This window comes from Actinomycetospora lutea, assembly GCF_028737205.1.
Lineage (GTDB): Bacteria > Actinomycetota > Actinomycetes > Mycobacteriales > Pseudonocardiaceae > Actinomycetospora > Actinomycetospora lutea.
In genome coordinates this window covers 1-112,034 of record NZ_JAQZAL010000006.1, presented here as the reverse complement: position 1 = coordinate 112,034, position 112,034 = coordinate 1, and the positions used below count along the sequence as shown (strand labels likewise).

Genomic DNA, 112,034 nt, shown 5'->3' with positions numbered 1-112,034 from the left:
CGGCGCGAGGCCCGCGAACGTGGCGCCGCCCTTGAAGTCGACGAGCACGAGGTTGAGCGCCTCGGACGAGTGCGTGGTGATCAGGCCCAGAACCAGGGTGCGCAGCAGCTCCGACTTGCCCGAGCCGGTCGCGCCGACGCAGAGCCCGTGCGGGCCCATGCCCTCCTGCGCGGCCTCCTTGATGTCGAGGTCGACCGGCTCGCCGTCCGCGGACACCCCGAACGGCACGCGCAGCCGGTCGCGCAGCGGGCGGGGCCGCCAGGCGCCGGCGACGTCGAAGGTGTCGGGCTCGCCCTCCACGCCGAGCAGCTCGAGGATGCCGGGGCTGGTCAGCAGCGGCTCCTCCTCCCCCGCGCCGACCGCGGGTGTGCGGCACGGCGCGAGGCGCCGGGCCAGCGCCTCGGCCTCCGCGGCACCGAGGGCGTCGGGGCGGCCGAACCACTCGACGCCCTGGCGCCCGGCGGCCCCGATCCGCCCGTCCCCCTCGGCCTCCAGCACGAGCCCCAGCCCGCGCCGCGACGTCAGCGTGCCGAGGGTGTCGGAGAGGTCGATCAGCGTGACCGCGCTGAGGCCCTCCTCGAGCAGCACCTGCTCGGCGCCCGTGACCTCGGCGTCCTCGAGCACCACCACCACGTGGCGGGTGTCGGCCGCCGGCGCCGCGCCGCGGGTGAACCGGCCCCGCCCGGCCAGCTCGGGGGCGAGCCACGACTCGACGGCGGCCAGCGACGACGTCACCATCCGCACCGGCCCCGCGCCGTCGGAGAGCCGCGGGTGCGCGACGTGGGGCAGCCACTTCACCCACTCCCACTCCGCGCGCGCCGGGCCGGTCACCGCGACCGCGACGACGAGGTCGTCGGGGCTGTGGAACGTCACGAGCTGCGCCACGATCGCGCGCACCAGGCCCCGGCGGGCCTCCGCGTCGGCGCCCGCGACGGCGACCGAGGCGAACGCGCGCAGCGACACCGCGGTGGGCAGGTCGGGGACGATCGAGTGGGTGCGCACGAACCGGCGCAGCGCCACCGTCGCCACCGGCTCGAGGTCGTCGACCGGGCCCGTCTGCGGCGGCACCAGCGCGGTCGCGAGGCGCTGCGAGCCGCGGCCCACCCGCACGTGCGCGAAGTCGGGGTCCGCGGGCCGGCGCTCCCACATCCGCGCGCCGCGCGCGAGCCCGACCAGCGTCCCGGGGTCGGGGTGGGTCCACTCGAGGGCGCGGCGCTGGTCGACCGCGGTGTCGCGCGCCCGGCGGCGCATCTGCGCGAGGTAGCGCAGGTAGTCCTTGCGGTCCTCGTCGGACTCGGCCCGCCGCTGCGCGCCGCCGCGGGTCACCCCGCCGGCGACCATGCCCAGCGTCGAGAGCGCGAACATCCCGCCGAACAGCCACGAGGTCGGGTTGTCGACGCCGATGACGACGATGAACCCGAGCGAGCCGACGACCATGAGTAGCGGCAACAGTCGCAACAGCGGCGAGGTGGGCGTCGCGCGGGGGATCTCCGGGGGCGCCTCGAGGTGGACCTCGCCCGAGGGCACCGCGGGCGGGGCCAGGCGCGCGGCACGCCGGAAGACCCGTGTGCCCATCGCCGCCCCCCGTTCCCCCGATCGCACCACCCCGCCCCGTCGGTCCGGCCATACTAGGGAGCCGCGGGCCGCCCCGGGTCCGTCTCGACGAAGCGCGCCAGAGATCCCGAGCGCGGAGGAGCGCATGACAGGCACCGCCCGGAGCAGCCGCGACGCGGCCCTGCCCGGAGCGCTCCCGACCGGCGCCGACGACCGGGTGTCGCTGCCCGCGGGCACGGGGGCGGCCACCACGGCGAGCCGGGTGTCCGTGCTCGCGCCGCGGACGCGGGTGGACGTCGCGCTCCCGCCCGACGTGCCGCTGGCCGACCTCCTGCCCGTGCTGCTGGACATGACCGGGGAGTCGGCCCGCGGCTCGGGCGCGGGCTGGACGCTGGCGCCGCTGGGGCAGGGCCCGGTCGACCCGGCGCGCACCCTGGCCTCGCTCGGCGTCCTCGACGGCGACCAGCTCGTGCTGCGCCGCCGCGCGGACGCCGCCCCGCCGCCGCTGTTCGACGACGTCGTCGACGCCGTGGCCGAGGCGACGCCGGCGAGCTACCGGGCCTGGGGTCCGGGCATCGCGCGCGTGCTGGGACTGTGCGGGCTCGCGCTCGGGCTCGCGGGCGCGGTGCTCGCCCTCGCCGTGGTCGGGCGCGCGCCGGGCACCGCGGGCGGGCTCGGCACCGCGGGCGGGCTCGGCACCGCGGCCGTCGCCGGCGTCGCCGCGCTCGGCGCCCTGGCGCTCGCCGCCGTCTGCACGCGGGTGCTCGACGAGACGGGCGCGGGCGCGGTGCTCGCGGCCGGGGCGGTCGCCCTGGCCGCGGTCGCCGGCGTCGCGGCGGTGCCCTGGAGCGCCCCCGGGCCGCTGACCGCCACCGCGGGCGCCCCCCAGCTGCTGCTCGGCGCCGCGCTGGCCGCCGCCGTGGCCGCCGCCTGCCTGCTCGCGCTCGGCCGCGCCGGGCGCACCGGGCTCGCCGCGCTGCTCGGCGCCCTCACCGCCGCGGTCCTGCTCGTGGTCGCCGCGGGCGTCGCGACGGTCGTGGACGCCGGCGACGCGGCCGGGGTCGCCGCCGGGGCGGGCGGGCTCGCGCTGGTCGCCTCGGCGCTGCTGCCCCGCACCGGGATCGCGCTCGCCCGCCTCCCGCTGCCGCGCGTCCCGGGGTCGGCCGAGGAGCTCGCCGACGACCCCGGCGTCGCCGAGCACGCCGACATCGAGCGCCGCGCCGACCGCGCCCACGCCGCCCTCTCGGGGCTGGTCGTCGGGTGCGGGGCGGTCACCGCCGGCGCGGTCGCGGTGCTCGCGCTGGCGCCCGTCGGCGGGTGGCGCGGCGTCGCCGCCTGGGTGCTCGCCGTGCTGCTCACCGCCCTGCTCGCGCTGCGCTCGCGCACCTACGCCAACGGCGTGCAGGCGGTCGCGCTGCTCGTGTGCGCGCTGCTCGCCGGCGCCGGCCTGCTCGTCGGCTGGCTGCTCGTCGCCCCGCCGCTCGTGGCGCTGCTCGCCGTGCCCGCCGTGGCGCTGGCCGCCGGGGCGGGCGCGCTCGCGCTCGGTGTCGTCGTGCCCCGGCGCCGGTTCTCGCCGGTGGCGCGGCGGGCGGTCGACATCGCCGAGGCCGTCGGGATCGCCGCGGTGCTGCCGATCGCGCTCGCGGTCATGGACCTGTACACGGCGATGCGGCTGCTGTGAGCGTTCGCGTCGCAGCGGTCGTGCTGAGCGCCGCGCTGCTCGGAGCCACGGCCGCCGCCGCGCCCGCCGCGCCGGTGCCGCCCGCGCCCGACCCGGCGGCCCTGGCCGCGCTCGACGCCGACCCCGACGGCGTGCCCGGCGCGCGGCGCCGCGCGCCGTGCCCCGCGGCGATCCCGCCGTCCCCCTCCGGGTTCGGGATCGGCGACCTGCCGCCCGGCCCCGACCCCGCCGCCGCCTGGACCGGCGGCCGGGGCGAGGGGCAGACGGTCGCCGTGATCGACACCGGGGTCGCCGCGCACCCCCGCCTGGGCGGCCGGGTGGTCGACGGCGGCGACTTCGTCGCGGGCGACGCCGGCACCGACGACTGCGACGGGCACGGCACCGCGGTCGCCGGGGTGCTCGCCGCCGGCCCCGCGCCGGGCGACCTCCTCGCCGGGGTCGCCCCGGGCGTGCGCGTGCTCGCCGTGCGCCAGACCAGCGCCTTCTACGGTGCGGACGGACGATCCGGGCTCGGCGACGTCACGACCCTCGCCCGCGCCGTCCGCCACGCCGCCGGCACCCCGGGCGTCGGGGTGCTCTCGCTCGCCCTCGCCGCCTGCCGCACCCCCGACGAGGTCGCCGACCCCGCCGGCGCGCCCGCGCTGGGCGCCCTGCGCGCGGCGGTCCGCGAGGCCGTCGACCGCGGCGTCGTGGTCGTCGCGGCCGCGGGCAACACCGGCCCCGGGTGCGCGCCCAACACCGGGGGCACGGTGCGCAGCGTCCCCGTCCCCGCCTGGTTCGGCGACGACGTGCTCGCCGTCGGCGCGGTGGACGACGCCGGCGCACCCGACCCGTCGTCGCTGGCCGGCCCGTGGGTCGACCTCGCCGCGCCCGGACGCGCGCCGGCCTCGCTCGCCGCGCGCGGGGGCGGGCTCACCACCGGGCTCGCCGCCCCCGACGGCGCGACGGCCCCGCTGGTCGGCACCAGCTTCGCTGCGGCCCGGGTCGCCGGCGCCGCGGCCCTGCTGCGCGCCCGCGATCCCGCGACGCCGGCCCGGGAGATCGCCGCCGCGCTCGTCCGGTCCGCCGCCCCGACGGCCGGGCTCACCCCCGGCACGCGGGACGACGCCGTCGGCTACGGGGTGCTCGACGCGGCCGCCGCCGTGCGCGGGGGCCCGCCGCGCACCGGTCCGGAGGTGCGCCCGGAAGCGGCCGCGGCGCCGCCGTCCCCGGGCGCGCCGGTCGGGTGGATCGCGGCCGGGGTGGCGGCGGTGCTGGCCGCGGCCGGCGCGGTGATCGGCCTGCGCCGGAGGGCCGCGCGATGACGCTCACCGCGCACCGCCGCCCGTCCGGTCCGTCGCTCGGCCGGGTCCCGCTCGTCGCGATCGTGGTCGTCGAGGTCGGCCTCGCCGCCGCGGTGTCGCTGGTGGCGGTCGACCGGCGGTTGCTGCCGCTGGCCGGTGTCGTCCTGTCCGCGGGCCTGCTGGTCGGCCTGCTGCGGGTGCGCCGGCGCTGGCTCGTGCAGTGGATCGGCCTGGCGCTGCGGTTCCGGGTCCGGGTCCGCGAGCGCGAGTCCGAGCGGGCCACCGACGACGTGGACCCGCGCCTGCGCACGCTGCGGCTGCTCACCGGCGACCTCACCGTCACCCGCGCCCGCGACCACGACGGGCGCGAGGTGGGCCTGATCGGCCACGGCGGCGGGTGGAGCGCGGTGCTGGCGCTCGACCCCGAGGGCGCCGACGGCGGCGCCGCGCTGGTCCCGGGCGACGCCGAGACCGACGCCGCGTCGTTCCCGCTGGCGGCGCTCGCCGGGTGCCTGGCCGACCGGGGCGTGGTGCTCGACGCGGTCAGCGCGCTGTGGCACTGCCGCCCCGTCGAGGACGACACCCCGGCGGCCGAGGCCTACCGCGAGGTGCTGGGCTCGCTGCCGGCGCTGTCGCGTCGCGAGGCCTGGCTCGTGGTGCGGCTCGACCCGGCGCGCTGCCCCGACGCGGTCGCCGAGCGCGGCGGCGGCGTCCTCGGCGCCCACCGGGCCGTGGTCGGGGCGCTCGCGCGGATCGGGCGGGTGCTCGCCGACCACGGGACGCCCGTGCGCCCGCTCGCCGCCGACGAGGTCCTCGACGCCGCGACCGAGGCCGCCGACACCCCCGGCGAGGGGGGCCGGCTCGTCGAGCACTGGCGGGCCGTGGTCGTCGGCGAGGTCGGGCACGCCGCGTACGCCGTCACCGGGTGGCCCGCCGGCGCCGCCCCGGAGCGCCTCACCGGGCTGACCGCCACCGCCGGCCGGACCTGCACGCTCTCGCTCACCCTCGAGCCCGACCCGCGGTCGCCCGACACCGTGGGGCTGCGCGGCACCGTGCGCCTCACCGGCGACACCCCGGACGCCCTCGAGGAGTCCGGCCGCGAGCTCGTCGCCCGCGGGCACGCGCTGGGGGTGGCGCTCGACGCCCTCGACGGCCAGCACGCCGCCGGGCTCGCGGCCACCCTCCCGCTGGGGGCCCGGCCGTGACGACCCCGGGCGCCGCCGGGCGCACCGCCCCCACCCGCGCCGACCCCGAGCTCGCCCCCACGTTCTCGGTGCCGCCGGCGCTGGTCGACGCGCTCGGTCCGCCGGTGCGCCCCGCCGGCGTGGTCCTCGGCGCCGACCCGGACGGCGAGCCCGTGACCGTGGCCCTGGTGCGCCCCGCCCCGACGCGCGTCGTCCTGCTCGGCGGGCTCTACCTCGCCCGCCAGGTCACCCTGCGCGCGGTCGGCGCCGGGTCCCGCGCGGTGGTCGTCACCGGCCGCCCGCCGGCGTGGGACGCGGTGCTCGACGCGGCCGACGACCGCGTCCGGGTAGTCGGCGAGCTCCCGCCCGACCTCGCGGTGGCCGACGGCGACCCGCTGCTCGTCGTGCACGACCGCGGGGCCACCGCCCGGGGCCCGGCGCCGGCGCGACGGCCGCGCCAGACGACGCTCGTGGTGCTCCCGTCGCTGGTCCCCGCGGTCTCCGACCTCGCCGACGACGCCGACCTCGTCCTCATCCAGCGCCTCCCCCCGCACGAGGCCGAGCTCGCCGGGCGGCTCTGGCGCCTGAACCCCGCGATGACCGAGGCCCTGCGCACGCTGCCCGACCGCGGCGTCGTGCTCCTGGGACGCAACCTCTGGCGCCGCGTCGACCTCGTCACCGGTCCGCGCGAGTCCGCGATCCTCGGACCCGTGCGCCGCGGCGACTAGCGGGCCAGTCTGGGGACGTGACGACACCCTCCTACGTCGCGGTCCTCGCGCTCGACGACCTGCCGGCGATGCGCCCGGTGATGGTCGGCGGGCGGCGGGTCCTGCTCGTCCGCGCCGGCGACGAGGTGCGCGCCTACGACAACCGCTGCCCGCACCGCGCCTGGCCCCTCGAGCGCGGCACGCTCGCCGGCGGGGTGCTCACGTGCGCCAACCACCGCTACACGTTCGACGCCGCCACCGGCCGCGGGCTCGACCCCGGCGGCTGCGACCTCGTCGCGTACCCCTGCCGCGTCGACGCGGACGGGACGATCGCCGTCGCGGTCCCTTGACCTCGACCTTGCTCGAGGTCGGACCGTGGGACCCATGAGCATCGAGCTGAACCACACCATCGTCGAGTCGCCCGACCCGGATGCGGGCGCCGCGTTCCTCACCGAGGTGCTCGGCCTGCCGGCGCCCACGCACTTCGGGCCGTTCACGGTCGTGGAGGTCGCGCACGGCCTGAGCCTCGACTACATGGCCGTCGCCGAGCCCCACCCGCAGCACTACGCCTTCCTGGTCCCCGACGACGAGTTCGCGGTCATCGCGGAGCGGCTGCGGGAGCGCGGGGTGCCGACGTTCGCCGATCCCGGGCACCGCCGGCCCGGGCAGAACACGAACGACGGCGGGCAGGGCGCCTACTTCGACTCCCCCGAGGGCCACAACCTCGAGATCCTCACCCGCCCCTACGGCAGCGGGGGCTGAGCCTCGTCGCGACGGCGGCGGGTCCGCGCCGCGCGGGCGGCGAGGTCCGGTGCGTCGGGGTAGTCGACGCCGACGAGACGCAGGCCCCGGGCGGCGACCACCGTGACCTCGCTCGAGCGCTCGCGCGCGGTGAGCAGGCGGGCCGGCCAGTCCACGAGGCGGCGGCCCTCGCCCACGGCCAGCAGCGCGCCGACCACCGAGCGGACCATCGAGTGGCAGAACGCGTCGGCGGACAGCCGCGCGGCGAGGACGTCGGTCTCGCCGGGCTCGCGGGTCCACTCCAGGCGCTGGAGCTCGCGCACGGTCGTGGCCCCGGCGCGGGGGCGGCAGTAGGCGGCGAAGTCGTGCTCGCCGAGCAGACCGCGGCCGGCCTCGTTCATCGCGTCGACGTCGAGCGGGCGCGGCCAGCGCAGCGTGTCGCGGGCGCGCAGCGGCTCCGGGCCCCACGGGGCGGTGCTCACGCGGTAGAGGTAGTGGCGCCGGCACGCGGAGAAGCGGGCGTCGAACCCCTCCGGCGCGGGGACGACCGACCGCACCCTGACATCCGGGGGCAGCATCCGGGCGAGGCGGCCGACGAGGCCCGGGTGGATCGCCACCGACTCCGGCAGGTCGACGTGGCAGACCTGCGCGTCGGCGTGCACCCCGGCGTCGGTACGGCCCGCCACGGTCAGCGCCACCGGCACCCGCCAGACCGTGGCGAGGGTGTCCTCGAGGACACCCTGCACCGTGCGCAGCCCGGGCTGGCGCGCCCACCCCGAGAAGTCGGTGCCGTCGTAGGCGAGGTCCAGGCGGTACCTGGGCAGAGCCGATGGTCCGGCTCCGCTGCGCTCCGCGTCCGGAGACACCGCGAGCCCGCCCCCGGGATCGGGAGCGGGCTCGCGGAGGACGTCGTCGGTCAGGGCTTGTCGTCCGTCCCGCCGTCCGTGGTCGCCGACGAGTCGGCGTCCTCGGACGTGTCGAGGCCGGCGGCGGCCGCCGCGTTGTCGGCCATCTCCTCGGGGACGGCGTCCTCGCCCGAGGAGTCGCCCGAGGTCGCGTCCGCCGCGTCGTCCGCCGAGGTGGTCGCCGACGAGTCGGCGTCCTCGACCGTGTCGGCGGCGTCGGTCGGCTCGGCCGGCTCCGGCGAGGCCGCCGTCTCGGCCGACTCGGCCGACTCGGTCGACTCGGCCGCCGCGATGGTCGCCGCGGTCGCGGCCGCACCGGTCGCGGTGCCGCCGACCTCGGCGCCCGGGCCCGAGGAGGTCTGCGGGGCCGCGGTGCGGGTGGCCTGCGAGGCCTCCGCGGACGCGGTCCGCTCGTTGACCAGCTCGATGACGGCCATGGGCGCGTTGTCGCCCTTGCGCGGCAGCGTCTTGATGATGCGCGTGTAGCCGCCGGGACGGTCGGCGAAGAACGGGCCGATCTCGGCCGTGAGGCGGTGCACGACGTCCTTGTCGCGGATCTGCTCCGCGATGAGGCGACGGTTGTGCAGGCCGCCCTTCTTGGCCTTGGTGATCAGCCGCTCCGCGTACGGGCGCAGGCGCTCGGCCTTGGCCCGCGTGGTGTGGATGCGACCGTGGGTGAAGAGCGACGTGGCCAGGTTGGCCAGCATCAGCTTCTGGTGGTCGGGGGATCCCCCGAGCCGCGGGCCCTTGCTGGGCTGGGGCATGTCACTGCTCCTGTCTCGTGACGCCTTTCCTCCCCGGCCCGCGCACGGGACCGGGGAGGGGGCAGCACGTCAGAGTTGCTGGAAAGAGGGACTGCTCAGAGCTGCTCGGTCTCGGCGTAGTCCTGGCCGTCGTCGTCGGAGACCCCGTAGCCGCCGAAGCCGCCGTCGGAGCCGTACGACTCGAAGCCCTCGGACGGGTAGTCGGCCGCCGCGGCGGACGGGTCGAACCCGGGCGGGCTGTCCTTGAGGGCCAGGCCGAGGCCGGCGAGCTTCATCTTGACCTCGTCGATGGACTTCGCACCGAAGTTGCGGATGTCCAGCAGGTCGGCCTCCGAGCGGCCGACGAGCTCGCCGACCGTGTGGATGCCCTCCCGCTTGAGGCAGTTGTAGGACCGGACCGTGAGGTCGAGGTCCTCGATGGGCATCGCGAACGCGGCGATCGAGTCGGCCTCGGCGGGCGAGGGGCCGATCTCGATGCCCTCGGCGTCGACGTTGAGCTCACGGGCCAGGCCGAAGAGCTCGACCAGCGTGCGACCCGCGGACGCGATGGCGTCGCGCGGCGTCATCGACGGCTTGGTCTCGACGTCGAGGATCAGCTTGTCGAAGTCGGTGCGCTGCTCGACGCGGGTCGCCTCGACCTTGTAGCTGACCTTGAGCACCGGCGAGTAGATCGAGTCGACCGGGATGCGGCCGATCTCGGCGCCGGAGGCCTTGTTCTGCGCGGCCGGGACGTACCCGCGGCCACGCTCGACGACCAGCTCGACCTCCAGGCGGCCCTGGTCGTTCAGGGTCGCGATGTGCAGGTCGGGGTTGTGCACGGTCACGCCGGCCGGCGGGACGATGTCCCCCGCGGTCACCGTGCCCGGGCCCTGCTTGCGCAGGTACATGGTCGCCGGCTCGTCCTCCTCGGAGCTCACGACGAGCTCCTTGAGGTTGAGGATGATGTCGGTGACGTCCTCCTTCACCCCCGGCACGGTGGTGAACTCGTGGAGGACCCCGTCGACACGGATGCTGGTCACGGCCGCGCCCGGGATGGACGACAGCAGGGTGCGACGCAGCGAGTTGCCGAGGGTGTAGCCGAAACCCGGCTCCAGCGGCTCGATGACGAACCGGGAGCGGGTGTCGTCGATGGCGTCCTCGGAGAGAGCAGGACGCTGGGAGATCAGCACTGACGAATTCCTTCCGATGCGGCGTCCGCTATTTGACGCCGAACCCGACCCGGCCCGAGCAGGCTGCCCGGGCCGGGGTACCGACTACTTCGAGTAGAACTCGACGATGAGCTGCTCCTGGACCGGCGTGTCGATCTGCGACCGCTCCGGGAGCGAGTGGACGAACACGCGCAGGCTGTCCGGGACGACCTGCAGCCACCCCGGGACGGGGCGGTCGCCGAAGTTCTCCTTCGCCACCACGAGGGGCAGCATGTTCCGGGACTTCTCCCGGACGTCGATGATGTCGTACTGCGTCACCCGGTAGCTGGGGACGTCGACCTTCTGGCCGTTGACCAGGAAGTGGCCGTGCCCGACGAGCTGGCGGGCCTGACGACGGGTCTGCGCGAGGCCGGCCCGGTAGACCACCGAGTCGAGCCGCGACTCGAGGAGCTTGAGGAACTCGTCGCCGGTCTTGCCCTCGCGACGGTTCGCCTCCTCGTAGTAGGCGCGCATCTGCTTCTCGAGCAGGCCGTAGGTGAAGCGGGCCTTCTGCTTCTCCTGCAGCTGCAGCAGGTACTCGGACTCCTTGATGCGGATCCGGCCGTGCTGCCCCGGCGGGTACGGGCGGCGCTCGAAGGACTTGTCGCCGCCGATCAGGTCGACCTTGAGACGGCGGGACTTGCGGGTGGCGGGGCCGGTGTAGCGAGCCATGTGGTGTCTCCTCTCCGGCCTTAGACCCGGCGACGCTTCGGCGGACGGCAGCCGTTGTGCGGCTGCGGCGTGACGTCGGCGATGGTGCCGACCTCGAGGCCCGCGGCCTGCAGCGAACGGATGGCGGTCTCACGACCCGAGCCCGGGCCCTTGACGAAGACGTCGACCTTCTTCATCCCGTGCTCGGCGGCCTTGCGGGCGCAGTTCTCGGCAGCCATCTGCGCGGCGAACGGCGTCGACTTGCGCGAGCCCTTGAAGCCCACGTGGCCGGCCGACGCCCAGCTGATGACGTTGCCGGTGGGGTCGGTGATCGAGACGATCGTGTTGTTGAACGTGCTCTTGATGTGCGCGTGGCCGTGGGAGATGTTCTTCTTCTCCCGGCGCCGGACCTTCTTGGTCCCGGCCGCGCCCTGGCGAGTCCTGGGTGGCATGCCTTCTCTTCCGTTTCGGGGGGTGTGGGGGCGCGACTACTTGCGCGCGGCCTTCTTCTTGCCGGCAACCGTCTTCTTGGGGCCCTTGCGCGACCGGGCGTTGGTCTTCGTCCGCTGCCCGTGCACCGGGAGATTGCGGCGGTGCCGCAGCCCCTGGTAGCTGCCGATCTCGACCTTGCGCCGGATGTCCGCCTGGACCTCACGGCGCAGGTCGCCCTCGACCCGGAAGTGGTTCTCGATGTACGCCCGCAGCGTGGCGGCGTCGGAGTCCGACAGGTCCTTCGACCGCAGGTCGAAGTCGATGCCGGTCTCGGTGAGGATCTCGCGGGCTCGGCTGCGGCCGATCCCGAAGATGTAGGTCAGCGCGATCTCCATCCGCTTCTCGCGGGGGAGATCGACGCCGGCGAGTCGTGCCATGGGGCGACGTGCTCCTCGTGTCGTCCGGGAGGTCTGGCTCCCTGCCCGTCCCGGAGCGCTGGGCTCCGGGCCCCGGCCTCCCGTGCCGGGGGTGCTCCGCCGGGGCGCGATCTCTCGTGCCGACGTAGGTGCGGGGAGGTGTGTGGTGTGCGGCGCGGGGCCGCGGTGGGCGCGGTGGGCGCATCGGCCCGGTGCGCCCGGTCGGGCGCGTCAGCCCTGGCGCTGCTTGTGGCGCAGGTTGTCGCAGATGACCATGACCCGCCCGTGACGGCGGACCACCTGGCACTTGGCGCAGATGCGCTTGACGCTCGGCTGGACCTTCACGTCCTCTTCCTCACTGATCCCGAGGCTGTGATCACTTGTAGCGGTAGACGATCCGGCCGCGCGAGAGGTCGTAGGGCGACAGCTCCACGACGACCTTGTCCTCGGGGAGGATCCGGATGTAGTGCTGACGCATCTTGCCGCTGATGTGCGCCAGGACCTTGTGCCCGTTCTCGAGCTCCACCCGGAACATCGCATTGGGCAGGGGCTCGATGACCCGCCCCTCGACCTCGATGGCGCCGTCCTTCTTCGCCATGTCCTCCGCATTCTTCTCGACGTACGCTGCCGTCCCACGGGACGACCACGCTCGGCGAGCGTGGGAGTCCGGGGACGGGGAGCGCGGCGTCTCGGCGTCCCCGACGCGGAGCGCGCGGACACCGGCACGACACGCGCACCAGCTGTCGAGTGTACGCGCGGCGTGTCGAGTGCCGCGTCACCGGGGGGTTCTCACCGCGCACCCGAACGGCCCGGGCGGGGTGAACCCGGCCCGCGCCGCGAGCGCCTGCAGGACGAGCACCACGCCCCACGGCCCGGCGACCCAGATCCACCAGGGTGCCACCGGCGCGCCCGTCCCGACCGACACGGCCACCCAGATCACCAGGTTCAGCACGGACACCGCCGCCCACACGGCGAGGGCGGCCCGCAGCGGCGACACGCGAGGCCGGCGCCGCGGGGCCTGCTCGGCCGCGGGTGCCGGCGGGAGGTCGGCGGTCAGCGGCGCCAGGTCGGCGCGCACCACCGCGCCGTGGGCCGCGCGCACCCGCTCGTCGTACTCGGCGAGGGTCAGGCGCCCCTCGCCATGAGCCTGCGCCAGCGCCGCCGCCACCCGCTCGCGCTCGACGTCCGCCACACGCACCTGATCGGACCCGTCCACGACGACCACCCCGTTCTCCTCGACAGGGTCCGAGCGTAACAGCGAGCAGATAGTTCCGCTATCCGACTTCACTGGCGAGTGCTCCCGCGTCCGCGCCACCGTGCCACGTGCCCGGCCGCGAGGGTCACCCTCGCTGCCTCCCACGCACCCAGGGACGCCCTCGCTCCCGAGAGCGGCGCCGACCGCGCGGGCGGCGCCTCAGGACGCCGGTGCGGTGAGCACGCGGGGGCCGTCGTCGGTGACCGCCACCGAGTGCTCCCAGTGCGCGGCGCGGCTGCCGTCCGCGGTGACGACGGTCCAGCCGTCCTCGAGCTCCTCGGTCTCGTCGCTGCCGCCGGTGAGCATGGGCTCGATGGCGAGCACCATCCCGCTGCGCAGCCGCATCCCGGTGCCGGCGCGGCCGAGGTTCGGGACGAACGGCTCCATGTGCATCGAGGTCCCGATGCCGTGCCCGCCGTAGTCGGCGACGACGCCGTACTCGCGGCCGTCCTCCGCGCCGCGGCGGCGGGCCTCCTCCTCGATGGCGTGCCCCACGTCGCCGAGACGGCCGCCGGGCACGAGCCGGGCGATCCCCGCCTCCATCGCCGACCGGCAGGCCGCCGAGATGGCCTCGTCCTGCGGTCTGGGAGTGCCGATCAGCAGCGTCACCGCCGCGTCGCCGTGCCAGCCGTCGAGGATCGCCCCGCAGTCGATCGAGACCAGGTCGCCGTCGCCGAGCACCTGCTCCCGCGACGGGATGCCGTGCACGACCTGCTCGTTGACCGAGGCGCAGATCGACGCCGGGAACCCCTGGTACCCGAGGAAGGAGGGCTCGGCGCCGGCCTCGCGGATGGTCGCCTCGGCGACCTCGTCGAGGTCGGCGGTGCTGGCCCCGGGCCGGGCCGCCTCGGTGACCGCGGCGAGCGCGGAGGCCACGACGAGGCCCGCGGCGCGCATCGCCTCGATCTGGCCGGGGGTCTTCATCTCCACGAGGCGCCCCCGCACGCGGTCGGCGAGACCGCCGACCCCGGCGGAGACCGCCTCGGTGAGGCCGGTCAGACCGCGGCTCGGGTTGCCCACTCAGTCGTCGGGCTCGTCGGCGAGGGCGTCCATGGCGCGGTCGGTGATCTCCTCGACCGATCCGACGGCGTCCACCCGCACCGCGATGTCCCGGTAGTGCTCGATCAGCGGCTCGGTCTCCGAGCGGTAGACCTCCTGGCGGTGCCGGATGGTCTCCTCGGTGTCGTCCGAGCGCCCGCGGGCCATGAGGCGCTTGACGAGCTCCTCGTCCTCGACCTCGAACACGAGCACCGCGTCGAGGCGCTGATCGAGCTCGCCCAGCACGCTCTCGAGCTCCTGGGCCTGCGCGGTGTTGCGCGGGAACCCGTCGAGCAGGAAGCCCTCCTGCGCGTCGGGCTGCGCGAGGCGGTCCTTGACCATCTTCACGGTGACCTCGTCGGGCACGAGGTCGCCGGCGTCGACGTAGCGCTGGGCCTCCTTGCCCAGCTCCGTCTCGTTCTTCATGTTCTCGCGGAAGATGTCGCCGGTGGAGATGTGGGGCGCGTCCAGGCGCTCGGCCAGCCGTGCGGCCTGCGTTCCCTTGCCCGCACCCGGCGGTCCCACCAGCACGATCCTCACGACAACGCTCCTTCGCCCTGACTATCCCGTGTACACCGGACCCGCCGCTCGACCGCTCGCGGTCAGCGCAGGAAACCCTCGTAGTTGCGCTGCATCAGCTGGCTCTCGATCTGCTTCACCGTGTCCAGCCCGACGCCCACCATGATCAGAACAGCCGTGCCCCCGAAGGGGAAGTTCTGGTTCTGCCCTTGACCGGTCAGGCCCAGGAAGAAGTTCGGCAGGACGGCGATGATGCCGAGGTAGATGGATCCCGGCAACGTGATCCGGGACAGCACGTAGCTGAGGTACTCGGCCGTGGGACGCCCGGGACGGATCCCGGGGATGAACCCGCCGAACTTCTTCATCTCGTCGGCACGTTCCTCGGTGTTGAACGTGATCGAGACGTAGAAGTACGTGAAGAAGATGATCAGCGCGAAGTACAGCAGGATGTGCAGCCAGTTGGACTGGTTCGCGAGGTAGGTCGAGACGAACCGCGAGAAGCCCGAGTTCTGGTTGCCCGTGATCCGCGAGAGCAGGTCGGGCAGGTAGAGCAGCGAGGAGCCGAAGATGACCGGGATGACACCGGCCTGGTTGACCTTCAGCGGCAGGTAGGTCGACGTCCCGCCGTACATCCGGCGCCCGACCATGCGTTTCGCGTACTGCACGGGGATGCGCCGCTGGCCCTGCTCGACGAACACGACGCTCGCGATGATGACCAGGCCGAACGCGCAGACCACCGTGAACGCCAGCGGGCCGGCGTTCTGCAGGATCGTGTTGCCCTCGGCGGGGATGCGGGCGGCGATCGAGGTGAAGATCAGCAGCGACATGCCGTTGCCGACGCCGCGCTCGGTGACGAGCTCGCCGAACCACATGATGACCGCGGTGCCCGCCGTCATGACGATGACGATGACCGCGAGGTCGAAGATGTCGGCGTTCGGCAGGATCGGGAACTGCGAGGGGTCGCAGTCCTGGAAGAGCTGGTTGCGGTCGGCGAGGGCGACGATGCCCGTCGACTGCAGGACCGCGAGGGCGATGGTCAGGTAGCGCGTGTACTGCGTGAGCTTGCTCTGACCGCTCTGCCCCTCCTTCTTCAACTGCTCGAAACGGGGGATCACGACCGTCAGCAGCTGGACGATGATGCTCGCCGTGATGTACGGCATGATGCCCAGCGCGAAGATCGACAGCTGGAGCAGCGCTCCGCCGGAGAAGAGGTTGATCAGCGAGTAGACGCTCGCGGCGTCACTGCCCTGGACCTGACGCAGGCACTCCTGCACGTTCGAGTAGGAGACGCCGGGCGCCGGGAGCGTCGCCCCGAGGCGGTAGACGGCGACGATGCCGAGCGTGAACAGGATCTTCTTGCGCAGGTCCGGTGTGGCCAGGGCTGACCGCACGGCGCCGAGCACTCGGACCTCCAGATGTCGTTCGGCCGCACCGCGGGCTCGTCGGGATTCGGAGCCGCGCGGGCCGGTGATCACCGGCCGCGCGCCGCGGGGGCGGCGCGCCGGGGCCGGGCCGGACCGGTCGAAGCGGCCCGGGGCGAGACTACACGGGGAGACGCCACCGGCCCCGGGCCGCTCCCTGTGCGGAGCGGCCCGAGGCCGGAGACGTCGGCACGTTGATGCTCCTACTCGGCCTTACTCGACGACGGTCGCGCTGCCGCCCGCGGCAGACAGCTTCTCGCTCGCCGAGCCCGAGAAGGCGTGCGCGGTGACGCGCAGCGCCACCGAGCCGACCTCGCCGGTCCCGAGCACCTTGATCGGGTGCCCCGGGCGCACGGCGCCGGCGCCCACGAGCTCGGCCGGGCCGACCTCGCCGCCGTCGGGGAACAGGCGGGCCAGGTCGCCGACGTTGACGACCTGCGAGACCACCTTGTTGCGGTTGCGGAAGCCCTTGAGCTTCGGCAGCCGCATCTGCAGCGGCATCTGGCCACCCTCGAACGCCGAGGGGACGTTCTTGCGGGCGCCGGTGCCCTTGGTGCCGCGACCGGCGGTCTTGCCCTTGGAGGCCTCACCGCGACCCACGCGGGTCTTCTCGGTCTTGGCCCCCGGCGCCGGACGCAGGTGGTGCAGCTTGATGGGGGAATCACCCATCGGTCACACCTCCTCGACCGTCACGAGGTGACGGACGGTGTGGATCAGGCCCCGGTTCTGGGGCGTGTCGGGGCGGACGACGGTGGCGCCGATCCGGCGCAGTCCCAGCGTGCGCAGGGACTCGCGCTGGTTGCGCTTGCCGCCGATCTCGGAACGGGTCTGGGTGACCTTGAGGTCTCCCGTTCCGGTCGAGCTCCGCTTCGCTTCGTCTGCCGCCATGTCAGGACCCCTGCCCCGCGCGGGCGCGCAGCATCCGCGCCGGCGCGACGTCCTCGATGGGCAGACCGCGGCGGGCCGCGACGGCCTCGGGGACCTGCAGGCCCTTCAGCGCCGCCACCGTGGCGTGCACGATGTTGATCGCGTTCTGGCTGCCGAGCGACTTCGACAGCACGTCCGCGATGCCCGCGCACTCCAGCACGGCGCGCACCGGACCACCGGCGATGACACCGGTACCGGGGCTGGCCGGACGCAGCAGGACCACGCCGGCCGCCTCCTCGCCCTGCACGGGGTGGGTGATGGTGCCGCCGACCCGGGGGACGCGGAAGAAGTTCTTCTTCGCCTCCTCCACGCCCTTGGCGATCGCGGCGGGCACCTCCTTGGCCTTGCCGTAGCCGACACCGACCATGCCGTCGCCGTCGCCGACGACGACCAGGGCGGTGAAGCTGAAGCGGCGGCCGCCCTTGACGACCTTGGCCACGCGGTTGATGGCGACGACGCGCTCGAGGTGCGGGGTGCGGTCCTGCCCGCGGTCGCGGCCGCCCTGCTGGCGGTCGCGACCGGCGCTGCCGCCCTGACGCTCGCCGCCCTGCTGGTTGGAGCCGGCCGGTCCGTCGCGCCGTGTGCGTCCCGGCATCAGGAGTTCCTTCCGTTCGTGTTCATCTCGGAGCTCGTCCGCTGGGTCGAGCTCCGCTTCGCTGCGTCTCCCGGCATCAGAACTGGAGCCCTCCCTCACGGGCCGCGTCCGCGAGCTGCGCGATGCGGCCGTGGTAGCGGCGTCCGCCGCGGTCGAAGACGACCGCGTCGATGCCCTGGTCCTTGGCGCGGGAGGCGACGAGCTCCCCGACCTTGGCGGCCTGGGCCTTCTTGTCGCCCTCCATCCCGCGCACGTCGGCCTCCAGGGTGGAGGCGTGGGCGAGGGTGTGGCCGGCGATGTCGTCGACCACCTGCGCGGTGATGTGCCGCGTGGAGCGGGTGACGACCAGGCGGGGACGCGTCGGGGTGCCGGCGATCTTCTTGCGCAGCCGGACGTGGCGGCGCGTGCGACCCGTACGCCGCGTCTCCGAGACGTTCTTGCCCAGGTGACCCCGAGCCTTGGTGGTGGTGCCGTTGTTCTCAGCCATCACTTGCCCGTCTTCCCGACCTTGCGGCGGATCTGCTCGCCGGCGTAGCGGACGCCCTTGCCCTTGTAGGGGTCGGGACGGCGCAGCCAGCGGATGTTGGCGGCCACCTGGCCCACCAGCTGCTTGTCGATGCCCTGGACCGAGAAGCGGGTCGGGCTCTCGACCGCGAACGTGATGCCGTCCGGCGGGGTGATCTTCACCGGGTGGCTGAAGCCGAGCGCGAACTCGAGGTCCGAGCCCCGCAGCTGCACCCGGTAGCCGACGCCGTGGATCTCGAGCTTGCGCTCGTAGCCCTGCGAGACGCCCTGCACCAGGTTGTTGAGCAGCGAGCGCGACAGGCCGTGCAGCGCGCGGCTCTCCCGCTCGTCGTCGGGGCGCTGGACCGAGAGCACACCGTCGTCGAGCGAGACCGTGATCGGCTCGTCGACCTGGTGGCTCAGCGTGCCCTTGGGCCCCTTGACCGTGACGTTCTGCCCGTCGACGGTGACGTCGACGCCCGACGGCACGGTGATCGGGGCCTTGCCGATGCGTGACATGGTTCGGTTCCCCTTCCCGCTACCAGACGAAGGCGAGGACTTCCCCGCCCATCCGTCGCTGGTGGGCCTGCCGGTCGGTCAGGAGCCCGGACGACGTCGAGATGATCGCGACGCCGAGGCCGCCGAGCACCCGCGGGAGCTCGTTCGACTTCGCGTAGATGCGCAGGCCGGGCTTGGAGACCCGCTTGATGCCGGCGATGCTGCGCTCGCGGTTCGGGCCGTACTTGAGGTCGACCACGAGGGACTTGCCCACCGTGGCGTCCTCGGTGCGGTACCCGGCGATGTAGCCCTGCTCGAGCAGGACCTGCGCCACGTGGGCCTTGAGCTTGCTGTGCGGCATGGTCGCGTTCTCGTGGAACGCCGAGTTGGCGTTGCGGATGCGCGTCAACATGTCCGCGATCGGGTCGGTCATCGTCATGACCAGGTCACCTTCCTCGCCGTGGTTCCCCGGGTGGCGCGCGTGCGGGCGCTCCCGATGGCGGGCCTGCGGCGTGTGGAGCTGCTGTCAGCGGTGGTACGGACGCGCGTGTGCCCATGGACCTGGGCCGAGCCGTCGAGCAGGTGCTCGCGGTGGGCGACGCGCTGGATGAGGCGCAGGAGCTCGGGGTCGATCGCCCCGCTGCTCGGTGCCTCGGGGGTCACGGGACCCTCGGCGGTGTTCCCTGAGGTCTTCGTGGGGCTCACCAGGAAGCCTTGCTCACGCCCGGGAGCTCGCCCCGGTGCGCCATCTCGCGCAGGCAGACCCGGCAGAGCCCGAACTTCCGCAGGACCGCGCGAGCGCGCCCGCAACGGTTGCAGCGCGTGTACCCGCGCACCGCGAACTTCGGCTTGCGCGCGGCCTTGTTGACCAGTGCCTTCTTCGCCATCTCAGTTCTCCCTGAACGGGAAGCCGAGCTGACGGAGCAGCGCCCGGCCCTCCTCGTCGGTCGTCGCGGAGGTGACCACGGTGATGTCCATCCCCCGCGGCCGGTCGATCGAGTCCTGGTCGATCTCGTGGAACATCGTCTGGTCCGAGAGACCGAACGTGTAGTTGCCGGACCCGTCGAACTGCTTCGGCGACAGGCCGCGGAAGTCGCGGATGCGCGGCAGGCCGATGGTCAGCAGCCGGTCCAGGAACTCCCACATGCGCGCGCCCCGCAGGGTCGCGCGGGCACCGATCGGCATGCCCTCGCGGAGCTTGAACTGCGCGATCGACTTGCGGGCCTTGCGGATCTCCGGCTTCTGGCCGGCGATGAGGGTGAGGTCGCGGACCGCGCCCTCCATCAGCTTCGAGTCACGCGCGGCCTCGCCGACGCCCATGTTGACGACGACCTTGACGACGCCGGGGATGAGCATCGGGTTCGCGTACCCGAACTGCTCGTTCAGCGCCGGCTTGATCGCGTCGTGGTAGCGCTGCTGCAGCCGCGGACGGTCTCGATGGTCCGGCTCCGCTTCGCTGCGCGTCCCGTTCGCCGCGGGAGCTTCGGTACTGGTCACGAGAGGTCCTTCCCGCTGCGCCGCGAGATGCGCACGCGCTTCTGCTCGCCCTCGCCGCCCGCACGGGTGCCAACGCGGGTCGGCTTGCCGTCGGCGTCAACGACCATCACGTTCGAGACGTGGATCGGCGCCTCCTGCGTGACGATCCCGCCGCTCTGGGCACCGCGCTGGTTCGCGGACTGGGCCGTGTGCTTCTTGACGCGGCCGACACCCTCGACGAGGACCCTGTCGCGGTCGGGGTAGGCCTGGATGACCTTGCCCTTGGCGCCCTTGTCCTTGCCGGCGATGACGACGACCGTGTCGCCCTTCTTGACCTTCATCTGCTACAGCACCTCCGGCGCGAGCGAGATGATCCGCATGAACCTCTTGTCGCGCAGCTCGCGGCCCACGGGGCCGAAGATGCGGGTCCCGCGGGGCTCACGGTCGTTCTTGATGATGACGGCGGCGTTCTCGTCGAACTTGATGTACGAGCCGTCCGGGCGGCGCTTCTCCTTGCGGGTGCGCACGACGACGGCCTTGACCACGTCACCGCGCTTGACGCCGGAGGCCGGGATGGCCTCCTTGACCGTCGCGACGATGACGTCGCCGATGCCCGCGTAGCGGCGCGAGGAACCACCGAGCACGCGGATGCACAGGATTTCCCTGGCCCCGGTGTTGTCGGCGACCCGCAGCCGCGACTCCTGCTGAATCACTGCTTCTTCTCCTGACCTGCCCGCACCAGCGAACGGTTTCTAGGGCTCACTTGGCCTTCTCGAGGATCTCGACGAGACGCCAGCGCTTGGTGGCCGACAGCGGCCGGGTCTCCATGAGGAGGACGCGGTCGCCGGGGCCGGCAGTGTTGTTCTCGTCGTGCGCCTTGACCTTCTTCGTGCGCCGGATGACCTTCGAGTAGCGCGGGTGCTTCACCCGGTCCTCGAGGCTGACGACGATGGTCTTGGCCATCTTGTCCGAGACGACCAGGCCCTCACGCACCTTGCGCAGGCCGCGGTCGTCGTTGCGGGCCTCGGCCGGGCTCTGCTGGGCGTTCTCGCCCTGCTTCACCTCGGACCGGACCTGCTGCTCCTCGTCGCGCTCCGGGGCCGAGGCCCCCGAGCTGGACGGAGTCGTGTCCTGGGTCTCGCTCATGCCGCTCCCTCCTCATCGGGGGCGACCGACAGGCCGAGCTCGCGCTCGCGCATCACCGTGTAGATGCGCGCGATGTCGTGACGCACGGTCCGCAGTCGACGGTTGTTGTCCAGCTGCCCGGTCGCCATCTGGAAGCGCAGGTTGAACAGCTCGGCCTTGGCCTCGCGGGCCCGGGCCACGAGCTCCTCGCTCGTGAGCTCGCGCAGCTCGCTGGCGGGGGTTCCGGCGGCCATCAGAAGGTCTCCTCACGGCTCACGATGCGGCAGCGCATCGGCAGCTTGTGCTGCGCGCGGCGCAGGGCCTCGCGGGCCGTGGCCTCGTTCGGGTAGCTCATCTCGAACATGACCCGGCCCGGCTTCACGTTGGCCACCCACTTCTCGGGCGAGCCCTTGCCGGAACCCATGCGGGTCTCGGCCGGCTTCTTGGTCAGCGGCCGGTCCGGGAAGATGTTGATCCACACCTTGCCGCCACGACGGATGTGCCGCGTGATGGCGATACGGGCGGACTCGATCTGCCGGTTGGTGACGTAGGCGTGCTCCAGGGCCTGGATGCCGTAGTCGCCGAAGGACATCTGGGTGCCGCCCTTGGCGGCGCCCGTCCGGTCCGGCCGGTGCTGCTTGCGGTACTTGACCTTGCGGGGGATCAGCATGGGTCTAGGACTCCGTCTGCGTGGTCGCCTCGGGGGCGGCACCGGCCGGCGCGCCGCCCGTGCTGGCACCGGCGGCGGCCTGCTCCGCGGCGGCGCGCCCGGCCTCGGTGCTGGTGCCGGTCGTGCCCGACGAGCCGGAACGACGCCCGCGCGGACGGTCGTTGCCGCCACCGCGGCCACGGCCACCCCGCGGGTCGCGGGTCGCGGCGTCGAGCGCGGCCTGGCGCTCCGACTCGCGCTTCCCGCCGACGACGTCGCCCTTGTAGATCCAGACCTTCACGCCGATGCGGCCGAAGTTGGTCCGGGCCTCGAACAGGCCGTAGTCGATCTCGGCGCGGAGCGTGTGCAGGGGCACGCGGCCCTCGCGGTAGAACTCCGAGCGCGACATCTCGGCGCCACCGAGCCGGCCGGAGCACTGCACCCGGATGCCCTTGACGCCCGGCGAGCGCATGGCCGACTGCATGGCCTTGCGCATCGCGCGACGGAACGACACGCGGTTGGACAGCTGCTCGGCCACGCCCTGCGCGACGAGCTGCGCGTCCGCCTCGGCGCCCTTGACCTCGAGGATGTTCAGCTGGACCTGCTTGCCGGTCAGCTTCTCGAGGTTGCCGCGCAGGCGGTCGGCCTCGGCGCCGCGGCGCCCGATGACGATGCCGGGACGCGCGGTGTGGATGTCGACGCGGACGCGGTCGCGGGTGCGCTCGATCTCGACCTTGGAGATGCCCGCCCGCTCCATGCCCTTGGAGAGCATGCGACGGATCTTGACGTCCTCGGCGACGTAGTCGGCGTACTGCTTGTCGGCGTACCAGCGCGACTTCCAGTCGGTGGTGATCCCGAGGCGGAAGCCGTGCGGGTTGATCTTCTGGCCCATCAGCGGCCACTCCTCTTCGCGCGCGAACGGCCGCCCTGCGCCGGGGCCACCTCGGTCACCTCGACGTAGATGTGGCTGGTCCGCTTCCGGATGCGGTAGGCCCGGCCCTGCGCGCGGGGCTGGAACCGCTTCATGGTCGGACCCTCGTCGACGGTGATCGTCGAGATCACCAGGTTCGCCGGGTCCAGGTCGACGTTGTTCTCGGCGTTGGCCACCGCGCTCGCGACGACCTTGGCCACCGGGCCGGCTGCCTTCTGCTGGGCGAACTCCAGCACCGAGGCGGCCTGACCGACCGGCATGCCGCGGACGAGGTCCACCACGCGGCGGACCTTCATCGGCGACATGCGCACGTAGCGCGCCCGCGCCACGGCACCGCGGGGGGCCGTGTCGGCTGGTGCAGACATCTCTGACGTTCCTTCCTGATTCCGGGCCATGGGGGTCCCGCGCTCCATGTCGTCCTAGCGACGACGGGAGCGGCGGTCCTCCTTGACGTGCCCGCGGAACGTGCGGGTCGGGGCGAACTCGCCGAGCTTGTGCCCGACCATGGACTCCGAGACGAACACCGGGACGTGCTTGCGCCCGTCGTGGACGGCCAGCGTGTGGCCGATCATGTCCGGGATGATCGTCGACCGACGGGACCAAGTCCTGATGACGGTCTTGCGGTTGGCCTCGTTGAGCGCGTCCACCTTCTTGAGCAGGTGGTCGTCGACGAACGGGCCCTTCTTGAGACTGCGTGGCATCGCTTCGCTCCCTCCTGCTCTCGTCAGCGCTTCTTGCGGTTCTTGCCGGTGCGGCGGCGGCGCACGATCATGCGGTCGCTCTCCTTGCGGCCGCGGGTGCGGCCCTCCGGCGTACCGGCCGGGTTCACCGGGTGGCGGCCACCGGACGTCTTGCCCTCACCACCGCCGTGCGGGTGGTCGACCGGGTTCATGACGACGCCGCGGACCGTCGGGCGCTTGCCGCGCCAGCGGTTGCGGCCGGCCTTGCCCCAGTTGATGTTCGAGTGCTCGGCGTTGCCGACCTCGCCGATGGTGGCGCGGCAGCGGACGTCGACGTTGCGGATCTCGCCCGAGGGCATCCGCAGCTGGGCGTACGGCCCGTCCTTCGCGACCAGCTGGACGCGGGCACCGGCCGAGCGCGCGATCTTCGCGCCGCCGCCGGGGCGGAGCTCGATCGCGTGGATCACCGTGCCGGTGGGGATGTTGCGCATCGGCAGGTTGTTGCCCGGCTTGATGTCGGCCTTCGGGCCGGCCTCGACCGTGGCGCCCTGGGCCAGACGCTCCGGCGCGATGATGTAGCGCTTCTCGCCGTCGGCGTAGTGCAGCAGGGCGATGCGGGCGCTGCGGTTGGGGTCGTACTCGATGTGCGCGACCTTGGCCGGCACGCCGTCCTTGTCGTGACGGCGGAAGTCGATGAGCCGGTAGGCCCGCTTGTGGCCGCCGCCCTGGTGCCGGGTGGTGATGCGCCCGGTGACGTTGCGGCCGCCCTTGTTGTGCAGCGGGCGGATCAGCGACTTCTCCGGGTGGTCGCGCGTGATCTCGGCGAAGTCCGAGACGCTCGCGCCACGCCGCCCGGCGGTCGTCGGCTTGTACCTACGGATTCCCATTGGTCAGCTCCCTGCCCCGGGCGCGCCGAACACGTCGATGGTCCGGCTCTCGGGCGTCACCGTCACGACCGCGCGCTTGGTGTCCTTGCGCTTGCCGAAGCCGCGGCGGGAGCGCTTGCGCTTGCCCTCGCGGTTCAGCGTGTTCACGCTGGCCACCTGCACGTCGAAGATCTCCTGGACGGCGATCTTGATCTGCGTCTTGTTCGCGTCCGGGCGCACCAGGAACGTGTACTGGCGCTCCTCGAGGAGCCCGTAGCTCTTCTCGGAGATGACCGGCGCGATGATCACGTCTCGCGGGTCGGCGATCACTTCTCGGCCTCCTGTCCACCCGCGGTGCGGGCGGCGGTCTCGGACCGGCTCCGCTCCGCTGCGCGGTTCACGAACGCCTCGAGTGCCGCCGACGTGAAGACCACGTCGTCGGCACGCAGGACGTCGTAGGTGTTCAGCTGGTCCGGCGTGATCTGGTGGACCGCCGGCAGGTTGGCCACGCTGCGGCGGCCGGCCTCGTCGTCGCGGGTGATGACCGCGAGGACCAGGCGGTGCTCACGGCTCGGCGTCACGACGCCCTCGAGCGCGGTGCGCGCGCCCCTGGTGGACGGTGCGTCGCCGTCGACCAGCGCGGAGAAGACGTGGATGCGCTCGTGACGGGCGCGGTCCGACAGCGCGCCGCGCAGGGCCGCCGCCTTCATCTTCTTCGGGGTCCGCTGGTCGTAGTCGCGCGGCGTCGGCCCGTGGACGGTGCCGCCGCCGGTGAACTGCGGCGCGCGCACCGAGCCCTGGCGGGCGCGGCCGGTGCCCTTCTGGCGGTACGGCTTCTTGCCGCCGCCGCGGACCTCGCCGCGTGTCTTGGTGTCGTGCGTGCCCTGGCGGGCCGCCGCGAGCTGCGCGGTGACGACCTGGTGCATGAGCGCGGTGCTCGCCGGGGCGTCGAACAGCTGGCCCGGGAGCTCCGCGGTGCCGTCGGTGCCGCCGGTGGGCGTGTGCACCGAGACCGTGCGGGTCTCGCCGCCGGCCTGCGCGTGGGCGTCACGGCGCGCGAGGCGACGGGCCTCGCCGGCCGAGTAGCCGGAGCGGCGCGCCGTCTGCGGCGTCGAGGCCTCCAGCGTCGCGGTCGCGGCGGCCGTCGCCGAGGTCGTCGGGGCCGAGACCTGCTCGCCGCCGTCCTTGCCCTCGGTGTCGGTCACGCCGGGGGTGTGTCCGTCGGCGGCCTTGGAGGATTCGGGGGAAGTCACTGGGCACCGCCCTTCGCGGGGTCGACCTTCGCGGCCGAGGTCACGAGGACGAGGCCGCCGCGCGGGCCCGGGACGGCGCCGCGGATGAGCAGCAGGCCCGCGTCGGCGTCGACGCCGTGCACGGTCAGGTTCTGGGTGGTGGTCTTGACGTTGCCCATGCGGCCGGCCATGCGCGTGCCCTTGAAGACGCGCGCCGGGGTGGCGCAGCCGCCGATGGAGCCGGGCGAGCGGTGCTTGCGCTGCGTGCCGTGGCTGGCCCCGAGGCCGCCGAAGCCGTGGCGCTTCATGACACCTGCGGTGCCCTTGCCCTTGCTCGTGCCCGAGACGTCGACGACGTTGCCGGCGGAGAACGCCTCGGCGGTGACCTCCTGGCCGACCTCGTACTCGCTCGCGTCGCTCGTGCGGAGCTCGGCGAGGTGGCGCCGCGGGGTGACACCGGCCTTGGAGAAGTGGCCCGTCTCGGGCTTGTTCACCTTGCGCGGGTCGATCGCCCCGTAGGCGATCTGGACGGCGTTGTAGCCGTCGACCGAGGGCGTCCGCACCTGCGTGACGACGCAGGGGCCGGCCTTGACGACGGTCACCGGGACGATGCGGTTCGCCTCGTCGAAGACCTGGGTCATGCCGACCTTGGTGCCGAGGACGCCGCTCATCTTCCGCTCCGGCTTGGCCGGGGAGTGTGCTGCAGTCATCTCCGACCTCACTGGATGTTCACGTCGACGCTCGCCGGGAGGTCGATGCGCATGAGCGCGTCCACCGTCTTCGGCGTGGGGTCGACGATGTCGATCAGTCGCTTGTGCGTGCGCATCTCGAAGTGCTCGCGCGAGTCCTTGTACTTGTGCGGCGAGCGGATGACGCAGTACACGTTCTTCTCGGTGGGCAGCGGCACGGGCCCGACCACGGAGGCGCCGGTGCGCGTCACGGTCTCGACGATCTTGCGAGCCGACGCGTCGATCGCTTCGTGGTCGTAGGCCTTGAGCCGGATGCGGATCTTCTGTCCCGCCATGGTGGCTTTGCCGTTCCTCTTCTCGTCCCGCCGGGGGCATACGCCCCCGGTGGCTGGCCAGGTTCTCGAGACGCCCCGGTGCGTGCCGGTCGAATCCGTGTCCCCACCGGGACCGTTGCCGGTCCACGCGGTCGGGCGTGTCGAATCCGTCGGCAGGCTCCGCCGCGTGCCCTGAGCACGCTGCGGCCCCGCGGACCCCGCGCTGTTCAACGTGTGTCCGTCCCGCACCCGCGAGGGATGGCGGCACGGTGGACCTCCGGCGCGTGGCCGTCGGCCCGGGCCCACGGTGTGGCTCTCGGACCCCCGCTCACAGCAGGGCGGCCGGCTCGATACCGCATGAGCCGGCCGCCCCGTGCGAGCTAGGGCTCCAGTGTCGCACGGACGCTCTCGCGCCCGTTCACCGGGGCCTCGGGTGCTACTTGTTGATCTTGATGACCTGGCCGGCGCCGACCGTCCGGCCACCCTCACGGATGGCGAACTGGAGGCCCTCCTCCATGGCGATCGGCTGGATCAGCTGGACGGACATCTCGGTGTTGTCACCGGGCATGACCATCTCGGTGCCCTCCGGCAGCGTCACGACGCCGGTGACGTCGGTGGTCCGGAAGTAGAACTGCGGGCGGTAGTTGTTGAAGAACGGCGTGTGCCGTCCGCCCTCGTCCTTGCCCAGGATGTAGACCTGGCCCTCGAACTCGGTGTGCGGGGTGATCGAGCCCGGCTTGCCGATGACCATGCCGCGCTCGACGTCCTCGCGCTTGATGCCGCGCAGGAGGAGGCCGACGTTGTCGCCGGCGCGACCCTCGTCGAGCAGCTTGCGGAACATCTCGATGCCCGTGGTGGTGGTCTTCGTCGACTTCGCGCGGATGCCGATGATCTCCACCTCCTCGTTCACCTTGACGATGCCGCGCTCGACGCGGCCGGTGACGACGGTGCCGCGACCGGTGATGGTGAAGACGTCCTCGACGGGCATGAGGAACGGCTTGTCCGTGTCACGCTCCGGCGACGGGATGTTGTCGTCGACGGCGTCCATCAGCGACACGATCGCGTTCGCCCACTCGGCGTCGCCCTCGAGCGCCTTGAGCGCCGAGACGCGGACCACGGGGAGGTCGTCGCCGGGGAAGTCCTGCGAGCTCAGCAGCTCGCGGACCTCCATCTCGACGAGCTCCATGATCTCCTCGTCGTCGACCATGTCCGCCTTGTTCAGCGCCACCACGATGTAGGGCACGCCGACCTGGCGGGCGAGCAGCACGTGCTCGCGGGTCTGCGGCATGGGGCCGTCGGTGGCGGCCACCACGAGGATGGCGCCGTCCATCTGGGCGGCACCCGTGATCATGTTCTTGACGTAGTCGGCGTGCCCGGGGCAGTCGACGTGCGCGTAGTGGCGCTTCTCGGTCTGGTACTCGACGTGCGCGATCGAGATCGTGATGCCGCGCTGCCGCTCCTCGGGGGCCTTGTCGATCATGTCGAACGCCGAGGCCTGGTTGAGGTCGGGGAACTTGTCGTGCAGCACCTTGGTGATCGCCGCGGTGAGCGTCGTCTTCCCGTGGTCGATGTGACCGATCGTGCCGATGTTGACGTGCGGCTTGGTCCGCTCGAACTTGGCCTTCGCCACTGCTCTCGTCCTCCTGGACTTCTGTTCTCCCGCCCGCCCCTGGTGGTGGGACGGAACGGATGGTGCTCGTCGGTGTGGGTCCTGCCGTGTCTCGGAGGACCGAGAGGGCCGACACGAGGCTAGCGAAAGCCCCGCGACGGCCCGCGACCTGGTCCGTTGACGGCCTTCGGCGCGGCAGCTCCGCTGCGCTTCGTGCCGCCTCGACCCGGGCTCGCACCCGGGTCACGGACCGGCATCACTCGCCGGTCGCCTTGGCGATGATCTCCTTGGCCACGTTGGCCGGGACCTCCGCGTAGGAGTCGAACTGCATGGAGTAGTTCGCCCGGCCCTGGGTCCGCGACCGCAGGTCGCCGACGTAGCCGAACATCTCCGAGAGCGGGACGATCGCGCGCACGACGCGGCCGCCGGCCCGCTCCTCCATGGCCTGGATCTGGCCACGGCGGGAGTTGAGGTCGCCGATGACGTCGCCCATGTAGTCCTCGGGCGTGTTCACCTCGACGGCCATCACCGGCTCGAGCAGCGCGGGGTCGGCCTTGCGGGCCGCCTCCTTGAGCGCCATCGACCCGGCCACCTTGAACGCCATCTCCGACGAGTCGACCTCGTGGTACTGCCCGTCGAGCAGCGTCAGCTTGAGCCCGACCATCGGGTAGCCGGCCAGGATGCCGTACTGCATCGCGTCCTGGGCGCCCTCGTCCACCGACGGGATGTACTCCCGCGGCACGCGGCCGCCGGTCACCTTGTTGGAGAACTCGTAGAGCGGGCCGTCGGCCGTCTTCTCGAGCGGCTCGAGCTTGATGATGACGCGGGCGAACTGCCCCGAGCCACCGGTCTGCTTCTTGTGCGTGTACTCGTACTTCTCGACCGTCCGCCGGATGGTCTCGCGGTAGGCCACCTGCGGCTTGCCGATGTTGGCTTCGACCTTGAAGTCCGACTTCATCCGGTTGACCAGCACCTCGAGGTGGAGCTCGCCCATCCCCGAGATGATCGTCTGACCGGTCTCCTCGTCGAGGTTGACCCGGAAGGTCGGGTCCTCGTCGGCGAGGCGCTGGATGGCCGTGGAGAGCTTCTCCTGGTCGGCCTTCGACTTCGGCTCGACCGCGACGGAGATGACCGGCTCCGGGAAGGTCATCGACTCGAGGATCACCGGGTTCTGCGGGTCGCAGAGGGTGTCGCCCGTCGTCGTGTCCTTCAGGCCCACCACCGCGTAGATGTGGCCGGCGCGGGCCTCGTCGACCGGGTTCTCCTTGTTGGAGTGCATCTGCAGCAGCTTGCCGATGCGCTCCTTGCGGTCCTTGGTCGAGTTGATGATCTGCGTGCCCTGGGCGAGCTTGCCCGAGTACACGCGGACGTAGGTCAGCTTCCCGTAGAACGGGTGCGCGGCGATCTTGAACGCGAGCGCGGAGAACGGCTCGTCGGTGCTGGCGTGGCGCTGCACCGCGGTCTCGCCGTCGAGCAGCGTGCCGTTGACGGCGGGGACGTCGGTCGGCGCCGGCAGGTACGCGATGACGGCGTCGAGCATGGGCTGCACGCCCTTGTTCTTGAACGCCGAGCCACAGATGACCGGGTAGTAGTCACCGGTGACCGTCACGGCGCGGATGCCGTGCTCGATCTCCTCGACCGTGAGCTCCTCGCCGGCGAAGTAGCGCTCCATGAGCGCCTCGTCGTTCTCGGCGATGGCCTCGATGAGGGCAGTCCGGTACTCCTCGACCTCGTCGGCACGGTCGGCCGGGATCTCCTCGACGGCGTAGTCCTCGCCCTTGGAGACCTCGCCGCGCCAGGTCAGCGCGCGCATGCGCACCAGGTCGATGACGCCGTAGAACTCCGACTCCGACCCCATCGGCAGCTGCAGGACCAGCGGCTTGGCGCCGAGGCGGTCCTTGATGGTCTGCACGGTGAAGTAGAAGTCCGCGCCGAGCTTGTCCATCTTGTTGACGAAGCAGATGCGCGGGACGTTGTAGGTGTCGGCCTGGCGCCACACCGTCTCCGACTGCGGCTCGACGCCCTCCTTGCCGTCGAAGACGGCGACGGCGCCGTCCAGGACGCGCAGGGAGCGCTCCACCTCGACCGTGAAGTCGACGTGACCCGGCGTGTCGATGATGTTGATCTGGTGGTCTTTCCAGAAGCAGGTCGTCGCGGCGGACGTGATCGTGATGCCGCGCTTCTGCTCCTCCTCCATCCAGTCCATCGTGGCCGCGCCGTCGTGGACCTCACCGATCTTGTAGTTGATGCCGGTGTAGAACAGGACGCGTTCGGTCGTGGTGGTCTTGCCCGCGTCGATGTGGGCCATGATCCCGATGTTGCGGACCTTGCCCAGGTCGGTCAGCACGTCGCGTGCCACGAGATTTCCTCTTCCCGTCGGGTCGTCGCCGCGGGTCCCGCGGCGGATGTGTCTCGATCCGTGGGGCCCCGGGTGGTTCGCACCCGGGCGCCCCGCCGGATCACCAGCGGTAGTGCGCGAACGCCTTGTTCGACTCCGCCATCTTGTGCGTGTCCTCGCGACGCTTCACGGCGGCACCGAGGCCGTTCGAGGCGTCCAGCAGCTCGTTGGTGAGCCGGTCGATCATCGTCTTCTCCCGGCGCGCCCGGGAGTAGGTGATCAGCCAGCGCAGCCCGAGCGTGGTCGAGCGGCCGGCGCGGACCTCGATCGGCACCTGGTAGGTCGCGCCACCGACGCGGCGGCTGCGGACCTCGAGGGCCGGCTTGACGTTGTCCAGCGCCCGCTTGAGCGTGACGACGGGGTCGGCGCCGTTGCGCTCCCGGCAGCCCTCCATCGCCCCGTAGACGATGCGCTCGGCCAGCGAGCGCTTGCCGTCGACGAGCACCTTGTTCACCAGCTGCGTCACGAGCGGCGACCCGTAGACCGGGTCGGCGACGAGCGGACGCTTCGGAGCGGGTCCCTTGCGCGGCATGTCAGCTCTTGTCCTTCTTCGTCCCGTAGCGGCTGCGGGCCTGTTTGCGGTTCTTGACCGCCTGCGTGTCCAGCGCGCCGCGAATGATCTTGTAGCGAACGCCCGGCAGGTCCTTCACCCGACCGCCGCGCACGAGCACGATCGAATGCTCCTGCAGGTTGTGGCCCTCACCGGGGATGTAGGCCGTGACCTCGATGCCGTTCGAGAGCCGGACGCGCGCGACCTTGCGCAGCGCGGAGTTCGGCTTCTTCGGCGTGGTGGTGTAGACGCGCGTGCAGACGCCGCGGCGCTGCGGGCTCCCCTTGAGGGCCGCGGTCTTGGTCTTCTCGACCTTGTCCTCGCGGCCCCGGCGGACCAACTGCTGGATGGTGGGCATCGACCGGCTGTTTCCGTTCCTCTGCTGCTGTCTGATCGGGCTGCTGCTCCGCGTCCGGCACACCTGGCGTACCGACCGGCCACACGGGGGGCGCCGAGGTCCTCGGGATCCTCGGACCGGCGCACCGCACATCCGGGGCACGCGGAGCGACCCGACCACGTCGGGCACTGGACACCAGGGTACGCGCGTGCGTGAGGGCACGTTGCAGCGGGTCGGATCAGGGTGCCGGAGACCGCCTGCAACGGCCCGGCGACGCCGCCGGTGTCCTGCGCCGCGGCCCCTCCGTGGTCCTCGACCGCCGGTTCGACGGCCATGCCGGCGCGGGTCGACTGCACCGCACCGACCGGACTGGTGGCGAGGATACCGTGGCCCGAGCGACCTGCAACCCGCGCCCGACCCGTGTCCTCGTGAGCGGTACAACGCCGCCCCGGCGCCGGCGATTCCCGCCCGCGCGGCGGGGTCCGGGGTGGCGCAGCACGTCGCCGGGGGTGACGCAGCGAGGGACTCCCTGGCCGCGTCCTGCGCAGCGAAGGACGCCCTCGCTCCCCGACGCGGGGTCCGACGCGCGGGGTCCGGCGCGCTGCCGGTTGCGAACGAAGGTGCCCTTCGCGGGCGGGCGCGCACGACACCGTCGCGTGATCACGAGTACCTGGTGTGCGTCGCGCGGCGACCCCGGGGACATGGCGTGCTCGTGATCTCGAGATCTGCGCGGGACCGACGCCGGGCAAGGGCCGGCGCGCCGGCGCCCCTCGGCCTCCTGATCTCGGCGTGCGGCCCTGCACACACGACGGAGGGCGCCCCCGCCAGCAGCGGGGACGCCCTCCGGTGTCGTGCGGACTACAGCGCGGTCTCGATGATCGAATTCCGCTCCGCTCCGTCTCCGGTCAGCGGAACTGTCCGAAGTCGTAGTCGTCGAGCGGCACGGCCGCGCCGGTGCCCGAGCCGAAGACGTCGGGGGCGTAGTACCCGTCGTCGTAGCTCGGCAGGGCGTAGGCCGCCGCGCGCGCCTCCTCGGTCGGCTGGACCTGGATGTTCCGGTACCGGTTGATGCCGGTGCCGGCCGGGATCAGCTTGCCGATGATGACGTTCTCCTTCAGCCCCACGAGGCTGTCGGACTTCCCCTCGATCGCCGCGTTGGTCAGGATGCGCGTCGTCTCCTGGAAGGAGGCGGCGGACAGCCACGACTCGGTGGCCAGCGAGGCCTTCGTGATGCCCATGAGCACCGGGCGGGCCGCCGCCGGGTCACCGCCCTCGGAGACCACCTTGCGGTTGGCCGCCTCGAACTCGGCGCGGTCGACGACACCACCGGGCAGGAACTCGGTGGCGCCCGAGTCGATGATCGTCACCCGGCGGAGCATCTGCCGGACGATGACCTCGATGTGCTTGTCGTGAATGGATACACCCTGCGACCGGTACACCTTCTGCACCTGGTCGACGAGGTGCAGCTGCACCTCGCGGGGGCCCATCACGCGCAGGACCTCGTGCGGGTCGGCCGTGCCCTCGAGCAGCTGCTGCCCGACGCCGACGTGGTCGCCGTCCTGCAGCGGGCGCTCGGACCCGTCGACCGTGAGGGTCGCGAGCCGCTGGCGCTTGGACAGCTTGTCGTAGACGACCTCCTCGCTCCCGTCGTCCGGGATGAGGGTGATCTTCCAGAACTTGTCGCCGTCCTCGAGCTGGATGCGGCCGTCCACGTCGGCGATGGGCGCCTTGCCCTTCGGGACGCGGGCCTCGAAGAGCTCCTGGACACGCGGCAGACCCGTGGTGATGTCCTCACCCGCAACGCCACCGGTGTGGAAGGTGCGCATCGTCAGCTGCGTGCCGGGCTCACCGATCGACTGCGCGGCGACGATGCCGACCGCCTCGCCGACGTCGACGAGCTTGCCGGTGGCCAGCGAGCGGCCGTAGCACATCGCGCAGACGCCCTGGGCCGAGTCGCAGGTCAGGACGCTGCGGACGCGGACCTTGCCGACGCCGGCGCCCAGGAGGGCGTCGATCGCCTGCTGGCCGATGTCGGCGCCGCGGTCGAGCAGCACGGTGCCGGCGTCGTCGGTGACGGCCGAGGCCGCCGTCCGCGTGTAGACGCTGGTGTCGACGTGCACGTCGCGGACGAGCCCGTGGGGGCCCTCCTCGCCGATCGGCATCGGGATGCCGCGCTCGGTGCCGCAGTCGATCTCGCGGACGATGACGTCCTGCGAGACGTCGACCAGGCGCCGGGTCAGGTAGCCCGAGTCGGCGGTGCGCAGCGCGGTGTCGGCGAGACCCTTGCGCGTGCCGTGGGTCGAGATGAAGTACTCGACCACCGAGAAGCCCTCGCGGAAGTTGGACTTGATCGGCCGCGGGATGAACTCACCCTTCGGGTTCGCGACCAGGCCCTTCATGCCCGCGAGCTGGCGCACCTGGGTCATGTTGCCGGCCGCGCCGGAGGCGACGATCCGCGAGATCGAGTTGTCCGCGGGGAAGTAGTCCTCCATCGCCTTGGCCACCTCCTCGGTGGCCTGGCCCCAGATGCGCACCATCTCGTCGTTGCGCTCCTGGTAGGAGAGCGCACCGCGCTGGTAGCGCTTGTTCACCTGCTCCGCGCGACCCTCGTACTCGTCGAGGATCTCCTGCTTGCGCGGCGGCACGACGACGTCGTCGATGGCGATCGTGACGCCCGAGCGCGTGGCCCAGTGGAAGCCGGCGTCCTTGAGCCGGTCCAGGGTCATCGCGACCTCGGTCATCGAGTAGCGCTCGGCGAGGTCGTTGATGATCGCGGCCTGGCGCTTCTTCGGGAGCTGGTCGTTGACGAAGGGGTAGTCCTCCGGCAGCAGCTCGTTGAAGAGCACCCGGCCCAGCGTGGTGTCGGCGAGCCACGGCTTGCCGGGCTCGTACTCCCCGTTGGTCATCCCCGGACCGGGCACGACCGAGCCGTCGACGCGGATCTTCGCCGGCGCCTGGAGGTCGAGCGTCCCCAGGTCGTAGGCCATGATCGCCTCGGCGGGCGACGAGAAGGCCTGGCCCTCGCCGGTGGCGCCCTCGCGCCGCTGGGTCAGGTAGTACAGGCCGGTCACCATGTCGAGGCGGGGCATGGCCAGCGGCTTGCCCGACGCCGGCGACAGGATGTTGTTCGCCGACAGCATGAGGATGCGGGCCTCGGCCTGCGCCTCGGCGGACAGCGGCAGGTGGACCGCCATCTGGTCGCCGTCGAAGTCGGCGTTGAACGCCTCGCAGACGAGCGGGTGCAGCTGGATCGCCTTGCCCTCGACGAGCTGCGGCTCGAAGGCCTGGATGCCGAGGCGGTGCAGCGTGGGCGCCCGGTTGAGCATCACCGGGTGCTCGTTGATGACCTCCTCGAGCACGTCCCAGACCTGGCCGCGCTGACGCTCGACCATCCGCTTGGCGGACTTGATGTTCTGGGCGTGGTTGAGGTCGACCAGCCGCTTCATGACGAACGGCTTGAACAGCTCGAGCGCCATCTGCTTGGGCAGGCCGCACTGGTGCAGCTTGAGCTGCGGGCCGACCACGATGACCGAACGGCCGGAGTAGTCGACGCGCTTGCCGAGCAGGTTCTGGCGGAACCGGCCCTGCTTGCCCTTGAGCAGGTCGGACAGCGACTTCAGCGGGCGGTTGCCCGGGCCGGTGACCGGCCGGCCGCGGCGGCCGTTGTCGAACAGCGCGTCGACGGCCTCCTGCAGCATCCGCTTCTCGTTGTTGACGATGATCTCGGGCGCGCCGAGGTCGATCAGTCGCTTGAGGCGGTTGTTGCGGTTGATGACCCGGCGGTACAGGTCGTTGAGGTCCGACGTGGCGAAGCGGCCACCGTCGAGCTGCACCATCGGGCGCAGGTCCGGCGGGATGACCGGGACGCAGTCGAGCACCATGCCGGTGGGCCGGTTGCCGGTGGCCTGGAAGGCCGCGACGACCTTGAGCCGCTTGAGCGCGCGCAGCTTGCGCTGCCCCTTGCCGCTGCGGATGGTCTCGCGGAGGTTGTCGGCCTCGGCGTCGATGTCGAAGGTCTCCAGGAGCTTCTGGATCGCCTCGGCACCCATGGCACCGGTGAAGTAGTCCGCGTAGCGGTCGTAGAGCTCGCGGTACAGCGTCTCGTCGGAGATGAGCTGGCCACGGTCGAGCTTGGTGAACGTGGTCCAGACCTCGTCGAGGCGGTCGATCTCGCGCTGCGCACGGTCGCGCAGCTGGCGCATCTCGCGCTCGCCGCCCTCCTTGACCTTGCGCCGCACGTCGGACTTCGCGCCCTCGGCCTCGAGCTCGGCGATGTCGCTCTCGAGCTTCTGGGCGCGGGCCTCGAGGTCGTTGTCGCGCTGGGTCTCGAGGCGCTTGCGCTCGCCCGAGATCTCGTTCTCGAGCGTCGACTGGTCGTTGTGCCGCTGCTCGGCGTTCACCTCGGTGATCACGTAGGCAGCGAAGTAGATGATCTTCTCGAGGTCCTTGGGCGCCAGGTCCAGCAGGTAGCCGAGACGCGACGGGACACCCTTGAAGTACCAGATGTGCGTGACGGGCGCGGCCAGCTCGATGTGGCCCATGCGCTCGCGGCGCACCTTGGCCCGGGTCACCTCGACGCCGCAGCGCTCGCAGATGATGCCCTTGAAGCGGACACGCTTGTACTTACCGCAGTAGCACTCCCAGTCCCGGGTGGGGCCGAAGATCTTCTCGCAGAAGAGGCCGTCCTTCTCGGGCTTGAGCGTGCGGTAGTTGATGGTCTCGGGCTTCTTGACCTCGCCGAAGGACCACTGGCGGATGTCGTCGGCGGTGGCCAGACCGATCCGCAGCTCGTCGAAGAAGTTGACGTCGAGCAAAGGTTCTCCCCTGGATGGGTGAGCGGTGTATCGAAGGTCCTCAGGGCCGGCCCCGGCACTGTCTCTCGTGCTTGGCCGGGGGCCGGCCGGCGAGGTGCTAGTTGACGACGTCGTCGACCGACGGCGACTCGTTGCGGGACAGGTTGATGCCGAGGTTCGCGGCGGCGCGCTCGAGGTCCTCGTCGTCGCCGTCACGCATCTCGATGGCGGCGCCGTCGGACGACAGCACCTCCACGTTGAGGCAGAGCGACTGGAGCTCCTTGAGCAGCACCTTGAACGACTCGGGGATGCCCGGCTCGGGGATGTTCTCGCCCTTGACGATGGCCTCGTAGACCTTCACGCGGCCGAGCACGTCGTCGGACTTGATGGTCAGCAGCTCCTGCAGCGTGTAGGCCGCGCCGTAGGCCTGCATGGCCCAGCACTCCATCTCGCCGAAGCGCTGACCGCCGAACTGCGCCTTCCCGCCCAGCGGCTGCTGGGTGATCATCGAGTACGGGCCCGTGGAGCGGGCGTGGATCTTGTCGTCCACCAGGTGCAGCAGCTTGAGGATGTACATGTAGCCGACCGCGATCTGGTGCGGGTAGGGCTCGCCGGTACGTCCGTCGAAGATCTGCGCCTTGCCGTCCTCGCCGACCAGACGCACGCCGTCGCGGTTGGGCAGCGTCGACGCCAGCAGACCCGAGATCTCGGCCTGGCGGGCGCCGTCGAACACCGGCGTCGCGGTGTTCGTGTCGGGCTCCACCCGGCGCATGTCGTCGGGCATGTCCACCGCCCACTCGGCGGTGTTGTCGGGGTCGACCTCCCAGCCGCTCTTCGCGATCCACCCGAGGTGGGTCTCGAGCACCTGGCCGATGTTCATCCGTCGCGGCACACCGTGGGTGTTGAGGACGATGTCGACCGGCGTCCCGTCGGCGAGGAACGGCATGTCCTCCACCGGCAGGATCTTGCCGATGACGCCCTTGTTGCCGTGGCGGCCGGCGAGCTTGTCGCCCTCGGAGATCTTGCGCTTCTGGGCCACGTAGACGCGGACCAGCTCGTTGACCCCGGGCGGCAGCTCGTCGTCGTCGTCGCGGGAGAACACCCGGATGCCGATGACCTTGCCGGTCTCGCCGTGCGGGACCTTCAGCGAGGTGTCGCGCACCTCGCGCGCCTTCTCACCGAAGATCGCGCGCAGGAGGCGCTCCTCCGGGGTCAGCTCGGTCTCGCCCTTCGGCGTCACCTTGCCGACGAGGATGTCGCCGTCCGCGACCTCGGCCCCGATGCGGATGATGCCGCGCTCGTCGAGGTCGGCCAGGACCTCCTCGGAGACGTTCGGGATGTCCCGGGTGATCTCCTCGGCGCCCAGCTTGGTGTCGCGGGCGTCGATCTCGTGCTCCTCGATGTGGATCGAGGTCAGGACGTCGTCCTGCACGAGGCGCTGCGACAGGATGATCGCGTCCTCGTAGTTGTGGCCCTCCCACGGCATGATCGCCACGAGCAGGTTCTTCCCGAGGGCCATCTCGCCGTCCTCGGTGCACGGCCCGTCGGCGAGGACCTGGCGGGCCTCGACGCGGTCGCCCTCGGAGACGATCGGCTTCTGGTTGATGCAGGTGCCCTGGTTGGACCGCGTGAACTTGTGGAGACGGTGGGTGGTGCGCTGACCCTCGTCGTCCATGATCGTGATGTAGTCCGCGCAGAGCTCCTCGACCACACCGCCGCGGTCGGTGGCGATGACGTCACCGGCGTCGACGGCGGCCCGCAGCTCCATGCCCGTGCCGACCAGCGGCGACTCCGAGCGCAGCAGCGGCACCGACTGGCGCTGCATGTTGGCGCCCATCAGCGCGCGGTTGGCGTCGTCGTGCTCGAGGAACGGGATCATGGCCGTCGCGACCGACACCATCTGGCGCGGCGAGACGTCCATGTAGTCGACGCGCGCGGGCGCGATGAGGTCGACGTCGCCGCCCTTGCGCCGGACCAGCACGCGGTCCTCGGTGTAGTGGCCGTCCTCGTCGAGCGGCGCGTTGGCCTGCGCGACGACGAAGCGGTCCTCCTCGTCCGCGGTCAGGTAGTCGATCTGGTCGGTGACGACACCCTCGACGACCTTGCGGTACGGCGTCTCGATGAAGCCGAACGGGTTGACCCGCGCGAAGCTCGACAGCGAGCCGATCAGGCCGATGTTCGGGCCTTCCGGCGTCTCGATCGGGCACATGCGGCCGTAGTGCGACGGGTGGACGTCGCGGACCTCCATGCCCGCGCGCTCACGCGACAGACCGCCCGGACCCAGCGCCGAGAGCCGGCGCTTGTGGGTCAGGCCCGCGAGCGGGTTGGTCTGGTCCATGAACTGCGAGAGCTGCGAGGTGCCGAAGAACTCCTTGATCGCGGCCACGACGGGCCGGATGTTGATCAGGGTCTGCGGCGTGATGGCCTCGACGTCCTGCGTCGTCATGCGCTCGCGCACGACGCGCTCCATGCGGGAGAGACCCACCCGGATCTGGTTCTGGATGAGCTCGCCGACGGTGCGCAGGCGGCGGTTGCCGAAGTGGTCGATGTCGTCGGTCTCGACGGGGATCTCGCCGGACCCGTCGGGCGCCGCGACCTCGGTCTCCCCCGCGTGCAGGCGCACGAGATAGGAGATCGTGTTGATGATGTCGTCCTCGGTCAGCGTGCCGGTGGACGGCTCGACGTCCGACCCCAGCTTCTTGTTGACCTTGTAGCGGCCGACCTTGGCCAGGTCGTAGCGCTTGTCCTTGAAGAAGAGGTTCTCCAGGAGCGTCTGGGCGCTCTCGCGCGTGGGCGGCTCGCCCGGACGCAGCTTGCGGTAGATGTCGAGCAGGGCCTCGTCCTGCCCGGCGGTGGAGTCCTTCTCCAGGGTGGCGAGCAGCGTCTCGGAGAAGTGGAACTTCTCCTGGATCTGCTCGGTGGTCCAGCCCAGCGCCTTCAGCAGCACGGTGACCGGCTGGCGGCGCTTGCGGTCGATGCGGACACCGACGGTGTCGCGCTTGTCGACGTCGAACTCGAGCCAGGCGCCGCGGCTCGGGATGATCTTGACGCTGAAGACGTCCTTGTCGGTGGTCTTGTCGACCGAACGGTCGAAGTACACCCCGGGGGAACGGACGAGCTGCGAGACGACCACGCGCTCGGTGCCGTTGATGATGAAGGTGCCCTTGTCGGTCATCACGGGGAAGTCGCCCATGAAGACCGTCTGGCTCTTGATCTCGCCGGTGGTGTTGTTGGTGAACTCGGCGGTGACGAAGAGCGGCGCCGAGTACGTCATGTCCTTGTCCTTGCACTCCTCGACGGAGGCCTTGACCTCGTCGAAGCGCGGGTCGGAGAAGGACAGGCTCATCGAGCCGGAGAAGTCCTCGATCGGGGAGATCTCGGAGAGGACCTCCTCCAGGCCACCGACGGGGAGCTCCTCACCCGCCTCCACGCGACGCTCGAACCACTCCTCGCTGCCGACCAGCCACTCGAACGACTGGGTCTGCAGGGAGAGCAGGTCGGGAACCTCGAGAGGCTGGTCGAGCTTGGCGAAAGAGACCCGGGTGGGCGCCCCGGGGAACGACGCGTGGTGGTTCGAGACCTTGGTGGCGCGGGTAACTGCCAAGATGCGTCCTTCCGGAACAACGCTGTCTGAACGCTGTCAGTAGCTTCACCGTCCGGAGGGCAGCGCAGCGCCCCGGTCGGCGTGGACGCGGCCCCGGGCGTCGGCACACGGGAGGGCGAGACAGACGTAGGGCAGCGCGATCCGACAGTCTAGCCATGCATGATGGCACCTGTCGAACGGCCCCCCTCGTGACGCGCCGGAGGAGGAGCGTCCGCACAGGGCGGGATCGACCTCCGGGGTCTGACGCAGGGGCGCCGCGCTGCGAACAGAGTGACCGCCCGTGCCCCCGGAGTCAAGTGGGACGCGCTGGGTGTCCCCCGGCCAGCACAACGATCCCGCGCAGGTCAGCGCACATGCGAACGCGCCGGGCGGGCCACGAAGAGGTTCGTGGCCCGCCCGGCGCGTCGTGGAACGGATCTATCGGTTGGCCCTCAGGGGTGTCAGCTCGGCGAGCTTCCAGCGCCCGTCGACCCGCTCCATGTCGAGGCGCAGCAGCCCCGGGGCATTCGTCGACTGGCCGGTCGTGGTGCGCTGAGCGGAGAACTGGGTCAGCGCCATGACCGTGGCCCGGTCGTCGCGCATCTCCGTCACGCCGATGTTGACGACGGTCGCCGTCTGGCGCAGCTGCTGCTGCTGGGCCGGCTGCCGGATCGTCTGGTCGAACACGGACATGTACCGCTGCGAGAACTGGCCCGTCGACATCGTCCGGGCCGCATCGGCCGAGTCGTCGAGGCGGGAGAAGTCGTACGAGAAGATCTTCTCGATGGCCTCGCGGCTCTGCCCGACGAGTTCCGCGGTGCCGCCGACGTCGACGACGGCCCCGTTGCTCACCGGCCCGCTCGTCCAGGCCTCGCGGCCCTTCCAGAACGCGAGGCCGCCGAGGACGAGACACACCACGATCGCCACGACCAGCGTGATCGGCAGTGCTCGCGAGCCGGCGAAACGACCGAGGGCCTCGCGCTGGCGCACCAAGCGACGCGGCGGGGCCTCCGCCCCGGCCCGGACCCGGGCGGGCTTCGCGGCGCGGGTCGGCCGCGCGGTCTCGACGTCCTCGGTCGGCACGGCGCGCGGGGTCATCCGCGTGCCCCGCCGGGCGCGGTTGGTCCGCGGGGCCGTCACGGTCGTCGGGCCCGCGGTCCTCGTCTCGGCCTCGTCCTCGGTGACCGTCGTGCTCTCGGCGACCGTGTCGCCGGGCTGCTCGTCGGTCTCCTGCGTCGACAGCGCGGTGGTCTCGGCCCGGGCGGTCGCGGCGTCGGGCTCCGCGTCGGTGGGGTCGTCGGCGGACGCGGCGGCGGGGTCGTCGACGGACGCGGCGGAGGCGGTCGCCGGCGCGTCGTCGTCGGTCGACACCGGGGGTGCGGTCGGAGCCGCGTCCGTCGGGGTCTCGACGGGCGCCTCGACCGGGCGCTCGACCGGCGACTCCGGCGGCGCGTCGAGGCGGTCCTCGAGGTCCGGCGCGTCGGCGTGGTCGACCGGGGGCGCGCCGGCGCCGGCGTGGGCGTGCTGGCGGAGTCCGGCGACCTTCGGGCGGCGGTTCGTCGAACCGGGCTTGGTGCGGGAGCGGGGTGGCACGGTGACTCCCCCTTTCTCGGGTCGGCCGGGGCTACTGCTGTCCGGTCGAGGGCGTCGCCTTGGCGGCCTTCCAGCCGTCCGGCGTACGGATCATCTCGACGAGGAACAGCTGCTGCTTGGACTGGGGCTGCGCGGTGGCGCTGCGGGCGTTGACGTCGATCGCGACGATCGCCGAGGCCGTGGGCGGCTCGTGGGCGGGGTCGAACGCGGTCAGGGCCGCGGAGACCGGGGTCGCGATGACCTCGGCCTGCGACTGGCGCAGGTTCTCGGCGAACTGCTGCCGGACCCGCTGGTACTCGCCGAGCATCGGCTCCGTCAGCGACGACTGGGCGGCCTCGAGGTCCGCGTCCAGCGTCGACGGCCGCACCGTGTTGATGTTGACGACGATCTGTTCGGCGGCGTCGATCGCCTCGTCACGCATCTGCGCCGAGCTCGCGTCGTCGCTCTGCGTCCCGGTCCACCAGTAGACGCCGCTGGCGATCGCGGCGCCGAGCGCCAGGACCGTCAGCACGGCGAGCACGGTGACCAGGCGTCGGCGGCGCTCCTCGGGGGTCGCCGCCTTCTTCGTGGCCCGGTCGTTCTCGGGGTCGTTCTCGGGGGCCTTCTGGGCCGTCGTCGGGGACGTGGCGCTCAGCTCCTCAGGTCGTCCGCCGGGCAAGGGGGGAGCGCCGGCGGGGTCGTGCACGGGGTCAGTCGCTGCCGAGGCCCGGGATGATCACCGGCGGGGCTCCGCGCGTGCTGCCCTCGAGGACACCGCTCGCCGGCAGCGAGGCCAGCGCGGCTGTGTCCTGTTGCTCATTCTGCGACGGGCCGGTGCCACCGGCTTCGGCGGGGCCTCGGGAGTTCTCCGAGTCGTAGGGCGCGGGGAGGTTCTGGGCCCCGCGGACGTTGACGGGCGGCGCCTCGTTGCAGCGGACGCTGGTGTCCATCGGGATGAAGTCCTTGGCCGTGGCCGGCCGCCACCCGGCGTCGGGCTGGAGGTAGCCGTTGCGGCAGTACGGCGGGTCGGCGACGTTGAGGACGAGACCGAAGTGCACCCGCCCGTCGGGGCCGGAGTCCTCCGCGTCCTGGAGCACCGACGGTGCCGCCGCCGACAGGGCCGGGTACGTGACGAGCACCTGCTCGATCGCCGACTGCCGGGGCTCGAGGATGCGGCTCACCGTCAGCAGGTTCGCGATGACGCGGCTCAGGTCCGGGCCGACGTCGCGGATGAGGCCCTCGAGCTGCTGCGCCGCGGGCGGAGCGGACGCCACCAGGCGCCGCAGGTTCGGGTCGTCGGCCTTGAGCTGCGCGGTGAACAGCTGGAGGTCGCGGCTGAACGAGATGATCTGCGGCCCCAGCGAGGCCTGGGTGTTGAGCACGATCCGGCCGTCACGCAGGAGCTGGCGGAACGTGGGGAGGTTCGCGATGGCCGCGGGCACCAGGGCGTTCGTGCCGTCGAGCAGGCGCTGGAGGTCCGGCCCCGTCCGGTCGAAGGCGTTGAAGAGCTCGTCGACGGTCGTCCGGAGCTCGGGCAGCGGCACCGAGGTGGCCAGCGCGTTGACGTCCGCGAGGAGCTGGTCCACCGGGACCGGGGTACGGGTGTTCTCGATCGGGATGACGGAACCCTCGTCGAGGTAGGGCCCGTCGTTGTTCGGCGGCCGCAGGTCGACGTACTGCTCACCGACCGCCGACCGGTTGGCGATCACGGCGATCGCCGACGCCGGGACCTGGGGCGAGTCCTGCTCGATCTCGAGGTCGACCTCGAGGCCCCGCGGGGTGACCCGCATGTCGCCGACCTTGCCGATCTCGACGCCGCGGTAGCTCACGGACGCGTCCGGGAAGATGCCGCCGGAGTCGGCGAGCTCGACCTTCGCCGTGTAGGGACCCAGGCCGATCAGGGCGTCGGCGCCGACGTAGCGCAGGCCGACGTAGACGATGCCCACGATCGAGATGACCGCGAACAGCGCCACCAGGCGCAGCGTCTTCGTGCCGATCATCCGCCGTTCCCTCCGAGACCGGGCAGCTGCGGAACCAGGCCGGCGGTGTTCTGGGAGCCGCGCTGACCGGCGCCACCGCCCGCCGCGTCTCCGGCCTGTGGTGTCGTGCCGGGCTGCTGCAGCAACTTGAAGATCGCGTCGACACCCGGCACCTGGTTGGTGTTCAGCAGTGTCGTCAGCAGGCTCTGGAGGTTGATCTGGAGGCTGACGTCGATGTTCGCGAAGTCGCCCTTGATGACGTTGAGGGAGTTGTCCGCGAACGGGATGGTCAACAGGATCTGCAGCGAGCCCGGCAGCGCGTCCCCGGCCTCGACGAGGTTGCGCAGGATCGGCTGGAGTGCTCGCAGGTCGGCCACGGTGTTGGCCTGACTGCGCCGGATGACGTCGGTACCCACCTCGGACAGCCGCTTCAGCGACTGCAGGGTCGCCACCAGGAGGCCGCGCTGCTGGTTGAGCACGTCGAGGCCCGGACCGAGGTTGTCGATGACGTTGGCGATCCGGGCCCGCTGGTCGACCAGGGTCCGTGTCAGCCGCTCGAGCGAGTCGATCGCCCGCACGATGTCGGCCTTCTGCCGGTCGAGCGTCCCGACGAGCGTGTCGAGGTTGTTGAGCAGCGAGCGCAGCTGCGCCTCGTTGCCCGATGTCGCGGCGTTGACCTCGCGGGCGATGGTCTGGATCTTCTCGACGCCACCGCCGTTGAGCAGCAGCGACAGGGCACCGAGGACCTCCTCGACCTGGGCGCCGACGTCGGTCTGATCGACGGGGATGACGGCGCCGGGCGAGAGGCGGCCCTGCGGCGGCGCCGTCGGCGAGGGCAGCAGCTCGACGAACTTCTCGCCGAGGAGGCTGGTCTGGCGCAGCCGGGCCGTGGCGTTCGCGGGAAGGACGACGGCGCCGTTGACCTCGACCACGACCTGGGCGGTCCAGCCGTCCGGGGCGAGCGCCACCTCGCGGACCACGCCGACCGGGACGTCGTTGACCCGCACGCTGTTGTTCGCGACGAGGTCGACGACGTTGGTGAACTGCGCCGTGACCGTGTACGGGTTCGGCCCCAGGGCCGCGCCGCCCGGGAGGGAGACCTCCTGGATCGACCGGATGCCGCAGCCGGTGAGGGCGAAGACCGCCGCCATCAGGAGCGTCACCACACGAGCCGAGCGGGACAGCGCGCGGGGCGTCCGGCGGGGCGCGCTCATCGGTCACCTCCGACGGTCTCGAAGCCGAGGATGCCGCTGCCGGGCTGGCTCGGGGTCGCGCCGCCCTCGCCCGTCCCGGGCTCGCCGCTGGTCGCCTCGCCGTTCGCCCCCGGCGCCGGCCCGGCACCGGGGGCGGCACCGCCCGCCAGTGCCGTGATCGGCACCAGCGCGTCGAGCGACGGCTGCTGGTTGAGGATCTTCAGGAGGTCCTGGATCGGGGCGAGGGACAGGCCCAGCGGTGAGGTGTTGACGACCTCGCCGTCGGCGTTCGTCCCGCCCAGCAGCGCACCGCAGACCACCGAGGCCCGGGCGACGTTCGTGAGGAGCGGGTCGGCGGGTCCCGCCAGCGCGTTCGGCAGCCCCGGCTGGTTGACCAGCATGCTGCAGAGCAGGGCGCGCGGGTCGAGGCCGGCGCCGAGGAGCTCCGGCGCCAGCACCGGGCGCACGTCGAGCGTGCCGGACCGCGCGTTGTACGAGTTCGTGAGGTTGCCCAGCGCCAGCGGCGCGACGTTGGCGAACTCGGTGACCGCGCGACGCTGCCGCACGAGGATGTCGGTGATGTTGGCCAGCCGGCCGACGTCGGTCCGGAGGATGTCGCGGTTGTCCCGGATGAACCGGGCGACGTCGTCGAGCGCGGGCGGCAACGTCGCCAGCACCGTCGAGAGGTTCCCGCGCTCCGAGGCCAGGAACGCCGAGATGTCGGCGAGCTGGTTGTTGAGGGTGCGCACCGCGCCGTCGTTGCGCGCGAGCATGTTCGTGAACTGGCCGAGGTTGTCGACGGTCGCGAACAGGTTGTCGCGGTTGTCCGCGAGCGTGCCGACGGCGCCGCCCAGCTCGGTGATCGTGCTCTTCAGCAGCTCCCCGTTGCCGCCCAGGGCGCCCGCCGACGAGCGCAGCAGCTCGTTGAGGGCGCCGGTCTGGTTGGCCCCGTTCGGCCCGAGCGAGCGGGCGATCGTGTCGAGGCTCTGGTACACGCGGTCGAGCTCGACGGGCGTGCCCGTGCGCTCCACCGGGATGACCGCACCGTCGGCCAGCTGCGGCCCGTTCTCGTAGGTCGGGCCGAGCTGGACGTACCGGTCGCTGACCAGCGTCGGGGCGACGATCACGGCCTGGGCGTCGGCCCGCACCGGCGCCTCGTTGTCGACCTTGAGCACCACCCGGACGATGTCGCCCTGCGGGACGATCGCGTCGACCGACCCGACCGGGATGCCCTGGATCGTCACCTCGTTGTCGACGTAGAGGCCGACGGTGTTGTCGAAGTAGGCCGTGACGGTGCGCTGGCTGCCCCGCTGCAGGGCGTACCAGAGGCCCGCGGTCGCGAGGAGCGCCAGGACCAGCGCGACCGACAGGGTGCGTGCCGCGCTCTCGAAGAACGTGACGAGACGGGACGACATCAGTTGCCACCGCCTTCGCCGCCGGCCGGAGCCGCACCGTCGGGCGCCGTACCGGCGGGCGCCGCACCGGCACCGGGCTGGAGCCCGCCTCCGGCTCCCTGCGTGAGCGCCTCGGTCAGCGCGGCCACGTTCGGCACTCCGTTCGGGAAGAGGATCTGTAGCTGCTGGGGCGTCAGTGCGCCCGGCGTGTCCTCGCTGCCGAGCAGCTGTTGGAGCTGCCCCAGTTGCGCGGGGCTCAGGCCCGCGATGACGGCCGGCAGGTCCTCCATCGTCGGCAGGGCCGGTAGCCCGAGCACGGCCAGCGCGTTCTGCAGGATCTGCGCCAGCAGCTGCGGGTTGAACAGCCCGGCCAGGCTGTCGGGCCCGAGGCTCGAGCCCGGGTCGCAGTTCTGGTCGCCCGGCGGGTCGAGGTTGCAGACGTAGGCGTCGAACCAGCGGCCGTTGCCGACGACGTTGGCGAACACCCGCGCGAACGGCGCCAGCAGGCGCAACCCGTTCTCCAGGTTCGCGGAGTTCTCCTCCAGCGTGCGCAGCACGCCGTCGAGCGACTCGAGCGTCGGCCGCAGCGTGGCCTCGTTGTCGGCGACCAGCCCGCGCAGCTGGGCGGCCAGCGCGATCGTCCCGGTGAGCAGGTTGTCGATGGCGGCCTTGCGGGCCCGCAGCTCGGAGAGCAGCAGGTTGCCGTCGTTGATCAGTCGCTCGATCTCGCCGTCGCGGTCGGCGAGCACCTGCGTGGTGGTCCGGGTGTTGGCGAGCAGCCGGGCGAGCTCCTGGTCGCGCGAGGAGATCGTGCGCGACAGCCGGCTCAGCCCGTCGAGCGCGCCCCGCACCGGGCCCGCGGCCCCGTCGAGCGTGTCGGACAGGACCCCGAGACTCTGGGCGAGCTGGTTCGTGTCGATGTCCTCGACGGTGGTCGAGAGCTGCGAGAACGCCTGGATGACGTCGAACGGCGCCCGGGTGCGGCTGCGCGGGATGCCCTGGTCGGGGTCGAGCGGACGGTCACCCGCGGGCTCGAGCGCGATGTACTTCTGCCCGAGCACCGTCTTGATCTCGATGGCCGCCGTGGTCCGGTCGCCGATCCAGGCGTCCGGCGCCTTGAACGAGATGACGACGTCGTTGCCCTCGAGGGTGAGGTCGGTGACCGTCCCGATCCGGATGCCCGCGATGCGGACGTCGTCGTCGGGCTGCACGCCGGCCGACTCGCTGAACCGGGCCGTGTACGTCGCGCCCTGCCCGATGAGGGGCAGGTCCCTGATGTTCAGGGACGCGGCGGTCAGCAGCAGCAGGATCACCAGGCTGGCGGCGCCGATGGGGAGGGGGTTCCGCTTGCGGAACGGCTTCATCCGTTGCATCGGTTCGCCGTATCCGGGAGTTGGATGATGGATCCCAGGTCGATGGGGGGCAGGGGCAGCGGGTCGAAGCTGACGTTGCCGCCCACCGCGCAGAGGTAGAAGTTGAACCACGAGCCGTAGCTGCCGGCCCGGCCGAAGTTGTTGGCCTTCTGCGGCGTGAGCCGCAGGAAGTTCTCCACGAGGCCCCGGTTGTCGTTGAGGTTGTCCGACAGCAGGCCCAGCTGGACGATGTCGTCGCGCAGCGGCGGGCGCGCCTCCTCGAGGAGCCCGGCCGTGGTCGTCGTCAGGTCCGCGATCGGCTGCAGGGTCTCCCCGATGCGCACGCGATCGGCCGCGAGGCCGCTGACCAGCTGCTGCAGCGACACGATCAGCCCGGACAGCCGCTCGTCACGGGCGTTCACCGTGTCCAGCACCGCGTTCAGGTTGTTGATCAGGGAGCCGATCACGGCGTCGCGGTCGGCGATCGTCGCCGTCAGCGACGCGGTCCGGGAGAGCAACGAGTTGACCGTGCCGCCCTCGCCCTGGAGCACCTGGATGATCTCGAAGGACAGCTGGTTGATGTCGTTCGGGCTCAGGGCCTGGAACAGCGGCTTGAAGCCGTTGAACACCACGGTGAGGTTGAGCGGTGGCCGGGTCTGGTTCACCGGGATCCGCGCACCGGGCGCGAGCATGGCGTTCATCGGCCCGTTGCCGCGGGCGACCTCGAGGTACCGCTGGCCCACGAGGTTCTGGTACTTGATCGAGAAGATCGACCCCACCGGGAGTCGCCGCGTCTCGTCGACCTTGAACGACACCTCGGCGACGTTGCGGTCCACGAGCTGCACGTCGGTGACCTGACCGACCCGGACGCCGGCGATGCGCACGTCGCTGCCCGCGATCAGGCCGGACGCGTCGGTGAAGCGCGCCGTGTAGTCCTCGGTGCTGCCGAAGTACGTGTTCTGGATCGCCGTGAGCAGCAGTGCCACCGACAGGATGGTGACGACCGTGAAGACGCCCAGCTTGATCAGCGGTGCGGCCAGCCCCCTCACCGGACCACCGCCTGGGCACCGCGCAGCGTCGCCGCGGCCAGGTACGGCGCGAAGGACGGCACCTCGGCCGGGCGGAGCCCCATCTGCATGGCCGTCACCTCGGTCACCAGCTGCCGCTCCTCGGGTGAGTTGGGCATGTTGGGCAGGCCGATGTTGGCGCCGTCGACGCGCCCGGACGCGGCCTGGCCGGTGGTCTGCCCGCCGCCGGAGGGCTGACGCGCCGACGCCGGCGAGTCGTCCCCGGTCTGCGAGTCCTCGTCGATCTCTCCGGCCTGGCCGCCCGCGTAGGCGTCCTCGGTGGCCGCGCTCGGGTCGGGCGGGATCGACCCGTCACGGATCGGGCCCCCGGGCGGGAACTGCGGCGCCTGGCCCTCGATCTGGTAGCAGCGCGGCCCGCGGTCGTCGAGGTACTGCGGCTCCTCGCCGGGCACGTACTTGCCGTTGTCGATCGTGATCTCGGCCTCGATGAGGACGCCGGTCGTCGGGCTGAGGACGTTGTTGATGTCCGGCGTGACGTCGGTCAGCTGCCGGAACAGGCACGGGAACTCCGAGCTGTACCGCGCGAGCAGTTCCAGCGTCGGCCGCGCCGAGGCCGCAAGGGCGATGATGTTCTCGCGGTTCGCGCGGAGGAAGTCGGTCGTCACGTTCGACGCCGAGGTGACCGACCGGAACGTCGCCTCGAACGCCGCGCGCTGCTCGACGAGCGTGCGGCTCGTGGTCACCAGGTTGTCCAGCGCGAGGATCAGGTCGGGTGCGGCCTGGTTGTAGATGTCGGCCGTCGGCGCCAGGGCCCGCAGGTTGGCCTGCAGGTCCGGCAGCGCCGGCTGGAGACCCTCGACGTACTGGTTCAGCAGCACCAGCGTGTCGCCCAGCTGCTCGCCCCGGCCGGACAGGGACTGCGAGATCGCACCGAGGGTGTCGGAGAGCTTCTCCGGCTGCACCGCGGTGAGCACCGGGAGCAGGTTGTTGAGGACCTCCTCGGTCTCGGTGGCGTTCTCCGAGCGGTCCTGGGCGATCGTGTCGCCCTCCTGCAGCGGCCGCGAGCTCGCGTTCGGCGGGATTCCCAGCGACACGTAGCGCTCACCGAAGAGCGTCTTCGGGATGAGGGTCGCCGTCGTGTTGCTCGGGATCGTGGGCAGGAAGTCGGGGTCCATCGCCATCTCGATGACGGCGCCCGACCCGTCGGAGTCGACCGAGGTGATCTCGCCGACGATGACGCCGCGGACCTTCACGTCGCCCTGCTTGGAGAGCTGGTTGCCGACCGTGGCCGTGCGCAGGTAGACGGTCTCGGTCGACTTGAAGACCTTGTTGAAGTTGGCCAGGCACAGCCCCACGACCAGCGCGATCACGAGCAGCATCGCCACGCCCATCAGGCGGCGGCGCGTCGGGCTCAGCGGCGGTCGCTTGTCCTTGATCTGCGGGGGCTCGGGCCGCTCCTGGACCTGCGTCGGGGCGCTCATCCGGCGATCCGGATCGAGGTGGTGGTGCCCCAGATGGCCAGGGTCAGCAGGTTGTCCAGGACGGTGAAGATGACGATCGAGTTCCGCACCGCGTTGCCGACCGCGACGCCCACCCCGGCCGGGCCGCCGCTGGCGTTGTAGCCGTAGAAGCAGTGGATGAGGATGATCGCCAGGGCGAACACCAGCACCTTGCCGAACGAGTACAGGACGTCCTGCGGCGGCAGGAACAGGTTGAAGTAGTGGTCGTAGGTGCCCGGCGACTGCGTGTAGAAGTTCGTGACCAGCAGCCGCGCCGCGAGGTACGACGCCACCAGACCGATGACGTAGAGCGGGATGACCGCGATGAAGCCGGCGACCACGCGGGTGGTCACGAGGAACGGCAGCGACGGCACCGCCATGACCTCGAGGGCGTCGATCTCCTCCGAGACCCGCTGGGCGCCGAGCTGGGCGGTGAAGCCGGCGCCGACCGTCGCGGACAGCGCCAGCGCCGAGACCAGCGGCGCGACCTCGCGGGTGTTGAAGTACGCGGTGACGAAGCCCGAGAACGCCGACGTGCCGATCTGGTTCAGCGCCGAGTAGCTCTGCAGGCCGACGACGGAGCCCGTGAAGAACGTCAGCGTCGCGACGATGACGACCGTGCCGCCGATGAGCGCGAGCGCACCCGACCCGAACGCCACCTCGGTGAGCAGGCGGAGGACCTCGCGCCGGTACCGGGTCACCGACTTCGGGATCCAGCCGATGGTGCGCGCGTAGAAGGACGCCTGGTCGCCGAGGGTGTCGAGGACACCCAGCGGCGCGTCGACGGCACGACGTGCGCGAGAAGTGATCGTCATCGAATCCTGGCCTGGGGAGCGGCGGTCAGAACTGGTTCAGACCTTGGTCAGAAGAACGGGGACGGGCTCAGAACTTGGTCGGGGGAACGAGGTTGAGGTACACGGCCGTCACGATCACGTTGATCGCGAACAGCAGGATGAACGTGATGACGACGGCCTGGTTGACCGCGTCGCCCACGCCCTTGGGACCGCCGGCGGGGTTGAGCCCGCGGTAGGCCGCGACGATCCCGGCGGCCAACCCGAAGAGGGCCGCCTTGATGAAGCCGACGAGCAGGTCGGTCGGCTTGGACAGGGCCGAGAAGCCCTGCACGTAGGCGCCCGGGGTGACGCCCTGGAGAACGACGTTGAAGTAGTAGCCGCCGGCGACACCGACGATCGAGACGAGGCCGAACAGCAGCGCCGACACGAGGATCGACGCGAGCACCCGGGGCACCACGAGGCGCTGGATCGGGTTGATGCCCAGCACCTCCATCGCGTCGATCTCCTCGCGGATGGTGCGGGCGCCGAGGTCGGCGCAGATCGCCGAGCCGCCGGCCCCGGCGACGAGGAGCGCGCAGATGACCGGGGCCGCCTGCTGGATCACCGCCAGGGTGCTCGCCGCGCCGGAGAACGACTGGGCACCGAACTGCCGGATCAGCGACCCGAGCTGCAGCGAGATGACCGAGCCGAACGAGATCGACACGAGCGCCGCGGGGAGGATGCAGACGCGCGAGATGAACCAGCACTGGTCGATGAACTCGCGGGTCTGGAACGGCCGCTGGAAGATCCCGACGACGACGTCGAGGCCCAGGGCGAACAGCTTGCCCGTCGACGACAGCGCCCCCGCTCCGGGGAAGTTGCCGGCCGCGATGCGAGAGCTCACGAGTCGCCCCGCCGGAACATGCGCCGCAGGCCGCCGAGGACGCCCTCGTCGTTGTCCTCACGCCCGCGGGGCACGCCCTGCTGCCCCTCGGAAGGTCCGCGACCCGTGCCGTCACCGGCCGGCGGCGCCTGCTGCTGCGAGCCCGGACCGCCCTCGGCGGGCGGGTCGGCGGCGGCGTCGCCCTTCGGGTCGGGAGCGGCGTCCTGCCCCGGGTTCGGCGCGCTCCAACCGGAACGCTCGGCCTGGCGGGGGCTGGACTGCTGCTGGCCGCCCTGCTGCTGGCTCCCCTGCTGGCCCTGCTGCTGCTCGTCGCCCTCGCGCGCCGGACGTGCCGCCATCGGCACGAGCCCGGCGACGCCCTGCTCGCCGGTCTGCTCGGGCTGCTGGGGCGGGTCGTCGCGCCAGCGGTGACGCCCGGCCGCCGCGGCACCGGCCGCGCCCGCGGCACCCGCCGCGGCGGCCTGGCCGGTGCCCTGCTGGTCCTGCTGCTGGCCCTGGTCCTGCTGCTGGTCCTGGCCCTGCTGCTGGTCCTGGCCCTGCTGCTGGCCGCCCGACTCGTCGACCGCCGCGAACTGCTCGGTCGGCGGGTCATCCTGGTCGCTGCCGCCCTGCTGGTCCTGCTGCTCGGTGGGGGCGTTGCCGGCCTCGTCGGACTGCTCGCCCTCCTCCTTGGTGTGCTCACCGGCCTGCGGGAGCACCACCGTGCCGCCGGCGTCCTCGTCCACGGGCACACCGACCAGCGGCTCGTCGGACTCGGGGTCGGCGGGCGGGGCCTTGCGCGCCTCCGCGTCGGCGTCCGGGTCGCCGCTGCCGGCCTGGTCGCCCTCGCCCTCGCCCTCGCGGGACCCGCCCTCGACGAGCGAGTTGTCCTCGGCCTCGGCCATCGCCTGGTAGCCGAACGGGTCGGCGTCCTCCGGCGGCTGGTTGCGGGTGACCTCGATGAGCTCGGTGCGGTCCTGGTCCCGGGAGATGCCGTAGCGCTCCTGGTCGGCCTCGGTGAGCTGCTCGAGGATCGCCGTCTGCGCCTTGGGTGGCAGGGTGTGCAGGACCTGCATGACGCGGTCCTTGCGCCGCTGCACCGCCTTGCGCTCGGGGACGCCCTCGCTGACCTCGAGCTGCGGGTCGATGAAGGACTCCTCGGACTCCGCCGTGCCGCCCTTCTTCTTCAGCTCCTCCATCTCGGCCTCCATCTGGGCCGAGTCCTTCTCCTCGGACATGCCGATCGGGCCGATGCGCCGGCCCTGGAGGAACTGCTGGACGACGGGCTCCTCGGAGGTCAGCAGGACCTCGCGCGGGCCGAACATCACCAGGTTCTTGCGGAACAGCATCCCGATGTTGTCGGGCAGCGACCGGGCGGTGCCGAGGTGGTGGGTGACGATGAGGATCGTCGCGTCGAGCTGGGCGTTCAGGTCGACGATGAGCTGGTTCAGGTACGCCGTGCGCACCGGGTCCAGGCCCGAGTCGGGCTCGTCGACCAGGATGATCTCGGGGTCGAGCACGAGCGCGCGGGCCAGGCCGGCGCGCTTCTTCATCCCGCCGGAGATCTCGCCGGGGAGCTTGTCCTCCGCGCCGCCGAGCCCGACCAGGTCGAGCTTCTCCATGACGATGTCCTTGATCTCGGACTCGCCCTTGCGGGTGTGCTCGCGCAGCGGGAACGCGATGTTGTCGAACAGGTTCATCGACCCGAACAGGGCGCCGTCCTGGAACAGCACGCCGAACAGCTTGCGGATCTCGTAGAGCTTCGACTCCGAGCACCGCACGAGGTCGGTGTCGTGGATGAAGATCGAGCCCTTCTCGGGCTTCAGGAGACCGATGATCGACTTGAGGAGCACCGACTTACCCGTGCCCGACGGGCCGAGGAGGACGCTGACCTCGCCGGCCGGGAGGGTGAGCGTGACGTCGGACCAGATGTTGGAGCTGCCGAAGGACTTCGACAGGTTCTTGATCCCGACCTCGACGCCGGCCATGCAGTTCCTCCGCTCGCCGCGATGTCGACGCGTCGTGGGACGACGCCAGTTACCGACGTCATAGGGGCGGCGCTCCCCGTCGGGAGCATCACGTCCTCAACGACGGCTGGCCGCGGAGGTTACTGACCCGGAAACCAGCGCAGCCGCCGGGTCCCTCTCCGCCGGTCACGCCGCTACGTTGCATCTCTCGGGTGGCGCTGAACGGCCGTTGCCACGCGTTCGGTGGAACCTCGGCGACCGCTCACGGCCCCGAACGGCGGTTCGCCGCTCCGCCGGGGGACACCCTTCTGCGCGAGAGCCGATGTGGCCCCCGTCACCTTCCGGACGATCGGCCACGGCCCCGGGGACGACGACGGGGCGGGGACCCGAAGGTCCCCGCCCCGTGCGTGCGGTCCTGCTGCGCTCGTGCGCGGGATCAGGTCAGGCTGATCTTCGCGCCGGCCTCCTCGAGCTTCGCCTTGGCGGCCTCGGCGGCCTCCTTGTTGACGCCCTCGAGGATCGGCTTCGGGGCGCTCTCGACGAGCTCCTTGGCCTCCTTGAGGCCCAGTCCCGAGACGACCTCGCGGACGACCTTGATGACCTGGATCTTCTTCTCGCCGGCGCCCTCGAGGACGACGTTGAACTCGTCCTTCTCCTCCTCGACGGGGGCGGCAGCGGCACCGCCGCCGGCGGCCGGGGCGGCCGCGGCGACCGGCGCCGCGGCGGTGACCTCGAAGGTCTCCTCGAACTTCTTCACGAACTCGGAGAGCTCGATGAGGGTCATGTCCTTGAAGGCGTCGAGCAGCTCGTCGGTGGACAGCTTCGCCATGGTGGCGCTCCTACTCAGTAACGGGGGTGGGGGTTGGTGGGGCCCGGTCAGGCCTCGGACGCGGCCTCGGCGTCGGCGGACTCGACGGCGGCGACGGCGTCCTCGGTGCTCGCGCTGCCCTCGGACGCACGCTTGTCCTGCAGGGCGGCCGCGAGGCGGGCGATCTGCGAGGCCGGGGCGTTGAACAGCCCGGCGGCCTTGGCCAGGTTGCCCTTCATGGCGCCGGCCAGCTTGCCCAGCAGCACCTCGCGGGACTCGAGGTCCGCGAGCTGCGTGACCTCGGTGGCGGAGAGCGCGCGGCCCTCCATGTACCCGCCCTTGACGACCAGGGCCTTGTTGTCGCGCTGGAAGTCGCGGAGCGCCTTGGCGGCGTCCACGGGCTCCCCGCTGACGAAGGCGATGGCCGTCGGGCCGACGAGCAGGTCGTCGAGTCCCTCGACCCCGGCGTCGGCGGCGGCCCGCTTGACCAGGGTGTTCTTGGCGACCGTGTAGGTCACGTCCGAGCCCAGCGAACGACGCAGCTGGGAGATCTGCTTCATCGACAGGCCGCGGTACTCGGTGACGACCATCGCCGAGGCGTCGCGGAACTCCGCGGCGATCTCGGCGACCGCGGCCACCTTGTCGGCAGCCGGAGCTCTCGTCTCATCTGCAGCCATGCGCGCCTCCTCTCTCGTACTCGGGCGACCGTGGTGCTCGGGGCCCGGAACGACGAAACGCCCCGTGCACAGGTGCACGGGGCGTCGGACGGCGCGGGGCACGGTGGCCCGGCGGGTCACGACCCTCGTCCTCCTGCGCGGGCGCCCCTCGTCGGGGCCTTCGACCGACCGAGCGGGGCTCGGGCGGCGACCAGCGGTCTCGGGTGGATCGGGGTTCGATCTGCGGATCAGTCTACGCGGTCCCCCCGGAGCGCCTGCGCACCAGGGGGACCGTCGCGACTACCCCTCGGCGGCGAGGAGGTTCCGCGTGCGGTTCGGGTCGACCGGGATGCCCGGGCCCATCGTCGTGGTGACGGTGATCTTCTTGACGTAGCGGCCCTTCGCGGCGGCCGGCTTCGCCCGCAGGATCTCGTCCAGCGCGGCACCGTAGTTCTCGACGAGCTTCTCGGTGTCGAAGCTGGCCTTGCCGATGATCAGGTGCAGGTTGGCCTGCTTGTCGACGCGGAAGTTCACCTTGCCGCCCTTGATGTCGCCGACGGCGCGGGCGACGTCCGGGGTGACGGTGCCGGTCTTGGGGTTGGGCATGAGCCCGCGGGGGCCGAGGATGCGGGCCACGCGGCCGACCTTGGCCATCTGGTCGGGCGCCGCGACGGCGGCGTCGAACTCGAGCCAGCCGCCCTGGATGCGCTCGATGAGGTCGTCGGACCCCACGACGTCGGCTCCGGCCGACTCGGCCTCGCGCGCCTTGTCGCCGGTGGCGAACACGATGACGCGGGCGGTCTTGCCGGTGCCGTGCGGCAGGTTGACGGTGCCGCGGACCATCTGGTCGGCCTTGCGGGGGTCGACGCCCAGCCGCATGGCGACCTCGACGGTCGCGTCCATCGACGTGGTCGTCGTGTCCTTGGCCAGCCCGATGCCCTCGAGGGGGCTGTAGAGCTTGTCGAAGTCCACCTTCTCGGCGGCCTTCTGGTAGGCCTTGCTGCGCTTCATTTCTCTCTGTCCTTCTCGAACGGATCAGGTGTGGTCAGGGCTGCGCGGCCCTCCCACGGGGGTCGACCGGCGGTCGCCGGCCGACGCGGTCACTCGGAGACGGTCAGACCCATCGACCGGGCGGTGCCGGCGATGATCTTCGACGCCTGGTCGAGGTCGTTGGCGTTGAGGTCCTGCATCTTGGTCTGCGCGATCTCGCGGACCTGCTCCTGCGTGACCGAGCCGACCTTCTTGGTGTGCGGCGTCGGGCTGCCGGACTTCACGCCGGCCGCGGCGAGCAGCAGCTTGGCCGCCGGCGGGGTCTTGAGCTCGAAGGAGAAGGAGCGGTCCTCGTAGACCGAGATCTCCACCGGCACGACCTGACCACGCTGCGACTCGGTCGCCGCGTTGTAGGCCTTGCAGAACTCCATGATGTTGACGCCGTGCTGACCCAGGGCCGGGCCGACGGGCGGGGCCGGCGTCGCCGCACCGGCGCTGATCTGCAGCTTGACGACCGCGGAGAGCCGTCGCTTCTTCGGGGGCATGACTTCCTCGTTGTTGCGGGTGGAGCGACACGGAGCGCAGCGGAGCCGGCGCCGATGCCGGGTGGCCTCGGGATCGGATCAGATCTTCGAGACCTGGTTGAACCCGAGCTCGACCGGGGTCTCCCGGCCGAAGATGGAGACGAGCACCTTGAGCTTCTGGGCGTCGACGTTGACCTCGGAGATGCTCGCCGGGAGCGTCGCGAACGGGCCGTCCATGACGGTGACCGACTCGCCGACCTCGAAGTCGACCTCGACGGCGGGCTTGCCGGCGGTGTCCTCGGTGCCGGCCTTCTCCGCGCCCTTGGCCTTCTTCGGCGTCTCCTGGCGGGGCAGGAGGAACTTGACGACCTCGTCGAGGGTCAGCGGCGACGGGCGCGAGGTGGCGCCGACGAAGCCGGTGACACCCGGGGTGTTGCGCACCGCGCTCCACGAGGCGTCGTTGAGGTCCATCCGCACGAGGATGTAGCCGGGCAGCACCTTGCGCTGGACCTGCTTGCGCTGCCCGTTCTTGATCTCGGTGACCTCCTCGGTGGGCACCTCGACCTGGAAGATGAACTCCTCGACGTCCAGCGTCTGCACGCGGGTCTCGAGGTTGGCCTTCACCTTGTTCTCGTAGCCCGCGTAGGAGTGCACGACGTACCAGTCGCCGGGGGCCAGGCGCAGCGAGTCCTTGAGGGCCTGCGCGGGGTCGACCTCCTCCTCCTCGACCTCGGCGGCCTCCGCGGAGACCGGCGCCTCGTCGACCTGGAGGTCGTCCTCGGTGTCGCCGCGGGCCGCGATGTCGCCCGCGCCCGCCGACTCCTCGGGCAGGTCGGAGTCGTCCTCGTCGGCCGGGGCGCCCAGGGCGGCGCGCGCCGCCTGCAGGTCGGCCTCCGGGTCGACGGCGTCGGCGTCGGCGGTGTCGGCGGTGTCGTCCGCGTCCTCCGCCTCGCGCGCCTCCCGGGCGGCGCGGGCCACCTGGGCGTCGTCGAGCGTGGCCGGGTTCTCCTCGGTGCTGAGGTCCCCGTACGTGCCACTGCCCTCACGCACCATGACGCCGCGCGTGCGGGCCTCGGCCACGAGCTCGGGCTCGCCGCCGTCGGGGGTGCCGTTCTCGGGCTCTGCGCCGGATCCTGCGGAGGTCACTTCTCACTCACTTCCTTTGCACGGCGGGCACCGCGGCGCGGTGCCCGGCCGGCCGCTCGGCGGAACGGTCAGCCGAAGAGGGCGAACACGGCCTTGGCGAACACCCAGTCGAGGCCTGCCACCAGCGCCACCATGAACGACACGAACACGAGGACGACGAACGTGTAGACCACGATCTGCCGGCGGGTGGGCCAGTGCACCTTGCGGAGCTCGGCCACCACCTCGCGGAGGAACCGCCGCAGGCGAGCGAACACCGACCCCTGCGACTCCTGGGTGCGGTCCCGCGTCGGGGTGGCCGTGCCCTTGCCCGAGCTGCCCGACGAGCGACCGCTCGCGGTGTCCGTCGCGTCCCCGCCGCTGCCGTTCCCGGCCGCGTCGGCGCGCCGTCGACGGCCGGCGGCGGTGACCGGACGCGCGTCGTCGTCGTCGCTCGCGCGCCGACGCCGGCTGCTGTCCTCGCTCACTGCGCCGTCCTCACCGTCCTCGTCCACCGACCCCGCCTGACCGGCGGGCTTCACCGTCGCGGTGCAGGGGCGACAGGACTTGAACCTGCAACCTGCGGTTTTGGAGACCGCTGCTCTGCCAATTGAGCTACGCCCCTGTGGCGTCCCCGGGAGGACGCCGTGGGCCGGGCCGAGGTCGATCCACACGGCGACGAGCGCGTGGGAGCGACGGACGATCCGTCCCGGTGAGCCATGCTACGTCAAGGCCCGCACCCCGACGGCGCCGGGGCAGGAGCGACGCCCGGGCAGCGAAGGCGGCCGGGGCCTTCTCCTAGGATACCGGGACATGACGTCGTCGTCCTCGACTTCCCTGCACCCCTCCGCGACCGACCGCCGCATCTCGGCGCGTGTCGGCGGGATCGCGGAGTCGGCGACGCTGGCGGTCGACGCGAAGGCCAAGGCGCTCAAGGCCGCCGGCCGCCCGGTGATCGGCTTCGGCGCCGGCGAGCCGGACTTCCCCACGCCGCAGCCGGTGGTCGACGCCGCGATCGCCGCGTGCTCGGACCCCAAGAACCACCGCTACTCCCCCGCGGCCGGGCTGCCCGAGCTGCGCGACGCCGTCGCGGCCAAGACCGCCCGCGACTCGGGGTGGCAGGTCGAGGCGCGCCAGGTGCTCGTCACCAACGGCGGCAAGCAGGCCGTGTTCGAGGCGTTCGCGACGCTGATCGACCCGGGCGACGAGGTCCTGCTGCCCGCCCCGTACTGGACGACCTACCCCGAGGCCGTGCGCATGGCGGGCGGGGACCCGGTCCAGATCGACACCGACGAGTCGACCGACTTCCTGCCGACCGTCGAGGCCCTCGAGGCGGCGCGCACGCCGCGCACCAAGGCGCTGCTGTGGTGCTCGCCGTCCAACCCCACCGGGGCCGTCGCGCCGCGCGAGCTCGTCGAGGCCGTCGGGCGCTGGGCCGCCGAGCACGGCATCTGGGTGATCGCCGACGAGATCTACGAGCACCTCGTCTACGACGGCGCCGAGCACGTGTCGATGCCGGTGGCGGTGCCCGAGATCGCCGACCGCTGCGTGGTGCTCAACGGCGTCGCGAAGACCTTCGCGATGACCGGCTGGCGGGTCGGCTGGATGATCGGGCCCGCCGACGTCGTCGCGGCCGGCATCAACATGCAGTCGCACCTGACCTCGAACGTCTGCAACGTCGCGCAGCGCGCCGCGCTCGCCGCCGTGACGGGCCCGCTGGACGCGGTGGCCGAGATGCGCGAGGCGTTCGACCGTCGCCGGCGGCTGATCGTCGAGCTCCTCTCGGGCATCGACGGCGTCACCTGCCCCGTGCCGCGCGGCGCGTTCTACGCCTACCCGTCGGTGACGGAGCTGCTCGGCAAGGAGATCCGCGGCGAGCGCCCGCAGACCAGCGTCGACCTCGCCGCGCTCGTGCTCGAGCACGCCGAGGTGGCCGTCGTGCCCGGCGAGGCGTTCGGGACCCCGGGGTACTTCCGGCTCTCCTACGCCCTCGGCGACGACGACCTGCGCACCGGCGTCACCCGCATGGCCGACCTGCTGGCGGAGGCACGCTGAGACCCGCGATCATCCGCGCCGACGGTCCCGCCGGGACCCCGACTTCCGAGGAGAGCCGGTGGGCCGTCGGCCGATCGTCCTGCGCCTGTTCATCGCCGTCGCCGTCGGGCTCCTCGGGATCGCCGTCGCGCCCGTGGCGATGGGCGCCCCGACGGCCGCCGGGCAGGCCTACGTCGCGCTCGGCGACTCCTACACGGCCTCGCCGCTGACCGGCGCCCCCGCGGGTCCGCCCCCGGGGTGCCTGCGCTCGGCGAACAACTACCCGCACCTGGTCGCCGAGCGCACCGGCGCCGTGCTGACCGACGTCAGCTGCAGCGGCGCGCGGACCCGCGACTTTGCGGCGCCGCAGCCGGTGCAGGGCGGCGCGAACCCGCCGCAGTACGACGCGCTCGGCCCCGGCACCCAGCTCGTGACCGTCGGCATCGGCGGCAACGACATCGGGTTCTCGGAGATCGTCCAGGCCTGCGTGAGCCCGACGCCGTTCGGCACGCCCTGCCGCGACCGCTACACCCAGGGTCCCCACGACGAGCTCTCGGCGCGGATCGACGACCTCGGCGACCGCCTCGACGACGTCCTCGACGAGGTCCACCGCCGCGCGCCGGACGCCCGCGTGCTGCTCGTCGGGTACCCCTCGGTGCTGCCGGCGCAGGGCCCGGGCTGCTACCCGGTCGTGCCGTACACCCCGGGCGACGTCGAGTACCTGCGCGGCGTGCTGACGCACCTCAACGCCGAGATCGCCGACGCCGCGGCCGACGGCGACGCGACCTACGTCGACGCCGCGACGCCGACCGTCGGCCACGACGTGTGCGCCCTGCCCGGCGAGCGGTGGATCGAGGGCCTGGTCCCGACGGCCCCCGCGGCGCCGGTGCACCCCAACGCCCTCGGGTCGGCGGCGCTCTCCCGCGCCGTCCTCGCGACCCTCGGCGTCCCCGCCGCCGCCTGACCGCACGCCCCTGACGCACGAACGGCTACTGTCGCGTTGCCTGCGTGGGCAGCGAGAGCGCCGTTCGTTCGTCGGGAAGCTCGGCGACCGGCCCTGTCGGACCTGTCGGCCTCGGTCGGGCAGGGCAGGGCAGGGCAGGCGAGGACTAGCGCGGGCGGACGGTCGCGACGGCCTTGCCGAGGACGCCCTTGCCTTCGTGGGTGGCCGTGACGCTCACGGTGCGCGTGCCGTCGTCGGCGACGTCGGTGACCTTGGCGCCGAGCTCGACGGTGGCGCCGGCGTCGTCGTCGGGGACCACGACGGGGCGCGTGAAGCGGGTGGAGAAGGCGACGACGGCGGCGGGGTCACCGGCCAGGTCGCCGACGTAGCGCGCGGCGAGCGACATCGTGAACATGCCGTGGGCGATGACGCCGGGCAGGCCGACCTCGACCGCGACGCGCTCGTTCCAGTGGATCGGGTTGAGGTCGCCCGAGGCGCCGGCGTACGCGACGAGGTCGGCACGGGTGATCGTCACCGTGCGCGGCTCGAGCTGGTCGCCGGCGCTCGCGTCGGTCAGGGCGCTCACGACGACCCCGCCGGCTCGGCGCGCCCGACGAGGGTCGCGCGGGTGGTCAGCACCGCGGCGCCGTCGGCGTCGGTCACGTCGACGCGGAAGGTGATGACGTCGTTGCCGGCCAGATCGCGGATGTCGTCGACGGCCACCACCGAGGTCACGACGTCGCCGGCGCAGAGCGGGCGGCTGACCTCGACGGACTGGTCGCGGTGCACGACGCGGGTGAAGTCGAGGCCGAGCGCCGGGTCGTCGACCACGCGGCGCGTCGCGGGCCAGGTGAAGACCACCGGGAACGTCGTCGGGGCGACGACGTCGCGGTGGCCCGCCTGCCGGGCGGCGTCACGGTCGTGGTGCACGGGGTCGTCGGCACCGATGGCGGCGGCGAACTCCCGGATCTTCTCCAGCGAGACCTCGTAGGTCTCCGCGGGCCAGGTGCGACCCACGAAGGACGCGTCGAGCGGCACGGGCGAGCGTCAGCGGGTCTCGCGGTGGCCGCGGTGGGTGCCGCAGTGCGGGCAGAACTTCTTGATCGTGAGGCGGTCGGGGTCGTTCCGCCGGTTCTTCCGCGTGATGTAGTTGCGGTTCTTGCACTCCTCGCAGGCCAGCGTGATCTTCGGACGGATGTCGGTGGTGGCCACGGAGGTTCCTCTCGTCACGGTGTGGCAGCAGCGCGGGACGAACCCACGACCTGGGTGGTAGCGGTGGCCGGACTTGAACCGGCGACACAACGATTATGAGCCGTTTGCTCTACCGACTGAGCTACACCGCCGCGGTGAGCACCCGTCACACGACACTGCAACGATCTTGTGGCGGGGCGAACCCTCGTTCGCCGGCCTGCTCACCGAGAGCCCCTTTACGGAATCGAACCGTAGACCTTCTCCTTACCATGGAGACGCTCTGCCGACTGAGCTAAAGGGGCCTGCCCCGGAGGGCTGGGAACCAGACTACAGGGCGCGTCACGCGATGAGCGTCCGGGGTCCGGCGGTCGCGCCGGGCACGCCCGGGTGCACGTCGAGCGAGTCGAGCCAGGTGTCGAAGCACCGCGCGGGCAGCGGGCGGGACACCAGGTAGCCCTGGGCGACGTCGCAGCCCATCTCGGCGAGCGCGGCGCGCACGGCGACCTGCTCGACGCCCTCGGCGACCACCGTGAGGCCCAGCGTGTGTCCCATCTCGACGATCGCGCGGACGACGGCGACGTCCCCGTACTCGGTGCCCATCCCGAGCACGAAGCTCTTGTCGATCTTGACCTGGTCGACGGGGAGGCGCCGCAGGTGCGCCAGCGACGACTGGCCGGTGCCGAAGTCGTCGACGGCGAGGTGGCAGCCCAGCGCGTGCAGCCGGCGCAGGACGGGCAGCGCGACCTCCCGCTCCGAGGACACCCCGGACTCGGTGAGCTCGAGCGTGAGCAGCTCGGCGGGGACCCGGTGGGCGGCGAGCAGTGACGCCACCTCGTCGGGGAAGTCGGTCGCCGCGAGGTTGCCGACGGAGACGTTGACGGCCACCGACAGCCGCATCCCGCGGTCGAGCCAGCGGCGTGCGGCCGCGAGCGACTCGTCGAGGACGAACGAGGTGAGCTCGGCGATCTGGCCGGTGGCCTCGAGGACGGGGACGAACTCGTCGGGCAGCAGCAGGCCGAGCTCGGGGTGGTCCCAGCGCGCCAGCGCCTCGACCCCGACGACGGTGCGCTCGCCGAGCGAGACGACGGGCTGGAAGTCGACGCGGACGTCGCGGCGGGCGACGGCGGCCGAGAAGCCGCGGATGAGGCGCAGGCGGCGGGCCGCCCGCTCCCCCATGCTCGGCTCGTAGCAGCGGACCGGATCGCCGCCGTCGCGCGTGGCGGCGAGGGCGACGTCGGCGCGGCGCAGCAGGGCGGCCGTGCGCTCGGGGCCTGCGGGGACGTCGGCGAGCCACGGCCCGTCGGCGGCCACCCCGACGACGACCGGGGGCTCGAAGCGCACGCCCTCCACGAGGTACGCGGCGAGGAGTCGCTCGCGCAGGTCCTCGGCGGCGGTGTGGGCCTCGTGCCCGTCGACACCGGGCAGGAGCACGGCGAAGGTGTCGCCCTCGAGCCGCGCGGCGACGGGCGCGTCGCCGGTGAGGACGGGGAGACGGACGCCGACGATCCGGTCGCTCGCGAGACGGACGAAGACCTCGCCGCGCGCGTGCCCGAGGGTGTCGTTGACCTGGCCGAGCAGGCGCAGGTCGACGACGGCGACGGCACCGCCCGCCGCCGGGTCCGCGTGCAGGAAGCCCTCGCGGTTGAGCAGGCCGGTCAGCGGGTCGCGGTGGGCGTCGCGACGCAGCCGGTCGGCGAGCTCGGCGGCCGCGAGGTCGTGCCGGCGGCGGCGGACCCGCTGGACCAGCAGGCCGATCGCGGAGCCCGCGACGACCAGGACGAGCAGGGCGGTCAGGACGAGCACGGTGGTGGACGACATCCCGTCGGGCGCGGCGAGCACGGGGGACGCCACCGGAGCGTGGCTCACGGCACCACACCCCTTCCCGGTCGTCCCCCGACGTGCGCCGGACACGGACCGCGCGCGGGCGCGCTCCGCCCTGCTGCCGACCGCTCCCCCGCCGCGTTCACGGTCGGCAACGCATCGTGATCACTTGACTGCCGAGTAGTTCACTCGCCCGGACCACTATGCACCTTGTACCCGCTCCAACGATGACCCACCGGTACAGATGTGCACGATCACGCATCCCGTCGGTGTCGTTCGGACGAGAACCACCCGACCGGCCCATCCCCGTCCCCCGCCGGACGGCCGGGAACCGCCCTCTCTGATGGGATGGCGGGAGCAGGGACGGGCAGGATCGGACCGGGAGACGGGGTGCGGCGTGGCCGACGAGGGGCACGGGAGCGACGGCGGGGCCGGCGGGGTGCGGGCGGGCATCGTCGCGACCGGCAGCGAGCTGCTGACCGGCCGCATCACCGACCGCAACGGCCCCTGGGTGGCCGAGCGTCTCGGCGAGCTCGGCGTCGAGGTGTCCCACCTCGTGCTCGTCGGCGACCGCGGCGAGGACATGGCGGCGGCACTGCGGTTCCTCGCGGGCGACGGCATCGACCTCGTCGTCACCACCGGCGGGCTCGGTCCCACGGCGGACGACCTCACCGCGGAGGTCGTGGCCGACGAGACCGACCGGCCGCTCGAGCTCCACGAGCACATGGAGAAGGTGGTCGGCGACATCATCAGCAGGTTCGCCGACCGGCTGCGCTGGGACGCCGACGCCCTCGCCGCCGCCAACCGCAAGCAGGCCATGGTGCCGCGCGGCGCGACGCCGATCCGCCCGGCCGGCACCGCGCCCGGGCTCGCGGTGCCGCCGCACCCCTGGCGTGGCGGGCCGACGGTCCTGGTGCTGCCCGGACCGCCGCGCGAGGTCCGCGCGATGTGGGACGAGGCGCTCGCGTCCGGGCCGGTGCAGGAGGTCCTCGCGCGCACCGCGCCCTGGACCGAGACCCACCTGCGCCTGTTCGGGGTGCCCGAGTCCGAGATCGCGGCGACCCTGCGCGACGTCGGCGCCGGCACCGACCTCACGCCGCTCGAGATCACGACGTGCCTGCGCGACTTCACCCTCGAGGTCGACCTGCGCCACGCGCCGGCGTCGGCGGACGCGGCCATCGCGCGCGACGCCGTCGTCGCCGAGATCGACCGCCGACACGGGAAGACGATCTTCTCGCGCACCGGGCAGACCATCGACGAGCTGCTGTTCGAGCTGCTCGACGGCCAGGTCGTCGCGACCGCCGAGTCGTGCACCGGGGGCCTGCTCGCCGGGCGGCTCACCGCCCCGGCCGGGGCGTCCGCGCACGTCGCCGGCGGCGTCGTCTCGTACTCGAACGACGCCAAGGCCGACCTGCTCGGCGTGCCCCGCGAGCTCATCGAGACCCACGGCGCGGTGTCGCCGCAGGTCGCCGAGGCCATGGCCGACGGCGCGCTGGCCCGGTTCGGCGCGACGATCGCGGTGGCGATCACGGGCGTCGCCGGGCCGGGCGGGGGCACCGAGGCCAAGCCGGTCGGCTACGTCTGCTTCTGCGTGCGCACCGCCGACGGGCGCACGCTGGCCCGCGACCCGGTGCTGCCCGGCGAGCGCGGCGACGTCCGCGAGCGCTCGGTCGTGCTCGCGATGCACCTGATGCGCCGCGCGCTCACCGGCGAGGGCGAGCCCGCGCCGGCCTAACCGGCGACGCGGCCGATGAAGGCGGCGACGTCGTCGAGGACCTCGTCGCGGTGGGTCTCGTTGAGGACCTCGTGGCGGGCCCCCGGGTCGATGCGGGTCGTCCGGTCGGTGCCGCCGAGCTTCTCCATCACCGGGCGGGTGGAGTCCAGCGGGACGAGCTGGTCGTCCTCGCCGTGCACCCACAGCACGGGCAGCTCGCCGAACCCCGGCCCCGCGGCGATCGCCTCGACCGAGGCCACGAACGCCTCGAGCGTCGGGCGCTTGAACGCCCCGTGCCACACGAGGGGGTCGGCCGCGTAGGCCTCGCCGACGGCGGGGTCGCGGGAGAGCACCGCGGGATCGATCGGGACCTCGGGGATGGGGTCGTACTCGAGCAGCCCGAAGATGCCCGGGCTCCCGCCGACGACCGGGCCGGTGAGCACGAGGCCCGCGAGCACGTCGGGGTAGCGCTGGGCGTAGCGCGCGGCGACGAGCCCGCCCATCGAGTGCCCGAGCAGCACGATCGGCAGGTCGGGGTGCTCGTTGCGTGCGACGCGCCGGACCTGGTCGAGGTCCTCGACGACCTCCTCGAAGTCGTGCACGAGCACCTTCTCGCCCTCCGAGCGCCCGTGGCCCTGGTGGTCGGGCGCGTAGACGACGGCGCCGTCGCCGGCGAGGCGGTCGAGGACGTGGCCGTAGCGCCCGGAGTGCTCGCCGTAGCCGTGCGCGACGAGCACGACCCGGCGTGGCGGGCCGTCGGGGTCGCGGCGGCGCACGACGACGCGCCCGCGGGTGCCGTCGATCTCGAGGTCGGTCTCGGTGCCGATCATGCGGGTGTCTCCTCGACGACGGGTCGGTGGGCAGCGGTGACGCCGAGGACGGTGTCGACCACCAGGTCGGGGTCGTCCCACATCGGCACGTGACCGACGCGGGGCAGGCGCACGAACTCCGCGCCGGGCAGGCGACGGCGCAGTGCGACGCCGTGGCGCCGCCAGGGGACGAGGCGGTCGCGGCCGGACCAGGCGACGCGCACGGGGCAGGGCAGGTCGGTGAACGCGGCGACGCCGCCGTGCTCGGCGGCCCCGTCGAGCAGCTCGTGCAGGATCACGCAGCCGGCGAGGTCGTCGAAGAGCTCGCCGACCTCGGCGGTCGGCACCCGGTCACCGCGCTCGAGCACCCGCGCCAGCAGCACGCGGCGCAGCCACGGCCGGCGGGCCGCCGCGCGCAACCGGCGCGACCCGGCGAGGGCGGCCCCCAGGCGGAACGACCACACGAGCCGGCGCAGGTCCCACCGCGTGCCCCACCCGCCGGCCGGCGAGAGCGCCACCACCGAGCGGGCGCGCCCGCGGCGGGCGAGCTCGAGGGCCACCCACCCGCCGAGGGAGTTGCCGACGAGGTGCGCGGTGGGCGTGCCCGCGGCGTCCATGACCCGCTCGACGTCGTCGACGATCCCGGCGACGCCCACCGGCTCGCCGTCGGGCCAGCTCGCCCCGCCGCGGTGCCCGGCCATGGTCGGCACGAGCACCTCGTGGTGCGCCTCGAGCGCCGCCCGCACGGGGTCCCACGCGCGGGCGGACATGCTCGCGCCGTGCAGGAGGACCAGGGGCTCGCTCATGTCCCCGCCAGCGCCAGCACCTCGGCGAACCCGTCGGCGAGGTCCTGCTCGAAGCCCGCGAGGTCGGTGAACGACGCGGCGTCGAGGTTCGCGGCGACGCAGCACGTGTCGCCGTGGGTCACCATGGCGATCATCGCCGCGCAGCCGGGCAGCGGCGCGAACGGGTAGCTGCGCAGGATCTGCGCGCCGGCCAGGAACGCGTCCTCCCGCAGCCCGGGGATGTTGCTGGCCTGCAGGTCGTTGCTCTTCGTCGCACCGCCCCCGAAGTTCGCGACGAGCGCGCCGGGCAGGCGGGCGAGCCACGCGCTGACGATCTCGACGCTCTCCAGGGCCGGTTCGCCCAGCGCCACCTTCATCCGCCGGCGGACGTCGACCACCCGCGCGGCCGGGTCGACGATCCCCACCGGCGCCGAGAGCCGGGCCGGCGCGAAGTGGTTGCCGCCGGGCTCGTGCTCTTCGCGGCGGATCGACACCGGCAGCGTCACGGGCATGAGCCGGTCCGGGGGCAGCGGCTCCCCGCGGCGCTCGGAGTACCGGCGGAACGCCCCCAGCAGGCCGGCGACGTAGGCGTCGTTGACCGAGCCGCCGACCGACTTCCCCGCTGCGCGCAGGCGGGCGAAGGGCACGTCGAGCGTGCGGAAGCGCCACGACGGGCTGCGGTCGGCGAGCACCGGCAGCGGCGGCGCGGGCGGCGGCGAGAGCACCCGGGCCGCCGAGACCAGGTAGGCGGCGGCGTCGCGGACCGCGTGGTCGGGCCGCACCAGGGTCGCCGCCACGCCCAGCAGGCCGCGCGCGGCGCCGCCGACCAGCCCGAGATCGCTGCGGACCTGGCGCACCACCTCGCGCGACAGCCCGCCGGGCTCGGCCTCGGGCGGCGGGGGCTGGGGCTTGTCGGTCATCGGCTCCCGCGAGCGCGAGTGCAGCCCGGCCAGCAGCTGCGCGAGCCCCATGCCGTCGGAGAGGACGTGGCTGAGCTTGAACAGCAGCGCCGCGCCGCCGTCGGGCAGCCCGCCGACGAGCGTCGCCTCCCACAGGGGCCGCGACGAGTCGAGCGGCGTCATCGCGATCTGCTCGGCGAGGGTGAACAGCCCCGGCATCCCGGCGCCGTCGGGGAGCGCGAGGTGCCGCAGGTGGTAGTGCAGGTCGAAGTCGGGGTCGAGCGCCCAGTGCGGCGTGCCCGCCCCGAGGAACGGGGTGACGATCCGTTCCCGGAACCGCGGCACCACCCGCGACGCCCAGTCGGTGGCGGCGACGAGCCGGTCCCAGTCGGGCTCGCGGTCGAGGGTCTCGACGAGCACGACCGTCGAGCGCATCCGCGGGTCGGCCTCGACCCGCCACATCAGGGCCTCGAAGCCGGTCAGCTCCTCCGAGCGCGACCAGAGCAGGCGGCCGTCGTCGCTGCGGGGCGGGGTCGGGTCCCCCGTGACCGACGAGCTCACCGGGCTCCCTCCAGGACGGCGACGAACCGGTTCCGGACGTCCTCGACGTGCTCGGTCATCGTCGCGACGGTCCAGTCCGAGGTGTCGACGGGCGGCAGCACGTCGACGTGCACGGTGCCGCCGCGCAGCGTCTGGTGCCCGCGCCACATCACCTCGCCGGCGTCGTGGATGACGATCGGGACCATCGGCACGCCGGCCTGCATCGCGATGTGGAACGCGCCCTTCTTGAACCGCCCGAGCCGCGGGGTGGGCGAGCGCGTGCCCTCCGGCGCGATCGCCAGCGACCAGCCCTCGTCGCGCAGCTTGCGCACCGCGGGTTCGAGTGCCTCCTTGGCCTGGCGGGTGTTGCCGCGGTCGACGAACGCGACGCCGGCGAGCTTGAACATGGCGCCCCACAGCGGGATCGACGCGGCCTCCGCCTTCGCGACCCCGGTGAACCCGCCGCGCAGCAACTTCATGAGCAGGGCGACGTCGATCTTGGACTGGTGGTTGAACACGAACACGCACGGACGCGCCGACCACAGGTGCTCGGCGCCGGTGACCTCGACGTCGATCCCGGCGAGCGCCAGGCCGAGGTCGCCGGTGACCGAGCACGTCAGGTCGACCATCTGCCGGCGGGAGCGGCGGGCGAGCCCGACCGCGGCGGCCGTGCCCGCGGCGCCGACCAGCGCGCCGTAGAAGCCGGCGGTGCGCAGGACGTCGCCGGGGGTCGCGAGCGTGCCGCCGCGGGGCTCGACGGGCAGCACCGGGTGGGCGCCCTCGCGCGAGCCCACCGACGTCCCCGCCGACACCACCAGCGGGTGCGCGGCCGTGGCCAGCAGGGCCTCGGAGCACGGGCCGGCGTAGGCGAAGGCCACCGTCCGGTCGCCCAGCGCCGCGGCCTTGCGCTCGCCGCGGCCGTCGAACAGGACCGGCCCCGCGACCTCGCCGGTGAACGTGCCCTCGCCGACCTCCGCCTCGGTGGCGAGGAGCTCGTCGGCGCCGAGGTCCTCGGCGATGGGCGCGAGCACCGGGCGCGGCGCGTGCCCGGTGAGCACCACGTGGTGGCCCGCGCGGCGGTGCTCGAGGACCAGCGACCACATCTCCGGGCGCAGCGAGGCGCCGAGCTCGTCGCGCAGGAGCGCGCGGGCGCGGTGCGCGAGCGTGGCCTCGTCCTCGCCCGCCCAGCCCGCGACGAGCCGGCGGACCGCGTCCTCGTCGTCGCGTGCCCCGGCGAGCAGCGCGACGTCGCCGGGCACCGCGCGCCACGCGGTGCGCCCCGACCGCAGCGCCTCGCCCGCGTGCGCCGCCACCGCGGAGCTCGCCAGCAGGGCGGTCTCGTCGACCACCGCGACGCTGCCCGAGGGCGCGGCGCGGATCGCGGCGCGGCGGGTGTCCAGCTCACTGCTGCGCGGCACCGGGCACCCCTCCGAACACGTCGGCGCGCAGCTCGCCCTCGCGCTCGCCGGCGCGACGCAGCCGGTCGCGGACGGCGGCGACCTCGTCGCGCCAGGCGGCGCGGGCCTCCTGCGTGGCGTCCGCGCCGAGCAGCCCGCGGTTGTCGGCGGCCCGCAGCGCCGTGGTGAACAGCTCGCGGGACACGGCGTCGGCGCCCTGGAGCAGCTGCTGGCGCCACCACTGCTGCCCGAGTCCGGTGCACGCGTCGAGGAACGCGCCGCGGTCGTCGAGGGCGCCCCCGGAAGCGTCACCGTGGTCGGCGAGCACGGTCGCGACCACCCACTGCGACTCGACGAACGGCAGCAACGTCCGGGGCGCGACGAGCAGGTCGGCGCGGCCGAGGAGCGCCGCGGCCCCGCCCGCCGAGGCCGGCGTGGTCGCCCAGCCGGGAGCGAGGCGTTCGAGCTCGGCGAGCAGCTCGTCGCGGAACTCACGCTTGCGCGGGAAGAAGAACTCGAACTTCAGCATGTCGCGCAGGGCCAGCGCCTCCTCCCAGCAGGCCTCCAGCACCTCGTCGTGCGCGAGCTCGCGCCCGGAGTCGACGACGGCGAACAGCGCCATCTCCAGCACCGCGCGGTCGAGCAGGTGGTGCAGCACGCCGTTGCGGTAGAAGGCGGCGACGTGGTGGCGGTCGGGCCCGATCGACCACACCGTCTGCGGGCCGCCGTCGAAGCGCTCGACGACGCCGACCGACACGAGGCGCTCGAGGGTCTCGGCGACCCCGTCGTCGGTGTCCAGGTCGCCGATGGCCGGCTCGTCGGCGAGCAGCCGCCGCACCGGGGCGACCACGTCGCGGACCTGCTGATGGGTCAGCGCCCGCCCGCCCGCGCCGAGCAGCGCGAACGTGACCACCGAGGTCGGCGTCACCGGCGTCGCGCGGTTGATCCCCAGGCAGACCCGGAAGGCGACCTTCTCCAGCTGGGCGGTGCCCTCGCCGGCGTCGCGCAGGGCGCCGCGCAGCGGGATCGGCTCGCCGAAGCGGATGCGGGCGGAGCCGATGCGGCGCTGCTGGTCGCGCATGTAGCCGGCGAGCCACCCGAGCCCCTCGGCCTTCTTGCCCGCGCCGCCCTGCTCGGCCGCGAGCGCCCCGACCTCGTGGAGCTGGTCGTAGTGCAGCGACACCGGCACGAGCAGCGGGTCGCGGCCGGGCGAGTCCTCGGGGAGCTGGTCGGCGGCGTCGACGAGGTAGCGCAGCAGCCCGTACTTCGGCGGGCGCAGCTTGCCGGTGCGGGTGCGGCCGCCCTCGATGTACCACTCGAGGTTGAAGCGCTTGTCGAGCAGGTGACCGAAGTACTCGCGGACCGCGAACTTGTAGACCGCGTCGTCGCCGAAACTGCGCCGGATGAACACGATCCCGGCGCGGCGCCCGAGCGTGCCGAGCGGCCAGAACGCGAGGTTGTTGCCGCCGAGGACGTGGTTGCGGGGGAAGTCGTGGGCGTGCAGCACCTCGGCGAGCACCAGCGGGTCGGCGTAGCTGCGGTGCGACGGCAGGAACACCAGCGGCCGGGCGCGGCCCTGTTCGCGCAGGTCGCCCAGGCTCGAGGTGTCGACGTCGAGCTCCCAGGCCCGGCGGTGCAGCGGGCTCATCACCGAGCGGAACGCCTCGATGGCGGGCGGGCTCTGCACCGCGGCCATCTCCTCCAGGCACGATGCGGTGCGGCCGAGCACCTCGTCCACGCCCAGGCCGAGCTCGCCGGCGAGGGCGGCGGCGCGCTCGCGGACCGCGGCCGACGCGACGATCTGCTCGGCCATGAGCCGCGGGACCTTGTAGCGGTCGCCGGTGAGCCGGCGCTCGGCGCGGTCGCAGGCCAGCGTGGCCCGGCGGCGCACGAACGCCACGAAGCCGGCGCCGTCGGGGGCGCCGAGCTCGCGGTCGCCCTCGCGGCGCAGCTGCGCCAGCGTCGCCGCATCGCCCGCGACCACCCGACCCCGCGACGCCGACCAGCCCCGCACGCGGGCGTGCGCGTGGCGCAGCCCGCGGCGCCGGGCGCTCAGCGAGAGCAGGTCGGAGAGCGCGGGCGGGTCCGAGGAGGCCCGCTCGGCCGGCGGCCACACCACGCGGACCGGCACGACGGTGGTGTCCGGGCCCGCGCCGTCGAGCGCGCCGGCGAGATCGCGGCCGTCGTCGGGGACGACCCGCACCCCGTCGTCGCCGTAGGTCGTCGCGGTCCACTCGCGCACGAGCTCCCGCTCGACCCGCGACCGTGCGCCCGACAGGACCAGCGTCGACACCTGCGCCCCCTCACCGTCCCGTCGGGGACGTGCTCAGCCCCCGAGCGAGCAGGGCATGGTCTTGACCGCGTGCACGAAGTTGCTGCGCAGCATCTCCGGTCGTCCCACCGTCAGGCCCGGGGCCCGCGTCAGGAGCTGCGCGAAGATCTGCCGCAACTGGGTGCGCGCGAGCATGTTGCCCATGCAGAAGTGCGGTCCGCCACCCCCGAAGCCGACGTGCGGGTTCGGGTCACGGGACAGGTCGAAACGCTGCGGGTCGGTGAAGACCTCGTCGTCCCGGTTGCCCGACTCGTAGAACATGACGACCTTGTCGCCCGCGGCGATCCGGTGCCCGCGCAGCTCGGTGTCCTCGACCGCCGTGCGGCGGAACGTCAGCACCGGCGACGCGTGCCGCACGAACTCCTCGACGGCGGGATGCATCCGGCCGTCGAGGTCCTCGAGGAGCCACGCCCGCTGGTCGGGGTTCTCCTGGAGCCGAAGCACCGAGTGGGCGATGGTGTTGCGGGTGGTGTCATTGCCGGCCACCGACAGGAGCACGAAGAACGCGCCGATCTCCTGGTCGGTGAGGCTCTCGCCGTCGACCTCGGCCGACACGAGGTTGGTCATGAGGTCGTCGCGGGGGTCCTTGCGGCGGGCCTCGACCAGCTCCATCGCCGGGCCCAGGAGGTTCATCAGCGCCTGCCCGGCGGCCGCGATCGGGTCCTCGAGGCCGAGGTTCTCCAGCACGTCGGGGTCGTTGGTCGCGACCAGCAGGTCGGCGGCCTCGGCGAGCGAGTCCTGGTGCTCCTCGGGCGCGCCCATGAGGTCGTAGATCGTGCCCCTCGGCAGCTGCTTGGCCACGAGCTGCACGAAGTCGCCGTCGGCGCCGTCGGAGAGCCGGTCGAGCAGCTGGTCGACGATCGTGCGGGCGCGCTGCGCGATGCGGTCCTCGACGCGGGCGACCTGCTTCGGCGTGAACGCCGCGCTGACGATCTTGCGCAGCTTCGTGTGCCGGGGCGCGTCCATCGCGAGGAACGACTGGGTCGCCTCGAGGATCTCCGGCGGCGCGTCCTGGAACTGCACGCCCTGCCCCGAGCAGAAGAGCTTCGCGTTCTTGCTGACGTAGCCGATGTCCTCGTGGCGCACCACGGCCCAGAACCCCGGGTCGTCCGCGCTGGGCATGAGCATGCCCTCCGGCGGGCGGTGCCACGAGATCGGCCGCTCCCGGCGCAGCTCGGCGAACGTCGCGTCCCGCTCGGTCATCGGCCGGCCCCAGAAGTCCAGGGAGGACAGGTCGAGCGGGTCGATGTCGGGCTCGTCCGCCGTGGTGGTCACGTGCAGGCTCCCTCGGCTCGCTGTCGGGCCTTCTCCTCGCGCTGCCGGCGTCGCTGCTCGGCGAGCTCCAGCGCGTCGTCCCACGTCTTGCGCCCGCCGATGAGCCGGCGGTACTTCATGACCTCGGCGGGCATGTCCACCGCCAGCGCGCCCACGATCCGGTCGCCGGCGCGGTAGATCGCGGTGAACGGGCCGCCCTGCGCGTCGTCGCCGGCCACGACCTCGATGTCCTCGCCCGCGGCGATCCCGACGAACTGGACGCGGCCGTCGTACCAGTCCGACCAGAAGTAGGGGACGGTCTCGTAGGGCGTCGCGGCCGCGGGGTCGACGGCGTGGCGCGCCGCGCGCCCGCCCTGGTCGGCCGCCGAGGTCCAGTGCTCGAGGCGCATGGTCCCCTCGGCGACGTCGGTGAACAGCGCGTTCGGCCACCGCGCCACGTCCCCCGCCACGTACACCCCGGGCGCCGCGGCGAGGGTCTCGTCGGCCACGACCCCGTCGTCGATCGTCAGCCCCGAGCCCTCCAGCCACTCGGTGGCCGGCCGGGCCCCGATCCCCACGACCAGGACGTCGGTCGCCATCTCGGTGCCGTCGCCCAGGCGCACGCCGCGCACGTGCCCGTTCTCCGCCAGCACCTCCTCCACGGCGACCCCGGTGCGCACCTCGGTGCCGTGCCGGCGGTGCAGGTGGGTCAGCGCGCGGCCCATCCGCTCCCCCACCGCCCGGGCCAGCGGGGTCTCCAGCGCCTCGAGGATCGTCACCTCCAGGCCCAGCTTGCGCCCGACCGCGGCTACCTCCGAGCCGATGAACCCGGCCCCGACCACGGTCAGCCGCCGCGCGTGCTCGGCGCGCAGCGCGGCGCGCAGGGCGATCGCGTCGTCGAGGGTGCGCACCGTGTGCACCCCGGCGATGTCCTCGGTGCCCGGCAGCACCCGGGCGTGCGCGCCGGTGGCGATGACCAGCCCGTCGTAGGACAGCGTGCGCTCCCCGACGGCGACCGTGCGGGCCGCGCTGTCCAGGGCGGTGGCCGGGGTGCCGAGCACCAGCTCGACGTCGAGGTCGCCGGCGAAGGTCTCCTCCTCGCGGTAGCGCGGGTCGGCGATCTCGTCGGCGGAGAGGTACTCCTTCGACAGCGGGGGCCGGTCGTAGGGCAGGTGCTCCTCGGCCCCGACCAGCGTCACGTCCCCGTCGAACCCGTCGCGCCGGACGGCCTCCACGGCCCGCAGCCCGGCCAGCGACGCCCCGACCACCACTAGGTGCGTCACGCGCTCACTCGCCCTCGAGCGACAGGGCCTCGGTCGGGCAGGCGGCGACGGCCTCGCGGACGTCGCTCTCCATCCCCTCCGGGACCTCCTCGGCGTGCACGATCAGCGAGCCGTCGTCGTCGACCTCGAACACGTCGGGGGCGAGCGACTCGCACATGCCCATCCCCGTGCACCGGTCCCAGTCCACGTTGATCTTCATCAGGTGCCTCCTCGCGGGTGGTGTCCTCCGTGGCAGCTCTCGCCCGGGGCCGCGCCGGCGACCATAACGTACGTTGTGCTACGGATGCGAGACCTGTGTCACCATCCCACCACCCACGGTCACGCCCCGCCGCTCAACCTCGTGGCGCGCCCCGGCGTTCCGGGCATGAGAACGTGCTCGGCGAACTCCGGGTGGACGGCGAAGGGAGCACGGCACGTGAGCACGCTGGACGTGGACGCGACGACGGCACTCTCGGTCACCCGCGACGGCGGCGTCGCGACGGTGCGCCTCGAGCGCCCGCAGGCGGCGAACGCCCTGGACCGGACGCTGTGGCACGAGCTGCGCACGACCTTCCGCGCGCTCGACGAGGAGCCCGGGGTGCGCGCGGTGGTGCTCACCGGCGCGGGCAGGCACTTCTGCGCCGGCATCGACCTCTCGATGCTCGCCGAGATCCAGGGCATGGCGCCGGCCGGCGCCGACCCGGGCCGGGCGCGCGAGGCGCTGCGCCGCCTGATCCTCGACCTGCAGGACGTGCTGACCACCGTCGAGCGCTGCCGCGTGCCCGTGCTCGCGGCGATCCAGGGCGCGTGCGTCGGCGCCGGGCTCGACCTCGCCGTGGTGTGCGACCTGCGCTACGCGACCCCGCGCACGAGGTTCTCGCTCAAGGAGGTCGACATGGGCCTCGCCGCCGACGTCGGCGTGCTCCAGCGCCTGCCGCGCCTCGTCGGCGAGGGCCGGGTGCGCGAGATGGCCTACACCTGCCGCGACGTGCGCGGCGGCGAGGCCGAGGCCATGGGCCTGGTCAACGCGTGCGTCGACACCGAGGACCCCGAGGTCCTCCTCGCCCACGTCACGGAGGTCGCGCGCGGGCTCGCCGCCAAGTCGCCACTGGCCCTGCGCGGCACCAAGCATGCCATCACCTACGCCCGCGACCACACGATCGCCGACGGCCTCGACCAGATCGCCACGTGGAACGCCTCGGCGCTGATCTCCGACGACCTCACCGAGGCCGTCACCGCGTTCACCCAGGGCCGCGCCCCGGACTACGCCGACTGAGGCACGACCAGGACGGGACGGTGCACGTGGTGGAGCACCGCCATCGCCGCGCTCCCGAGCACGACCTCGCGCAGTGCCGTCCGCCCGCGCGTCCCGACCACGACGACCCCGGCGTCGCGCGCCACCGCCTCCGCGTCCAGGGCCGCGGCGATCGCGCGGGCACCCCGCCCGTGCCCGGTCACGGCGACGGCGTCCGGAGGCCCGGCCTCCGCGACCCCCGAGCCCGCCCCGACGTGGACCACGACCTGTGCGCGCCCGGGTAGCAGCGCGCCCGCCGTGACCCGGGCGTGCTCGGCGCCCGCGGAACCGTCGTGCCCGACGAGGACCGGACCGGTCGCCGCGGCCGCGCGCTCGGCGTGGAGCAGCGGGGGCACGACGAGCACGGGCACCGGGCTGTGGTGCACCGCGAGATCGGAGACGCTGCCCAAGAGCGCGGCCGCGCCGCCCAGCCCCCGCGAGCCGACCACGACAGCCGCCGCGGGCAGCTCCCCGGCCAGGCGCGCGAGCACGGCCCCCGGATCGCCGTGTCCGCGGTGGGCGAGCGGCTCGGCGCGCCACCCGGCGGCCCGCGCCAACGCCGCCCCGTCGGCGGCGACGTCCTCGGCGGCGGCGGCACACTCGTGCTCGATCCATGTGCCGAGCTCGTCGAGGGTGCGGGCCCGACGCGTGATCCGGCGTCGCAGCACCGGGTCCGTACCGGGCGGCGCCCACACCGTGACCACGCGGGCCGCCACCTCGGGCAGCACCCGCGCACCAACGGCGATCGCCCCGGACGCTTCCCGCGAGCCGTCGAAGCCGACGAGGATGACCGCACCCGCTGCCTGTCCGCTTCGTCCCTCCGTCACACCGCGAGTATGCCGTCACCCGCACCCGGGCGGCGACGGGATCGGACGAATGCGACACCGGTTCCCGACGATCGCGAGAGGGGCGTGCTCGTGGACGGAGCACCGAGGTCTGCCGACCCCGACGACGGCGGGCAACCGTCGAGTCGCGCGATGGACGGCGTTCGCGCCCAGGGCATCGTCCGGGTCGTGGTCGGTTTCGACGGCTCGGAGGACGCCGCCGAGGCCGTCCGCTGGGCGGCCTCGCTCACCCGGCTGACGAACAGCACGCTGCGCGTGGTCTGGGCCTGGAAGATCCGGGACGTCTGGGACACCACGGTTGCCGCGCGGGAGTCGGGGACGCCCTCGCTGGCCGAGATGGAGGTCGTCGCCCGTCAGCGCCTGAAAGAGAGCATCGCCGCGCTGATCGGCGACGAGGTCCCCGACGTCGAGGTCCACGTCGACCAGGGGCCCGACGCCGCCGGCCTCGTCCTCCACGCCGCCACCGACGCCGACGTGCTCGTGGTGGGGTCCCGTGGGCGCGGCCGCACGACCTCTGCGCTCCTGGGCTCGGTGAGCAGCCGCTGTGTCCGCGAAGCCGCGTGCCCCGTCCTGGTGATCCCGCGTGGCCTGGCGGAGCGCACCGGCAGGACGCCGGGTCCGAGCGGCGGTCAGCCGGGGTAGGGCGTCGGAGGCCAGCGGTCACCGATCCTCGTGCGCCGGGAGCCCGCGGGTCGGCGCGCCGGTCCGCCACGGGTCCGCCACCCGCTCCGGGGACTCCCAGCCGGCGTCGGCGTGGTTGCGCACCGCCGCCTCGAACTCGTCGAGCAGCGCCGAGAGCTCGACGTCGACGACGCCCGCGATCTGCTGGTGCCCGGCGAGCACCGCGATCCCGAGCGCGGCGAGGCGGGCGCGGGCCCGGGCGTCGCCGACGACGGGGGCGAGCACGTCGGCGAGGGCCTGCACGCGGCCCCGGTCGACCGCGCGCTGGGCCGCCTCGACCGTCGGGTCGACCGTAGCCCAGGCGCGGATCGCGGTCTCGGCCTCGTGCGGGATCGTCAGCGCCAGGTGCTTCATCAGCGTCACGCGCTCCACGGGGTCGTCGCTGGCGTGGACCAGCTCGACGATCCGGCCGACCTCCTCACGCTCCCAGTGCTCGAGCAGCGCGGCGACGAAGCCCTCCCAGCTGCCGAAGTGGTGGTAGAAGGAGCCGCTGGTGACGCCCACCGCCGCGCAGAGCTTGCCGATGCGCAGGCCGTTGCGGCCCTCGCGCGCGAGCACGCGCAGCGCCTGGTCGAAGTAGGCCTGCCGGGTCGCCGTCGGCATCGGGTCGTCCTCCCGCGGCGGTCGGTTCCCCCCGAACACAACATAATCTACTCTACGGCGGCCGATCCGACGCGATCTCCGAGGAGACGACGATGTATCCCGGGACGTTCGCCGCCACCCATCCCGACCGCCCCGCGGTGATCATGGCCGAGACCGGTGAGGGCCTGACCTACCGCCAGCTCGAGGACGGCTCGGTGCGCCTGGCGCGCACGCTGCACGAGCACGGCCTGCGCCGCGGTGACGTCGTCGCCCTGCTCTCGGACAACCACCCGCGGGTCTTCGAGGTCTACTGGGCCGCGCAGCGCGCCGGCCTGCTGGTCACCGCGGTCAACCACCACCTCTCCCCCGACGAGGCCGCCTACATCGTCGCCGACTGCGGCGCGCGCGCCCTGGTCGTCTCGGCCGCCACGGACGAGCTGGCCACGGCGATCGTCGATGCGACCCCCGACGTCACGCTGCGCCTCGCGTTCGGGGGCCCGGTCGCCGGCCACCGGGACTACGATGAGGTGGTCGGTGCGCAGAGCGCCGAGCCGATGGCCGACCAGCCCCGCGGCGGCGACATGCTCTACAGCTCCGGCACCACGGGGCGCCCCAAGGGCATCAAACCGAACCTGCCCAACCGTCAGATCGACGAGCCGGGCGACCTCTACATCGCCGTGTTCAAGCCGATGTACGGCTTCGGCGAGGACACCGTCTACCTCTCGCCGGCGCCGGCGTACCACGCCGCGCCGCTGCGCTTCGGCGCCACGATCCAGTCGACCGGCGGCACGGTCGTGATGATGCACCGGTTCGACCCCGAGCAGGCCCTGGCCGCGATCGAGCGCTACCGCGTGACCCACAGCCAGTGGGTGCCGACGATGTTCGTGCGCATGCTCAAGCTCCCCGCGCAGACGCGGGAGCGCTACGACGTCTCCAGCCTGCGCGTCGCGATCCACGCCGCCGCGCCGTGCCCGGTCGAGGTCAAGCGGGCGATGATCGAGTGGTGGGGTCCGGTGCTCCACGAGTACTACAGCTCGAGCGAGGCCAACGGGATCACGTTCATCGACTCCGCCCAGTGGCTCGAGCGCCCCGGCTCGGTGGGCCGCGCGGGGCTGGGAACGATCCACATCTGCGACGACGAGGGGCGCGAGCTGGCCGCGGGCGAGGTCGGCACCGTCTACTTCGAGCGCGACACCGTGCCGTTCCGGTACCACAACGACCCCGAGAAGACCCGGGGCAGCCAGCACCCCGACCACGAGACGTGGACGACCACCGGCGACCTCGGCTACGTCGACGCCGGCGGCTTCCTCTACCTCACCGACCGCAAGAGCTTCATGATCATCTCAGGCGGGGTGAACATCTACCCGCAGGAGATCGAGGACGTCCTCACCCTGCACGACGCGGTGTACGACGTCGCCGTGATCGGCGTGCCCGACGACGAGATGGGCGAGTCGGTGTTCGCCGTCGTCGCACCCGCGCCGGGCCACGAGCCCTCCGACGCGCTGGCCGAGGAGCTGCTCGAGCACGTGCGCGGGCGCATCGCGCGGTACAAGACACCCCGGCGGCTGGTGTTCACCGACGACATGCCCCGCACGCCCACCGGCAAGCTCGTCAAGCACCGGCTCCGCGAGCGCTACGCGGCCGGGGAGTTCGCGGCGCCCTAGAAGAGGGAGCGGAAGAACGTGGCGATCGAGGACAGCGCGTCCCCGATGATCGCGAGGATCGACCGGACGACGTCGGCGGCGCCCTCCGGCTGCGAGATCACGAAGAACAGCAGGACGGCCACCACGACCAGGATCAGGAACCGCCTCAACCCTTTGGACATGCGCTCGCGCCGCTCCCTCGTCCCGGCCCCCGCCCCGCGTCCGGGGGTGGGCGCGGTGTGCACCGACCGTAACGCGACGCTCCCTCGCAGGGTGGCCACTTCGACGGAGTGTCGCGCTCCGGCGAAGTGAACGATGCGCACACAAGATCGACGGATCGGGCGCGGGCGCGGCACGATCGGGCCGTGGACTCCTACACCCGTGGCGCGCTGCGCTTCGACGTCACCGAGTACGGCGACGCAGACGGCGAGCCCGTGCTGCTCCTGCACGGCTTCCCCCAGACCGCCGCGAGCTGGGAGCCCGTCGCCCGCCGCCTCGCCGACGCGGGGTATCGGGTGCTCGCCCCCGACCAGCGCGGCTACTCCCCCGGCGCGCGGCCCCAGGGACGGCGCGCGTACCGCGTCGAGGAGCTCGTCGACGACGTCGTCGCCCTCGCGGACGTCGCGGGCGCCGACACCGTGCACCTGGTCGGCCACGACTGGGGCGCGGTGGTGGCGTGGGCCCTCGCCGCGCTGCACCCCGAGCGGGTCCGCATGCTGACCGCGGTCTCCGTGCCGCACCCGGCCGCGTTCGTCAGGGCGATGGCGACGAGCCGGCAGGTCGCGCTGTCCTGGTACATGTACTTCTTCCAGCTCCCGGGGGCCGCCGAGCGGCTCCTCGGCCGTCCCGGCGGGCTCGCCGCCGCCGCGCGCCGCGCCGGGCAGAGCCGCGAGCGGGCGCATCGGGACGAGGCGGCCCTGGCGGCGAAGGGCGGGCTGCGGCCCGCCCTCACCGGGGCGATCAACTGGTACCGGGCGATCCCGTTCTGGGAGCACAAGGGCCTGCAGCTGAGCGTCGGCGTGCCGACGCTGCTGGTGTGGAGCGACGGTGACGTCGCCATCTCCCGCACGGCCGTGGACGGCACGCCGCGCTGGGTGACGGGGCCCTACCGCCTGGAGGTGCTGAGCGGGGTGAGCCACTGGATCCCCGACGAGACGCCGGACCGGCTCGCCGACCTCGTGCTGGAGCAGCTGGCCACGACGGCCGCATAGGAAGTTTGGGGGTTCCGGGAGCGCGGGGGGATGCGCTCCCGGAACCATGGTCGGCCGAGGGGGGCGCGGCCGACACAAGTCATGTTACGGGCGAGTTGTGGTGCCCGCGTTGCGATTCACGCCATAACGCGCCTTATCTCCCACAACCGCCAGAGGTGTGATACCCCCGTGAATTCCTTCGACGATGGCCCGGGGGAGCTGCGGGTCACCGCCATCGGGAAAAGGGCGCTCCCCCCGCCCGTGGCGCAGCAGCGAGTTGCGGTGCGCCACGATCGCGGTCGCCAGTGCCTGGGCGTGCGACTCGGCGCCGAAGGCCTCCTCGCCGGAGACGCGCTCGATCGTGCGGCCGAGGAGCTCGGCCAACCGTGCGAGCTCGTCCATCACGTCCGCGGACCAGGTGAAGTGGTCGACGCCGTCCGGCCGCAGTGTTCGCCCTTCGGCGTCGAGACGCTGTAGGGCTTCCATCGCCTGCCGGGCCAGCGCGACGCCTGTGTTCCCAACCGTCACGGAAGGGCTGTACCCGCGCGCCCGATGGGCGACGCCATCGGTCGCACACGATCAAGTGCGCTGCGCCGATCAGGCCCGCGAGCACGCGCCCCGCCTCGGCTCGACAACTCGACCCTCGCGGATGAGCGGGAGAGTGGGCCGGCCCCGCTCCTGGCTGCTCCCCAGCGCCAGGGGCGGGGCCGACCTCCGAACGGCCCACCGTCGAGCCCCCGAAGCCCGACGTGGCCTGTTGCGACCAGCGTGCCCCAGCGCTGAGCAGGGAAAACAGGGCTCGCGCACTTGGATCGGTTCAGGACGAGGAATCCGCCGGCCGGACGGTTCGGGCTCGGCGGAGGTGGTTAACCGTCACGGCCGCTGCTCGCGACGCAGCCTCGGCGACGGGCGCACGGTCCTCATGCCGGGTCACGCTGCTGCCCGCAGTGTCGGGAGGTGTCCCCCGAGAGCCGAGCGTCACCTGTCGGCATGGGGCTCCGTGTGCCGGGTCAGCAGCAACACGGCCTCCAGGACCGGGGACGGCGCGACCCCCTCGGCTCGGACCTGGATGATCAACGCCCTGAGCTGGGCCTCGAAGGCCTTCTCCGCGGCCTCAGCTTGGCCTGCTGTCGCGCGAGGCGCGCCCGGGCGCGCACCTCTGTCGCCGTCCGCGGCATGGCGCCGTCGTCCTGGGGAGCACGCCGCAGGGTGGAGCTGGGCGAGCAACCGTGCCGCTGCCGGTACTCGACGGAGAACCGCCCGGCGTTGGTGAACTGCCATCGCGCAGCGATCTCGCCGACGGTGCTGCCCCGACCCGGGTCGCCGGCCACGAGGTCGCGGTGGGCGCCCCCGAACCGGACCTCGCGCAGGTACTCGAAGGGCGTCTGACCGCGATGCCGTTTGAACGAGGCCTGCAGCCCACGGGGTCCGATGTGCGCCGCCCGTGCGATCTCGCCGGTACTGACGACACGGTGGGCGTTGGCGTCGATGAACTCGACCGCGCGTCGCACACTCGCCGGTTCGTCCCCGTCGGTGCCGGTGACGGCGGGGTCCCGCGGCTCGAGCAACGTGACGGCGTACTCACCGACGGCGCGCCCGTCGCCGGCGGCCATCGCCGCCAACATCACGGAGGCTTGTTCGACGTCGAGCCGGTAGCGCTCCACGAGCACACCCGTGGCGACGTCGACGAGGTCGTGGTCCCGCATGGACACCTCCCGGGGACCACGGGGCGCGGTCACCGCGACGCTGACCTTGCCACGGCCCGTGCTCCCGGCGCACCCGATGGCCTCTCGACGCAGGCGTCGTCGTGCCCGCGCGTCAGGTGCCGGCCGGTGTGGGGCACGGGAGGAGGGTGCGGACCGCGTCGCACAGGCCTTGGATCTCGCTGATGGGTGCGGCGCTCAGCAGGTGGATGAAGTGCCCCACCGTGCTCCGTCGACGCTGACGACCATGGTGCCGGGGCTGGCGGCCAGCGCCAGGAGCCCATCGAGGCCGGCGCGATGGCAGTCGGTCACACCGGTCATGTCGAGGCGCAGCTCGAGCTGGCCGCCGCGCTGGAGGTGCTCGCAGTAGTTGGCGAGGCTGGTCATCTCGGGTGCGTCGATCTGACCGGCCAGGATGATCGTCCGCGGCGTGTGGGTGTCCACCGGCGGCCCCCGCTCGGGTTGGCTGCAGGCCAGCGTGTTCCTCGCCGGGGTCATCCGCAAGTGATCGGCGGCGTCGGTGGGTAGCCGGCGGGGCCGTCACCGGGGCCACTCGGTCAGGAGCGGCCCGGCGGGGGCGGTCGGCGGGTGGCGTCGGCCGACGCGGCGGTGTGAGGGACTCGCGTCACGGTGTCTCGCCGAGGGCGTCGTCGAGCCGGTTGAGCAGCTCGGACGAGACCGGTCCGCTCAGGACGTCGAGGAGCTCCCAGAGTCCGCGGCCGTGCAGACGTTGGCGTTCGGGCTGGTCGTCGAGGCTGATGATCTCGGATGTGAGGGCGAGCGCGTGGGCGGTGGCCTGCTCGACGGCGTCGGCGTCGAGCCCCTCGCTGACCAGCGGGGTGAGGTTGCTGAGCACGGCGTGGGCCAGGACGCGCAACAGCTCGCTGTCGAGGGAGCTGGTCAGGGGGAGTCCTCTTCGCGGCCGTCGAGCGGCTGCCCGCGAGCCTGATCGGGGACCGGAGCCTCGGGGGCCGCGGCGGAACTGGTGCAGCCGGGAGTACCCGGACCGGCGCGCGTCACGCGCGAGTCCGGCGAGGTCGATCAGGTCAGTCGTCGCCGCAGGGTGGCTTCGGTGCGGGCGTGGGCGGTCCAAGCTCCTGGTGGAGCTGTATCTCGTGCACCCGCTCGCACGCGGCGTCGCCGGGAGAGTCGTCGTCTTCGTGCGCCCGCTCGATCACGGATGTCGGGATGTCGAGAACGGGCGGGAGGATGGCGGATCAGCTCGAGGTGGGCTGGCCGTGGACGACGGCGGCGGCACCGGGTGATCCACCTGCGTGGCGCCCGGGGTGATCAGCGACGGAGCGTCGCGCTCGGGGAGCAGCCGAAGACCTTGCGGTACTCCACGGCGAAGCGGCCCGGGTTACTGAACCACCATCGCGCCGCGATGACGGCGACCGTGTGCCCCTGGGTCGGGTCGGCAGCCACGAGCTCGTGGTGCGCGTTCTCCAGCCGGACCGCACGCAGGTAGCCCAGGGGCGTCTGACCGCGGTGCTTGCGGAAGGCAGCTTGCAGCCCCCGGGGTCCGAGCCCTGCCACGTTCGCGATGTCCTCGAGCCCGACGTCGCGATGCGCGCTGCTGTGGATGAACTCGACGGCTCGGCGGACGACCGCCGGCTCGCCCGGTCCCGCCAGGTGCTCAGAGTCCACCACGAGCCACGCGGCGTAGTCGTGGACGTCACGACCGGCGGCTCCGGCCAGCTCGGCCAACATCCTCGAGGCCTGCTCGACCTCCTGGTGGTGGCGCTCCACGAGCACGCCCGTCGCGAGGTCGACCGGATCGCGAGGAACAGGCATCGCGGTCTCCTCGGGTTGACCGGTGCTCGAACAGGCACCACCGGGACTCAGGCCATCCGGTTGACCGCGTCCGTGACCTTCGCACATCACCGCAGGTCGATGCACGGCCTGTCTCGGCACCGTCGGGATCTCTCCCCCGACGGCGCGGGCTCGGCCCTGCCCGGCCGCTCGTGCGGCTGCCGGCGCGCCCGTACGACTGCGCGGCGTTCCGTTCCGGACTGTTCCGCGGAGCGTCCGCGCCGGTCAGCGCCAGTCTCAGCCGATGTGCCGGCCTTCGGCGTTCTCCCAGTAGGGCTTGCGGAGGTCCTTCTTGAGGATCTTCCCGGAGGGGTTGCGCGGGAGGGCGTCGATGACGTCGACCGACCGCGGGCGCTTGAAGCCCGCGATCCGCTCCTTGCACCACTCGAGCAGCGCGTCGGTGTCGATCTCGCTGCCCTCGTTCGCGACGACCACCGCCTTCACCGCCTCGCCCCACCGCTCGTCCGGCACGCCGATGACGGCGACGTCGGCGATGTCCGGGTGGCCGGACAGGACGTTCTCGACCTCGATGGGGTACACGTTCTCGGCCCCGGTGACGATCATGTCCTTGATCCGGTCGGTGAGGAAGAGATAGCCCTCCTCGTCGAGGTAACCCGCGTCGCCGGTGTGGAACCAGCCGTCGGAGAGCGCCGTCGCGGTCTCCTCGGGACGCGCCCAGTAGCCCGGTGTCACCTGGGAGGAGCGGACCCAGATCTCGCCGACCGTGTTCGGGGGGACGTCCTCGCCGGTCGCCGGGTCGACGGCCTTGAGCTCCACCCACGGGTAGGCCTTGCCCGCCGAGCGCATGAGGTGCGCGCGGGGGCCGTCCGGGTCGTGGTCCTCGGGGTCGAGCTGGCTGATCGCGCCCGTGGTCTCGGTCGAGCCGTAGACCTGGAACAACGGGGCGCGGAACGTCGTGAGCACGCGGTTAAGCACGGTGCTCGTGATCGGCGAGGCGCCGTAGGCGATCGCGCGCAGCTTCGACCAGTCCTTGTCGGCGGCACCCGGCACGCCGGTGAGGAACTGCAGCACCGCCGGCACGAGGAAGGCGTTGGTGACGCCCTCGTCGGCCATCGTCGCGAGCAGCTGGTCGGGGACGATGTCGGCGATCAGGACGCAGCGCGCCCCGAACGACAGGCAGACCAGCGCGAACCCCGAGCCGCCGATGTGGAACAGCGGCATGGCGACGAGGCCGACCGACTCGGTGTCGAAGCCCCAGTGGTCGCCGACCGAGAGCAACGCGGCGAACTGGGTGTGGGTGAGCACGACGCCCTTGGGCAGCCCGGTGGTGCCCGAGGTGTAGAGCTGCAGCACGCAGTCGTCGTCCTGCGCGTCCTCCGGCGGGTCGAGCACCTCGTCCGACGCGGTCAGCCAGCCGTCGTAGTCCTCCCCCACCACGAGCACGCGGCGCACGGCGTCCAGCGCCTCGACCCGGCCGCGGAGGTCGGCGAAGTCCGGCCCGAGCACCACCAACGGCGCGGCCGAGTCCTCGATGATCGCGATCAGCTCGTCGTGGGTGAGCCGGTTGTTCAGCGGCGCGGTGCCCGCCCGCACGCGCGGGGCGCCGAAGAGCAGGTCGAAGAACTCGGGGCGGTTCTTGCCGAGCCACACCACCCGGTGGCCCGCGCCGACCCCGTCGGCGGCCATCGCGCGGGCGGCGAGGCCGGCGCGGCGGTCCATCTCGGCGTAGGTGGTGTCCTGGCCGTCGAACGTCATCGCCACCAGGTCGGTGGTGCTCGCGTGCTGGCGCACGACGTCGGTCAGGCGGAACGGCACGGGGACCTCCACACGGAACGGGACGAAACGGGGCCGTGGTGACGCCGACCACAGGGCAGGCGCGACCGTAACTGCTCATACGGAACGGCGGAAGAGTCAGGCTTGACTGTTACCCGCCGGTGCGGTCACGCTGAGCCGGACCGGCACGGTTCCCGGGACGCCTCGGGACCGCGACGGCGTCCGAACCACCCACAGTGGAGGCCACCCGGTGGAGCGCACGATCTTCTCCGACGAGCACAACGACTTCCGGCAGATGGTCCGGGACTTCCTGGAGAAGGAGGCCGTCCCGCACCACCCGGAGTGGGAGAAGCAGGGCCACGTCAGCCGCGAGATCTGGCACGCCGCCGGGAAGACAGGCCTGCTGGGCATGGACGTCCCCGAGCAGTACGGCGGCGGCGGCTCGCCCGACCTGCGCTTCCAGTGGGTCGTCACCGAGGAGGTCGCCCGGGCCGGCACGAGCGGGTTGGGCTTCACGCTGCACAACGACGTCATCGCGCCGTACCTCACGGAGCTGACCACCGACGAGCAGAAGCAGCGCTGGCTGCCGCGCTTCTGCACCGGCGAGATGATCACGGCGATCGCGATGACCGAGCCGGGCACCGGCTCCGATCTGCAGGGCATCCAGACCCGCGCCGTCCGCGACGGCGACGAGTGGGTGATCAACGGTCAGAAGACGTTCATCACGAACGGCATCATGTCCGACCTCGTGATCGTCGTCTGCAAGACCGACCCCGACGCCGGCGCGCACGGCTTCAGCCTCATCGTCGTCGAGCGCGACACCCCCGGCTTCGAGCGCGGCCGCAACCTCGAGAAGATCGGCATGTCCGCCCAGGACACCGCCGAGCTGTCCTTCACCGACGTCCGCGTGCCCGCGTCGAACCTGCTCGGCGAGGAGGGCAAGGGCTTCATCTACCTGATGCAGAACCTGCCCCGCGAGCGGCTCTCGATCGCCGTCGGCGCCACGGCGGGCGCGGAGCGGGTGCTCGACGACACGATCACCTACGTCAAGGAGCGCACCGCGTTCGGCAAGCCGCTCGCGAAGCTCCAGACGGTGCGGTTCACCACCGCCGAGCTGGCCACCAAGCTCGCCGTGACCCGGACCTTCGTGGACCGCTGCATCACCGAGCTGAACGAGGGCAAGCTCGGCCCGGCCGACGCCTCGATGGCCAAGTACTGGGCCAGCGAGTCGGCCAAGGAGGTCATCGACGGATGCCTCCAGCTGCACGGCGGCTACGGCTACATGAAGGAGTACCCGGTCGCCAAGGCGTACCTCGACACCCGCGTCCAGACGATCTACGGCGGCACCACCGAGATCATGAAGGAGATCATCGGACGGGTGGTGCTCGGATGAGCGCGATGAAGGTCGGGATGGGCATCGCCTACGCCCACGGCGGGTTCCGCGAGACCGTCGAGAAGCTCGTCGAGCTCGAGGAGATCGGGCTCGACGCGGTGAGCGTCGCGGAGCTGTACAGCTTCGACGCGGTCAGCCAGCTCGGCTACATCGCGGCGCGCACCTCGCGGGTGCACACCCGAGGTCGGGGTGAAGTGCAACGTGACCCTCGGGTGGCGAGCCAGCGAGTCCGGGATCGTCCAGATCTACACGCGCACGCCGTCGCTGACGGCGATGACCGCGGCGGGGCTCGACTACGTGTCCGACGGACGCTTCGTGCTCGGCATGGGCGCCTCGGGGCCGCAGGTCATCGAGGGCTTCCACGGGATCAGGTACGACGCCCCGGTCGGGCGCACGCGCGAGATCGTCGAGATCTGCCGGCAGGTGTGGCGCCGCGAGAAGGTGCAGTACTCCGGCAAGCACTACACCGTCCCGCTGCCCCCGGAGCAGGGCACCGGGCTCGGCAAGCCCCTCAAGCTGATCAACCACCCGGTGCGGGAGCGGATCCCGGTCATGCTGGCCGCGCTCGGGCCGAAGAACGTCGAGCTGGCCGCCGAGCTCGCCGAGGTGTGGGAGCCGATCTGGTTCCACCCGGGCCGCGCGCACGAGGTGTGGGGCTCCGCGCTGGAGGCCGGCAAGGCCCGCCGCGACCCGTCGCTGGGCGAGCTGCAGACCTCGGTCAACGTGCCGTTCGCCGTCGGTCCGGGCGCCGGGAAGCTGCGCGAGCACGTGCGTCCCCAGCTCGCCCTCTACGTGGGCGGGATGGGCGCGAAGGGCAAGAACTTCTACAACGACCTCGCCGCGCGCTACGGCTTCGCCGACGAGGCGGCCGAGATCCAGGACCTCTACCTGTCCGGTCGCAAGGACGAGGCGGCGGAGAAGGTGCCCGAGGAGCTCGTGCACGCGGTGTCGCTGATCGGCAGCGAGGACGAGGTCGCCGAGCAGGTCCGCGAGTTCGCCGCCGCGGGCGTCACGCAGCTCAACATCCAGCCCCTCGAGCCCGACCACGACACCGTGAAGTCGTCGCTCGAGACGCTGAAGTCGCTGCTCTAACTGACCTCGACCGGACCGGGCCCGCCCTCGGGCAGCAGCAGCAGCATCCTGGCGAGCTGCTTCCACTGCTCGAGGTGCGGGTCGGTCTGCGGGTCGCGGGGGTCGAAGCCGTAGGTCAGCGCCACCCCGCGCATGCTCGTCAGCAGGGTCTCGCGCAGCAGCGCGGCGCGGGCCGGCTCGGCGTAGTCCTCGAAGAACGCGTCGACGGTCTGGCGGATGGCCGCCCCGAGGCGCCGCTCGGCGGGCAGGAGCGCCGCGGCCAGCGACGGGTCGGTGCGCGCCGCGGTCCACAGCTCGACCGAGGCCCAGAAGTAGGCCTGCTGATAGGTCCACCACATGACCTCGACCGCGCGGTCGAGCCGCGCGTCGGCGTCGACGTCGGCGGCGGGCAGGTCGGCGCGCGCGAGCCCGTCCTCGGCGAAGCGGCTGGTCGCCAGGTGCTGCGCGGCGGCGACGAGCAGGTTCTCCTTCGACGGGAAGTGGTGCAGCAGGCGCCCGCGGGACACCCCGGCGCGGTTCTGGATGGTCAGCGTGGTGGTGCCGGCGTAGCCCGACTCCACGAGACAGGCCACGGCCGCGTCGAGGATGCGCGTGCGACTGTCGGACGTCCGCTGCTCGCGGGACCGTCGCTCGGGCTCGGCCGCGGCGCGGCTGCTCACCATCTCGACTCCCCCCGTCTGCTCGCCGGTCACGTGTCGCGGACGATCGTGCCGCCGCGACCGCGAACGGTCAAACCTGACTGTCACCGGGGCCCGGACCACGCAGCACCGCGAGCAGGACGTCGACGAGGAGCGCCCGGGTGCCGGCGCGGTCGAGCGTGCCGCGCACCAGCCACTCGCGGGACGCCGAGCGGACCAGGCCGAAGAACGAGCGCACGCGGGCGCGGTACGGGTCGTCGGGTGCGCCGGGCGCGAGCGCGGCGAGGACGCGGTCGGCGGCGATCTCGTCGGCCTCGGCCAGGATCGCGTCGACGTCGATGTCGCCCGCCGCACCCGTGCCGACCGAGAGCCACAGGCCGCGGTGGCGTTCGACCGCGTCGAGGAACCAGTCCACGGCCGCGCCGGCGCGCACCTCGACCGTGCCCGGCGGCAGCTCGGCGACGGCCACCTCGGGGATCGTCGTCAGGCGCCGCACGACCTCGAGGTAGAGCCCGCGCTTGGTGCCGAAGTAGTGGTTGATCAGCCCGCGGGCGACGCCGGCCTCGCGGGCGAGGTCGGTGGTCGAGACCGCGGCGTAGGGGTGCGCGGCGAACAGGCGCAGCGCCCCGGCGACGATCTCCTCGCGACGCGCGTCGGGGTCGAGGCGCCGGCCGCGGACCGGGGCACTCATCGGCGTGTCGCGGAACCGAGCGTGTGGCGATCCTGGCGTGTGACGCCAGCGATGCCGCATCGCTCGTTGTCCTGCTCGTCCTTCGCGCGATCGGTCGGCGTCATCCCGAAGAGCATCGCGAAGTCATGGAGGGTCGCCGAGACGATCGGGCGCTTGCCGGCGAGGAACCGCAGCGGGCCCTCGACGTCGAAGCGCCAGTCGGCGCGCAGCATGCCGAGCGTGGCCCGGCTCGCCACCGGGCTCTCCCACCGCCGCCCGTGGAGGTCCTGGGCGAGGGTGAAGCCGAGGGGCGGGCGCCCGGGCAGGCGCGGGCCGTGGCGCAGGACCGCCCGCGCGGCGGGGCGCGCGGCCCCCTCGAGGGTCATCGTGGGCGTGCCTTCGTCGAACCCGCTGAAGCTCGCGAGGCCCTTGGGGATGCCCCAGAGCTCACGCCCGCCGTCGCGCGAGGCGGGGCTGTCGACCCAGATCGCGACGATGTGCGGGCGGATGCGCGCGCCCACGCGCCCGGCGACGGCCACCAGCAGCTCGCGGTAGCTCAGGACCCCGCCGGGGTCGTAGCGCACCCACGCCGCGCCGACGGGCGTGTGCCCGCCGAGGACGAGCGGGGTCCAGCCGTCGGGCCAGGTCGCGGTGGGCAGCGTGTCGGTCGGCACCAGGAAGGTCGACACGTCCATGCGGCCGACGAGCGTCCAGGGCTCGGGCGGGTAGGTCGTCACGGTCGGGCTCCCAGGGTCGGGGTGGGGAGGTCGATGCGCAGGGCGCCGGGCGCCTCCGCGGGCACGGCGGGGTGCTGCGGCGCCACGGGGGTGACGCGCTCGTAGGGCGCGCCGGGCGCCGGGCGGGGGTCGGGCTCGCCGCGGCGGGGCCACAGCGACATCGCCCGCTCGGCCAGCGCGGTGATCGGCAGCGACGGGTTCACGCCGAGGTTCGCCGGCACCGTCGACCCGTCGACGACGTGGACGCCGGGGTGCCCGTGCAGCCGGTGGTACGGGTCGACGACACCGGACGCCGGCGACTCGGAGATCACCGCGCCGCCGAGGAAGTGGCCGGTCACCGGGAGGTTCACCAGCGTCGAGCTCGCGCCCACGGGGAAGCCGCCCATGCGCCGGGCCACGCGCCGGGCCACCTCGTGGCCGGCGGGGATCCACGCCGGGTTCGGCGTCCCGGCGCCCGGGCGGGAGCGCAACCCGCCGAGGAACCGGCGCGGCCGCAGGGTCAGCGAGTTGTCCAGCGTCTGCATCACCAGCAGCACGATCGACTGCTCGGCCCAGCGCCGCGGGCGGTGCAGCGCGCGCAGCGTCCCCCGCGACCGCACGAGCTCGCCCGCGATGCGCCGCCACGAGGGACCGCGCTCGCCCCGTGACGCGTCGTCCGCCGCCGAGGTCCCGTCGACCAGCACGGCCGAGAGCAGCGCCAGCAGGTTGGAGCCGCGCCCGTAGCGCACCGGCTCGACGTGGGTGTGCTCGTCGGGGTGGATCGACGAGGTGATCGAGACGCCGCGGGTGAAGTCGGCGGCCTCGCTGGCGGTGCGGGCGGCGAGGATCGCCTCGGAGTTGGTGCGCGAGAGCTCCCCGAGCCGCGGGGAGATGCGGGGCAGGTCGCCGCGGCGGCGCAGCCGGTGCAGCAGCCGCTGGGTGCCGAGCGCGGAGGCGGCGACGACGACCTGGTCGGCCCGCAGGGTGCGCCGACGGCCCGGGCGACCGGTGGCGCGCACGTCGACCTCGTAGCCCGACGCCCCGGACAGGTCGCCGCCGCGCGGGCGGATCGCGGTCGCCGTCGTCATCGGGTGCACCTCGGCGCCGGCGGCCTCCGCGAGGTAGAGGTAGTTCTTGACCAGCGTGTTCTTGGCGTCGTGCCGGCAGCCGGTCATGCACTCGCCGCAGTGCCGGCAGCCGTGCCGCGACGGTCCCGCGCCGCCGAAGTAGGGGTCGGGCACCTGCTCGCCGGGCGGCGCGCCGAAGAAGACGCCGACGTCGGCGGCCCGGTAGGTGTGGCCGACGCCCATCTCCTCGGCGACGTCGCGCATGACCGCGTCCGAGGGCGAGACGCGCGGGTAGGTGGTCACGCCGAGCATGCGGGCGGCCTGGTCGTAGGCCGGGTCGAGCTCGTCGGCCCAGTCGGTGACACCGGCCCACTGCGGGTCGTCGTAGAAGGCGCGCGGAGGGCGGTAGAGCGTGTTGGCGTACACGAGCGAGCCCCCGCCGACGCCGGCACCGGAGAGCACGAGGACGTCGCGCAACGGGGTCGCCCGGAAGATGCCGAAGCAGCGGGCCCACGGCGCCCACAGGTAGTCGCGCAGGTGCCAGGACGTGGCGGGGAACTCGTGGTCGGCGAAGCGGCGCCCGGCCTCGAGCACCCCGACGCGGTACCCCTTCTCGGTCAGGCGCAGTGCGGTGACCGAGCCGCCGAAGCCCGAGCCCACCACGATGACGTCGTAGTCGGGCTCGGGGTCGGTCTCGGGGCGCGGGCCGGGCACGCGATCCAGCCTCGCCAGTCGTTGGCAACGTGTCAACGAGAGCCGCACGACCCTACTCGCCAGTAGGCGGCGTTGACACCTGCGCAAAACAGTCCATCATGACTGTTGAGAGCAGTCGGCTCGCATCTGCGAAGGGATCCACCCGTGACCGAGGCATTCATCTACGACGCCCTCCGCACCCCGCGGGGCCGGGGCAAGGCCACCGGTTCGCTGCACGCGACCAAGCCGGTGTCGCTGGTCGTCGGCCTGATCGACGAGCTGCGCAAGCGCAACCCGGAGCTCGACCCCGACAAGATCGAGGACGTCGTTCTCGGCTGCGTGTCCCCGATCGGCGACCAGGGCGGCGACATCGCCAAGACCGCCGCCATCGCCGCGGGCCTGCCCGACCACGTCGGCGGCGTCCAGCTCAACCGCTTCTGCGCCTCGGGCCTCGAGGCCGTCAACCAGGCCGGCCAGCGCGTCCGCTCCGGGTACGAGGACCTCATCGTCGCGGGCGGCGTCGAGTCCATGTCCCGCGTCCCGATGGCCTCCGACGGCGGCGCCTGGGCGATGGACCCGGAGACCAACTTCAAGACCTCCTTCGTGCCCCAGGGCATCGGCGCCGACCTCATCGCCACCCTCGAGGGCTTCAGCCGCGAGGACGTCGACGCCTACGCGCTCGAGTCGCAGACCCGCGCCGCGAAGTCGTGGGCCGACGGCGCCTTCGAGCGCTCGATCGTGCCCGTCCTCGACCGCAACGGCCTGACCGTGCTCGACCACGACGAGCACGTCCGCGAGACGACGATGGAGGGGCTCTCGAGCCTCAAGCCGTCGTTCGCCGGCATCGGTGACATGGGCGGCTTCGACGCGGTGGCCCTGCAGAAGTACCACTGGGTCGAGGCGATCAACCACGTCCACCACCCGGGCAACAGCTCGGGCATCGTCGACGGCGCCGCGCTCGTGCTGCTGGGCACCGAGGAGGCCGGCAAGCAGAACGGCCTCACCCCGCGCGCCCGCATCGTCGCCACCGCCGTCTCCGGCGCCGACCCGACGATCATGCTGACCGGCCCGACGCCGGCCTGCGAGAAGGTCCTGGCCAAGGCCGGCATGACCGTCGACGACATCGACCTCCTCGAGATCAACGAGGCGTTCGCCGCCGTGCCGATGAAGCTGATGCGCGACCTCGGCTTCCCGCACGAGCGCACCAACGTCGCCGGCGGCGCCATCGCGCTCGGCCACCCGCTGGGCGCCACCGGCGCGATGCTCGTCGGCACGATCGTCGACGAGCTCGAGCGCCGCGACCTGCGCCGCGCCATCGTCACGCTCTGCATCGGCGGCGGCATGGGTGTCGCCACCATCATCGAGCGCGTCTGAGCCACCCCGGAACCGACCGACCGACGACAGGAGCGATCACCGCAGTGTCCGAGAACATGTTCCGGTGGGAGGCCGACGGGGACGGCATCGTCACGCTGACGATGGACGACCCGACCGCCTCGGCCAACACGATGAACGCCAAGTTCGGCGAGGACTTCGCCGAGACGCTGCAGCGTCTCGAGTCCGAGAAGGACTCGATCACCGGCGTCGTGCTGACCTCGGCGAAGAAGACCTTCTTCGCGGGCGGCAACCTCGACGACCTCGTGAAGTACACGAAGGCCGACGCGCAGAAGGTCTTCGACCAGTCCCAGCAGATCAAGAAGCTGATGCGGCGCCTGGAGACCCTGGGCAAGCCGGTCGTCGCCGCCATCAGCGGCGCGGCGCTGGGCGGCGGCCTCGAGATCGCGCTGGCCTGCCACCACCGCATCGCCCTCGACGCCAGGGGCTCGAAGATCGGGCTGCCCGAGGTCACGCTCGGCCTGCTGCCCGGCGGCGGCGGCGTCGTGCGCGTCGTGCGCCTGCTCGGCCTGGCCGACGGCCTCATGAACGTGCTGCTGCAGGGCCAGCAGCGCGCCCCGCGGGCCGCGCTCGAGGCGGGCCTCGTGCACGAGGTCGTCGACAGCCCCGAGGAGCTGCTGTCGAAGGCCAAGGAGTGGATCAAGGCCAACCCGGAGGCCGTGCAGCCCTGGGACCAGAAGGGCTACAAGATCCCCGGCGGCACGCCGTCGACGCCGAAGTTCGCCGCGAACCTCCCGGCGTTCCCGGCCAACCTGCGCAAGCAGCTCAAGAACGCCCCGATGCCCGCGCCGTACCTGATCATGGACGCGGCCGTCGAGGGCTCGCAGGTCGACATCGACAACGCCGGCACGATCGAGTCGCGCTACTTCGCCGAGCTCGCCTGCGGCCAGGTGTCGACGAACATGACCCGCGCGTTCTTCTTCGACCTGCAGGCCATCAACAAGGGCGCCTCGCGGCCCGACGGCTACGAGAAGCACACCGCCCGCAAGGTGGTCGTGCTCGGCGCCGGGATGATGGGCGCGGGCATCGCGTACTCGTGCGCGATGTCGGGCCTGGAGGTCGTCCTCAAGGACGTCAGCCAGGAGAACGCCGAGAAGGGCAAGGCGTACTCGCAGAAGATCCTGGACAAGGCCGTCTCGCGCGGCAAGCAGACCCAGGAGAAGGCCGACGAGGTGCTCGCGCGCATCACGCCGACCGCCGACGCGTCGGCCGCCGCGGGCGCCGACCTCGTCATCGAGGCCGTCTTCGAGAGCCCGGACCTCAAGAAGCAGGTCTTCGCCGAGATCCTCCCGCACCTGGCGCCCGACGCCGTGCTGGGCTCGAACACCTCGACGCTGCCCATCACCGGGCTCGCCGAGGGCGTCGACCGCCCCGAGGACTTCGTCGGCCTGCACTTCTTCTCGCCGGTCGACAAGATGCCGCTCCTGGAGATCATCAAGGGCGAGAGGACCAGCGACGCCACGCTGGCCAAGGCGATCGACATCGCCCTGCAGATCAAGAAGACGCCGATCGTCGTCTCCGACAGCCGCGGGTTCTTCACCAGCCGCGTCATCGGCACGTTCATCAACGAGGCCGTCGCGATGCTGGGCGAGGGCGCGGCGCCGTCGTCGATCGAGCAGGCGGGCTCGCAGGCCGGGTACCCGGCCCCGCCGCTGCAGCTCATGGACGAGCTCACCCTGACGCTGCCGCAGAAGATCCGCCAGGAGACCCGCCGCGGCGTCGAGGAATCCGGCGGCACCTGGGTGGAGCACCCCTCCGAGGCGATCATCGACCGGATGGTCGAGCTCGGCCGCAAGGGCCGCTCGTCGGGCGCCGGGTTCTACGAGTACGACGAGTCGGGCAAGCGCACGCGGCTCTGGCCCGGCCTGACCGAGGAGTTCGGGGCCGCGCAGGGTGACCTGCCGTTCGAGGACATGCAGGAGCGCATGCTCTTCGCCGAGGCCCTCGAGACCGTGAAGTGCTTCGACGAGGGTGTCCTGCACACCATCGCCGACGCCAACATCGGCTCGATCATGGGCATCGGCTTCCCGGCCTGGACCGGCGGCGTGGCGCAGTACATCGACGGCTACCCCGGCGGCCTGCCCGGGTTCGTCGAGCGCGCCCGCATCCTCGCCAAGGCCTACGGCGACCGGTTCCAGCCGCCGGCCTCGCTGGTCGAGAAGGCGGAGAAGGGCCAGACCCTGCGCGGGGAGTGAGCCCTCGGCGTAGCCGGCAGGTCCGGCTGCGCGCGGTGTTCCCGAACGAACGGCGCCCTCGCTGCTCCCGAAGCAGCGAGGGCGCGTTCGTGTTCCGGGCCTGGGGGTGGCGGCGAGCGCGCCCCTGCGCACCAGCGGGACGGCGGCACACCCCCGCGAACGGCACCGTGCGCATGATCGAGAGAGCCGCCGCCCCGCCGAACGTGCCTCTCGCCCGTCTCTGCGACCGACGGTGCCCTTCGCTCAGAACGGCCGCGCACCCATACCGTCAGCGCTGACTGTCTCGTAGGCTCGCGTCGATCCGCGAACCACGAGGAGGACGAGGGCCCCATGGGTGTGCTGGACGGCGTCAAGGTCATCGAGGTCGCCGGGATCGGGCCGGGCCCGTTCGCGGCGATGATGCTCGCGGACATGGGCGCCGACGTGCTGCGCGTCGACCGGCCGGCCGGCGGGCGCGGGCTCTCGCTCGGCAACACCGACAAGGACGTGCTCGCGCGCGGGCGGCGGTCGGTGGCCCTGGACCTCAAGGCGCCCGAGGGCCTCGAGGTGCTCATGGACCTCGTGGAGACCGCCGACGTGCTGCTCGAGGGCTACCGCCCCGGGGTGGCCGAGCGGCTCGGGTTCGGGCCCGAGGACTGCCACGGCCGCAACGAGCGCCTGGTCTACGGCCGCATGACCGGCTGGGGCCAGGACGGTCCGCAGGCCTCGCGCGCCGGGCACGACCTCACCTACCTCTCGACGGCCGGCGTCGTCGCGCACATGCAGGGCCGCGACGGCGCGCCCGCGATCCCGATCAACCTCGTCGGCGACTTCGGCGGCGGCGGGATGCTGCTGGTGGTCGGCGTGCTCGGCGCGCTGGTGGAGCGGGGCGTCTCGGGGCGCGGTCAGGTGGTGGACGCCGCGATCGTCGACGGCGCCGCGCTGCAGATGGCGATGGTCTACGGGATGCGCGCGGGCGGGCTGTGGCCGAACCCCCGCGGCGGCAACATCCTCGACGGCGGCGCCCCGTTCTACGACCACTACCGCTGCAGCGACGGCGGGTACGTCGCGGTCGGCGCCCTCGAGCCGCAGTTCTACGCCGAGCTCATGACGGGCCTCGGGCTGCAGGACGAGGAGATCGCGGGCAACCAGTGGGACATGGGCCGCTGGCCGGAGTTCCGGGCGCGGATCGCCGAGGTCTTCGCGACCCGCACCCGCGACGAGTGGGCCGCCGACCTCGAGGCGACCGACGCCTGCGTCGCCGCGGTGCTCGAGATGGAGGAGTCCGTCGAGCACCCGCACAACAAGGCCCGGGGCCTGCACATCGACGCGTTCGGCGTCACCCAGCCGGCGCCGGCCCCACGCTTCAGCCGCACGCCCAGCGGCACGCCGACGCCCCCGGCCACGCCGGGCCAGCACTCGACGGAGGCGCTCGCCGACTGGGGCGTCGACCGCGACCGGATCGCGAAGCTGCAGGAGGCGGGGGTCGTCCACCAGACCTAGGCTCGACTCTTCGGCCGTCCGAACGCTCGCCCGAGGAGGCACCGTGATCCTGACGCCGGCCGGGGCGTGGCGCGCCGTGGGCAACATGCGCGCGCGGGTGCTCGAGGGGCCGCTGGCGGACCTGCGCCGCATGCCCCGCGCCGCGTTCGACACCGGTCCGGGCGACGTGGGCCCCGACGGGGTCGGGCGGGCACACGGGCTGGCGCGCGCCGGGTCGGTGAGCACCTACCGGTACGCGGTGCACCCGACCGCCCGGCTGCGGGGCTCGCCGGTGGTGCTGGTGTCGCCGCTCGGGGCCTGCGGGGTGGCGTTCGACCTGCGACGCGGCAACAGCCTCGTCGAGCACCTCGTCGGCGAGGGCCGGCCGGTGTACCAGATCGACGACGAGGACCTCATCGGCTACGGCGGGTCGATCACCCCGGGGCTCGCCGACCTCGAGCGCTGGGTCGACGAGATCCTCCCCCACGTCGTGCGGACGGTCAGCGCCGCGCACCAGGGCGCGCCGGTGCACCTCGTCGGCTGGTCGATCGGCGGCCTGCACGCGGTGCTCGCCGCCGCCGGCCACCCCGACCTGCCGCTCGCGTCGGTGACCGCGATCGCGACGCCGTTCACGCTCGCCGAGGTGCCGCCGGTGGTCGGCGCGCGCCCGCTGGCGATCGCCGCCGGCGGGCCCGTGCTCGCCACCCTGCAGACCCTGCTCGCGCTCATGCCGCTGCCGCGGCTGCTCCGCGCGCTCGGGCTCGGCTCGCTCGACGAGCTGCTCACCGCGCCGCTGACGATGGTCGCCCGCCTCGACGACCGCGAGTTCCTCGCCCAGCTCGAGGCCGTGGACGACCTGCGGGCCCTGATCGGCGACCAGGCCCGCTACATCGGCACCTACTTCCGCGCGATGGTGGCGCCCGAGGACCTCGAGGCGGGTCGTGTTCCCGTCGGCCACCGCGTCGTCGACCTCGCCGACCTGCGTCGGCCGGTGCTGCTCGTGGCCGGCGAGACCGACCAGGTGGTGCCGCCCCGTGCCGTCCGCGCGGGGTCCCGGCGCATCACCGGCGCGGACACCCGGCTGACCACGGCTCCCGGCGGCCACCTCGGTGTGCTCGCCGGCCGGACCGCCAAGAGCACGACCTGGGCGCGGCTGTGCGCGTTCCTCGACCGGCACGACGCCCCGACCACGGTCGAGGGCGGCAGCCCGACCGGACGCCGGGTCCTGCGTCCCGCGCAGTCCCGGCCGCGCGCGGCGGTCGAGCCGCTGCGCCCGACGCCCGCCGCGGCCCCCGCGCCCCCCTCCGCGCCGGCCGAGGTCGAGGACCGCACACCGCCCGAGGCCGCGGTCAGCGAGCCGCCGGCCCGGACCCCGGTGCGGCGCTCGTCGCGGCTGCCGGCGCCCAAGCGGGCGTCGCGGTCGCCGCGCCGGAGCTGACGCCGCGTCGTCTACTGTGACGACGTGGTTTCGTTGCGCGATGCCCGCCGGGATCGAGGGTGGTCGCAGACCACGGCCGTGGCGAGATTGCGGGAGCTGGCCGAGCGCGGGCAGGTCGACGTGGCCAGCGCCGCGAGCCTGAAGACCCAGCTGTCGCGCTGGGAGAACGGCACCGTCCCGGACGAGCCGTACCGCACGCTGCTCGCCGAGCTCTACGAGAGCGAGCTCGGCGAGCTGGGCATCGACGTCACCCCGCACTGGGAGCGCAGCCACGAGATCCCGGGGCTGCTCACCGAGATCCGCGACGAGCTGCGCACGCTGAACGACCTGCTGCGCGCGCGCGGCGGGGCCTGACGGCCCGCCCCGCTCAGGTCTGCGGGGGCCGCCCGACCACCCGCAGGTGACGACGCTCCTCGGGCGACTCGACCCGCGCGAGCACCAGCCCGAGGGCGGCGACCGACACGGTGCCCACGGCGGCCACGGCCTCCGCGGTCAGGTCGAGGACATCGGCCAGAGGGCGCAACGGCGCCAGCAACACGTTCACGAATCCCCTACGGCGTTCGGCGGTCCAGGACCGGGGCGAGAACCCTCACGACATCGCGGCATCGGTGCCGCGGGACGTCGGGGCCGCTCGCGAGCTCGCGCCCTCCATCGTGCCAGCCGCGCCCGGAGGCGAGACCCGCCGTCGCGGGAATTCACACGTCGGCCACAGGCGACTGCGTCGACCGGTCGATCCCCTGAGCCGATCGGCGCCGTCCTTCCGGTGATCGGCAGTGTCGATCGCCGCGCAGGCCGTGTCCGGCGACGGCTCCTACGGTACGGAGGTGCGCCATCGACAGCTCGGTACGAGCGACCTGCAGGTGTCCGAGATCTCCCTCGGCTCGTGGCTGACCTACTCCGGCGGCGTCGAGGCCGACGCGACGGCCGCGTGCACACGCGCCGCGTTCGACGCCGGCATCACGTTCTTCGACACCGCCAACGTCTACGGCCGCGGGGCCGCGGAGGAGGCGTGGGGCGGCATCCTCGCCGACTACCGGCGCGAGGACTACGTGCTCGCCACGAAGGTCTACTTCCCGATGTCGGACACCGACCGCGGCCTGTCGCCCGCGCAGATCCACAAGCAGATCGACGCCTCGCTGCGCCGGCTGCGCACCGACCACGTCGACCTCTACCAGTGCCACCGCTTCGACCCCGAGACGCCGATCGAGGACACGATGGAGGCGCTCGCCGAGGTCGTCCGCGCCGGCAAGGCCCGCTACCTCGGCGTCAGCGAGTGGACGCCCGACCAGATCCGCGCGGGCGTCGAGGCCTGCCCCGACGACGTGCGGATCGTGTCGTCGCAGCCGCAGTACTCGATGCTGTGGCGCGCCCCCGAGGAGGAGGTCTTCCCGACCACCGCCGAGCACGGGATCTCCAACATCGTGTGGTCGCCGATGGCCGAGGGTGTGCTCACGGGCAAGTACCGGCCCGGCGAGCCCGTGCCCGTCGACTCCCGGGCCGCGAGCGACGAGATGAACGGCTTCATCCGCCAGAAGCTCACCGACCGCACGCTCGAGGCGGTGCAGCGCCTGGTGCCGATCGCCGAGGGCGCGGGGCTGTCGATGGCCGAGATGGCGCTCGCGTGGGTGCTGCGCCGCCCGGAGCTCGCGTCGGCGATCGTCGGGGCCTCGCGCCCCGAGCAGGTGCACGCCAACGCGGCCGCGGCGGGCATCGAGCTCTCGGCCGACACCCTCACGGCGATCGACGAGGCCCTCGGCGACGTGCCGGTCACCGGCCAGCAGCTCGGTCCCGGCGCCTCGGCGACGATCACCCACCGCTGACCCCGGAGTGAGCGGAAGGGTCAGCGCGGCAGTCGCCGCCAGGCCCACCGGGGCAGCAGGCGCATCACGGTGAAGAGCACGCGCAGCGCGCCCGGCACCCAGACGACGTCGCGTCCGGCCGTCAGCGCGGCGGCGGTGGCGTCGGCGACCTGACCCGGCGTCGACGACAGCGGCGCCGGGTCCAGCCCGCTGTCGGCCGTCATGCGTCCGATGACGAAGCCCGGGCGCACGAGCGTGAGGTGCACGCCGCTGCCGTGCAGGGCGTCGGCGAGGCCGGAGGCGAACCCGTCGAGCCCGGCCTTCGCGCTGCCGTAGACGTAGTTCGCCCGCCGGACCCGGACCCCGGCCACCGAGGAGAACACGACGATCTCGCCGCGGCCCCGTGCCCGCAGTCGGGCCGCGACCTCGGTGAGCACGGCGACCTGGGCGACGTAGTCGGTGTGCACGACGGCGGCGGCGTGCGCGGCGTCGCGCTCGGCCCGCGCCTGGTCACCGAGCACCCCGAACGCGACGACGACCGTGTCGGGCACGCCGTGCGCGGCCTCGACCTCGTCGAGCACCGCCGCCTGGCCGGCGAGGTCGTCGGCGTCGAACTCGACGGTCGCGACCTGCGCGCCGGCGCCGCGGACCGCCGCGGTCTCCGCGCCGAGCTCCCCGGCGCGGCGGGCGGCCAGCACGACCGTTCCCGCGCGCCCGGTCGCGGCGAGGCGGCAGGCCAGCGCCACCCCGATCTCGCTGCGGCCGCCGAGGACCAGGACGACCGGTGGCTCGGGCACGCCCGCAGCGTAGGAGGTCCTCGCCCGATCCCGTCCGGCCCCGTAGCGTCTCGGCGAGGCGGACGGGAGGACGCGCGGTGAAGACGGTGCACGCGATGATCCCGCCCCACGCGCTCGACGCCGCGCGCCGGGCGCTCGAGCGGCACGCGGTGCTGGGGATGACGGTCGCGGAGGTCCTCGGCCCCGCCGGGAACGGCCAGCGGACGATCCAGCGCGGCCAGGTCGTGCAGGACAGCTTCGCGCCGTGCCTGCGCCTCGAGACGATCGTGCACGACGAGCTGGTCGACCGCGTCGTCGACGAGATCGCCGCGGCGGTGCACCCCGAGGGACGGCTCTGGGTCACGCCGCTGGATCTGGTGCTGCGGGTCCGGACCGGGGAGCGCGGCGAGGACGCGGTGTGACGGGGTGACCCGAGACGCCCAGTCGTGCCGACCGTCTGCCGCAGCGCCCGACCCGCTGGGCGGAACCCGCTGTCGCGGTGGCGCATGATCCGGCGAGGATCGACACTGCTCGGGGGAGAGCGCCATCGGACGGGTGATGGTGGGGGGTGAGGACGTCGGACGACACCGGACGGCACCGCCGCGGCACCGACGTCCTCGGATTCGAGCACGCGGCGCTGTTCTACGACGACGACGCGCAGTTCGTGGCGCGCATCGTGCACCACGTGCGCGAGGGCCTCGAGGCCCATGACGTCGTCGTCATCGCGCTGCCCGCCGAGCAGCTGGCCCCGATCCGCGAGGCGCTCGGCGGGGAGGCGCGCTCGGTGGTCCTCCAGGACGTGCGGCGGCTGGGGCCCAACCCCGCCCGGCTCGTCCCGGCGCTGTACCAGTTCGTCGACGAGCACCCCGGCCGGCGCATCCGCGCCGTCGGCGGAGGGCTGTGGCCGGACCGGCCCGCCGACGAGCGCGTCGCCTACCTGCAGCACGACGCGCTGACCAACATCGCGTTCGCCGAGCGGCCCGTCACGATGCTCTGCCCGTACGACACCCGCTGGCTCGACCCGGACACCGTCGCCGACGTCCGCGCCGCGCACCCCCTGCTCGCCGAGGGCGGCCTGTCCGTGCCCAACGCCACGTACGGCGACCCCGCCAAGCTCGCCGAGGCCGTGCTCGGGCCGCTCTCGGAGCCCCCGGACCTCGGCGAGACGCTGGTCTTCACCGCCCCGCACGGCCCCCGCGCCGTCCGCCGGGCCGTCGCCGACCACGCCGCGGGCGCCGGCCTCTCGCCCGAGCGCGTCGCCGACCTCTGCCTGGCGGTGCACGAGGTCGCCGTGAACACGGTGGTGCACACCGAGGGCCCCGGCATCCTCTCGCTCTGGCACACCGAGGACCGCGTGGTCGCCGAGATCCAGGACTCGGGGTACATCGCCGACCCGCTCGTCGGCCGCTACCCGCCCGCCGCCGCCGACGGCCGGGGGTACGGTCTGTTCCTCACCCACCGCCTGTGCGATCTCGTCCGGCTGCACAGCGCCGAGGACGGTGGCACGACGGTGCGCATGACGATGTACCAGGACGGGCTGCCCCGCTAGGTTCTGCCTCCTCGCGACATCCGAGGGGCCCGCCGTGGACGACGCCGACCTGCACACCGCCATCGAGTCCGAGCGGCTCCGGCTGGCCGACGTCCTCGACGAGCTCGCCCCCGAGGAGTGGGCGTACGCGACGCTGTGCACCGGGTGGAACGTGAAGACGCTGGTCGCGCACCTGACGTTGACGTCACGGCTCTCGCGCCCCGCAGCGCTGCGCGGGGTGGTCGCCGCCCGGTTCGACATCAACGCCTTCATCGACCGCGCCGCCCGCGCCCGGGCCGCGCAGTACTCCGTGCCCGAGCTGATCGCCCAGTTCCGCCAGTCGGCGGGGTGGACGCGGCGGCCGATGGGCGCGAAGCCGATGGACCCGTTCGTCGACATCCAGGTCCACGGCCAGGACCTGACGCGCCCGCTGCGGCGCCCGCTCCCGATGGCACCGGACCACGCGGTGCCCGCGCTCGAGTTCGTGCTGTCGACCTCGTTCTACGGGGCCCCGAAGCGGGTGGCGGGACTGCGCCTGGTCGCCACCGACACCGAGTGGTCGCACGGCACGGGCGGTCGTGAGGTCCGCGGCCCGGCGGGCGACCTGCTCCTCGTGGCCACCGGCCGGCCCGCCGGCCTCGCCGCCCTCGACGGCGACGGCGTCGCGGACCTCGCCGCTCGCCTGTAGCGGGCCGGCCCGGCGGAGCATGCCGAGCCCGTGGGTGCACGCGGGGTCCTCGACCCGGACCGCAACACCCTCTCGCCGGCGCAGTCCCCGTGACGGGATCCGGCGCGCGCTCACCCGTCGTGACCGTGTCCGGCGGGAGGCGCGAGCACGTCGAGGACCGTGAGGGTGACGGCGCTCGCCCCCTCGTCCACGAGGTCGAGGAGGTCGGCGACGACGCGGCGGCCGGTCCGGAGCATCAGGTGTCGAGGGCCGGCGGGCCGACCTGTCGACAGGCCTCTGCGACCGTCGTCCACTGCTGGCGCGCCTCGGGGTCGTGCGTGAATCTGCTGTCTACGACCACCTGGTCTCGGGCTGGGGCGTGGCCGCGTTGTACGTCGTCCCTGGCCGGCCCACGACGTGACCCCACCGGTGGCATCCCCGCCCCCGGACGCCGGGGTCGGCGCCGGTCAGGGCTGGAGGGGTGTGGTGTCGGCCTTGACGGCGTCGCGGTGGCCGAGGGGCTGGGGTGGGCCCTGGGTGGTGTCGCGGGCGGTCTGCTTCTCGGCCTCGGCGTTGATCTCGGCGCCGAGCAGCACGATGTAGGCGCTGAGGTAGAGCCACAGCATCAGGACCACCACCCCGGCCAGGGTGCCGTAGGTCTTGTTGTAGCTGCTGAAGTTGTCGATGTAGACGCTGAACGCGACGCTGCCGAGGAGCCAGAGCACGGTGGCCACGGTGGCGCCCAGGCTGACCCAGCGGAAGCGGGGGGCGTCGCGGTCGGGGCCGAACCGGTAGACCACGGCCAAGATGACGGTCAGGATCGCCAGCAGCAGCACCCAGCGCACGATCTGTGCGAGGACCCGCCCGGCGAGGGGCAGCCCGTCGAGGACGATGGGGGCCACCACGACCAGCGCCACCGCGACGAGGACGAAGACGATGCCGCCCAGGGTCAGGGCCAGGGCGGTGCCCCGCAGCTTGAGGAAACCTCGGGTCTCCTGCTCGTCGTAGGCCAGCGTGATCGTGTTGATCAGGGTCTGGGTGCCGCTGGAGGCGCTCCACAACGCGGCCAGCAGCGCGACGACGAGCCCGACACTCAGCGTGCTGCCGCCGCCCTGGCTGATCGACATGAGTTGATCGGCGATCAACGGCTGGGCCGTGGACGGGAGCACGGTGGTCAGCCCCGAGAGCTGGCCGGCGACCTCGGCGGGGTCGGCCACCAGCCCGTAGAGGGTCAACAACGCGATCATGGCGGGGAACAGGGCGAGGAACGCGAAGAAGGCCACGGCCCCGGCCAGCACGCTGATGTTGTCGGCGCTGCCCTCCTTGACCGCTCGCCGCACGATCTGGCGCCATCCGCCGGCGGGAATCTGGGTCGGGGACTCGGCGTCGATCCCCGGCGCGGCGGCTGGGACATGCGCCGGGGAAGGTCGGGTTCGACCGCGGGTTCGCTCGCTCACCGGCGGGCTATACCCGCACGGGAAGCCACCCATCCTGGCTCGCCGGTTGAGGTCGACCACCGCGGCGCAGTCGATGATCTCCATCGGCCGCGACCCCGCCAGCGAGCGGCGTCGAGGGAGGAGAGCATTGATGTTGTCGTCGCGCGGCGCGCCCCGCGAGTCGCCGACTGATGGTGTGCTGAGCCGGGACGGGACCACGTCTTCGTACGTGGGGAAACGGCGCCCACGGTGTCCCGCTGGTGATCAGCAACGGGCTCGGGGCACCGCCCTCGGCCTGGCTCCGGCTGACCGGGGCCGACTGCGGGTTCGCGGCGGTGTCCCGCAGAGGCCGCCGAGGGTGCGATGTCCGTCCAATAGCCGCGACGCCTCGCGGTAGTGGTCGGCCGGGCTCTTCACGCGTCCTCCTCTGCGCAGCGTCTACCGCGCGGGTCATCGCACGACCTCCTCAGCTGCGGTTGAGCACCCAGACATGGGTGGAGAGGGCGGTGGCGAACGCGGTCCAGGCGGCGTAGGCCGCGATCGGCGCGGCCTTCGCGCCGCGCACGCACACCGAGCGCCTGGCCAGGTCGGCGCTGCTGGCCGCCAGCACGCCGGCTGCGACCGCTGCGGTGCCGAGCCGGCGGCGGTTGAAGAACAGCCAGGACCAGCCGGCGTTGAGCACCAGATTGGTCGCCAGCGCCACGATGTACGCGCGGCGCTGCTGGCGCTGACCGCGCCGCTCCATGTCGCTGAGCGTCGATGCGGACACTGCGGCGATATCCGCGTACAGGATCGGCCACACGATCGGGAACGTCTGCCGCGGGGGTTGGTACGGGGGCTTCTTCAGCGCCTCGTACCACACCGATTGCGCCGGCCTGCTCGCCAGCCCGCCGATCACAGCGGTCGCCGTCACGGCCAAAGCGGTGGGAACGAGTGTTCGTGCCTTCACGTGCCCTCCTCCGAATTACCGACGATCACGCGGGCGCCGCTCATCTCCAATGAGCCGTGGTTGCGGGCTCCGCTGTCGATGGTCGTCGCGCCCGGTTGGATGGGGGTCCGGGGATGCGGCGCGATTCTCGCGGCCTTGCCTCCCTGTTTCGTGGGGGTTTTCGATCCAGTCGCCGCGGGCGCTGCGAACAGCCAGGACGGCGCCGGCCTCGATGCGGATCCCGGGCTGCGTCGCCACCTTCCCGCCGACCTTGACCCGGCTCTGGGCGATGAGCCAGGCGGCGTCGTCCTCCGACCAGGCGAGGTTCCGCTGGACGAGCTCTTTGCCCAGGCGCGGATGGGCCTTCTCCCAATCCTCCTGTCGTTGCCGCTCAGTCCGTGCAGATCTTGCACGTCGTAGCTGCTCAGCTTTAAGTCGCTGCTCAGCCGCTTGACGCTGCTTCTTCTCGACCGACGAGTCGTGCGTCTCCAAGCCCATCGTTAGTCACCTCTCAGAGGCCCTATGGCGACATCTACGAGGCAACGCCACTGCGCCTGCCCGTGCAGGGGTCCAAGGGCCCGGGACCGTCAGGTCATCCGGAACCCCCGTGCGGCTCGGCCGTCACCTCGGCCGCCAAGCTCGGCGTGTTCGTTGCCCGCCTTCTCCCATGCGCATGAGTGGTTCATAAAGCTGGGAGTGTCGGTCCGGCTTAGCTCGGCGGCCCGAAGGAGGAGGCCATGGTGCCGAGCTTCGCTCCTCCCGGGCGGGATCGTCACCGACCGGCGCGACGAGGTCGGTGGCCGTTCTCGGGGTTCTCGGTCATGGCTGGTTCCCGCCTCCCCCGGGGGACACCCCCGGAGCCTCAGGACCAGTTCCGCCTCTCGTCGGACAGACCCGTCGCCGGGGGCCAAGGACGCCGAGGCGCTCAGGGGTGCCGGTGCAGGTGCTGGAGGTTGCCGCGGGCGGCGAGGGCGGCCGCGAGGGCGTGGGCGTGGCGCTCGATGGCGGCGCTCTTCTCGCCGATGACTCGTTGCGCCGCGCTGCCCAGAAGCTCAGCGGCTCTGGCGAGATCGTGCAGGACGTCATCGGCCGAGCGGTAGGGGTCGACGTCAGAGGGGCAGAGCGTGCGGCCGTGCTCGTCGAGTTCCACGAGCGCCTCGACCGCTCGGCTGGCCGGTGCGATGCTGTCGCTTCGCGCGTTCATGGCCTGCCATGGTGCGCGCCGAGCAGACCCGCGTCGCCCCTTGTCGCCGTTGGTGACCAAGCTGTTGCCATGGACACCCCGCAGCGCTCGTACTTCCCGGATTGGCTGCTTGAGCGTCGCCGCCGCGCCGAAGCCGCCCTGACCTCGGTGGTGGCCACCTGCTACCTGCTGGGCGTCTCGACTCGGCGCATGGAGAAGCTGGTCGACAGCCTCGGGATCACACGGTTGTCGAAGTCGCAGGTCTCCGCGATGGCCGCCGATCTCGACGAGCAGGTCGCGGCGTTCCGGACCCGCCCGCTCGACGGCGGCCCGTACACGTTCCTGGCCGCCGACGCCCTGGTGCTCAAGGTCCGCGAGGCCGGCCGGGTCGTGAACGTGACGCCCTGATCGCCGTGGGCGTGAACGCCGACGGGCACCGCGAGCTGCTCGGCCTGCAGGTCTCCAGCGCCGAGGACGGCGCCGGTTGGCTGGCGTTTTTCCCTGACCTGGTCGCCCGCGGCCTCTCGGGCGTGGCCCTGGTGACCAGCGACGCCCACGCCGGACTCGTCGAGGCCATCGGAGCCTGCCAGCCCGGCGCCGCCTGGCAACGATGCCGCACCCACTACGCGGCCAACCTGAATGGCGGTGACCCCGAAGTCGTCCTGGCCGTGGGTGAAGGCGCTGTTGCACTCGGTCTACGACCAGCCCGACGCCGCCTCGGTGCACGCCCAGTTCAACCGCGTCCTCGACGCCCTCGAGACCAAGCTCCCGCAGGTCGCCGCACACCTCGACCGAGCGCGCGCCGACGTGCTCGCCTTCACCGTGTTCCCTCGAGAGCTCTGGCGGCGGGTGTGGTCGAACGGCAGGTGTGGTCGAACAACCCAGGAACGGCTCAACCGCGAGATCCGCCGGCGCACCGACTTCGTGGGCATCTTCCCCGACCGTGACGCACTGATCCGCCTGGTCGGCGCCATGCTCGCCGAGCAGCACGACGAATGGACCGAAGCCCGCCGCTACCTCGGTCTCGAGCTCCTCGCCCGAGCCCGCACCGCCACCACGCCCGACACCACCGAGGAGGCCAGCACCGACATCGTCCCGGCGCTCAGCGCCTGACCCGACCAGAGGATCACGCGAACAACCGCGCTACACCACCTCCCGGGGCTTGACCACCAACCCGCGCATATCAGCCTGACCGCGCGTCGCGCCGACACGCCTCCACCCACCCGGCCCTGCCGGACCCACAACGTCCTGACCAGCCACGATGCCTCACATCGCGGGCGCTGATCCCTGCCTACTTGAAAGGGACGCCCTCCATATCAGCTGTACTGACTGCGCGCGGCCGAGACGAACCGCACACCGACGTCGTCGGCGCTGCGGTGGCGCCGTCTGGATCGCCTCGGCCCTGTGCAACCTCGCGGCGACGCCCACGTGTCAGGATGGCGGCGATCTTCGACTTGAACAGCCGCGCGGCCCGGTCCGGTCTCTGGCCCGTTCGAGTAGCTCGAGCGCGTCGGGGTCGGCGAGCTCGAGCTTTGGCCGCGTCGGGAGTTGCTGACCCGCCGGCCGTTACCAGCTCCGACCCTCCCACCAACGGGCCGGCAGCCCCCGCAGCGGGGCGGCGACCGTTCTAGGTGTGCGGCCGGCCACGCCGGGCCGGTGACGGTTTCACCGAAGGCGACGGCGAGAACCCATTGTGTGCTCGGTGACGCGCCCTGCCGACAGGAGTTGAGCGTCCCGACCGTGTTTACCGAGGCAAGCCGACCCTGCGCCCCTCGGGCTCCCCCGATGCGTGCCCCTCGTGGGGGCTGGGAGACCACTCCATGAGCACAACCATCACCACGACGACCGAAACGACCGGGACCACGGCGCACCTGTCCGACGCTGATGTCGAGGCGTTGGGTGCGGAGCTCGATGCGATCCGCGCGGGAGTCATGGACGACCTCGGCGACGACGACGCCCGCTACATCCGTCGGGTGATCGCCTGGCAGCGCGGCCTGGACGCCGCCGGCCGAGGGATGCTGCAGTTCTCGCTGCTTCCGCCCGCCTGGCTGGGCGGCACCGCCGCGCTGTCGCTGGCCAAGATCCTGGAGAACATGGAGATCGGCCACAACGTCCTGCACGGGCAGTGGGACTGGATGCACGACCCCGAAATCCACTCCTCCACCTGGGAGTGGGACTCCGCCTCATCGGCAGAAGGCTGGAAGTACTCCCACAACTACGTCCACCACACCTACACCAACGTGTTGGACAAGGACCGGGATCTGGGCTACGCGGTGTTCCGGGTGGACCCCGAGCAGCCCTGGAAGCCGTGGCACCTGCTCCAACCGTTGATGAACATCGGCCTGGCCGCCGGGTTCGAGTACGGCATCGCGATCTACGACCTTGAACTCGAGGAGGTCATCGCCGGGCGCAAGCCCTGGGCGCAGGCCAAGGACGATCTCGGCGGGCTGTGGCGCAAGATCCGCGGTCAACTGCTCAAGGACTACATCGGTTTCCCCCTGCTCTCCGGGCTGGCCGCCCCCACCACCCTGCTGGGCAACCTGACCGCGAACATCACCCGCAACGTGTGGTCGCACGCGGTGATCTTCTGCGGGCACTTCCCGGCCGGGGCCGAGACATTCACCGAGGAGCAACTCGACGGCGAGAGCCGCGGCCAGTGGTACCTGCGCCAGATGCTCGGTTCGGCCAACCTCGACGGCAGCCCGCTGATGCACCTGATGACCGGCAACCTGTCCCACCAGATCGAGCACCACCTGTTCCCCGACATGCCCTCCAACCGCTACGCCCAGGTCGCCCCGAAGGTCCGCGCGCTCTGCGAGCGCTACGGCCTCCCCTACACCAGCGGCCCGCTGCACAAGCAGTACGCCAACGTGCTGGCCACCATCGCCCGCCTCGCCCTGCCCGGGGGCGCGGCCGAAGCAGGCGACGCCGCAGACCCGGCGCCGACTGTGCCCGCGTCCGACGACGCATGCACCCCGCTCGGGGTCGGCGCAGCCTGAGCCCGCTGATAAGGGCGAGCACCAGGAGCGGGATCGTCCTGGTGACGGTGCGGATGTCGGGGGCTGCGGCGGCGACGTCGAGCGTGCCGCCCACGAGGGTCACCAGGAAGTACACGAAGCCGGTGTCGATCGCGGGGTGATCGTTGGCCGCGAGCAGCGGCGTCACCGTCTACAACAGATCGCCACCGATATCGAGGCGTTGCGAGCAGGTCAGTGGGCGCGGTGGTAGGCGTCGGTGACCTCACGGGGGATGCGGCCCCGGCGGGACACGGCCATGCCCTGCTTGCGGGCCCACTCCCGAAATCGACTTCCTCTGACTGAACCGCCGACTTGTATGTCTCCTGGGACGCGGAAGGTAGTTGATCTAGCGTCCTCTGCTGGAGCGCTGGCCGGTCTGACTCGTGAATCGCCTGCCGCCTTCGGGCTGGCTGTCCCGGGGTTGGTCGCGCCGGCCGGCGTTCCAGGCCGTGGTCTGACTCAACAGAGGTGTGTCCGGAGCTTCGGCGCTGGAAGTCGGCATGTCGTCCGCGGTCCCCGCCCAGGTCGTCGAGCGAGAGGTCGGTCCACGTGGTCGTCATCGGGGTCGATCCCCACAAGCGCACGCACACCGCCAGCGCACTCGAGCCGGGCACGCACCGGGTGCTCGACAGCATCGAGATCGAGGCGACCCTGGCCGGTTATCGCCGTCTGCTGCGCTGGGCGTCGAGATTCGACCAGCGGCGGTGGGCCGTCGAGGGCGCCCGTGGGTTCGGCCGGCACCTGACCGGGTGGCTGCTCGCGCGGGGCGAGCTGGTGCACGACGTCCCGAGCACCGCCACGGCGCGGGTCCGTGAGCTCTCTCGGGGTGGGCGTCGCAAGAACGACGTCATCGATGCCGCCTCGGCGGCCAGCGTCGCCCTGCTCGCCGGCGACGCCAACCCGGTGCGCGGCGAGGACCTCACCACGGTGCTGGGCCTGCTCGACGAGCGTCGCGCGAACCTGGTCGCCCAGCGCACTCGCTCGGTCAACCAGCTCCACGCCCTGCTGCGTGACCTCGTGCCCGGCGGGGCCCGCAACGCCCTCACCGCGGCCGCTGCGGCCAAGGTGCTCGCCGGGCTGCGCCCGGCAGGCCCGGTCGAGGCCACTCGCAAGGCCATCGCCCGTGACCTCGTCGCAGAGGTCCGCGACCTCCACGCCCGGATCAAGAAGGTCACCGCAGAGATGTTGCACGTGCTCGCCGAGCACGGCACCCGGCTCACCGAGCTCGACGGCGTCGGGCCGGTGGTCGCCGCCCGGCTGCTCGGGCGCACCGGTCATGCCCGCCGCTTCGCCAGCGCCTCGGCGTTCGCGAACTACGCCGGGGTCGCTCCGGTCGAGGTCGCCAGCGCCCAGAAGGCTCGCCACCGGCTGCCCCGCGGCGGGGACCGCCAGCTCAACCTCGCGCTGCACGTGGTCGCGCTGACCCAGGTGCGGATGCGCGCCAGCGCCGGACGCGGCTACTACGACCGCAAGATCGGCGAGGGCAAGACCCACAACGAGGCCATGCGATGCCTCAAACGGCGCCTCGCCGACCGGGTCTGGCGCACCATGATCGCCGACGAATGGCGAGCAGGGGCGGGCCCGGGAGGACACTCGGGGGCGGCTCTGTCGTCAAGCGCGGCTGGCTCAACCCCGAACACCAGCTCTTCGGACAGTCACTTCCCGGACCCGCCGCCACTGAGCCTACGACTTCAGATCCAGCCGCTTGACAGACACAGAGGAACCCCGGCGTGTCCGGAGAGCTTGGGGTGTCCCGGGTTCCGCGGAGTCGGGTAGCTGGAAGCTTCAGGCCACGACGATCTTGCTCTGGTTCTCGAACTCTATCGGTGATCGCCAGCCCAGCGCGCTATGTCGGCGGCGCCGGTTGTGCCAGATCTCGAGGTACTCGAAGATCGCGTTGGCCAGCTCGATGCGGGTCTTCCACCGCCGCCGGTCCAGCAGCTCGACCTGCATCCGCGACCAGAACGACTCGATCACCGCGTTATCGAAGCAATCCGCGATGCTGCCCATCGACGGCAGCAGCCCCGAAGCCTTCGCCCGGTCGGTGAACGCCCAGGACCCGAACTGCGTCCCCCTGTCGGAGTGGATCACCGCTCCCGCCGGCGGCGTGCGGGAGTCGATCGCCATCCCCAGCGCGTTGGTGACCAGCGCCGCGGTCGGGGACGCGTCGATCGACCAGCCCACGACCCGCCGCGAGTACACATCGAGCACGACTGCGCAGTACACCTTGCCCTCCCGGGTGGGGT

General features: G+C 72.7%; 115 protein-coding genes, 3 tRNA genes and 3 pseudogenes (1 of these 121 running past the window's edge). 27 read left to right on the top strand and 94 right to left on the bottom strand.

The features are described from left to right. Positions 1-1,575: the 5' end (the start) of a type VII secretion protein EccCa gene (gene eccCa / locus PHK61_RS09000; protein ID WP_274280624.1), read on the bottom strand. Its footprint begins 2,550 nt before the window's first position; the window shows 1,575 of its 4,125 coding nt (coding positions 1-1,575); it begins with the start codon at positions 1,573-1,575; its stop codon lies beyond the left edge, outside the window. Between the two features lie 124 nt (positions 1,576-1,699). Between eccCa and eccD the strand changes: the two genes are divergently transcribed. The 6 genes from eccD to PHK61_RS08970 are packed head-to-tail and all read left to right on the top strand — an operon-like array spanning position 1,700 to position 7,171. Continuing rightward, on the top strand, positions 1,700-3,235 hold the full coding sequence (gene eccD / locus PHK61_RS08995) for a type VII secretion integral membrane protein EccD (RefSeq protein WP_274280623.1): 1,536 nt from the start codon (positions 1,700-1,702) through the stop codon (positions 3,233-3,235). Next, positions 3,232-4,539 carry a S8 family serine peptidase gene (locus tag PHK61_RS08990; protein ID WP_274280622.1) on the top strand — a complete coding sequence of 436 codons (1,308 nt, stop codon included), beginning with the start codon at positions 3,232-3,234 and terminating at the stop codon, positions 4,537-4,539. The genes eccD and PHK61_RS08990 overlap by 4 nt, the downstream gene beginning before the upstream one ends. After that, entirely contained in the window at positions 4,536-5,723 is a 1,188-nt protein-coding gene (eccE, locus tag PHK61_RS08985; protein ID WP_274280621.1) for a type VII secretion protein EccE, read from the top strand. Before PHK61_RS08990 ends, eccE begins: the two co-directional genes overlap by 4 nt. Next, positions 5,720-6,430, top strand: coding sequence for a hypothetical protein (locus PHK61_RS08980; protein WP_274280620.1), 711 nt, complete (start codon positions 5,720-5,722; stop codon positions 6,428-6,430). Before eccE ends, PHK61_RS08980 begins: the two co-directional genes overlap by 4 nt. A gap of 17 nt (positions 6,431-6,447) precedes the next feature. After that, positions 6,448-6,759 carry a Rieske (2Fe-2S) protein gene (locus PHK61_RS08975; protein ID WP_274280619.1) on the top strand — a complete coding sequence of 104 codons (312 nt, stop codon included), beginning with the start codon at positions 6,448-6,450 and terminating at the stop codon, positions 6,757-6,759. A 34-nt stretch (positions 6,760-6,793) separates the two neighbouring features. After that, positions 6,794-7,171 (top strand): VOC family protein, encoded by a 378-nt coding sequence (locus PHK61_RS08970; protein WP_274280618.1) that lies wholly within the window; start codon positions 6,794-6,796, stop codon positions 7,169-7,171. Here the strand turns inward: PHK61_RS08970 and truA are convergent. The 57 genes and pseudogenes from truA to PHK61_RS08685 all read right to left on the bottom strand — a co-directional run bounded on the left by truA (position 7,153) and on the right by PHK61_RS08685 (position 57,859). Next, positions 7,153-8,016: a tRNA pseudouridine(38-40) synthase TruA gene (gene truA, locus PHK61_RS08965; protein ID WP_274280617.1), complete on the bottom strand. Its 864-nt coding sequence runs from the start codon at positions 8,014-8,016 to the stop codon at positions 7,153-7,155. The genes PHK61_RS08970 and truA overlap by 19 nt on opposite strands. A 50-nt stretch (positions 8,017-8,066) precedes the next feature. After that, positions 8,067-8,819: a 50S ribosomal protein L17 gene (gene rplQ / locus PHK61_RS08960; RefSeq protein WP_274280616.1), complete on the bottom strand. Its 753-nt coding sequence runs from the start codon at positions 8,817-8,819 to the stop codon at positions 8,067-8,069. Between the two features lie 95 nt (positions 8,820-8,914). Next, positions 8,915-9,988, bottom strand: a complete 1,074-nt coding sequence (locus tag PHK61_RS08955) for a DNA-directed RNA polymerase subunit alpha (RefSeq protein WP_274200589.1) — start codon at positions 9,986-9,988, stop codon at positions 8,915-8,917. An 84-nt stretch (positions 9,989-10,072) separates the two neighbouring features. Beyond that, on the bottom strand, positions 10,073-10,678 hold the full coding sequence (gene rpsD / locus PHK61_RS08950; RefSeq protein ID WP_274280615.1) for a 30S ribosomal protein S4: 606 nt from the start codon (positions 10,676-10,678) through the stop codon (positions 10,073-10,075). 20 nt (positions 10,679-10,698) lie between these two features. Continuing rightward, positions 10,699-11,109 (bottom strand): 30S ribosomal protein S11, encoded by a 411-nt coding sequence (gene rpsK / locus PHK61_RS08945; protein WP_274280614.1) that lies wholly within the window; start codon positions 11,107-11,109, stop codon positions 10,699-10,701. A gap of 36 nt (positions 11,110-11,145) precedes the next feature. Beyond that, on the bottom strand, positions 11,146-11,526 hold the full coding sequence (rpsM, locus tag PHK61_RS08940; protein ID WP_274280613.1) for a 30S ribosomal protein S13: 381 nt from the start codon (positions 11,524-11,526) through the stop codon (positions 11,146-11,148). Positions 11,527-11,736: 210 nt separating this feature from the next. Next, on the bottom strand, positions 11,737-11,850 hold the full coding sequence (rpmJ, locus tag PHK61_RS08935) for a 50S ribosomal protein L36 (protein ID WP_018330934.1): 114 nt from the start codon (positions 11,848-11,850) through the stop codon (positions 11,737-11,739). A 31-nt stretch (positions 11,851-11,881) separates the two neighbouring features. Further along, entirely contained in the window at positions 11,882-12,103 is a 222-nt protein-coding gene (gene infA / locus PHK61_RS08930; protein WP_030532868.1) for a translation initiation factor IF-1, read from the bottom strand. 177 nt (positions 12,104-12,280) lie between these two features. Further along, entirely contained in the window at positions 12,281-12,721 is a 441-nt protein-coding gene (locus PHK61_RS08925; RefSeq protein WP_274280612.1) for a DUF1707 SHOCT-like domain-containing protein, read from the bottom strand. A 198-nt stretch (positions 12,722-12,919) separates the two neighbouring features. After that, positions 12,920-13,684 (bottom strand): type I methionyl aminopeptidase, encoded by a 765-nt coding sequence (map, locus tag PHK61_RS08920; protein WP_274280708.1) that lies wholly within the window; start codon positions 13,682-13,684, stop codon positions 12,920-12,922. A gap of 96 nt (positions 13,685-13,780) precedes the next feature. Continuing rightward, on the bottom strand, positions 13,781-14,338 hold the full coding sequence (locus PHK61_RS08915; RefSeq protein WP_274280611.1) for an adenylate kinase: 558 nt from the start codon (positions 14,336-14,338) through the stop codon (positions 13,781-13,783). Positions 14,339-14,400: 62 nt separating this feature from the next. Beyond that, positions 14,401-15,720, bottom strand: coding sequence for a preprotein translocase subunit SecY (secY, locus tag PHK61_RS08910; RefSeq protein WP_274280610.1), 1,320 nt, complete (start codon positions 15,718-15,720; stop codon positions 14,401-14,403). Between the two features lie 231 nt (positions 15,721-15,951). After that, positions 15,952-16,407, bottom strand: a complete 456-nt coding sequence (gene rplO / locus PHK61_RS08905; protein ID WP_274280609.1) for a 50S ribosomal protein L15 — start codon at positions 16,405-16,407, stop codon at positions 15,952-15,954. Positions 16,408-16,410: 3 nt separating this feature from the next. Then, positions 16,411-16,626 carry a 50S ribosomal protein L30 gene (rpmD, locus tag PHK61_RS08900; RefSeq protein WP_274280608.1) on the bottom strand — a complete coding sequence of 72 codons (216 nt, stop codon included), beginning with the start codon at positions 16,624-16,626 and terminating at the stop codon, positions 16,411-16,413. 1 nt (position 16,627) lies between these two features. Then, on the bottom strand, positions 16,628-17,260 hold the full coding sequence (gene rpsE / locus PHK61_RS08895) for a 30S ribosomal protein S5 (RefSeq protein ID WP_274280607.1): 633 nt from the start codon (positions 17,258-17,260) through the stop codon (positions 16,628-16,630). A gap of 76 nt (positions 17,261-17,336) precedes the next feature. After that, a complete protein-coding gene (gene rplR, locus PHK61_RS08890) occupies positions 17,337-17,747 on the bottom strand; it encodes a 50S ribosomal protein L18 (RefSeq protein WP_274280606.1) in 411 nt (136 codons plus the stop codon). Next, positions 17,747-18,283 carry a 50S ribosomal protein L6 gene (gene rplF, locus PHK61_RS08885; protein ID WP_274280605.1) on the bottom strand — a complete coding sequence of 179 codons (537 nt, stop codon included), beginning with the start codon at positions 18,281-18,283 and terminating at the stop codon, positions 17,747-17,749. Before rplF ends, rplR begins: the two co-directional genes overlap by 1 nt. Positions 18,284-18,302: 19 nt before the next feature. Beyond that, complete coding sequence (gene rpsH, locus PHK61_RS08880; protein WP_274280604.1) at positions 18,303-18,701, bottom strand: 30S ribosomal protein S8; 399 nt, start codon at positions 18,699-18,701, stop codon at positions 18,303-18,305. A 262-nt stretch (positions 18,702-18,963) separates the two neighbouring features. Then, positions 18,964-19,149, bottom strand: coding sequence for a type Z 30S ribosomal protein S14 (locus tag PHK61_RS08875; protein ID WP_116708473.1), 186 nt, complete (start codon positions 19,147-19,149; stop codon positions 18,964-18,966). A gap of 1 nt (position 19,150) precedes the next feature. Further along, on the bottom strand, positions 19,151-19,684 hold the full coding sequence (rplE, locus tag PHK61_RS08870) for a 50S ribosomal protein L5 (RefSeq protein ID WP_274280707.1): 534 nt from the start codon (positions 19,682-19,684) through the stop codon (positions 19,151-19,153). Between the two features lie 71 nt (positions 19,685-19,755). Then, complete coding sequence (gene rplX / locus PHK61_RS08865) at positions 19,756-20,079, bottom strand: 50S ribosomal protein L24 (protein WP_274280603.1); 324 nt, start codon at positions 20,077-20,079, stop codon at positions 19,756-19,758. A 3-nt stretch (positions 20,080-20,082) separates the two neighbouring features. Then, entirely contained in the window at positions 20,083-20,451 is a 369-nt protein-coding gene (rplN, locus tag PHK61_RS08860; RefSeq protein WP_116708470.1) for a 50S ribosomal protein L14, read from the bottom strand. 46 nt (positions 20,452-20,497) lie between these two features. Continuing rightward, on the bottom strand, positions 20,498-20,800 hold the full coding sequence (gene rpsQ / locus PHK61_RS08855; protein ID WP_420791373.1) for a 30S ribosomal protein S17: 303 nt from the start codon (positions 20,798-20,800) through the stop codon (positions 20,498-20,500). Positions 20,801-20,880: 80 nt separating this feature from the next. Further along, entirely contained in the window at positions 20,881-21,117 is a 237-nt protein-coding gene (rpmC, locus tag PHK61_RS08850; protein WP_133829613.1) for a 50S ribosomal protein L29, read from the bottom strand. Beyond that, positions 21,117-21,533: a 50S ribosomal protein L16 gene (gene rplP / locus PHK61_RS08845; RefSeq protein ID WP_133829614.1), complete on the bottom strand. Its 417-nt coding sequence runs from the start codon at positions 21,531-21,533 to the stop codon at positions 21,117-21,119. Before rplP ends, rpmC begins: the two co-directional genes overlap by 1 nt. A 4-nt stretch (positions 21,534-21,537) precedes the next feature. Then, positions 21,538-22,404, bottom strand: a complete 867-nt coding sequence (rpsC, locus tag PHK61_RS08840; RefSeq protein ID WP_133829615.1) for a 30S ribosomal protein S3 — start codon at positions 22,402-22,404, stop codon at positions 21,538-21,540. Continuing rightward, on the bottom strand, positions 22,404-22,808 hold the full coding sequence (gene rplV, locus PHK61_RS08835) for a 50S ribosomal protein L22 (protein ID WP_274280602.1): 405 nt from the start codon (positions 22,806-22,808) through the stop codon (positions 22,404-22,406). Before rplV ends, rpsC begins: the two co-directional genes overlap by 1 nt. A gap of 54 nt (positions 22,809-22,862) precedes the next feature. Beyond that, entirely contained in the window at positions 22,863-23,144 is a 282-nt protein-coding gene (gene rpsS / locus PHK61_RS08830; RefSeq protein ID WP_116708465.1) for a 30S ribosomal protein S19, read from the bottom strand. A gap of 23 nt (positions 23,145-23,167) precedes the next feature. Beyond that, the gene (gene rplB, locus PHK61_RS08825) at positions 23,168-24,010 is read right to left on the bottom strand and encodes a 50S ribosomal protein L2 (protein ID WP_274280601.1); all 843 of its coding nucleotides are present in this window, start codon (positions 24,008-24,010) and stop codon (positions 23,168-23,170) included. 3 nt (positions 24,011-24,013) lie between these two features. Next, the gene (gene rplW, locus PHK61_RS08820) at positions 24,014-24,319 is read right to left on the bottom strand and encodes a 50S ribosomal protein L23 (protein ID WP_274200572.1); all 306 of its coding nucleotides are present in this window, start codon (positions 24,317-24,319) and stop codon (positions 24,014-24,016) included. Beyond that, a complete protein-coding gene (gene rplD, locus PHK61_RS08815) occupies positions 24,316-24,996 on the bottom strand; it encodes a 50S ribosomal protein L4 (RefSeq protein ID WP_274280706.1) in 681 nt (226 codons plus the stop codon). Before rplD ends, rplW begins: the two co-directional genes overlap by 4 nt. Positions 24,997-25,238: 242 nt before the next feature. Next, entirely contained in the window at positions 25,239-25,892 is a 654-nt protein-coding gene (gene rplC, locus PHK61_RS08810) for a 50S ribosomal protein L3 (RefSeq protein ID WP_476287554.1), read from the bottom strand. A gap of 47 nt (positions 25,893-25,939) precedes the next feature. After that, positions 25,940-26,245, bottom strand: coding sequence for a 30S ribosomal protein S10 (gene rpsJ / locus PHK61_RS08805; RefSeq protein ID WP_018177839.1), 306 nt, complete (start codon positions 26,243-26,245; stop codon positions 25,940-25,942). 415 nt (positions 26,246-26,660) lie between these two features. Beyond that, a complete protein-coding gene (tuf, locus tag PHK61_RS08800; RefSeq protein ID WP_274280599.1) occupies positions 26,661-27,854 on the bottom strand; it encodes an elongation factor Tu in 1,194 nt (397 codons plus the stop codon). Positions 27,855-28,089: 235 nt separating this feature from the next. Continuing rightward, a complete protein-coding gene (gene fusA / locus PHK61_RS08795) occupies positions 28,090-30,192 on the bottom strand; it encodes an elongation factor G (RefSeq protein WP_274280598.1) in 2,103 nt (700 codons plus the stop codon). A gap of 100 nt (positions 30,193-30,292) precedes the next feature. Next, positions 30,293-30,763, bottom strand: a complete 471-nt coding sequence (rpsG, locus tag PHK61_RS08790) for a 30S ribosomal protein S7 (protein ID WP_274280597.1) — start codon at positions 30,761-30,763, stop codon at positions 30,293-30,295. A 1-nt stretch (position 30,764) separates the two neighbouring features. Then, complete coding sequence (gene rpsL, locus PHK61_RS08785; protein ID WP_116708457.1) at positions 30,765-31,139, bottom strand: 30S ribosomal protein S12; 375 nt, start codon at positions 31,137-31,139, stop codon at positions 30,765-30,767. An 884-nt stretch (positions 31,140-32,023) separates the two neighbouring features. Beyond that, positions 32,024-35,932 carry a DNA-directed RNA polymerase subunit beta' gene (locus PHK61_RS08780; RefSeq protein ID WP_274280596.1) on the bottom strand — a complete coding sequence of 1,303 codons (3,909 nt, stop codon included), beginning with the start codon at positions 35,930-35,932 and terminating at the stop codon, positions 32,024-32,026. Positions 35,933-36,029: 97 nt separating this feature from the next. Further along, a complete protein-coding gene (gene rpoB / locus PHK61_RS08775) occupies positions 36,030-39,515 on the bottom strand; it encodes a DNA-directed RNA polymerase subunit beta (RefSeq protein ID WP_274280595.1) in 3,486 nt (1,161 codons plus the stop codon). 417 nt (positions 39,516-39,932) lie between these two features. Further along, on the bottom strand, positions 39,933-41,087 hold the full coding sequence (locus PHK61_RS08770) for a hypothetical protein (RefSeq protein WP_274280594.1): 1,155 nt from the start codon (positions 41,085-41,087) through the stop codon (positions 39,933-39,935). Between the two features lie 31 nt (positions 41,088-41,118). Next, a complete protein-coding gene (locus tag PHK61_RS08765) occupies positions 41,119-41,772 on the bottom strand; it encodes a hypothetical protein (protein ID WP_274280593.1) in 654 nt (217 codons plus the stop codon). Between the two features lie 4 nt (positions 41,773-41,776). After that, positions 41,777-43,066 (bottom strand): MCE family protein, encoded by a 1,290-nt coding sequence (locus PHK61_RS08760; protein WP_274280592.1) that lies wholly within the window; start codon positions 43,064-43,066, stop codon positions 41,777-41,779. After that, positions 43,063-44,259: an MCE family protein gene (locus PHK61_RS08755; protein WP_274280591.1), complete on the bottom strand. Its 1,197-nt coding sequence runs from the start codon at positions 44,257-44,259 to the stop codon at positions 43,063-43,065. The genes PHK61_RS08760 and PHK61_RS08755 overlap by 4 nt, the downstream gene beginning before the upstream one ends. Next, positions 44,256-45,653 carry an MCE family protein gene (locus tag PHK61_RS08750; protein ID WP_274280590.1) on the bottom strand — a complete coding sequence of 466 codons (1,398 nt, stop codon included), beginning with the start codon at positions 45,651-45,653 and terminating at the stop codon, positions 44,256-44,258. Before PHK61_RS08750 ends, PHK61_RS08755 begins: the two co-directional genes overlap by 4 nt. Next, the gene (locus PHK61_RS08745) at positions 45,653-47,005 is read right to left on the bottom strand and encodes an MCE family protein (RefSeq protein ID WP_337993940.1); all 1,353 of its coding nucleotides are present in this window, start codon (positions 47,003-47,005) and stop codon (positions 45,653-45,655) included. The genes PHK61_RS08750 and PHK61_RS08745 overlap by 1 nt, the downstream gene beginning before the upstream one ends. Continuing rightward, a complete protein-coding gene (locus PHK61_RS08740; protein ID WP_274280589.1) occupies positions 46,993-48,033 on the bottom strand; it encodes an MCE family protein in 1,041 nt (346 codons plus the stop codon). Before PHK61_RS08740 ends, PHK61_RS08745 begins: the two co-directional genes overlap by 13 nt. Beyond that, complete coding sequence (locus tag PHK61_RS08735; RefSeq protein WP_274280588.1) at positions 48,030-49,493, bottom strand: MCE family protein; 1,464 nt, start codon at positions 49,491-49,493, stop codon at positions 48,030-48,032. Before PHK61_RS08735 ends, PHK61_RS08740 begins: the two co-directional genes overlap by 4 nt. Continuing rightward, the gene (locus tag PHK61_RS08730) at positions 49,490-50,326 is read right to left on the bottom strand and encodes an MlaE family ABC transporter permease (RefSeq protein ID WP_274280587.1); all 837 of its coding nucleotides are present in this window, start codon (positions 50,324-50,326) and stop codon (positions 49,490-49,492) included. The genes PHK61_RS08735 and PHK61_RS08730 overlap by 4 nt, the downstream gene beginning before the upstream one ends. 67 nt (positions 50,327-50,393) lie before the next feature. Next, complete coding sequence (locus PHK61_RS08725; RefSeq protein WP_274280586.1) at positions 50,394-51,188, bottom strand: MlaE family ABC transporter permease; 795 nt, start codon at positions 51,186-51,188, stop codon at positions 50,394-50,396. A 968-nt stretch (positions 51,189-52,156) separates the two neighbouring features. Next, a pseudogene (locus tag PHK61_RS08720) lies at positions 52,157-53,155 on the bottom strand (ABC transporter ATP-binding protein); the annotation flags it as partial. 415 nt (positions 53,156-53,570) lie between these two features. After that, positions 53,571-53,963 (bottom strand): 50S ribosomal protein L7/L12, encoded by a 393-nt coding sequence (gene rplL, locus PHK61_RS08715; RefSeq protein ID WP_274280585.1) that lies wholly within the window; start codon positions 53,961-53,963, stop codon positions 53,571-53,573. Positions 53,964-54,010: 47 nt separating this feature from the next. After that, positions 54,011-54,619: a 50S ribosomal protein L10 gene (rplJ, locus tag PHK61_RS08710; RefSeq protein WP_274280584.1), complete on the bottom strand. Its 609-nt coding sequence runs from the start codon at positions 54,617-54,619 to the stop codon at positions 54,011-54,013. A gap of 279 nt (positions 54,620-54,898) precedes the next feature. Then, on the bottom strand, positions 54,899-55,609 hold the full coding sequence (gene rplA / locus PHK61_RS08705; RefSeq protein ID WP_274280583.1) for a 50S ribosomal protein L1: 711 nt from the start codon (positions 55,607-55,609) through the stop codon (positions 54,899-54,901). 89 nt (positions 55,610-55,698) lie between these two features. After that, positions 55,699-56,133 carry a 50S ribosomal protein L11 gene (rplK, locus tag PHK61_RS08700; RefSeq protein WP_274280582.1) on the bottom strand — a complete coding sequence of 145 codons (435 nt, stop codon included), beginning with the start codon at positions 56,131-56,133 and terminating at the stop codon, positions 55,699-55,701. Positions 56,134-56,211: 78 nt separating this feature from the next. After that, entirely contained in the window at positions 56,212-57,165 is a 954-nt protein-coding gene (nusG, locus tag PHK61_RS08695; protein ID WP_420791372.1) for a transcription termination/antitermination protein NusG, read from the bottom strand. Positions 57,166-57,326: 161 nt separating this feature from the next. Next, complete coding sequence (gene secE, locus PHK61_RS08690; protein WP_274280580.1) at positions 57,327-57,722, bottom strand: preprotein translocase subunit SecE; 396 nt, start codon at positions 57,720-57,722, stop codon at positions 57,327-57,329. A gap of 64 nt (positions 57,723-57,786) precedes the next feature. Next, a tRNA-Trp gene (locus PHK61_RS08685) sits at positions 57,787-57,859 on the bottom strand. A 188-nt stretch (positions 57,860-58,047) separates the two neighbouring features. On the opposite strand from PHK61_RS08685, the gene PHK61_RS08680 reads away from it, so the two are divergent. Continuing rightward, positions 58,048-59,289, top strand: coding sequence for a pyridoxal phosphate-dependent aminotransferase (locus tag PHK61_RS08680; protein WP_274280579.1), 1,242 nt, complete (start codon positions 58,048-58,050; stop codon positions 59,287-59,289). 58 nt (positions 59,290-59,347) lie between these two features. After that, entirely contained in the window at positions 59,348-60,232 is an 885-nt protein-coding gene (locus tag PHK61_RS08675) for an SGNH/GDSL hydrolase family protein (RefSeq protein ID WP_274280578.1), read from the top strand. Between the two features lie 145 nt (positions 60,233-60,377). Here the strand turns inward: PHK61_RS08675 and PHK61_RS08670 are convergent, their stop codons facing one another. The 6 genes from PHK61_RS08670 to PHK61_RS08645 form a co-directional block, all read right to left on the bottom strand. After that, positions 60,378-60,788, bottom strand: coding sequence for a MaoC/PaaZ C-terminal domain-containing protein (locus PHK61_RS08670; protein ID WP_274280705.1), 411 nt, complete (start codon positions 60,786-60,788; stop codon positions 60,378-60,380). A gap of 5 nt (positions 60,789-60,793) precedes the next feature. Then, the gene (locus tag PHK61_RS08665) at positions 60,794-61,249 is read right to left on the bottom strand and encodes an FAS1-like dehydratase domain-containing protein (RefSeq protein WP_274280577.1); all 456 of its coding nucleotides are present in this window, start codon (positions 61,247-61,249) and stop codon (positions 60,794-60,796) included. A gap of 9 nt (positions 61,250-61,258) precedes the next feature. Next, positions 61,259-61,423 carry a 50S ribosomal protein L33 gene (rpmG, locus tag PHK61_RS08660; RefSeq protein WP_116708438.1) on the bottom strand — a complete coding sequence of 55 codons (165 nt, stop codon included), beginning with the start codon at positions 61,421-61,423 and terminating at the stop codon, positions 61,259-61,261. Between the two features lie 55 nt (positions 61,424-61,478). Next, positions 61,479-61,554, bottom strand: a tRNA-Met gene (locus tag PHK61_RS08655). 77 nt (positions 61,555-61,631) lie between these two features. Further along, positions 61,632-61,704 (bottom strand) — tRNA-Thr (locus tag PHK61_RS08650). Between the two features lie 37 nt (positions 61,705-61,741). Next, the gene (locus PHK61_RS08645) at positions 61,742-63,268 is read right to left on the bottom strand and encodes a putative bifunctional diguanylate cyclase/phosphodiesterase (protein WP_274280576.1); all 1,527 of its coding nucleotides are present in this window, start codon (positions 63,266-63,268) and stop codon (positions 61,742-61,744) included. A 352-nt stretch (positions 63,269-63,620) separates the two neighbouring features. Between PHK61_RS08645 and PHK61_RS08640 the strand changes: the two genes are divergently transcribed. Further along, positions 63,621-64,958, top strand: coding sequence for a competence/damage-inducible protein A (locus PHK61_RS08640; RefSeq protein WP_274280575.1), 1,338 nt, complete (start codon positions 63,621-63,623; stop codon positions 64,956-64,958). Here PHK61_RS08640 and PHK61_RS08635 read toward each other — a convergent pair. The 8 genes from PHK61_RS08635 to PHK61_RS08600 are packed head-to-tail and all read right to left on the bottom strand — an operon-like array spanning position 64,955 to position 74,435. After that, positions 64,955-65,767 (bottom strand): alpha/beta hydrolase, encoded by an 813-nt coding sequence (locus tag PHK61_RS08635; RefSeq protein WP_274280574.1) that lies wholly within the window; start codon positions 65,765-65,767, stop codon positions 64,955-64,957. The genes PHK61_RS08640 and PHK61_RS08635 overlap by 4 nt on opposite strands. Beyond that, positions 65,764-66,552 (bottom strand): alpha/beta fold hydrolase, encoded by a 789-nt coding sequence (locus tag PHK61_RS08630; RefSeq protein ID WP_274280573.1) that lies wholly within the window; start codon positions 66,550-66,552, stop codon positions 65,764-65,766. Before PHK61_RS08630 ends, PHK61_RS08635 begins: the two co-directional genes overlap by 4 nt. Next, the gene (locus tag PHK61_RS08625; protein ID WP_274280572.1) at positions 66,549-67,991 is read right to left on the bottom strand and encodes a wax ester/triacylglycerol synthase domain-containing protein; all 1,443 of its coding nucleotides are present in this window, start codon (positions 67,989-67,991) and stop codon (positions 66,549-66,551) included. Before PHK61_RS08625 ends, PHK61_RS08630 begins: the two co-directional genes overlap by 4 nt. Next, positions 67,988-69,388 carry a 1-acylglycerol-3-phosphate O-acyltransferase gene (locus PHK61_RS08620; RefSeq protein ID WP_274280571.1) on the bottom strand — a complete coding sequence of 467 codons (1,401 nt, stop codon included), beginning with the start codon at positions 69,386-69,388 and terminating at the stop codon, positions 67,988-67,990. Before PHK61_RS08620 ends, PHK61_RS08625 begins: the two co-directional genes overlap by 4 nt. Beyond that, positions 69,372-71,660: a glycerol-3-phosphate 1-O-acyltransferase gene (locus PHK61_RS08615; RefSeq protein ID WP_274280570.1), complete on the bottom strand. Its 2,289-nt coding sequence runs from the start codon at positions 71,658-71,660 to the stop codon at positions 69,372-69,374. Before PHK61_RS08615 ends, PHK61_RS08620 begins: the two co-directional genes overlap by 17 nt. Positions 71,661-71,693: 33 nt before the next feature. Then, positions 71,694-72,974 carry a cytochrome P450 gene (locus PHK61_RS08610; RefSeq protein WP_274280569.1) on the bottom strand — a complete coding sequence of 427 codons (1,281 nt, stop codon included), beginning with the start codon at positions 72,972-72,974 and terminating at the stop codon, positions 71,694-71,696. Beyond that, positions 72,971-74,236: an NAD(P)/FAD-dependent oxidoreductase gene (locus tag PHK61_RS08605; RefSeq protein ID WP_274280568.1), complete on the bottom strand. Its 1,266-nt coding sequence runs from the start codon at positions 74,234-74,236 to the stop codon at positions 72,971-72,973. The genes PHK61_RS08610 and PHK61_RS08605 overlap by 4 nt, the downstream gene beginning before the upstream one ends. A gap of 4 nt (positions 74,237-74,240) precedes the next feature. Further along, complete coding sequence (locus tag PHK61_RS08600; protein ID WP_274280567.1) at positions 74,241-74,435, bottom strand: ferredoxin; 195 nt, start codon at positions 74,433-74,435, stop codon at positions 74,241-74,243. Positions 74,436-74,651: 216 nt separating this feature from the next. Between PHK61_RS08600 and PHK61_RS08595 the strand changes: the two genes are divergently transcribed. Beyond that, on the top strand, positions 74,652-75,491 hold the full coding sequence (locus tag PHK61_RS08595; RefSeq protein ID WP_274280566.1) for a crotonase/enoyl-CoA hydratase family protein: 840 nt from the start codon (positions 74,652-74,654) through the stop codon (positions 75,489-75,491). Here the strand turns inward: PHK61_RS08595 and PHK61_RS08590 are convergent. After that, positions 75,479-76,336: a universal stress protein gene (locus tag PHK61_RS08590; protein WP_274280565.1), complete on the bottom strand. Its 858-nt coding sequence runs from the start codon at positions 76,334-76,336 to the stop codon at positions 75,479-75,481. The genes PHK61_RS08595 and PHK61_RS08590 overlap by 13 nt on opposite strands. A 150-nt stretch (positions 76,337-76,486) precedes the next feature. Here PHK61_RS08590 and PHK61_RS08585 point away from each other — a divergent pair, with 150 nt between their 5' ends. Continuing rightward, a complete protein-coding gene (locus PHK61_RS08585; RefSeq protein ID WP_274280564.1) occupies positions 76,487-76,996 on the top strand; it encodes a universal stress protein in 510 nt (169 codons plus the stop codon). Between the two features lie 18 nt (positions 76,997-77,014). On the opposite strand, the gene PHK61_RS08580 is transcribed toward PHK61_RS08585, so the two are convergent. Continuing rightward, positions 77,015-77,638, bottom strand: a complete 624-nt coding sequence (locus PHK61_RS08580; RefSeq protein ID WP_274280563.1) for a TetR/AcrR family transcriptional regulator — start codon at positions 77,636-77,638, stop codon at positions 77,015-77,017. A 92-nt stretch (positions 77,639-77,730) separates the two neighbouring features. Here PHK61_RS08580 and PHK61_RS08575 point away from each other — a divergent pair, with 92 nt between their 5' ends. Further along, complete coding sequence (locus PHK61_RS08575; RefSeq protein WP_274280562.1) at positions 77,731-79,281, top strand: acyl-CoA synthetase; 1,551 nt, start codon at positions 77,731-77,733, stop codon at positions 79,279-79,281. Here PHK61_RS08575 and PHK61_RS08570 read toward each other — a convergent pair. After that, positions 79,278-79,442, bottom strand: coding sequence for a hypothetical protein (locus PHK61_RS08570; protein ID WP_274280561.1), 165 nt, complete (start codon positions 79,440-79,442; stop codon positions 79,278-79,280). The genes PHK61_RS08575 and PHK61_RS08570 overlap by 4 nt on opposite strands. Positions 79,443-79,625: 183 nt before the next feature. Between PHK61_RS08570 and PHK61_RS08565 the strand changes: the two genes are divergently transcribed. Continuing rightward, positions 79,626-80,471, top strand: coding sequence for an alpha/beta fold hydrolase (locus PHK61_RS08565; RefSeq protein WP_274280560.1), 846 nt, complete (start codon positions 79,626-79,628; stop codon positions 80,469-80,471). A gap of 84 nt (positions 80,472-80,555) precedes the next feature. Here PHK61_RS08565 and PHK61_RS08560 read toward each other — a convergent pair whose 3' ends face one another. From PHK61_RS08560 to PHK61_RS08535, 6 genes are all read right to left on the bottom strand, one after another. Beyond that, positions 80,556-80,978 carry a hypothetical protein gene (locus PHK61_RS08560; RefSeq protein WP_274280559.1) on the bottom strand — a complete coding sequence of 141 codons (423 nt, stop codon included), beginning with the start codon at positions 80,976-80,978 and terminating at the stop codon, positions 80,556-80,558. A gap of 545 nt (positions 80,979-81,523) precedes the next feature. Continuing rightward, positions 81,524-82,156 carry a helix-turn-helix domain-containing protein gene (locus PHK61_RS08555; protein WP_274280558.1) on the bottom strand — a complete coding sequence of 211 codons (633 nt, stop codon included), beginning with the start codon at positions 82,154-82,156 and terminating at the stop codon, positions 81,524-81,526. A 195-nt stretch (positions 82,157-82,351) separates the two neighbouring features. Continuing rightward, positions 82,352-82,651 (bottom strand): hypothetical protein, encoded by a 300-nt coding sequence (locus PHK61_RS08550; RefSeq protein ID WP_274280557.1) that lies wholly within the window; start codon positions 82,649-82,651, stop codon positions 82,352-82,354. A 127-nt stretch (positions 82,652-82,778) separates the two neighbouring features. Beyond that, positions 82,779-83,030, bottom strand: coding sequence for a hypothetical protein (locus PHK61_RS08545; RefSeq protein WP_274280556.1), 252 nt, complete (start codon positions 83,028-83,030; stop codon positions 82,779-82,781). 413 nt (positions 83,031-83,443) lie between these two features. Further along, the gene (locus PHK61_RS08540; RefSeq protein WP_274280555.1) at positions 83,444-83,947 is read right to left on the bottom strand and encodes a helix-turn-helix domain-containing protein; all 504 of its coding nucleotides are present in this window, start codon (positions 83,945-83,947) and stop codon (positions 83,444-83,446) included. Between the two features lie 255 nt (positions 83,948-84,202). Then, positions 84,203-85,741 (bottom strand): long-chain-fatty-acid--CoA ligase, encoded by a 1,539-nt coding sequence (locus tag PHK61_RS08535; protein ID WP_274280554.1) that lies wholly within the window; start codon positions 85,739-85,741, stop codon positions 84,203-84,205. A 208-nt stretch (positions 85,742-85,949) separates the two neighbouring features. Here PHK61_RS08535 and PHK61_RS08530 point away from each other — a divergent pair, with 208 nt between their 5' ends. Together PHK61_RS08530 and PHK61_RS08525 are read left to right on the top strand one after the other, a co-directional pair. Continuing rightward, positions 85,950-87,092 (top strand): acyl-CoA dehydrogenase family protein, encoded by a 1,143-nt coding sequence (locus PHK61_RS08530; RefSeq protein ID WP_274280553.1) that lies wholly within the window; start codon positions 85,950-85,952, stop codon positions 87,090-87,092. 5 nt (positions 87,093-87,097) lie between these two features. Then, a pseudogene (locus tag PHK61_RS08525) lies at positions 87,098-88,184 on the top strand (LLM class F420-dependent oxidoreductase). Here the strand turns inward: PHK61_RS08525 and PHK61_RS08520 are convergent. The 4 genes from PHK61_RS08520 to PHK61_RS08505 form a co-directional block, all read right to left on the bottom strand. After that, entirely contained in the window at positions 88,181-88,846 is a 666-nt protein-coding gene (locus PHK61_RS08520) for a TetR/AcrR family transcriptional regulator (RefSeq protein ID WP_274280552.1), read from the bottom strand. The pseudogene PHK61_RS08525 and the gene PHK61_RS08520 sit on opposite strands and share 4 nt — an antisense overlap. Positions 88,847-88,913: 67 nt before the next feature. Further along, positions 88,914-89,513, bottom strand: coding sequence for a TetR/AcrR family transcriptional regulator (locus PHK61_RS08515; RefSeq protein WP_274280551.1), 600 nt, complete (start codon positions 89,511-89,513; stop codon positions 88,914-88,916). Next, positions 89,510-90,229, bottom strand: coding sequence for an acetoacetate decarboxylase family protein (locus PHK61_RS08510; protein ID WP_274280550.1), 720 nt, complete (start codon positions 90,227-90,229; stop codon positions 89,510-89,512). The genes PHK61_RS08515 and PHK61_RS08510 overlap by 4 nt, the downstream gene beginning before the upstream one ends. Then, positions 90,226-91,989 (bottom strand): GMC family oxidoreductase N-terminal domain-containing protein, encoded by a 1,764-nt coding sequence (locus tag PHK61_RS08505; protein ID WP_274280549.1) that lies wholly within the window; start codon positions 91,987-91,989, stop codon positions 90,226-90,228. The genes PHK61_RS08510 and PHK61_RS08505 overlap by 4 nt, the downstream gene beginning before the upstream one ends. Positions 91,990-92,133: 144 nt before the next feature. On the opposite strand from PHK61_RS08505, the gene PHK61_RS08500 reads away from it, so the two are divergent. From PHK61_RS08500 to PHK61_RS08480, 5 genes are all read left to right on the top strand, one after another. After that, positions 92,134-93,342, top strand: coding sequence for an acetyl-CoA C-acetyltransferase (locus PHK61_RS08500; protein WP_274280548.1), 1,209 nt, complete (start codon positions 92,134-92,136; stop codon positions 93,340-93,342). Positions 93,343-93,398: 56 nt separating this feature from the next. After that, entirely contained in the window at positions 93,399-95,555 is a 2,157-nt protein-coding gene (locus tag PHK61_RS08495) for a 3-hydroxyacyl-CoA dehydrogenase NAD-binding domain-containing protein (protein ID WP_274280704.1), read from the top strand. 330 nt (positions 95,556-95,885) lie between these two features. Further along, positions 95,886-97,037 carry a CaiB/BaiF CoA transferase family protein gene (locus PHK61_RS08490; RefSeq protein ID WP_274280547.1) on the top strand — a complete coding sequence of 384 codons (1,152 nt, stop codon included), beginning with the start codon at positions 95,886-95,888 and terminating at the stop codon, positions 97,035-97,037. A gap of 43 nt (positions 97,038-97,080) precedes the next feature. Beyond that, on the top strand, positions 97,081-98,454 hold the full coding sequence (locus PHK61_RS08485) for an alpha/beta fold hydrolase (protein WP_274280546.1): 1,374 nt from the start codon (positions 97,081-97,083) through the stop codon (positions 98,452-98,454). Positions 98,455-98,532: 78 nt separating this feature from the next. Continuing rightward, a complete protein-coding gene (locus PHK61_RS08480) occupies positions 98,533-98,808 on the top strand; it encodes a hypothetical protein (RefSeq protein WP_274280545.1) in 276 nt (91 codons plus the stop codon). A gap of 13 nt (positions 98,809-98,821) precedes the next feature. Here the strand turns inward: PHK61_RS08480 and PHK61_RS08475 are convergent, their stop codons facing one another. Next, positions 98,822-98,998: a hypothetical protein gene (locus PHK61_RS08475; protein ID WP_274280544.1), complete on the bottom strand. Its 177-nt coding sequence runs from the start codon at positions 98,996-98,998 to the stop codon at positions 98,822-98,824. 280 nt (positions 98,999-99,278) lie between these two features. On the opposite strand from PHK61_RS08475, the gene PHK61_RS08470 reads away from it, so the two are divergent. Then, entirely contained in the window at positions 99,279-100,274 is a 996-nt protein-coding gene (locus PHK61_RS08470) for an aldo/keto reductase family protein (protein ID WP_274280543.1), read from the top strand. A 20-nt stretch (positions 100,275-100,294) separates the two neighbouring features. Here the strand turns inward: PHK61_RS08470 and PHK61_RS08465 are convergent, their stop codons facing one another. Continuing rightward, positions 100,295-101,050: a decaprenylphospho-beta-D-erythro-pentofuranosid-2-ulose 2-reductase gene (locus tag PHK61_RS08465; protein WP_274280542.1), complete on the bottom strand. Its 756-nt coding sequence runs from the start codon at positions 101,048-101,050 to the stop codon at positions 100,295-100,297. Between the two features lie 77 nt (positions 101,051-101,127). Here PHK61_RS08465 and PHK61_RS08460 point away from each other — a divergent pair, with 77 nt between their 5' ends. The 3 genes from PHK61_RS08460 (at position 101,128) to PHK61_RS08450 (ending at position 103,245) form a co-directional block, all read left to right on the top strand. Beyond that, positions 101,128-101,451: a P-II family nitrogen regulator gene (locus PHK61_RS08460; RefSeq protein ID WP_274280541.1), complete on the top strand. Its 324-nt coding sequence runs from the start codon at positions 101,128-101,130 to the stop codon at positions 101,449-101,451. 146 nt (positions 101,452-101,597) lie between these two features. Then, positions 101,598-102,578 (top strand): sensor histidine kinase, encoded by a 981-nt coding sequence (locus tag PHK61_RS08455; protein WP_274280540.1) that lies wholly within the window; start codon positions 101,598-101,600, stop codon positions 102,576-102,578. 34 nt (positions 102,579-102,612) lie between these two features. Continuing rightward, positions 102,613-103,245: a maleylpyruvate isomerase family mycothiol-dependent enzyme gene (locus tag PHK61_RS08450; protein ID WP_274280539.1), complete on the top strand. Its 633-nt coding sequence runs from the start codon at positions 102,613-102,615 to the stop codon at positions 103,243-103,245. Positions 103,246-103,355: 110 nt separating this feature from the next. Here PHK61_RS08450 and PHK61_RS08445 read toward each other — a convergent pair whose 3' ends face one another. From PHK61_RS08445 to PHK61_RS08425, 5 genes are all read right to left on the bottom strand, one after another. Further along, entirely contained in the window at positions 103,356-103,481 is a 126-nt protein-coding gene (locus tag PHK61_RS08445; protein WP_274280538.1) for a hypothetical protein, read from the bottom strand. 210 nt (positions 103,482-103,691) lie between these two features. Further along, positions 103,692-104,564 (bottom strand): YihY/virulence factor BrkB family protein, encoded by an 873-nt coding sequence (locus tag PHK61_RS08440; protein ID WP_274280537.1) that lies wholly within the window; start codon positions 104,562-104,564, stop codon positions 103,692-103,694. Positions 104,565-105,126: 562 nt separating this feature from the next. Next, positions 105,127-105,609 carry a TspO/MBR family protein gene (locus tag PHK61_RS08435; protein WP_274280536.1) on the bottom strand — a complete coding sequence of 161 codons (483 nt, stop codon included), beginning with the start codon at positions 105,607-105,609 and terminating at the stop codon, positions 105,127-105,129. A gap of 15 nt (positions 105,610-105,624) precedes the next feature. Continuing rightward, positions 105,625-106,086 (bottom strand): Hsp15 family protein, encoded by a 462-nt coding sequence (locus PHK61_RS08430; protein ID WP_274280535.1) that lies wholly within the window; start codon positions 106,084-106,086, stop codon positions 105,625-105,627. A 427-nt stretch (positions 106,087-106,513) separates the two neighbouring features. Beyond that, positions 106,514-106,792 carry a hypothetical protein gene (locus PHK61_RS08425; protein WP_274280534.1) on the bottom strand — a complete coding sequence of 93 codons (279 nt, stop codon included), beginning with the start codon at positions 106,790-106,792 and terminating at the stop codon, positions 106,514-106,516. A gap of 87 nt (positions 106,793-106,879) precedes the next feature. Here PHK61_RS08425 and PHK61_RS08420 point away from each other — a divergent pair. Beyond that, positions 106,880-107,884, top strand: a pseudogene (locus PHK61_RS08420) (IS256 family transposase); the annotation flags it as partial. Between the two features lie 707 nt (positions 107,885-108,591). Then, positions 108,592-109,770, top strand: a complete 1,179-nt coding sequence (locus tag PHK61_RS08415; protein ID WP_274280533.1) for a fatty acid desaturase family protein — start codon at positions 108,592-108,594, stop codon at positions 109,768-109,770. 210 nt (positions 109,771-109,980) lie between these two features. On the opposite strand, the gene PHK61_RS08410 is transcribed toward PHK61_RS08415, so the two are convergent. After that, on the bottom strand, positions 109,981-110,106 hold the full coding sequence (locus PHK61_RS08410) for an Lsr2 family DNA-binding protein (RefSeq protein ID WP_337993946.1): 126 nt from the start codon (positions 110,104-110,106) through the stop codon (positions 109,981-109,983). 231 nt (positions 110,107-110,337) lie between these two features. On the opposite strand from PHK61_RS08410, the gene PHK61_RS08405 reads away from it, so the two are divergent. Next, a complete protein-coding gene (locus PHK61_RS08405) occupies positions 110,338-111,564 on the top strand; it encodes an IS110 family RNA-guided transposase (protein ID WP_274280532.1) in 1,227 nt (408 codons plus the stop codon). A gap of 9 nt (positions 111,565-111,573) precedes the next feature. Here the strand turns inward: PHK61_RS08405 and PHK61_RS08400 are convergent. Beyond that, positions 111,574-112,034: IS3 family transposase (locus PHK61_RS08400; protein ID WP_274280531.1), on the bottom strand; the 461-nt coding region annotated here is incomplete at its 5' end.

Excerpts from the sequence above, each read along its gene's own strand:
- nusG (WP_420791372.1), bottom strand. The coding sequence starts at position 57,165 with ATGGTGCGTGAGGGCAGTGGCACGTACGGGGACCTCAGCACCGAGGAG.
- PHK61_RS08515 (WP_274280551.1), bottom strand. The coding sequence starts at position 89,513 with ATGAGTGCCCCGGTCCGCGGCCGGCGCCTCGACCCCGACGCGCGTCGC.
- eccE (WP_274280621.1), top strand. The coding sequence starts at position 4,536 with ATGACGCTCACCGCGCACCGCCGCCCGTCCGGTCCGTCGCTCGGCCGG.
- rpsC (WP_133829615.1), bottom strand. The coding sequence starts at position 22,404 with ATGGGCCAGAAGATCAACCCGCACGGCTTCCGCCTCGGGATCACCACC.
- PHK61_RS08555 (WP_274280558.1), bottom strand. The coding sequence starts at position 82,156 with ATGCGGGACCACGACCTCGTCGACGTCGCCACGGGTGTGCTCGTGGAG.
- PHK61_RS08735 (WP_274280588.1), bottom strand. The coding sequence starts at position 49,493 with ATGAGCGCCCCGACGCAGGTCCAGGAGCGGCCCGAGCCCCCGCAGATC.
- map (WP_274280708.1), bottom strand. The coding sequence starts at position 13,684 with ATGAAGACCCCCGGCCAGATCGAGGCGATGCGCGCCGCGGGCCTCGTC.
- PHK61_RS08415 (WP_274280533.1), top strand. The coding sequence starts at position 108,592 with ATGAGCACAACCATCACCACGACGACCGAAACGACCGGGACCACGGCG.
- rplP (WP_133829614.1), bottom strand. The coding sequence starts at position 21,533 with ATGCTGATCCCCCGCAAGGTCAAGTACCGCAAGCAGCACCGGCCGGAC.
- rplK (WP_274280582.1), bottom strand. The coding sequence starts at position 56,133 with ATGCCCCCGAAGAAGCGACGGCTCTCCGCGGTCGTCAAGCTGCAGATC.
- rplA (WP_274280583.1), bottom strand. The coding sequence starts at position 55,609 with ATGAAGCGCAGCAAGGCCTACCAGAAGGCCGCCGAGAAGGTGGACTTC.
- rplX (WP_274280603.1), bottom strand. The coding sequence starts at position 20,079 with ATGAAGGTCAAGAAGGGCGACACGGTCGTCGTCATCGCCGGCAAGGAC.
- rplJ (WP_274280584.1), bottom strand. The coding sequence starts at position 54,619 with ATGGCTGCAGATGAGACGAGAGCTCCGGCTGCCGACAAGGTGGCCGCG.
- PHK61_RS08495 (WP_274280704.1), top strand. The coding sequence starts at position 93,399 with ATGTTCCGGTGGGAGGCCGACGGGGACGGCATCGTCACGCTGACGATG.
- PHK61_RS08430 (WP_274280535.1), bottom strand. The coding sequence starts at position 106,086 with ATGGGCTTGGAGACGCACGACTCGTCGGTCGAGAAGAAGCAGCGTCAA.
- PHK61_RS08755 (WP_274280591.1), bottom strand. The coding sequence starts at position 44,259 with ATGAGCGCGCCCCGCCGGACGCCCCGCGCGCTGTCCCGCTCGGCTCGT.
- PHK61_RS08970 (WP_274280618.1), top strand. The coding sequence starts at position 6,794 with ATGAGCATCGAGCTGAACCACACCATCGTCGAGTCGCCCGACCCGGAT.
- rpsS (WP_116708465.1), bottom strand. The coding sequence starts at position 23,144 with ATGCCACGCAGTCTCAAGAAGGGCCCGTTCGTCGACGACCACCTGCTC.
- PHK61_RS08550 (WP_274280557.1), bottom strand. The coding sequence starts at position 82,651 with ATGACCCCGGCGAGGAACACGCTGGCCTGCAGCCAACCCGAGCGGGGG.
- rpmD (WP_274280608.1), bottom strand. The coding sequence starts at position 16,626 with ATGGCGGCAGACGAAGCGAAGCGGAGCTCGACCGGAACGGGAGACCTC.
- PHK61_RS08600 (WP_274280567.1), bottom strand. The coding sequence starts at position 74,435 with ATGAAGATCAACGTGGACTGGGACCGGTGCACGGGGATGGGCATGTGC.
- PHK61_RS08580 (WP_274280563.1), bottom strand. The coding sequence starts at position 77,638 with ATGCCGACGGCGACCCGGCAGGCCTACTTCGACCAGGCGCTGCGCGTG.
- rplF (WP_274280605.1), bottom strand. The coding sequence starts at position 18,283 with ATGTCACGCATCGGCAAGGCCCCGATCACCGTGCCGTCGGGCGTCGAC.
- PHK61_RS08575 (WP_274280562.1), top strand. The coding sequence starts at position 77,731 with ATGTATCCCGGGACGTTCGCCGCCACCCATCCCGACCGCCCCGCGGTG.
- PHK61_RS08750 (WP_274280590.1), bottom strand. The coding sequence starts at position 45,653 with ATGTCGTCCCGTCTCGTCACGTTCTTCGAGAGCGCGGCACGCACCCTG.
- rplO (WP_274280609.1), bottom strand. The coding sequence starts at position 16,407 with ATGGGTGATTCCCCCATCAAGCTGCACCACCTGCGTCCGGCGCCGGGG.
- rpmC (WP_133829613.1), bottom strand. The coding sequence starts at position 21,117 with ATGGCCGCCGGAACCCCCGCCAGCGAGCTGCGCGAGCTCACGAGCGAG.
- rpsK (WP_274280614.1), bottom strand. The coding sequence starts at position 11,109 with ATGCCACCCAGGACTCGCCAGGGCGCGGCCGGGACCAAGAAGGTCCGG.
- rpsG (WP_274280597.1), bottom strand. The coding sequence starts at position 30,763 with ATGCCGCGCAAGGGACCCGCTCCGAAGCGTCCGCTCGTCGCCGACCCG.
- rplR (WP_274280606.1), bottom strand. The coding sequence starts at position 17,747 with ATGGCTGAGAACAACGGCACCACCACCAAGGCTCGGGGTCACCTGGGC.
- rplV (WP_274280602.1), bottom strand. The coding sequence starts at position 22,808 with ATGTCTGCACCAGCCGACACGGCCCCCCGCGGTGCCGTGGCGCGGGCG.
- rpsD (WP_274280615.1), bottom strand. The coding sequence starts at position 10,678 with ATGGCTCGCTACACCGGCCCCGCCACCCGCAAGTCCCGCCGTCTCAAG.
- infA (WP_030532868.1), bottom strand. The coding sequence starts at position 12,103 with ATGGCGAAGAAGGACGGCGCCATCGAGGTCGAGGGGCGGGTCATCGAG.
- PHK61_RS08490 (WP_274280547.1), top strand. The coding sequence starts at position 95,886 with ATGGGTGTGCTGGACGGCGTCAAGGTCATCGAGGTCGCCGGGATCGGG.
- PHK61_RS08745 (WP_337993940.1), bottom strand. The coding sequence starts at position 47,005 with ATGCAACGGATGAAGCCGTTCCGCAAGCGGAACCCCCTCCCCATCGGC.
- PHK61_RS08570 (WP_274280561.1), bottom strand. The coding sequence starts at position 79,442 with ATGTCCAAAGGGTTGAGGCGGTTCCTGATCCTGGTCGTGGTGGCCGTC.
- rplC (WP_476287554.1), bottom strand. The coding sequence starts at position 25,892 with ATGAGCGGCGTCCTCGGCACCAAGGTCGGCATGACCCAGGTCTTCGAC.
- PHK61_RS08680 (WP_274280579.1), top strand. The coding sequence starts at position 58,048 with ATGACGTCGTCGTCCTCGACTTCCCTGCACCCCTCCGCGACCGACCGC.
- rpsH (WP_274280604.1), bottom strand. The coding sequence starts at position 18,701 with ATGACGATGACCGACCCGATCGCGGACATGTTGACGCGCATCCGCAAC.
- rpsL (WP_116708457.1), bottom strand. The coding sequence starts at position 31,139 with ATGCCCACCATCCAGCAGTTGGTCCGCCGGGGCCGCGAGGACAAGGTC.
- PHK61_RS08760 (WP_274280592.1), bottom strand. The coding sequence starts at position 43,066 with ATGATCGGCACGAAGACGCTGCGCCTGGTGGCGCTGTTCGCGGTCATC.
- PHK61_RS08875 (WP_116708473.1), bottom strand. The coding sequence starts at position 19,149 with ATGGCGAAGAAGGCACTGGTCAACAAGGCCGCGCGCAAGCCGAAGTTC.
- PHK61_RS08630 (WP_274280573.1), bottom strand. The coding sequence starts at position 66,552 with ATGAGCGAGCCCCTGGTCCTCCTGCACGGCGCGAGCATGTCCGCCCGC.
- rpsJ (WP_018177839.1), bottom strand. The coding sequence starts at position 26,245 with ATGGCGGGACAGAAGATCCGCATCCGGCTCAAGGCCTACGACCACGAA.
- rplB (WP_274280601.1), bottom strand. The coding sequence starts at position 24,010 with ATGGGAATCCGTAGGTACAAGCCGACGACCGCCGGGCGGCGTGGCGCG.
- PHK61_RS08730 (WP_274280587.1), bottom strand. The coding sequence starts at position 50,326 with ATGACGATCACTTCTCGCGCACGTCGTGCCGTCGACGCGCCGCTGGGT.
- eccD (WP_274280623.1), top strand. The coding sequence starts at position 1,700 with ATGACAGGCACCGCCCGGAGCAGCCGCGACGCGGCCCTGCCCGGAGCG.
- PHK61_RS08425 (WP_274280534.1), bottom strand. The coding sequence starts at position 106,792 with ATGAACGCGCGAAGCGACAGCATCGCACCGGCCAGCCGAGCGGTCGAG.
- rpsE (WP_274280607.1), bottom strand. The coding sequence starts at position 17,260 with ATGCCGGGACGCACACGGCGCGACGGACCGGCCGGCTCCAACCAGCAG.
- rplQ (WP_274280616.1), bottom strand. The coding sequence starts at position 8,819 with ATGCCCCAGCCCAGCAAGGGCCCGCGGCTCGGGGGATCCCCCGACCAC.
- rpsM (WP_274280613.1), bottom strand. The coding sequence starts at position 11,526 with ATGGCACGACTCGCCGGCGTCGATCTCCCCCGCGAGAAGCGGATGGAG.
- PHK61_RS08445 (WP_274280538.1), bottom strand. The coding sequence starts at position 103,481 with ATGCTCCGGACCGGCCGCCGCGTCGTCGCCGACCTCCTCGACCTCGTG.
- PHK61_RS08585 (WP_274280564.1), top strand. The coding sequence starts at position 76,487 with ATGGACGGCGTTCGCGCCCAGGGCATCGTCCGGGTCGTGGTCGGTTTC.
- PHK61_RS08540 (WP_274280555.1), bottom strand. The coding sequence starts at position 83,947 with ATGCCTGTTCCTCGCGATCCGGTCGACCTCGCGACGGGCGTGCTCGTG.
- PHK61_RS08520 (WP_274280552.1), bottom strand. The coding sequence starts at position 88,846 with ATGGTGAGCAGCCGCGCCGCGGCCGAGCCCGAGCGACGGTCCCGCGAG.
- rplL (WP_274280585.1), bottom strand. The coding sequence starts at position 53,963 with ATGGCGAAGCTGTCCACCGACGAGCTGCTCGACGCCTTCAAGGACATG.
- PHK61_RS08635 (WP_274280574.1), bottom strand. The coding sequence starts at position 65,767 with ATGATCGGCACCGAGACCGACCTCGAGATCGACGGCACCCGCGGGCGC.